Source organism: Stappia sp. TSB10GB4, from assembly GCF_900185745.1.
In the GTDB taxonomy this organism is placed as follows: domain Bacteria; phylum Pseudomonadota; class Alphaproteobacteria; order Rhizobiales; family Stappiaceae; genus Stappia.
In genome coordinates this window covers 1-112620 of the sequence record NZ_FYAV01000038.1, presented here as the reverse complement: position 1 = coordinate 112620, position 112620 = coordinate 1, and the positions used below count along the sequence as shown (strand labels likewise).

Below are 112620 nucleotides of genomic sequence, written 5' to 3'. Positions count from 1 at the left end.
CCTCGCCGTCTTCGCCGATGCTGTGGCCGACCGTCTGCCCTCGGGCACCGGCCCCTCCGGCGAGCTGGAGGAGGTGCATTGGCTGACCCTGCAGGAGGCCAAGGCGCTGGAACTGCCGACGATCACGCTGACGGTGATCGAGGAGCTGCAGGCGCGGCTTGCCGAGGATCCCGAGCTCGATCCGGCCCATCCGGTGCCGTTCTACTACTGGCGCGGCAAGGGCTTCGTGCGCGAGGAGATCTGAGGCGCGGATCGGGGCGCGAAACCGGGAGCGCCGCGCGCCTTCCCGCTTGACTTTGGGCGCGCGAAACGTATGGTGCGCGCTCAGTTTCCCAGAACAACCGGTGGAGCGTCCTCTCCGAACAGCGGAGGCTCCGACGTACGGCCGGACACAAGTGCAAGGACAAGAACGATGGCCAAGGCAAACACCATCAAGATCAAGCTGCTGTCGACGGCCGACACGGGCTTCTTTTACGTGACCAAGAAGAACTCCCGCACCATGACCGACAAGATGGTCAAGCGGAAGTACGATCCGGTCGCGAAGAAGCACGTCGAGTTCCGCGAGACCAAGATCAAGTAAGACCTCGCGCGCAGCGCATCGGTCCCGCCGCTTCAGGCCCCTTCGGGGGCCTTTTGCGTTGCGGCGCGGCCGGCGGCGCAGGCCCGTCCGGACGCCTGCCCGGTCTTCCACCAGACAGCCTTCGACCAGACAGCGTTGGGCCCGGCAGCGTCTGGGTCTTGCGGAATTCGCGAGATGGGATGGCGCAAGGGGAGGGCAGGCGATCGGCGTCCCGGCCGGGACACGAGGAGGCCACTCCAAACCCGGGGGACGCCGATCAAGCCCACGGGTGTCAGGAGATGCGGCGGACCTGAACGTGCCGTGGGTCACCCTGCCGGTCGGAGCCGAAAGCGGCGGCCGGCAGGAACAGGCGGCGACGGTTCGGTTGGAGCGGTCGCGGCCGGTTTCCGAAGACTACTCGAAAGCTTCGACGAATCAACACGCTCGCCGGCTTCGCTAAGAATTTCTTTCATTTTTATGTAAATGAGATCGGTTAATCCGCCGGCCTCGCAAGATTGTTGCGTTTCCCGCGGATTTGCGGATCGATTCCTCCTCGGCTCTCCTTCTCTCCGCCTTCTTCCGGACGCCGGTCCTCTCTTTTTTGCGCGTCCTCCCGCGCGCAGCGCAGCAGTCCTTCGGTGTCCTCCTGCCCGCTCACCCCTCGCCGGGTCCTCCTGGACGTAGCATCCCCTTTTGCCCGCCACCCACGCACCGGCCCCTCCTTGCGTCCTCCCGCACGAAGCGCCACCTACGCACCGGCCCCTCCGGCGTCATCCCGCACGAAGCGAAGCGGAGATGCGGGACCGGCGAGCCGAGGGCCTGTCGGACACGCTCCCCGAACGACGCCACACGCACCGTGGCTCTCCGGTTCCGGCGCGCGGCTGCGCCTTGCCCGGGATGACGCAGGGAGAGGCTGGAGCAGCGAGAGGGGACAACGCCAGCGCCTTCCGCCTCATGCCCGCCAAGGGCGCCAATGGTTCCCGGTTCTGCGCTGCGCTTGACCGGGACGACGTCCGAGAGGGAGGCGCGGCCCCGCATCCCCGCCGCCATCGTCCCACGCTCCAGCTATTGTTCCGGCACGTCAGGCGCCCGCCGTCCGGACGCTGGCGCGCTGGCACGGGGCCGACCGGAGGCAAGGTCCGTAGAACTGCGCAAGTTGCGGGTACGGCACGCGAATATCACGTCATCAGCTTGCCAGAGATCGTTTTTGACGTGTACTATGATTGTATAAAATCAATGGTTGTGCAAACCTTCCATGCCGCCTCGACAAGCCAACAACCGGGTCACACAATGCCGATAGATGCCCATAACGACCGCTCTGAGGCCGCCCGCTACTGCGCCCAGATTTGCCGTGAACTGAGGGACCTTGCCTCGAATAACGAATTGGAATTCCTCGCATATTTGCTGGAGATGGCGCGGGTGGAGGCTTTCGACAGGCATGTCGAACTGGAGCGGCCGGGAGCGGAGAAAGCGGGCAGGCGCTGATCCTTATCATAGGTTGTATTCCAACATATGCATCTATTCCGCAACCCCTGTGCTTCTCTTGGTTGAAATTTAGGTTGTGGTTGTTGCGGGCTGCAATTCGCGGTGATCTTGGCCCTGCCGGCGGGAATGAGCCGCTCGGCCGACCGCCTCCTGCGCCTCTCGGGGATGGGGATCGCAACAGCGGAGCCGCTCTCTCCGCAGCGTGGCTGGAGCGCTCTTTGAACTCTCCCCCAACTCCCCCGAGGCACCCCCACAGCGCCGGTGGGACGCTCCTGGAGCCTCGCAGAGGGCGCCGGCCGGCCGCCTCAGCGGCCGTCGATCAGGCTGATGCGCTGGCCGCGATGGCGTTCCAGCCGGCCGGCCAGTTCCAGCTCCAGCAGGATCACGTGGACGATGCGGGCGGAGAGGCCGGTGTAGCGGATCAGCTCGTCGACCTCGACCGGTGCCGGCCCCAGCGCCGAGAGCACGCGGCTGCGGTCGCTGTCGCCGACATCCGGCGGGGCGATCCGCCGTCCGTCCGCGTCCGGTTCCTCGATGTCGAGGCCGGGGATGTCGTCGGCGATGCGGCGCGGCCCGAGGCTTTCCAGCACATCGGCGCCGTTTGCGACCAGCGTCGCGCCGTCGCGAATCAACCGGTTGCCGCCTTCCGAGCGCGGGTCGAGCGGTGAGCCCGGCACCACGAAGACCTCGCGGTTCTGTTCGGCGGCGAAGCGCGCCGTGTGCAGCGAGCCGGAGCCGCGCGCCGCCTCGATCAGCACCGTTGCCAGCGCCATGCCGGAGATCAGCCGGTTGCGGCGCGGAAAGTCGCGGGCGCGCGGCTTCCAGCCGAACGGCATCTCGCTGACGATGGCGCCGCGCGCGGCGATGTCGTGATAGAGGTCGCGGTTTTCCGGCGGGTAGATGATGTCGATGCCGCCGGCCAGAACCGCCGCCGTGCCGCCGGTCAGCGCGGCCCGGTGCGCCGCCGCGTCGATGCCGCGTGCCAGCCCCGAGATGATGGTATAGCCGGCCGTCGACAGGTAGCCGGCGATTTCGCTGGCGATCTTCTGCCCGGCCAGCGAGGCGTTGCGCGCGCCGACCATGGCAATGGTGGCGCCGTCTGCCAGCCGGTCGTCGGAGCCGAGCACGGCGATCAGCGGCGGCGCGCCGTCGACATGGCGCAGCAGCGGCGGGTAGCCGTGTTCGCCGAGTGCCCTGAAGCGCCCGCCGATCCGCGCCAGCGCCTCGATCTCGCGTTCCGCCTCGTCTTGCGAGGCGATGCGAATGGCGCGCTTGCCGCCGCGGCGGGAGAGTTCGGGCAGGGCGGCGAGCGCCGCCTCGGCCGAGCCGGTGTGGTTGATCAGCTCGCGAAAGGTGACCGGGCCGACATTCTCGGAGCGGATCAGCCGCAGCCAGGCGAGGCGCTGGCGCTCGGAAAGGGCGCGACCGCGCCCGGTCGCGCCTGCGCTCATCCCTTCTGGCCGATCCGGCCTTCGGTGCCCTTGATCAGGCGGCCGATATTCTCGTGATGCTTGGCCCACAGGATCACCGAGAGCAGCGCCATCAGTTCGGCCACCTGCGCCCGGTCGAAGACGGCCCACAGCAGCACGGGGGTGGCGAGGCTCGCCGCCAGCGCCGAGGCGGAGGAGTAGCGGGTGACCACGGCGACAGCGACCCAGATCGCGGCAAAGGCGAGCGCCGCCGGCCAGTAGAGGCCGAGCAGCACACCGAGATAGGTGGCAACGCCCTTGCCGCCGCGAAAGCGCAGCCAGACCGGAAAGAGATGGCCGAGAAAGGCGCCGAGGCCGGCGATCACCGCCGGGTCCGGGCCGCCATAGTGGCTCGCCACCAGCACCGCCGCCGTGCCCTTCAGCATGTCGCCGAGAAGGGTCAGGGCGGCGAGATGCTTCTTGCCGGTGCGCAGCACATTGGTGGTGCCGATATTGCCGGAGCCGATCTTGCGGATGTCGCCCTGGCCCGCCAGCCGGGTGATGATCAGCCCGAACGGGATCGAGCCCAGCAGATAGCCGAAGGCGAGGGCGGCAAGGTAATAGGGCCAGACGAGACCCCAACTGATCGGATCGGGCAACGTGCAGCCTCCGGTTGCAACAGCGAGGTAACTCTAAAGCACAAGGAGGGAAAGGCAAATCCGCTTTTCCCAAGGGCAGGACCCTGGAGCGTTTGACGCCTTCAGGGCGTGACGATCTTTCCTGCGACGATGGTGTGCAGCACCTGGCCGGTAAAGCGCGCATCCTCGAACGGGGTGTTCTTGGAGCGCGACTTCAGCCGGCTCTTGTCCAGCACCCAGGGCCGGTCGAGATCCAACACCACCACATCGGCCGGGGCGCCCGCGGCAAGGCGGCCGGCCTCCAGGCCCAGCCGGCGGGCTGGGTTGCAGGTCATCGCCGCAAGCAGGGTGGCAAGGCCGATCTCGCCGGAATGGACGAGGCGCAGGCCGGCGGCCAGCAGCGTCTCCAGCCCGATGGCGCCGTCGGCGGCCTCGGCGAAGGGATGGCGCTTGGTCTCCACGTCCTGCGGGTCGTGGCCCGAGACGATGACATCGATGGTGCCGTCGGCGAGCGCGGCAATCATCGCCTGGCGCTCGTCTTCCGAGCGCAGCGGCGGCGACATCTTGAAGAAGGTCCGGTAGGGGCCGATGTCGTTCTCGTTCAGCGTCAGATGGTTGACGGTGATGCCGCAGGTAACGTCGAGCCCGTCTGCCTTGGCCCGGGCGATCGCCCGGGTGCTCTCGGTGCAGGAGACGGACTGCGCGTGGTAGCGCCCGCGCGTCAGCGCGGCGAGCCGCAGGTCGCGCTCGACCATGATGATCTCGGCCTCGCGCGGGCTTGCCGGCAGGCCCTTCCAGCTTGCCGACAGGCTCTCGTTGACGACGCCGGCGCCGGCCAGTGCCGGGTCTTCCGTGTGGTGCACGACGAGCGCGCCGAAGTCGCGGGCATAGGTCATCAGCCGGCGCATGATGCCGGCATGGGTGACCGAGCGGTGGCCGTTGGAGAAGGCGACGGCGCCGGCGTCCTGCAACAGGCCGATCTCGCTCATCTCCTCGCCGGCCAGGTGCTTGGTCAGCGCGGCGAAGGGATGGACGTTGACGCAGGCCGTGTCGCGGGCGCGGCGCAGCACGAAGTCGACCAGCGCCGGATCGTCGATCACCGGATCCGTGTCGGGGGAGGTGACGATGGTGGTGACGCCGCCGGCCGCCGCCGCCTGGCTGGCACTGGCCAGCGTCTCGCGGTGCTCGGCGCCGGGTTCGCCGACGGTGACGCCGATGTCGACGAGGCCGGGGGCGACCACCGCGCCGGCAACGTCGATCATCTCAGTTCCCTCTGGCGCACCCTGGTTGTGAGCGGCCGGTCCGGCGGCGGTGATGCGTCCGTTCTCGATCAAGACGCTGCCGGGCGCATCAAGGCCGCTTGCCGGGTCGATCACCCGGGCATTTGTGAGGAGGATCGGGCTCTGCGGGTTTGCCATGGCCGGGCTCCTCACTTGTTCGGCAGATGGGCTGCGAGCGCCTCGAGAACGGCCATGCGCACGGCAACGCCCATCTCGACCTGCTCGCGGATCAGGCTTTGCGGCCCGTCGGCGATCTCCGGGTCGATCTCCACGCCCCGGTTCATCGGGCCGGGATGCATCACCAGCGCGTCCGCTGCGGCCGCCGCCAGCTTGTCGCGGTCGAGGCCGTAATAGCGGAAATATTCGCGCACCGAGGGGATGAAGGCGCCCTGCATGCGCTCGCGCTGCAGGCGCAGCATCATCACGATGTCGGCGCCGGCCAGCCCCTTGCGCATGTCTTGGAACACCTCGACGCCCATCTGGGCGATGCCGCTGGGCAGCAGCGTCGAGGGGGCGACGACGCGCACCCGCGCGCCGAGCGCGTTCAGCAGGATGATGTTGGAGCGGGCGACCCGCGAATGCAGGATGTCGCCGCAGATCGCCACCGTCAGCCCGGCGATGCTGCCCTTGTGGCGGCGGATGGTCAGCGCGTCGAGCAGCGCCTGGGTCGGGTGCTCGTGCGCGCCGTCGCCGGCATTGACCACCGAGCAGCCGACCTTCTGCGCCAGCAGGTGCACCGCGCCGGCGGCGTGGTGGCGCACGACGATGATGTCGGGATGCATGGCGTTCAGCGTCGCCGCCGTGTCGATCAGCGTCTCGCCCTTCTTCACCGAGGACGAGGCGACCGACATGTTCATCACGTCGGCGCCGAGCCGCTTGCCGGCGATCTCGAACGAGGACTGGGTCCGCGTCGAGGCCTCGAAGAACAGGTTGATCTGGGTCCGGCCGCGCAGCACGGCCTTTTTCTTCTCGACCTGCCGGCTGATTTCGACGGCGGCTTCCGCCTGGTCGAGCAGCGCAACGATCTCGTTGGGCTGCAGGCCCTCGATGCCGAGGAGGTGACGGTGCGGATAAAGCTCCGCGAGGGGGGGATGATGAGCGCTCATTAAAGCCAACCCTATAGGCGCTTCCCGGCGCGGGCTCAAGCGCGGCGAGGCGTTCTCCACCGGCGGGGGGCATTGAGCCGAAACGCGCGCCCGCGTGACAGATCGAAACGCGCTCCCACGAGCCAGATAGTGTGGGTTTCGAGAACCGGAGCGCAGCGTACATTCAGGTACGTGAGCACCGGAAGCGCAGAAAACCGCACTAGATGGCCGTGAGAGCGTGTTTCCTAATGAGCGAGCAGCAGGGCCAACGGCATGGTAACCGCCGCCAGCACCGTCTGCAGGGTCAGGATCTCGGCCATCAGCGGTGCGTCGCCGCCCATCTGGCGGGCGAGCAGATAGGCATTGCCGGCGGACGGCACCGCCATGGCGATGATCACCGCCGAAAGCGCGGCGCCGTCGAGGCCGAGCAGCAGCGCGAAGGCGACGCCGAAGACCGGCATCACGACGAGCTTCAGCACCGTGGCGGTGGCGAGCGCGGGACCGGGGCGGCGCAGGGCGGCAAGGTTCAGCCCGGCGCCGACGCAGACGATGCCGATCGGCAGCGCCGCATTGCCGAGGATCTGCAGCGTCGCATCGGCAAAGCGCGGCAGCGGCAGGCCGGTGAGGTTGAACGCCAGCCCGGCGCCGGTCGACCAGATCAGCGGATTTTTCAGCAGATCCAGCGCGATGCGGCCGGCGCCGGGCGGGGAACCGCTGGCAAAGCGCGCCAGCACCAGCACGTTGATGACATTGAGCAGCGGGATCATCGCCACCACCGCCACCGCCAGCAGCGCGACGCCCTCGCGGCCCAGCAACTCGTCGGCGATGGCCAGCGCGACGAAGGTGTTCCAGCGCGTCGCGCCCTGGAAGATCGAGCTGAAGCGCGGCCCGGTGATGCCGAACCGCGTCGCCAAAAGCGGTTGCAGCGCCAGCGTCAGCGCCGACATCGCCAGGATCGACAGGATCAGCGCCGCGCTCATGCCGAAGGCGGGGATCGCCAGGAAGTCGGTCTTGGCGACGGTGCGGATGATCAGCGCCGGGAACAGCAGGAAATAGGCGATCTTCTCGATGCCGCGCCACTGGTCGCCGGTGATCAGGCCCATGCGCGCGACGATGTTGCCGGCGGCGATCACCAGCAGCACCGGAATCAGCGCGTTGAAGACGCCGTTCATGGCTGCCCGTCGTCGGGTATGCCGCCTGGCCCATAGTCCGGCCCGTCGTCCTGCTCGTCGAGGCTGCCATAGGTCAGGCGGTCGAGCAGGCCCTGCAGGATGTAGGAGGCGGCCATCTTGTCGACCAGCTCGGCCCGGCGGGCGCGGGAGCGGTCGGCCTCGATCAGCGTGCGGGTGACGGCGGCGGTCGACAGGCGCTCGTCCCAGGCGGTCATCGGAATGTCGGTCAGCGCCGCGAGATTGCGGGCAAACGCACGGGTCGCCTGCACGCGCGGGCCTTCCGTGCCGTCCATGTTGAGCGGCAGGCCGAGCACCAGCCCGCGCACCTCGTGTTTGGCGCAGATGTCGAGCAGCGCGGCGGCATCGACGCCGAATTTCTTGCGCCGGATCGTCTCCAGCGGCGAGGCGATGCCGCGCCCGAGATCGGACAGCGCAAGGCCGATGGTCTTGGTGCCGAGATCGAGACCGATCAGGCGTCCGATGCGGGGGAGGCGCGCCGCGAAATCTTCCAGCGCAAGGAGAGGGTCTGTCGCCATTCAGCGGCTTTAGCACGGCATGGCAGGGGCGAACAGCTCCGGGATTGCCGTTTGCCGACAAGTGGCTAGATTCCGGCGGGAGAGTTCCAACCAGATCCGAAGGCAGCCATCATGAAGCTCACCTATCTCGGCCATTCGGCGTTCCGCGTCGAACTTCCCGGCGCGATCCTCCTCATCGACCCGTTCCTTAGCGGCAATCCGTCCTTTCCGTCCGACATGACCGTCGAGGAGGCCAGCGCGGGCGTCACCCACATCCTGCTCAGCCACGGCCATGACGACCATACCGGCGACGCCGTCGCCATCGCCAAGGCGACGGGCGCGCAGGTCACGGCGAATTTCGAGGTCTCCATGTGGGTCCAGTCGCAGGGCCACGAGAACATCAACCCGATGGGCTGCGGCGGCACGGTCGATGTCGGCCCCTTCGCGGTCTCGCTCACCCAGGCGCACCACACCTCGTCCTCGCTCGCCGGCGGCTGGCCGCCGGTCTATCTGGGCCAGCCGAACGGCCTGATCGTGCGCGCCAAGGGCCAGCCGACGCTCTACCACATGGGCGATACCGACATTTTCGGCGATATGGCGCTGATCAACGAGCTCTACGCGCCGAAGGTCGGCATCGTGCCGATCGGCGACCGCTTCACCATGGGCGCGCGCACCGCCGCGCTCGCCTGCCGCCGCTTCTTCGATTTCGACACGGTCATCCCCTGCCACTTCGGCACGTTCCCGATGCTCGATCAGTCGGCGGATGCCTTCGTGCGGGAAATGGGCGACCAGGGCCCGCGCGTGAAGGTCACCGCCCCCGGCGCCTCGCTGGAGATCTGAGGGAGGCACGGCCTCGCGCTCCTCCGCTGCTGCGCGCGGGCGCTTGGGACGGGTGGGCGCTTTCCTACCCCTCCGAGGTCACACCGGGCGCGCGCTAGCGCGACCCGGTGCCCATTGGCTGCCAGAGCGGGCGCGAGGGCACATCGGCGGGGCGCGCTCCCGGACGACCCCGCAAACGCCGTGGCTCTCCGGTTCCGGCTCGCGCTTCGCTTTGCCGGAATGACGCATGGGGAGGTTGGAGCGAAGAACACCTGCCGGGGTTGCCAATGGCTCCCGGCTCTCCGGCTTCGCCTGCGGCCGGGATGACGTCGGAGGGGAGGCGCGGCCCTGGCTTCCCCTCTGCCGTCACCCCGGCCGCGCGCAAGCGCGCGCCGGGGCCCATTGGTTGCCAGAGCGATGGTGGGGACACGTGCCGGCCGTCTGCTGCCGAACCCCATGGGCAGTCACTTATTTACTTAGGGTTTCGGCGGGCGTGTCGCAGAGACCTTGTTACCAATTTGTCCTCGCCACATTGGGAACACTGGCTATGCGCCCGCTCAAAGTCCGTTGTCAGGCCGAATGACCTGGCAATAACATTCACCTGCTGGCGTGGAGATATATCCGCCAAGCCTGCCAGGCAGTCGTCGCACAACGGCTTGGGTGTGCGTTCTACCAGTACGGTATGAATACGCTGCGGGTTGTCCATACGGGTAAGGATAGATCAACCTGGTAGAGAATTCGACGGCAGTTTCGCTGTCGGTCGGGATTCGGCTCCGACGGGGCGCTGCCCTCTCCGGCGAGACCACTGGACACACGCAGAATGTTCTCGTAATGTTCTCGTCAGTCCAGAACAGGTGCCGCCATGACGACTGCCCTTCCGCTTCGCTCCCGCCTGCGCGTTTCGCCGTTCCGCGGCCGGCTTGACGACTATCTGGTGTCGCTGGCGCGCGGCGATCTGCTCGGCGCGGCGCGGGCGCATTTCGCCCCCGATATTCGCCTGTTCGACAATGGCGCGCTGGCGGCCGAGGGGCTGGAGGGGGTGCTGCGCAAGCTGCAGCCCGTTGCCCGCCGCTTCGCCATGCTGCGGGGCACCATCGACGGGCTGGTCTGCGACCGGGCGGGCGAGACGGCGGAGTTCTCCTGCCGCTTCGACGGGGTCGAGATCGACGGCCGCGTCTTCCGCGAGACGGTATCCCTCCGTCAGCGCTGGCATCTCGGCCGGATCATCGAGGAGGAGCAGTGGCGCGGGCTGGCGGCCTCCGCTCTGGCCTCCGCCCATGCCCCCGCCCATGCCTCAACCGGCAGGCATGCGTCTGCCGCTCCGGGCTCCGGCCTGTCGGCGTCGCGGCCCTCCGCCGCCGCCTGTTCCGCGCTCGGCCCGTCCGCCTGCGGGCAGGGGGCTGCCGCCTGATCGGGCGAAGGCTGGCCTAATTGATTTGCGCGCCGGCTGCGGCTTGCGGGGCGAAGGATGCGGATGATATAGCCCGGTCAAGCGGGTGTGGCCCGCCGGCATTGTTGCCGGCCGGGCTTGCCGGCATTGCGGCGGGCCTGTCGTCACGGAGGGGCCACGTTCGCAAGGCCCGCACCCTTTCAGGCCCGATCTGTTGGAGAATTCGCATGTCCGTCGATGTCGATACGGTGAAGCGCGTCGCCCATCTGGCGCGGATCAAGGTGACGGATGAAGAGGCTGGCCGGATGACCGGCGAGCTCAACACGATCCTGGCCTTTGTCGAGCAGCTCGACGAGGTCAATGTGGACGGCGTCGAGCCGATGACCTCCGTCGTCCATCAGCAGATGAAGAAGCGGGCCGACGTCGTCAGCGATGGCGGCTATCCGGAAAAGGTCGTGGCCAATGCCCCGGCCTCCGACGACAATTTCTTCATGGTTCCCAAGGTGGTGGAATAGGCATGTCGGTCCGGGTGGGCATTGAAAGCCCGCTGACCGACGACATGCGGGCGCTGGTCGGCGAGTTGAACGCCGTGCTGCTCGAGCTCACACCGCCGGAATTCTGCTTCCACATGAGCGTGGAGGAGATGGCGGGATCGCAGACCACCGTGTTTGTCGCCCGCGATCCGGCCTCCGGCGAGGCGCTGGGCTGCGGCGCGCTGTTGCGCCACCCCGACGGGGTCGGCGAGGTCAAGCGCATGTACACCCGGCCGCAGGCGAGAGCGCGCGGCATCGGTCGGGCGATCCTGGAACGGATCGAGGCCTTGGCCGAGGCCGAGGGGGTCGCCGAACTGGTGCTTGAGACCGGCGACCGGCATCCTGCGGCCTGGCGGGTGTATGAACGCGGCGGTTTTGTTCGGTGCGGCCCGGTTCTCGACTACCCCGACAGCAGCTATTCCGTCTTCTACCGAAAGGCGCTGACCCGTCGCACTTGACGCGGGCCGCGCGGGGCGCGAGACAGGCTCCCAAGAGAGGGCGCCGAGCGCCGTGCCTCCCAGACCACCAGCGAGATCCAGTCCGAGCGAGACCCCGATGACCGAGCTGACCAAACTGACCCTGGCGGAGGCCCGCGCGCGGCTCGCCGCCCGCGAGATCACCGCGAGCGAGCTGACGCAGGCCTATCTTGCGGCCATCGAGGCGGCCAATCCGGCGATCAACGCCTATGTCGCGGTCACCGCCGAGCGGGCGCTCGAGATGGCCAAGCGCTCCGACGAGCGGCTGGCGCGCGGCGAGGGCGGGGCGCTGGAGGGCATTCCGCTCGGCATCAAGGACCTGTTCGCCACCGAGGGCGTCCACACCCAGGCCTGCAGCCACATCCTCGACGGGTTCAAGCCGCCCTACGAATCGACCGTGACGGCGAACCTGTGGGCCGATGGCGCGGTGATGCTGGGCAAGCTCAACATGGACGAGTTCGCCATGGGCTCGTCCAACGAGACCTCTTACTACGGCAACGTCGTCAACCCCTGGCGCCGCGAGGGCTCCAACGAGGCGCTGGTGCCGGGCGGCTCGTCGGGCGGTTCGGCCGCCGCGGTCGCGGCCTGGCTCTGCGCCGGCGCCACGGCGACCGACACCGGCGGCTCGATCCGCCAGCCGGCGGCGCTCACCGGCACGGTCGGCATGAAGCCGACCTATGGCCGCTGCTCGCGCTGGGGCGTCGTCGCCTTCGCCTCCTCGCTCGACCAGGCCGGCCCGATCACCCGCACGCTGCGCGACAACGCCATCATGATGCGCTCGATGGCCTCGGTCGACGCCAGGGACACGACCTCGGTCGACATACCGGTGCCGGATTACGAGGCGGCCATCGGCCGTTCGGTCAAGGGTTTGAAGATCGGCATTCCGGCCGAATACCGCATCGACGGCCTGCCGGCGGAGATCGCCGCGCTCTGGCAGCAGGGCATCGACTGGCTGAAAGCGGCGGGCGCGGAGATCGTCGAGATCAGCCTGCCGCACACCAAATACGCGCTGCCGGCCTATTACATCGTCGCCCCGGCCGAGGCTTCGTCGAACCTTGCCCGCTACGACGGCGTGCGCTACGGCTTGCGGGTTCCGGGCGAGGATATCGCCGACATGTACGAGAACACCCGGGCCGCCGGCTTCGGCGCCGAGGTCAAGCGCCGCGTGCTGATCGGCACCTATGTGCTCTCGGCCGGCTACTATGACGCCTACTACCTGCGCGCCCAGAAGGTCCGTAGTTTGATCAAGCGTGATTTTGACGAGGCCTTCGAGGCGGGCGTCGACGCGATCCTGACGCCGGCAACGCCGGATGCGGCCTTCGCGCCGGGCGCCTTCAGCGGCGACCCGGTGCAGATGTACCTCAACGACGTCTTCACCGTGACCGTGAACATGGCCGGCCTGCCGGGACTGGCTGTCCCCGCCGGGCTGACCGGCTCCGGCCTGCCGCTCGGCCTGCAGCTCATCGGGCGGCCCTTCGGCGAGGAGACGCTCTACACCCTCGGCACCGTCATCGAGGAGGCTGCCGGCCGCTTCGAGCCGGGCAAGTGGTGGTAAGGCCGATTTGAGAGGGTTTGCGCAAAATTTCGCGATTTTGGCGCGCGATTTTGCAAAATCCGTCTCAATTTTTGCAAGCCCGGCGCCCGGCGCTAACCTGTTCGGGCGCCTTGCTTTTTTGCCCCTGGGCTGGTGATTTCGCGCGATCGCCGCGCAAAATCGCCTTACAGCTTGTAGGCGGTGCGGAAGCCGCCCCAGTGGCGGCCGGAGACGGTGATAGGTGCGTCGATCTCGCGCATCCAGATGATCGTGCCGTTGCCCATGTCGCGGGGATAAGTCTGCACCAGGAAGGGGCGGGTGTTGCGCGCCGCGCTCAGGCCGGCGCGGTCGTCGAAGATCCGTCGGTTGCGGCAGTTGGCGGCGTTCCAGGCCGGGTCGTCGGGGCGCTGCGGCTGGGAATAGGCGGCATTGTGCACCGGCAGATAGGCGTTGCGGTCGACCGCGACGCAGAAGACGAGGCCGCTGCCCTTGGCGCGGGCGAGGATATCTTCCTGGATCGGCGGCAGGATCCGCTCCAGCACTTTGAGCGCGCGGTTCGAGACCTGGCGCGGATTGGTGTCGGGGATCGGCTGATAATCGATGTCGAACAAGGCGTCGAGCGTCAGCTCGCGCTTGGCCACCGCCTGCTCCATCGCCTCGATGACCCGGCGGGCACCGTCCTGGGCTCGCTCGATCGACGGGGACAACTCGTCGCGCACCCGCGCCAGCACCTCGGCAAGGCGGGCGACGAAGGCCTCGTCCGGCCGCTCGAAGGCGCAGTGCATGCCGAGATCGGTGACCGCGACGATCTGCAGCGCCGTGCGGCCGAGACCGGAGAGATCGACCGTTGCCGGGCCTTCTTTGGCGCGTTCCTCGCCCTGTTGCGGGGCGAGAAGAACGCCGCCGGTCGACAGGTCCAGCGTCTTGATGCGGTAGTCGCGGCCCGACTGGGTCAGGGTTCCGGACAGTTCCGCCGGCAGCCGGTCGTCGCGCCGCCGGTCGCCGATCGCCGTCTGGCGGATCATCATCGTGAACCGGCCGCTCAGACTGTTCCCCAGGGCGAGCATCGAGCGGGAGGCCTCGCCGGCGGCCTCGCCGGCGCGCTCGGCGCTGTCCGTCGCCTCGGTGATCGTCGAGACTTTCTCGGTCACCGCCCGCACGAAATCGGCGGTTTCCCTTGCGGTTTCGCCGACCGAGCGGGTGGTTTCCAACTGTCGGCCGACGGCTTCGGCGACGGCGGCGAAGCTCGGCCGGATCTCGCCGATCACGCCGATGATGCGGTCGACGGCAAGAATACTCCCCTCGGCCGAGCTCTGCAGGCGGGCGATGTTGGCGACGATCTCGTCGGTGGCGTTCTGGGTCTCCACCGACAGTGCCTTGACCTCGCTGGCGACCACGGCGAAGCCCCGGCCGGCTTCGCCCGCGCGGGCGGCCTCGATGGTGGCGTTGAGCGCGAGCAAGTTGGTCTGCTTGGCGACGTCGGAGATCAGCCGGACGACATTGGCGATGGCGTCGATGGCGCTTTTCAGCTCCTGGATGCCGGTGTTGGCGGTGTCGGCGACCTGGCGCGCTTCCTCGGCCAGACGCGAGGAATTGCGGACCTGTTCATCGATCTCGTTGCTCGCCGCGACGAGCTGCTCGACCGAGGCGGAGAGGCTGTGGGCGGTCTCGTCGGCATGGCGCGTTTCGCTGTGCAGCGCCTGCGAGTGACCGCGGATATCCGAAAGCTGCTGCAACTGCTCGCCGACCCGCGCGCGCAGGTCCTGCGCGCCGGTGCCGATGCTGCTGGCGGCGGCCCGCAGATCGGATTCGATCAGGTCGAGCGTCAGCGCCGTCTGCTGATCGCGCGCCAGCGACAAGGATGTCTCGGCCGACGTCGCGGCAGGTTTGTCCGTCTCGGTTGCGTGGATCTCTTCGCTCCGGACCGTATTGGAATCGTCGGTGATTTTCGGTCTCGCTGCCGCGAATAGACGCATGGTTGGATCTCCGGTTTCCGCCCTATCCCAAAGGGTTATGCAATAATTTTCTGGTAATAGTTTTGCATGATTGCTTGAATTGTTGGTTAACGCAGCGGTAGTTTTTGTCTCGGATTGCTGCTCCCGCAAAACGTGTGAGGGCGTGCCGGCGCGGCGCATGTCGCGGGTTCTTTGCCTTGCGCGGTTCCCATGCTAAACCCGCCGGGCACGGTCGGCGGCAGGCGCCACGGCCGCGGGACCGACGCGGAACGACGCGGAACGACGAACGGAACGGGATGAGCGATCAGCTTAAGAGACAGGCCGCCGAGGCGGCGCTGGAAGAGGTGACGCCGGGGATGCGTCTTGGCATCGGCACCGGGTCCACGGCGGAGCAGTTCGTCCGCGCCCTGGCGGAAAAGGTCCAGGGCGGGCTGTCGGTGATCGGGGTGCCGACCTCGGAGCGCACGGCGGCGCTGTGCCGCGAACTCGGCGTGCCGCTGGCGACGCTGGAGGATTGCCCCGAGCTCGACCTGACCGTCGACGGGGCGGACGAACTCGACCCGAAGCTGCGGCTGATCAAGGGCGGCGGCGGCGCCTTGCTGCGGGAAAAGATCGTCGCGACCGCCTCCCGGCGCATGATCGTCATCGCCGATGCCAGCAAGAAAGTGGCGCGTCTCGGCGCCTTCGCGCTGCCGGTCGAGGTGGTGCCCTTCGGTCTTCGCGTCACCCGCAACGCGGTCGCCCGGGCACTTTCGAACCTTGGCTATGATGCGCCGATCCTGCTGCGCGGCGGGGACACGCCGTTTGTCACGGATGGCGGCCACCATATTCTCGACATCGATTTGCGCGAGATCACCGATCCGGAGGCTCTGTCGCGGTCATTGCTCGACATTCCGGGGGTGGTGGACCACGGGCTCTTTCTCGGCATCGCCGATGCCGCGTATCTGGCCGGGGCCGATGGAGTGGAGCGCCTGCTTCCCGTCGCCGACCAGCAAAACTGACCTTCAAGGACCAGCCCGGCGAAGGCGGCCGGGCACCCGATCACTTGCTCATGGAGTATCCGATGTTTGATTTCTGCCGGAAATCCGCGACGGCCGCCGCCACGGCGGCGGCGATGCTGCTGTCCCTCGCCCAGGCGACCCATGCCCAGGAGAGCTTTTCCGAGGAGCACATCACGGCCGCGCGCAACGCCGTGCAGGCGGCGCAGGCGATCCGCGCCTTCGACGATGTGCTGCCGCTGATGGCGGAGCGGACCCGCAGCCTGTTCATCCAGAACGATCCGGCGAACACCGGGATGATCGACGAGGTGGTGACCGATGTGGCCCTGTCCCTCGCCGGGCGCCGTCCGGAGCTCAACCGGGTGGTTTACGAGGTCTGGGCGCGCCGCTTTACCGTCGAGGAATTGAACGAACTGGCGGCCTTCTACAACACGCCGCTGGGCCAGAAGTATTCCGCCGTCGAGCCGGAGCTGCGGGCGCTGTCGATCGGTGCCGCCAAGCAGTGGGGCGATGCGATCTCGACCGAAATGGTGACCCTGGTGCGCGAGGAAATGATTAAGCGCCAGGAGGCGCAGGAGACTCAGCCGACGGAAGCCCCGGCGCAATAATCAGGGCCGAGAGGGCTCCAGGCATGAGCGATTTCGACTTCGACCTCTTCGTCATCGGCGGTGGTTCGGGCGGCGTGCGCGCGGCCCGCATCGCCGCGACCCATGGCGCGCGCGTGGGCATCGCCGAGGAATACCGCTACGGCGGGACCTGCGTGATCCGTGGCTGCGTGCCGAAGAAGCTGATGGTCTATGCCTCGCGCTTTTCCGAGGAATTCGAGGACGCGGCCGGCTTCGGCTGGCAGGTGGGCGAGCGCCGTTTCGACTGGGAGCGGCTCATCGATGCCAAGGACCGGGAGATCGCTCGGCTGGAGGCGATCTACCGCCGCAACCTGGAGCGCTCCGGCGTCGAACTGTTCGACACGCGGGCGGTGCTGGAAGACGCCCACACGGTACACCTGCTGACCGACGGGCGGCGCATCCGCGCCGAGCGGATCCTGATCGCGGTCGGCGCGACGCCCAATGTCGACGCCGGCCTGCCGGGCGGCGAGCACGTCATCACCTCCAACGAAGTGTTCCATCTCGCCGACCTGCCGAAGCGCATTGTGGTGGCCGGCGGCGGGTATATCGCGGTCGAGTTCGCGGGGATTTTCGCCGGGCTCGGCGCGGAGACGACGCTGATCTATCGCGGGGAAGAGATCCTGCGCGGCTTCGACGATGACCTTCGTGCGGTCCTGCACGAGGAGATGGAGAAGAAGGGCATCCGCGTCCTGTGCGGCGACGTGTTCTCCTCCATCGAGAAGACCGGGGAGGGGCTGGTCGGCCACACCCGCAAGGGCGAGACGCTTGTCGCGGACAAGATCATGTTCGCCATCGGCCGGCGGCCGAATACCGCCGGTCTCGGCCTCGACAAGGCGGGGGTAGAGCTGGCGTCTTCGGGGGCGATCCTCGTCAACGAGGCGTCGCAGACCAACGTGCCGTCGATCTATGCGGTCGGCGATGTCACCGACCGGGTCAACCTGACGCCGGTGGCGATCCGTGAGGGCCATGCCTTCGCCGACAGCGTCTTTGGCGGCAAGGAATGGTCTGCCGATCACTCGATGATCCCGACGGCGGTGTTCTCGCAGCCGGAAATCGGCACGGTCGGCCTGACCCAGGCGGAGGCGCTGGAACGCTACGGCGCGGTCGACGTCTACAAGGCGCATTTCCGTCCGATGAAGCACACGCTGTCGGGGCGCGACGAGAAGATGCTGATGAAGGTGCTGGTGCGGCCGGAGACGGACCGGGTGCTCGGCGTGCACCTCCTCGGCCATGACGCCGGCGAACTGGTGCAGGTGCTCGGCATCGCGCTGCGGATGGGCGCCACCAAGGCGGACTTCGATGCGACGATGGCGGTGCATCCGACGGCGGCGGAGGAACTGGTGACGATGCGCGAGCCGACCGAGCGGCTGCGCGCCTGATTGACCCGCAAGAGACCCGAAGCGACGACGGGGAGGCACTGCCTCCCCGTTTTGTTTGCGGTTTGCGGTTGCAAGCGGTGGGCGAAGCCCCGTCAGTTGGCCGCCGCGCGGCGCCAGCCGAGCGCCAGCAGGCCGGCACCGATCATCAAGGTGCCGCCGCTGCGGTTGATCCAGCGCCGGACGGAGGGGCGGCGGATGCGCGTGCGCACCAGTGAGGCCATCAGCCCGTAGGCGGCGGCATTGAGCGCGGCGAGGATGACGAAGGTCGCCTCGAGAATCACCGCCTGCTGCAGCAGCGGGCGCGCCGGATCGATGAACATCGGCAGGAAGGCGATGAAGAAGACGATGCTCTTGGGATTGAGCGCCGTCACCGCATAGGCGTGCAGGGCGATGCGCAGCATCGGCGCGCGGGTCGGGGCAGATGCGGGGCCAGGGGTGCCGTCCGCCATCTCCTGCGGCGCCGTGTCGGCAACGGGCGCGCGCCAGAGCTTCAGCCCGAGCCAGATCAGATAGGCGGCGCCGATCCACTTCAGCACCGTGAACAGGGTCGCCGAGGTGGCGAGCAGCGCGCCGAGGCCGAGCAGCGAGGCGGTCATCGCGGTGAGGTCGCCGAGCGCCACGCCGATGACGGTCGCCGAGGCCACCGCCCGGCCATGGGCGAGCGCATAGGAGACGACCAGCAGGATCGTCGGGCCGGGGATGGCGAGCATTACGAAGGAGGCGGCGGAAAAGGCCAGCCAGGTTTCGAAAGACATGGAAGAACTCCGGCAGGTGGGACGTCGATCTGCCCAGCAATCCACAACCGATGGCATTTGAAAAGAGGCAAACACCCGCATCGAGGCCGCCGCCGCGGCGCGGGGCGCGGCGGCGGCGGGGTTTCAGCGATTGTCCAGTTGCGAACGGACCCGCAACAGCCCGAGACGGGTGATACGGTAGGGGCCGGACTGGGCGGAGGCGATGAGCCGGCGCCGCTTCAGCTTGCGAAAGAGGTCAAGCGTCAGCCCGGTGTTGTGCCAGCCCTCGCGGGTGACGATGGCGAGCTCTTCGATGCGGCCGCGCTCGTCCTTTTCGACGAGCACATGGCCGCCTTGAGCGAGCAGGTGCAGGACCCGCTGCTCGGCCTTGGAAATATCCATTTTCGGAGTGTCCGGAGATGCAGTTCACACGCGCACGTCACCGCCGCCCGCAACGCAAGCGGTCGTGCGTGGGTTTGTTGCCCGGTCTGTTCTCGATGGACCGGGCTTTACCGGGTCTCGAGCTGGCTGCGCATAAGCTCTCCGAAGTTGACGCGCCACAGATAGGCGTTGAGCGCCCGCCGCGCAAGGCAGCGCGGGCGGTGCCCGGTCGGGGCGGGCCAGTGTCGTCGATCCGTGTTGCGGAAATGTCGCGCTCGCGTGAAGGCGCGCGGGGGCGCGATTGCAGTTCCCTTTTGTGTCCCGCGATCCTAAAACAGCGGCATGAGCCCGACCGAATCCCTGCCGCTGCTTTTCGGCCTTGCCGGCCTGTTGAACCCTTTCGCGCTGCTGATCGGGGCGGCGCTCGGCTGGTATGCCGACGCGCGCGCCAAGCTGATCATCGCCGGCTTCGCGGCTGCAGTGATCAGCGTGCTGATCGACGTTTCGCTGTCGGCGAGCGGCGTGCGGGCGCTCGGCGGCTATGACGGTGGGCCGCTGGCCGTGCTGCCGTTCCGCTTTGTCGGCGCGCTGGTGCTCGCCGCCATCGTGCACGGCATCCGCAAGCGGGCACAGCGCCACCGCCGCTGAGGCAGGGGCCGAGGCCTGCAGCACCGTCTCTTGCGCACGCCCGAAGCCGCGCGGCGAAGCAAGGTCGCAGCCTAGTTGCCGGAACGGCCCGTCCAGGCGGCGAACAGCTCGCCATTGGGGCAGAATCCCGGCGCGTGGGCAGCGCCGTCGGCGTGCTCTTCGAGCCAGTTCGCGCAGTCCTGCGGCCGTTCGCAGCCATGCAGCGGGCGGCGGCTGTGCGCATCGTGCTTTCCAGGATCATGCCGGACGGCAGCGTGTCGTCGGCGCCAACCGTGCGCATCATCCGCCCCATCAGCCCGGCACGTTCGTCGAGGCGCTTCATCAGTCCCATGGCAGCCCGTCCTCTGTTCGCGGCGCCGGTGCGGCGGCCGCTGCCCGGTTACTGTAGGATCGTTGCGGAGGAAACTATTTGACGGAAATCAAACGGCAGACCGCTCCATAAGCGGGATCGGCGGGATTTCGCGAATCTGCTAGGCTCACTCACCGTCGGCGCGAGGCTGGACGGCAGCACGGCGAGGCCCCGCGCATGATCTCTCGCGTGACATCCCAGAGCAACCAGAGCGGCGTCGTCGCGGTGCGGCCGGTGAGCCGCGTGCCGATGCTGAATGTCGGCGACGTGATCGCCGTGCGCGTCGCCAAGCACCTGACCGACAACGTCATGCGGCTGATTGCAGGGGGCGGGGCAGGGGCGGGCGGTTTTCAGCTCGATGTCGAGGGGCAGGAGATGCTGCCGCTCGGCACGCGCGCCACGCTGAGCGTCGAGCGCGGCCCAGACGGCCCGCGCTATCAGGTCAGCGCCGCACCGCAAAACGCCGGCCAGGGCGCCCCGCAGGGCGCATCCAGTGCGGCCTCCGGCGAGGCGGCGGCACTCGCCCGCATCACCGCGCTCGCCACCTCCCTTGCCGCCCGCCAGGATGGCTTGTCGCCGCTCTATGGCGGCCTTGCCGCGACGCTGGCCGCAGCGCCCGCCGGGGCGGCGGGCGGCTTGCTGCCGCCTGCGGTGACGAGCGCGCTGGCGAGCCTGCTCGGCTTCCGGCTGGATCCTGCCGGAACCCGGGAAGGCCGGCTGGATGGCCCCGCGCTCAAGGCGGCGCTGGAGGGCGTGACGGGGCGCGGGGCGGCGAGCGGGGCTCCCAGTCTCGACGAGGCGTTGAACGGGCTCCTGCGCGTGCTGAAAGGGGCGGCCGGGGGGCGCGAGGCGCCGGCCCGGCAGGCGACCCCGCCGCCGCTGCCCGGCATTTCCCGGCATCCGCGCGGCGAAAAGCCGGCCCGCGCCAGCGGCGAGCTGATCTCGGCCCTGCTGGCGCGCGACGGCGAGGAAGCCGCCGCCATCCTTGCGGCCAAGACCGAGGCGGCGCTGGCCCGGCTGCGGCTCGCTTCGCTGGCCTCGCGCGGGTTGCTGGCCGATGGCGAGGGCGCGGGCGATGCGGCGCTGTTCGACCGGGTGCTCGACCTGCCGCTGGTGGTCGGCGGGCAGAGCGCGGTGATCTCGCTGCAGATCGGCCGCGACGACACGCCCGGCCACGACGGGGAGGGCGCGCATCCCGCCTGGCGGCTGCGCTTTGCGCTCGACACGGAGGCAACCGGCGCGGTGGAGGCGCTGGTCGGGCTCGACGGTCCCCGGCTGTTCGCCAGCCTTTGGGCCGTGCGGGAGGACATCGCCGCGGACCTCAACGAGCGGCTGCCGCGCCTTGCCGCGACGCTTGCCGAACAGGGGCTGGAGGTGGTCGATCTCAAGGTGACCAGCGGACTGCCGGACGATCCGCCCGCGCCATCCGGCCAGTTCGTGGACGTGGTCTCATGAGCGAGGAGCAGGACCCGCGCCGCCGGCTGGCGGTGGCGCTGCACTACGACCATGCCGGCGCACCGCGCGTCACCGCCAGGGGGCGCGGCGCCATCGCTGCCCGCATCCTGGAACTGGCGGCCGAACACGGCGTGCCGGTGGAAGAGGACGCGGCCCTGGCCGAGGCGCTGTCGCAGATCGAGCTCGACCGGGAAATCCCGGTGGAGCTCTACGAGGCCGTCGCCGCCGTGCTGCGCTTCATCCTGATGGCGAGAGGGCGGTAAGGGGGCCGGTAAGGGGCGGAGTGTCGCGGCCCGAGGCGACGAATTGTCTTGCCAAATCCCTGCCGAAATGGGAGGTCCCTTCCGTGACTGGCCGCTATCGCACCCTTGCGAAAACAGACAGTCTTGCAGGCGAGTTGGTACCTCAATTCCTCCATGGGGGGCTCGCTCCCGGATTGGATAGATATTGGTGAACACTGACTGCCGTCCGGCGGAAAAGCCGCGCTCCTGGAACGCCTCGCTGGCCAAGTATCGCAAGCCGAGCACGGGGCGTAGCGTCTTCGAGATCCTCGCCAGCCTGCTGCCCTTCGCGGCCCTGTGGGCAGCGGCGGCGGTGCTGGTGAACCACGGCCAGTGGTGGGGCCTCGTCCTGACCGTGCCGGCCGCCGGCCTTCTCGTGCGCCTGTTCATGCTGCAGCACGATTGCGGGCACGGCTCGCTGTTCTCGCAGCGCCGGCTCAACGACTGGACGGGGCGCGCGCTCGGCGTGCTGACCTTCACGCCCTACGACTACTGGCGGCGGAGCCATGCGGTCCACCACGCCTCGACCGGCAACCTCGACCAGCGCGGCATCGGCGACATCGACACGCTGACGGTCAGGGAGTACCAGGCGCTGCCCTGGAGCGGGCGGCTGCGCTACCGGCTCTACCGGCATCCCCTGGTGATGTTCGGGCTGGGGCCGGCATGGCTGTTCGTGTGCCAGTACCGCTTGCCGTTCGGCATGATGCGTGGCGGCCTGGAGCCGTGGCTCTCGACGCTCGCCACCAACCTGTGCATCGCCGGCATAGCCGCGCTGCTCATCTGGGCGGCGGGGCTCGGGCCTTTCCTGATGGTGCAGGGGCCGATCATCCTGATGGCGGCGACCGCCGGCGTCTGGCTGTTCTATGTCCAGCACCAGTTCGAGGAAACCCACTGGTCGAAGGCCGGCGAGTGGAACTTCCAGACCGCGGCGCTGGAGGGCAGCTCGCATTACGACCTGCCGCCGGTCCTGCAGTGGTTTACCGGCAATATCGGCATCCACCACGTGCATCACCTGTCCAGCAAGATCCCGTTCTATCGCCTCAGCGAGGTGATGCGCGATTTCCCCGAACTGCGCGACATGAACCGCATCACCCTGCGCCAGAGTTTTGGCTGCGTGAAGCTCGTCCTGTGGGACGAGGACACCCGCCGGCTCGTGACGTTCCGCCAGGCCCGCACGGCCAGCGCGGCGGCGTGAGGGGGGGGCTTCAATCCGCTTCCGGCCGACGGGTGGCGCTTCATTCCGAGGGCGCTGAGGGATGGCGTGTCGCCGTTGACACGCCTATCGCAGCAGCCCGGCCAAGTTGAGTGCAAGGCCGGCAAGCGCACATCCTGCGAGGACCGTGACCGGCCCGAGACGGAACCGGAATGTGGCGAGGAGAGCCGCGAGGACGAGCACTGCCGCAGCGAAATTGAGCGAGGACCAGACCGGAAGGTCGAGGTTGAGGCCGAGGGCGACGACGCGGCGCAACTCGTCGAAAACCACATGCAGGGCGAACCAGACGGCCAGGTTGAGGATCACTCCGACCACCGCCGCGGTGATTGCCGTCAGCGCCGCGGTCAGGGCGCGATTGTCGCGCAGGCGCTCAATGAAGGGCGCGCCCAGGAAGATCCACAGGAAGCAGGGTATGAAGGTCACCCAGGTGGTCAGCAATCCGCCCAGCGTTCCGGCCATCAGAGGCGATAGCCCGCCCGCCTCGCGATAGGCTCCCATGAAGCCGACGAACTGGGTGACCATGATCAGCGGTCCAGGAGTGGTCTCGGCCATGCCGAGACCATCCAGCATCTCGCCCGGGGCCAGCCAGCCGTAGTTCTGCACTGCCTCTTGCGCGACATAGGCCAGCACCGCATAGGCCCCGCCAAAGGTCACCACGGCCATGACGCTGAAGAAGCTTGCGATCTGGGCGAAGACGTTGGTGGGACCAAGGGCTGCGATCAGCGCGCCCACGGACAGCAGCCACAGGGTGAGGAACACGGCCGAGACGCGGAACGCATAGCCGCGATTGACTAGGGCGTGCTCGGGTATCTCTTCGCCGAGGATCGTCGCAGCATCGTCAACCTGAACTTGCCCGACCTTGCCGTGTCCGTGCCCGCTCCGGAATGCGGATAGACCTTTGCGGGCGCCGATGAGCCCGATCAGTCCCGCGAGCAGGATAATCAGAGGAAAGGGTACGCCGAAACCGAAGATTCCCACGAATGAAGCGGCTGCGATGCCGACCATCACGCGGTTCGTCAGCGCCCGGGTGCCGATGCGGATGACCGCCTGAACCACTATGGCGAGCACAGCAGCCTTCAGTCCGAAGAACACGGCCTCGACCGCGCCGACATCGCCATAGATCGCGTAGATCCAGCTAAGGCCCATGATCGCCACGACGCCGGGCAGCACGAAGAGGGCGCCTGCGATGATGCCGCCGACCGTTCGATGCATCAGCCAGCCGATGTAGACGGCCAACTGCATTGCCTCCGGACCCGGCAGCAGCATGCAGTAGTTGAGGGCGTGCAGGAAGCGCTTCTCCCCGAGCCAGCGCTGTTCCTCGACCAGGATCCGATGCATCAGCGCTATCTGCCCGGCTGGACCTCCGAAACTGAGGAGGCCGATACGTGCCCAGATACGGGTGGCCTCGGCCAGGGTAGGGTGTGGGGTCCGCATCATCCTGCCTTGGGTCTGTTGGTCGGCCAGTTGTGGGTTTCGTCGCCTGCGTCGCGTGCCCAGCGGTAGAAGGCGTCGTAGAGCAGCATTCCGGCATCGAGTTGTTCAAGGTCGTCGGAGTACATTCGTGACAGCCCGAGCGAGGCGGCCAGCAGGCCCGCGGCTTCAGGCGCGAGGTCCGGCCGCGCGGTGTCGGCGCCGCGGACGATCGCGGCGAGACGGTCGAGTGCCGGCAGGGACAGCCCGAATTCGCTCAGCATGACGTCGAAGGTGCAAAGGTCGCCTCGATGGCTCCAAAACACCTGCTCGATGTCGAAGGCGGCGGCGTTGTACCGTTCGGCGACGCCTGTCACCTCGGAAGAGGCCACGAACAGAACCACTGCACGTGGGTCGAGGAAGCGGCGGATCAGCCAGGGGCAGGCGATCCGGTCGATCTTCGGTCGCGCCCGGGTGACCCAGACGGTGCGATCCTGTGTGTCGCGCGCGGGCAGTTTCGCCGGATCGATCAGCGGTAGCCCGGCAGCGCTCCAGGCCTCGAAGCCACCTTCGAGATATTCGGACGGGATACCTTCCGCCCGCAGCCAGGCGGCCGCACCCTGGCTGCGATGATGTCCGGCATGGCAAATGGCGATCGAGGGGCTGCCGGCCAGGCGCTTTGCAAGGCCGGCAAGGTCCCGATCTCCGACGTGCAAGCTTCCAGGCAAAAGGCGCGGGTCGCTGGCATAGTCTTCGTCCGAGCGCATGTCGAGCAGAAGAGGGGAGCGGGGCGTGCCGATCAGGCGAGAGAGTTTTTCAGGCGAAATGGCATTGGGGGCAGGCATGCGCGTTCCTCCTTTTTAAGGATTTGTATGGAACGCGATCTTCGGCTGGCGCCTCGTGGGGAGGTCGCGGATCCCCATAGAGCCAGTTATCGGCGGTTGGACGAACGTGTCAAGAAATTGAGCGGCACTTTTCCAAGTGGACGTTCCTGCGCCGCGTTCAAAGCGGCGGGTTTTCGCTTCGTTCATCTTCCCACCCCACCTCCCCCCTTGCGGGGAGGGCAAAGACCCACTACCCACACACTCAAGCGTTCTGGCGCGCGTTTCGGTGCGCGCGGCACGCGTTCAGGACTAGTCCGCCCCCGGGCTTTTTCGCGCGTGCGCGGGAAGGGTTTGCCAGGGGCGGGCGACAGGCACGACACAACGGGCAGGACTTTCACGGCATGAGCATCGTCGACACCCGCACCCCCGATCCCAAGAAGTTCATCAAGGGCGCCACGGGCGACTGGGAAATCGTGATCGGCATGGAGGTGCACGCCCAGGTCACCTCGAATGCCAAGCTGTTTTCCGGCGCCTCGACCGAGTTCGGCAAGGACCCGAACGCCAATGTCAGCCTCGTCGATGCGGCGATGCCCGGCATGCTGCCGGTGATCAACGAGGAATGCGTCAAGCAGGCCATCCGCACGGGCCTCGGCCTCAAGGCGCAGATCAACCTCAAGTCCGTGTTCGACCGCAAGAACTACTTCTATCCGGACCTGCCGCAGGGCTACCAGATCTCCCAGTTCAAGCAGCCGATCGTCGGCGAGGGCGAGGTCCTGCTCGACATGCCGGGCGGCGAGCAGGTGACGGTGGGCGTCGAGCGGCTGCATCTGGAGCAGGACGCGGGCAAGTCGCTGCACGACCAGCACCCGACCATGTCCTTCGTCGATCTCAACCGCTCGGGTGTCGCCTTGATGGAGATCGTCTCCAAGCCGGACCTGCGCTCGGCCGACGAGGCGAAGGCCTATCTCACCAAGCTGCGCACCATCCTGCGTTACTTGGGCACCTGCGACGGCAACATGGACCAGGGCTCGATGCGCGCCGACGTCAACGTCTCGGTGCGTGCGCCGGGCGGGGCCTTCGGCACGCGCTGCGAGATCAAGAACGTCAACTCCATCCGCTTCGTCGGCCAGGCCATCGAGTATGAGGCCCGCCGCCAGATCGGCATCCTGGAGGACGGCGGCAGCATCGACCAGGAGACGCGCCTGTTCGATCCGGTCAAGGGCGAGACCCGCTCGATGCGCTCCAAGGAGGAGGCGCACGACTACCGCTACTTCCCCGATCCGGACCTGCTGCCGCTGGAGTTCGACCAGGCGTATGTCGACGCGCTCGCCGTTGGCCTGCCGGAACTGCCGGACGACAAGAAGGCGCGCTTCGTCGCCGATTACGGGCTCACCGCCTATGACGCCGACATTCTGGTGGCGGAAAAGGCCTCGGCCGACTTCTTCGAGGAGGTCGCCAAGGGGCGCGACGCCAAGCTTTCGGCCAACTGGGTGATCAACGAGCTGTTCGGCCGGCTCAACAAGGAAGGGCTGGAGCTGAGCGAAAGCCCGGTTTCGGCCGGCCAGCTCGGCGGCATCGTCGATCTGGTGGTCGACGGCACGATTTCGGGCAAGATCGCCAAGGACCTGTTCGAGATCGTCTGGAGCGAGGGCGGCGAACCGGCTGAGATCGTCGAGGCGCGCGGCATGCGCCAGGTGACGGATCTCGGCGCCATCGAGGCCGAGGTCGACAAGATCATCGCCGCCAACCCGGACAAGGCGGAGCAGGCGCGCGCCAAGCCCGGCCTGCTCGGCTGGTTCGTCGGCCAGGTGATGAAGGCGACCGGCGGCAAGGCCAACCCGCAGGCGGTCAACGACCTGCTCAAGGCGAAGATCGGCATCGAGTAGGGGGCGTTCCGCCATCGCTCTGGCAACCAATAGCCCCCGTGTCGCGGCTTCGCCTTGCCCGGGGTTGACGGCTGAGGGGATGCGAGGTCGCGCGCCACTGACAGGATGTCATCCCGGACGAGCATCGCGAGATCCGGGATCCATTGGCACCCTCGGCCGGCGTGAGGCGGAGGATCGTGGTGCGGGGATAAGCGGTTTCGCGAACGAGGATAAGCGGCGAGAGGGACTTGAGAGCCCATTCTCGAAATTTTCGTCGTCCCGTGCGGGCGGTTGAGATTATGTGATTGAAATAATTTGATTAACTGATTTTTTAGGGGCCGTTTTCCGCTCGCAAATTTCGAGACGGATTTTGCAAAAATCGCTCTCGAAATCGGCCGGAATTGAGACGGCGTCCCCAAAGGACCGGACTCGGCAAGCCATGCATGCTTGCGGTGTCGCTCCGGAGCGTGCCTCATACGCGCTCGGCTCCCCGGTCCCGGATCTTCGGCCTTCGGCCTCGTCCGGGAAGACGCAAGGAGAGGCATTCCGCCTCACGCCGGCTGAGGGTGCCAATGGGTCCCGGCGCTCCGGCTGCGCCTGCGGCCGGTATGACAGCCGGGGAGGTGGCGACGCCGTCCCGCCTCGTGCCCTCCTGCGCTCCTCCCTCTCCCCGTGTCGTCTCGCCTCACGCGCCTCTTGCGAGGTCCGATTTTGCGGTGCAATATATGCAAGGCCGATGGGAGAGGATTGCCTCTGCCATCCGATTGCCGCGATTGCGTCTGATTTCTCTCATATATCTTGGTGAAATAGCCCTGCTCGCCTGACTTCGTGAGGGGCGGGCCTTCGTGCGGCAGAGGCGCCGCATGCTGCGCCTGCACAGGAGGCCGAGCCGCCGGAAACCGGCAGGCCGGCCGCTCGCACGGATGGCGGCAGGGTGCGCGGAGCGACCGGAAGGCCCGAGGGCCGGCCCGGGCGCGTCTTTGCGCTGTCTCGCCAGATCCCGAGAACCGTTTCCGAGGTGCCAACAGGTCCTATGCCGACAATCGACAAGCGCCGCTTTCTGACGTCCAGTGCCGGTTTCCTTTCCGTGCTGATGGCCAGCACCGCCTTTTCCGCCTTTGCGCAGGAGGCGGGCGCGCCTGCCCCAGGCGGGGCACCGGCGGGCACGCCGTTCGACTGGGAGGCATTGGTCGCGCGGATGAAGGCGAGAGCGGCCGAGCCCTATGACGACGCGGCGGCCGATCTGCCGGAGGCCGTGGCCGGGCTCGACTACGACGCCCACCGCGCGATCCGCTTTCGGCCCGACCATGCCCGGTGGAAGGACGACAAGCGCAATTTCGAACTGCAGGCGTTCTATCCGGGCTGGGTCTTCGCCCATACGGTCGACCTGTTCGAGATCGTCGGGGGCCAAGCCTATCCGATGGGCTTTGCCGCCGGCGATTTCGAGTATCGCCCGCCGCTCGACCCGGCGGTCTTCGACGGGTTCGCCTTTCCGGGCGCGGCCGGCTTCCGCCTGCATTACCCGCTCAACCGCACCGACTATCGCGACGAGCTGATCACCTTCCTCGGCGCCAGCTATTTCCGCGCGCTGGGGCGGGGCACCGTCTACGGCGCGTCGGCGCGCGGCCTTGCGGTCGATACGGCCGCGGGCAGCGCGGAGGAGTTCCCGCGCTTCAGCCGCTTCTATATCGAGCGGCCGGAGACGGATGCGCGCGAGATCCGTTTCTATGCCGAGCTGGAGAGCCCGCGCGTGTCGGGCGCCTATGCCTTCACCATTCTTCCCGGCACCGAAACCCTGATCGACGTGGAGGCGGCGATCTTCCTGCGCGACGACGTCTCGCGGCTCGGCCTTGCGCCGCTCACCTCGATGTATCTGTTCGGCGAGAACGACCGGACCGGCTTCGACGACTTCCGCCCGGAGGTGCACGACAATGACGGCCTCGCCATCCTGCGGGCCAGCGGCGAACGCGTCTGGCGGCCGCTGACCAATCCGGCGCGGCTGCAGCTCTCCGTCTTCGGCGAGACCAATCCGCGCGGCTTCGGCCTGTTGCAGCGCGACCGCGACGCCGACAACTATCTGGACACGGAAGCGCATTACGAGCGCCGTCCCTCCGTCTGGGTCGAGCCGGTCGGCGACTGGGGCGAGGGCGCGGTGCTGCTTGCCGAAATCCCCTCCGACTCGGAGGCGAACGACAATATCGTCGCCTTCTGGATGCCGGAGAACGGCCTGACGGCCGGCTCCGAACACCGCTTGCGCTACCGCATGACCTGGGCGCTCGACGTGGAGGGCGACGTGCCGCTGGCCCGCGCGCTGCGCACCCGCACGGGCCATGGCGGGGTCGCCGCCGTGGCGCATGACGAGGACACCCGCAAGTTCCTGGTCGACTTCGGCGGCGACACCCTGGCCGGGCTGGGCGAGGAGGCGCCGATGGACGTCCGCCTCTCCCTCAGCAACGGCGAGGTGGTCCACCAGATCCTGAGCAAGATCGCGGGGAACGATATGTGGCGCCTCATCGTTGATGTCAGGCGGATCGACGCCGACAAGCCGGTCGAACTGTCCGCCGCACTCATTCTCGAGGGCAAGACCCTCTCCGAAACCTGGACCTATCAATGGGGACAAACGAGATGATCGCCGACACCGGTTCCGCGGAAGCCGCGTTCCGGCCGGACCCGGCCGGAGCGCGTCAGGCGTTTCTTGGCGAGTTGCGCCGCCAGTTCTCCCGCCATGACCTCGATGACGAGACGCTGGAACAGGCGGTGGGCGAGGCCGTCGGCCACCTGTCGCAAGATCCGGTGGGCGAAGGACGGGACGCCCTGCTCGAGCGCCTCCTTGAGGGACGCGCCGACGCGGCCCTGCGCCGGGCGGTCGTCGCCTCGCTGTGCCTGCCGGCGCCCAGGGCGCCGCTGCAGATGCCGACGCAGACGCTGGAGCGTCCGCCCGTCCTGTCGCGGCTCGCCGCGCTGCGGGCGTTTGCCCGCCGACGCATCGGCGAGCGCTGAGACCAAAATTCTCCGAAAGGGCTCTAGCGGATGGACCCGACTGCCTCGACGACCTCGCTTCGCGAGAACCTTGCCGTCGGCCTGCGCCGAACCGGCGCGATCATGCTGACGCTTGGCCTCACGGTCGCCGCCGCGGCCATGTTCGGCTCGGTGGCGGTTGCCGACGGGTTCGACTGGGTCGACGTGGTCCGTGTCTCGCTTGTCGCCTTCTGCGCGTTGTGGCTCTCCTGGGGCGCCTGTATCGGCATTCTCGGACTGATCTTTCCGAGCGACGAGGTGCCGGCCCGGAACGGCCGCCCCGAGGGACGCACCGCGATCGTGATCCCGGTCTACAACGAGGCGGCGGATGCGGTCTTCGCCCGTCTCGAGGCGATGTACCGGGCGCTGGACCAGATCGGCGCGCTGGAGTGCTTCGACTTCCATGTCCTGTCGGACTCCACCCGCGAGGAGGCGGCGGCGGACGAGCGCCGGCTGTATCGGCAGGCCGTCGCGGAGCTTTCGGCGGCGGGGCGGCTCTACTATCGCCACCGCTCGCCGAACACCGGACGCAAGGCCGGCAACATCGCCGACTTCATCCGGACCAGCGGCGGCGCCTACGAGTACATGCTGGTGCTCGACGCCGACAGCCTGATGAGCGCCGAGACGATCGTCGAGATGGTGCGGCGCATGGAGGCGGTGCCCGATCTCGGCCTGCTGCAGACGGTGCCGCGCATCATCGGCCGCAAGACGCTGTTCGGGCGCATGATCCAGTTCTCGGCGAATTTCTACTCGCCGGTGTTCTCGCGCGGCGTTGCGGCGCTGCAGGGGCGCCAGGGACCGTTCTGGGGCCATAACGCGCTGATCCGCACGCGCGCCTTCGCGGCGACCTGCGGGCTTCCCGCGCTCGCCGGAAAGCCGCCCTTCGGCGGCGAGATCCTGTCCCACGACACGGTGGAGGCGGCGATGCTGGCGCGCGGTGGCTGGCGGGTGCGGCTCGATGCGGATCTCGACGGCTCCTACGAGGAAGCGCCGGCCAACCTGATCGAATACGCCAAGCGCGACCGGCGCTGGTGCCAGGGCAACCTGCAGCACGCGCGGGTCGTCGGCGCGCCCGGCCTTCCGTTCTGGAGCCGGGTCAACATCCTGCAGGGCATAATGGCCTATCTCGCCTCGCCCGTCTGGCTGATGTTCCTGCTGGCCAGCATCGCCGCGCCGCTGTTCGCGCCAGCGCCGGTCTATTTCGTGTCCGGCTCGCCGTTTCCGCGCTTTCCCCATCCGGAGACGGAAAAGGGGCTGGCGCTGCTGTTCGGCGTTGTCGGGCTGCTGATCCTGCCCAAGGCGCTGTTGCTGCTGCGTGCCGTCCTGACCGGCGAGGCGAAGGAGTATGGCGGTGCGGGGCGGGCCGCGCTCTCGGCGCTCTACGAACTGCTGCTCGCCTCGCTGCTCGCCCCCATCCACATGATGTTCCAGAGCCGCTCGGCGTTCCAGGTGCTGTCGGGAGCCGATTTCGGCTGGCCGTCGAGCGAGCGGGAGGACGGATCGCTCGATCTGGCGACCAGCGTCAGGGCAAGCTGGTGGATGGTCCTGTTCGGAATGGCGACGGTGGTCTTTGCCTCTCACTACGCCGCCGACCTTCTGGTCTGGCTGCTGCCGATCGCCCTGCCCCTGGTGCTGGCGCCGCTGGTGATCTGGTGGACGGCATCGCCCTCGGCCGGCGCGGGCGCGCGCCGGCGCGGCGTGTTCCTGACCCCGCAGGAGGGGCGGGACGTTCCGCTGATCGCGGCGGCTGCGCGCGCGCTCGCGGGCCACCGCCATTCGCCGCCGATCGCCGGGAGCGCACGCAGCGCCGCCTGACACGCAGCCGCGCGCCATCGGCCGCCGCCTGTCATCATCCCGTAACGAGAACGGCTTACCCGGCTCACTTCAAGGCAACTTGAGGCGAGTCGGAGGTGGTGATGCTGTCGGGTCAGGCGTCGAACAGGAAATCGGTCAATGCGGGGCGGGGGGCGCTGCTCGGCCGGGCGGTGCATCGCAACAAGGCCTTGTCCGGGGAAGGCGCGCTCGAACGGCTGTTCACCTTCGCCTTCAAGGGGCTGGTCTATCCGCAGATCTGGGAAGACCCCGAGATCGACATGGACGCGCTGGAGATCGGCCGCGACCACAAGGTGGTGACCATCGCCTCGGGCGGCTGCAACGTGCTGTCCTATCTGACGGCCGATCCGGCCAGCATCACCGCCGTCGACCTCAACCGCGCGCATGTGGCGCTGACCCGGCTGAAGCTCGCCGCCGTCAAGCACCTGCCGGGGCACGACGCCTTCTACCGCTTTTTCGGCAAGGCGGACGAGAAGGGCAATGTCGAGGCCTATGACCGCTTCCTGCGCGAGCGGCTCGACCCGGAAACCCGCGACTACTGGGAAAAGCGCGACCTGACGGGGCGCAAGCGCATCACCCTGTTCGCCCGCGACCTCTATCACCACGGGCTGCTCGGCTATTTCATCGGCGCCGGCCATTTCGTCGCCCGCGCCTATGGCATCGACCCCAGGGACATGCTGCGCGCCCGCTCGCTGGAGGAGCAGCGCACCTATTTCGACAAGGCGCTGGCGCCGCTGTTCGACAAGCGGATGGTCCGCTGGGCAACGTCGAAGCGCGTCTCGCTCTACGGGCTCGGCATTCCGCCGGCGCAGTACGAGGCGCTGGCCGGCAGCGGCACCGGCGGCATGGCGGCGGTGCTGCGCGAGCGGCTCGAGCGGCTGGCCTGCGACTTCCCGCTGTCGGAGAACTACTTCGCCTGGCAGGCCTTCGGCCGCGGCTATGCCAATGACGAGGCCGGCCCGCTGCCGCCCTATCTGCGGCGCGACCACTTCGAGGCGATCCGCGCCCGCGCCGACCGGGTGCGCGTGGTCAACCGCTCCTTCACCGACTATCTGGCGGCGCAGGAAGAGGCGAGCGTCGACCGCTACATCCTGCTGGATGCGCAGGACTGGATGACCGACGGGGCGCTCAACGCGCTGTGGGCGGAGATCACCCGCACGGCCCGTCCCGGCGCGCGCGTCGTCTTCCGCACGGCGGCGGAGCCGAGCCTGCTGCCCGGCCGCGTCGCTCCCGAGATCCTGGAGAAGTGGCGCTACGATGCGGAGCGCTCGCGCAAGCTCGGCTATATGGACCGCTCGTCGATCTATGGCGGCTTCCACCTCTATATCCGCGACGCGGCATGACCGTGCGGGACGGGGCTGAGGCAGGGGCCTCCGGCGGCGCGGAGCTGATGGACGGCATCTACCGCTGGCAGCGGCATGTCTATGACGCGACGCGCAAATACTACCTGCTCGGCCGCGACCGGCTGATCGACGAGATCGCCCCGCCGCCGGGCGGCACCGTGCTGGAACTGGGCTGCGGCACGGCGCGCAACCTGGTGCTGGCGGCGCGCCGGCACCCGCAGGCGCGGTTCTTCGGCATCGACATCTCGGAGCAGATGCTGGAGAGCGCCCGCGGCTCGATCCGCCGCGCCGGGCTTGAAGGCCGGGTGCATGTGGCGCAGGGCGATGCGACGGCCTTCGACACGGAGGCGCTGTTCGGTGCCTCGCGCTTCGACCGGGTGTTCTTCTCCTACAGCCTGTCGATGATCCCGCCCTGGCGCGAGGCGCTCATGGCCGGGGCCGGGGCGCTCGCGCCCGGCGGCGGGGTGCATCTCGTCGACTTCGGCATGATGGAGGCCTGGCCGGGCCTGATGCGGGCGCCGTTCCGCGCCTGGCTGGCGGCCTTCCATGTGACGCCGCGCGCGGAGCTGGGCGAGGCGCTTGCCGCCTGTGCGGCGGCCGTCGGCGGCAAGGCAAGCTTCCGCCGTCTGCATGGCGGCTACGCGGTGATCGGCGATCTCAAGGCCGGCCTGTCGCGGGGCTGATCCCGCCGTTCGGCTCGCCTGCGGACAGGCGAATGGTTGTTTCGGCGCAGCGGGGCCTTAAATTCCTCTCCGACCGGCCGAGGGCGGCATGCGGGCGACAGCCCCGAAAGCTCCGGCCTTTTCGAGAAACATGGAGCATGACAGGCATGTCCGCCACCCAGACCAAGCCCATCGATCTGCATTACTGGCCGACACCGAACGGCTGGAAGGTGACGATCCTGCTGGAGGAACTCGGCGTTCCCTATCAGGTGCATTACGTCAATATCGGTGCCGGCGACCAGTTCAAGCCGGAGTTCCTGAAGATCTCGCCGAACAACCGGATGCCGGCCATCGTCGATCCGGAAGGGCCGGGCGGCGAGCCGATCTCGGTGTTCGAGTCCGGCGCGATCCTGCAATATCTCGGGCGCAAGTTCGGCCGCTTCTATCCGGCCGACGAACGCAAGCGCGTCAAGGTCGACGAGTGGCTGATGTGGCAGATGGGCGGCTTCGGTCCGATGCTGGGCCAGAACCACCATTTCCGCGTCTATGCGCCGGAGAAGCTCCCCTATGCCATGGACCGCTATCTCAACGAGACCCACCGGCTCTATGGCGTGCTCGACAAGCAACTCGCCGGGCGCGATTTCGTCGCCGACGAATATTCCATCGCCGACATGGCGATCGTCGGCTGGGCGACCGGCTGGGAGCGCCAGGGCATGGAGCTGGACAAGGACTTCCCGAATGTCGCCCGCTGGCTGGCGGCGCTGAAGGCGCGCCCGGCGGTGGAGCGGGGGCTGGCCGTCGGCCGGGAGATGCGCGAGCAGCTCAACCTTGCCAGCGACAAGGGCGCCCAGTCGGTGCTGTTCGGCCAGCGCGCGCGCTGACCTTCCACATTCGCCCACATTCGACGACGGCGCCGGGGGATCAGTTCGCCCGGCGCCACACCTCCGTCTCGCAGAACTGCACCACCACCCGCACGCAGCCGCGCAAGGTGAGCTGGTCCCGGCCGTTCAGCGTCGCCGTCGCGTTGGCGGTGACGCCGCGGCGCGGGTCGTAGACGCGGGCGCTCCAGGTGCCGGCCTTGCCGGCGGCGGGGGCAATGTCCCAGATCACCGGCATGTCCAGCAGCCTGCGGCCGCGCTTGGCGCCGTCGCGGTTGTTGACGTCGGTTGCCGTCTGCCGGGTGGTGCCGGGCGGCGGGGGAAAGTCGACGAGAAGCCCGCAAGGGGCTTGCCCGCAGGGGCCGACCCGCACGATCCCGGCATCCGGCGTTTGCCAGGTGCCGAAGATCGTCTCGTCCGCGCTGGCGGGCGAGACGAGGGAAACCAGGGCCAGTCCCCCGGCCAGAAGCCATCGATGGGGGAAGGGCGCTACTTGACCCGTTGCCAGGTCTCGCCCTTGCAGATCAGTCCGCCGAGTACGCATCCTTCAAGCTTCAGTCCCGTGTTGCCGACGAGCGTCATGACGCCGCTATAGGTCTTGCCGTCCTCCGCATTATACACCTTTCCCTTCCAGCGTCCGCCCCCGTCCGCGACCATGCCGAAGACGGTCTGGCTGCCGAGCAGCGGCCGCGAGCGCCTCGCCGGGTCCGGATTGTTGGTGTCGTTGCGCGGTTCGCGCAGCCAGACCAGCGTGCCGCACAGGGCGCCGCCGCAGGGCGCGATCTGGATGCGGGAACTGCCGCCGGGGCGGGCCCAGATGCCGTTGGCCTCGGCCGCCAGGGCCGGCGGCGCGGCCAGCACCATGGCAAGGGCGACTGCCAGGGCGAGCGCAAGGGCCGGACCGGAACCGAGAGCAAGGACAGCCGCTGCCCGGAGACGGGACAGGGGACGGGGCAGGGGACGGGGCAGGAGACGGGGCAGGGACGTTTCGGCTTCGATCATGGGTTCCTCCACTGCGTATGGGATCTTTGCGTTCCCTTTACGGAAACGTAACCTACGCCTGAGCCGGTCACCTGACCAGTCGTGTCGTAGCGGCAGGCCGGCGGATTTCTGCCGCCGCGCGCCTTGCGCATTTTCGGGCCAAGTTCTTTCAAGGTTACCCGTTGGTTTCCGCGCGTTTCCGGATTTGACTCAAAGACGATTGATTTCATTGCCGTTTCGCGGAGAAATTCGTAAATCCCTCGTAAAATTTACCGCTTGTTTTCGTCTCGTTTTCTTCCTGTTAAGCGAAAATTTTAAGAGCACGTTGAAGGGCCGGCAGCACACTCGAACATGAAGATTGCGGGGAAAGATCAATCGCTTCGGGATCTTCTATCGGCAACGGGCCGGCAGGACGCCGGCCGAAAAGACGACAGACAAGGAGTGTGACATGGCTCGTTTGGACCTGGGTTCCCCCGAACTCGCAATCATGGGCGGCCAGCCCGCCGGCCCCGATATCCTGCTGCAGATGGGACTGGATTGCGCCTGCGGCCGCCACGGCGCCGCCGACCTGATCGCCGCGCACAAGTGGTTCAACATCGCGGCGGTGAAGGGCAGCCAGGACGCCGTGCGCTACCGCAAGGAAATTTCCACCGAGATGACGCGCACCGAAATCGCCGATGCCCAGCGGGCGGCCCGCGAGTGGCTGTCGCTGCATTGATCCGCGGTGGCGCAGGCCCCCGCGACAGGGGCACTCCCGCCATCAGGATCAACCCGGCTGCGGCACTGTGAGCGCAGACCGTCCCTTTGCGCCCGCGCCGCAGCCTGTTTCCCCCGCTCCGGGGAGGATGCCGCGCCGATGCCGTGCGGCCTGCCCCGATGGTTCCCGGCCCCTGCCGGACCCGGCGAGCGGACGCTCACTCGCTCTCTTGCGGGCGGTGTCCCGGTAGCGCCTGCGCGGACGAGGGCGCCGTTTCCTCCCGCCGGCCAGAGGGCGCGCCCGTGGACGGGCTTGCTTCCGCCCTGTCCTCGCCGGTGAGTTCCAGAGCCGCGATCTCGCGGATCGCCGCCAGTTGACCGCCGAGCACGACCAGTTCGGGATGCGGCGCGATCCGGGCGATCGCCCCTTCGAGGCGGTCGATGATCTCCCGTCGGGCGTCGTTGCGTCCCTTCCTCTTGTCCATCCGGTCTCTCCTTTCGCGCGCTGGCGCGCTCCCTCCGGCTCCCGTTCGCAGCCGGCTGGTCCCGTGTTGCGTGCCGCTTGCGAGTCTCGCAAGGTCCTGCCGGGTCGCCATCATGGGTTTCCCGGATTGACACGGCCAGCGCCCCTGCGCCGTTCTGTCGGTGTGTCGTTCAGTCGATTATCCCAAGGCGGAAGGCCTTGGCTACGAGATGTGTCTTGTTCGCGGCGTTCAACTTGCGGCGGGCGGCGGCAAAGTGGCTTTCGACCGTTTTCGGCGCAATGTCCAGAATGATGGCGGTTTCCCACTCGGTCTTGCCCTCCGCCGCCCATGACAGGCAATCGCGCTCGCGCTGCGTCAGCGGGGCGAGCGGCAGCGCCGCCGGCGTTTCCAGCAGGGCGGCGGCGCGATCGGCGGCCGAGGCCGCCAGCAGCGCCAGCGCGGGTCGTCGGGCAGGGGCAAGCTCGATCCGCTCGCCGCTCAGCGAGATGCTGCCGCGCCGGCCGGCGCCATTGGCGAAGGGCAGGGCGAAGCCGTCCGAGAGCCCATGCTCGCGCGCCTCGCCCATCATCTGCCGGGCAAGGGCCATCCGATCCGCATCCGCACACGCCTCGCGCCAGCCGAACAGACGGTCGGCGCGCAGGACGCGGGCGATCACCGGGTCGATCTCGGCATAGCGGCGGGCGACGTAGCGCTCCAGCCAGCCGGAGGGCCAGTTGCCGAAGAAGATGGCCCTGCGCGCCTCGGCCGGCGGAGTGGAGGGGAGGGGCACAAGGCCGCACAGTGCGCGGTCGATGCCGAAGCCTGCGGTGGCCGCGGCGAGCCGGGCGCCCACCTCGTCCGGCGTGCCGGCGTGCCGGATCCGGTCAAGATGGGCGAGAAGGTCGTCGGCTTTCACGGGCTGTCCCTGCCGCCCGGCCGGCGGCGAAAACGGTCAATCGGATCGTGTGCAGGCTGGCCGTGTGCAGGCTGGCCCTGTGCAGGCTGGCCGTGTGCAGGTTGGGCATCGCGCGGTGCAAGGGTCTCTCGAAAGGGGGCGGCCACGGCCAACGGTGCTTTTGTCATGACCTGTTCAATGAATGGCACGGTCTTGAAAATCGACTGTCCCCCGGTTCCCGCAAAGACGAGCAGGAGCCCGCGCGAGGCGGGAGCCCAGGGTCCCGGTTCCGACAAGTTCAGATCGGACCGACCGACGACGGAAATAGATTTTTCGTCTCGACAAGGTCGAAAGACGCGATGATCGCCCGCCAGCCTGGGCCGGGCCGCCCTTTGCCTGTGGAAACCTTACCCGCCGGAACGCGGATTTCGGCTGGCAGGGCGAGGCGGCGGGCAAAAGCGCAACTTCCCGTCTTGCCAAATGCTCGCAAATCCTCGAAAAGGGCGGCACGGAGAGGTGGCCGAGTGGTCGAAGGCGCTCCCCTGCTAAGGGAGTAGGCGTCAAAAGCGTCTCGTGGGTTCGAATCCCATCCTCTCCGCCATTCTTTCGCTCACGGCAGTCTCGCTTCGCTCGGCGCCTCCGCTGGGGCGGCCTTTCGGCCGGTCACGCCGTCGCGCTCCTGGCTCCGAGTTCGGACTTCGTCCTCTCTCTCCGCCATTCTCTGACTTCGCGCTGTCGCCCTTCGGGCTCGCTCCAGTCGGGGCCTCGCATGAGCTCGGACGGCCCTTGGCCTTGCGAACCCTGCGGGTTCGGACTGTCTGCGCGATGCTCCGCCATTCTTTCGCTCACGGCAGTCTCGCTTCGCTCGGCGCCTTTCGCGGGGGCGGCCTGACCGGCCGGTCGCGCTCCTGGCTCCGAGTTCGGACTTCGTCCTCTCTCCGCCATTCTCTGACTTCGCGCTGTCGCCCTTCGGGCTTCGCTCCAGTCGGGGCCTCGCATGAGCTCGGATGGGCCTGCGCGTTCTGGTGAAGCGCCTTCGGCGCAAGCACGGCAACCCGCCCGATCTCCAGGATGCAGCGGTGCAAACGGTTCTTCGACAGGCGGAAGCGCATTCTGCGCAGTGGGCGTGACGCGAGACTTGGTGGCGCCTGTGCGTCCGGCCGGTTGCGGATGCGGTCAGGATGCATGGCGCCGGCGGCGGACAGACGGAACCGCACGCCATGAAAGGGAGCGATGAACAGCCGGCACCGGCGTCTCACCCGCCACGGCCGCCCTTGCCGTCGAGGAATTCCGGCCTTTCCAACTCGCGCAGCACCCGTGCGATCTCGCTGTTGTAGCGCGACCGCTTGGCCATCTCGAGGCTGGCATAGAGCAGGCGCTCGGCCGGCAGCGGCCGGCCGCGATGCAGCAGCGACAGGGCATAGCTGGTGATGGCGCTGTTGAGGCGCAGGTGCATGGCGTTGCGCCGGGCGATCGCCATCGATCGGATGAGCAGTTTGCCGGCGGTCGAGGCCTCGCCGTTCTGCAGCAGGATGCGGGCGCGCAGGTGCAAGGCCTCGCAGGCGAGCGAGGGCGCGCCCATCAGGTCGGCATAGTCCTCCACCTCGCGCAGCCGCTGCATGGCGATCTCCGCGCTCGGCCGCTCGTCGACGGGCGTCAGCATCCTGATGCGGATGTCCGACAGGACGATGTGGCGGCGGACGTCCTCGTGACCGCCCGTGTCGGCGAACTGGCGCGCCTCGCGCAGCAGCCGCAGGCTCTCGTCCGGGTCGCGGGCCGCGACCAGGCGGGCCTTGTGGTTCAAGAACACGGCGGCGGCGCGCATGTCATCGTCCTGGCGGCACCAGTTGATCGCCTCGCCATATTGACACTCCGCCTTGCCGACATTGCCCATCAGGTGGTCGATGAGGCCGAGAGAGCCCGTCGCCAGCTTGAAGACACGGTCGCCCCGCACCTCCTCCGCGTCGCGGATCTGGCGCAGCCGCTGCTGCGCGGCGCTGAGCCGGCCGCGTTCGATCTGGACGATGGCGAGATTGAGCGAAATGCGGTTGTGCTGGCGTCCGGTGTTTTCGCGGCCGTCGATGCCGCGGTTGAATTCGATCGCCTGACGCAGCAGCGCGACGGCATCGGTCAGGTTGCCCTGGACCAGGCAGGTCAGCCCCGCCTCGTTGTAGAGCCAGACGATCTCGTCGCGGTAGAGCGCATTCATCTTCGGCCAGTCGAGATCGGGCCGGTAGGCGCGAAAGTCGGTCTGCAGATCGACAGTGTTGCCGCTTCCCCGCTTGGTCTGCCTGGCGATCGCCCCCTTCAGGTCGTTGACGTCGAGCAGTTCCCACGCCTTGCGGATGATCCAGCGCAGGCGGACCTTGTAGGTCTCGAAATAGCCGCGCTTGCGCGCCGCCCGGCTCGCCGGAAGGCTCTTGTAGTCCTCGAAGCGCGAGACCACGGCGATCGAGAAGGTGGAGCGCACCATGGTCAGCGCCGCGCGCAGCGCCTCGACGCGGGTGTTGTGGTCGTCGGTCGAGAAGATCCACGGCTCGAACCGCTGCTCCGAATGCGGGATGTCGGGATATTGCGACAGGCCGACCAGCAGGCCGCGCAGGTATTCGTAGGCCTCGTGGGTGAGCCGTGGCAGGCCCGCGGGCATCGAGGCATAGAGCGAGGGCGAGAAGCTGTTGATCGCGACCGGATCGGCCGTGCCGCTGCCGAGCTTGGAAACGCCGTAATGCTGGACGATGCGGTGGAGCGCGAAGCGGTATTCGTATTGCGGCGGCCAGTCGCCGGGTCGCTTCGCCGGACCCTGTGCCGCGCCGCCGGAGGCAAGGGGCCGGTTCACCTGCGGATGCGGGTGCAGCCGGAAGCACAGGCCGCGTAGCGCCAGCGTGTGAAGCGCCCGCGACACGGTCCGCCGGCGACTGACGTTGAATTCGGTCTTGGCATTGCGGAAATAGGCGCGGATGTCGGGCAGGCGCACGAGAACGTTGGCGCTGACCGGGGAGCCGATGACGGCGAGGCTGCGCAGCAGCTTCTGGTGCAGTTCGATGTCGTTTTCCGGGTCGCCGATCTTGTGGAACCGGGCATAGGCATCGAGCACGGCCTGCAGCACGGTCTGTTCGCGCTGCTCGACGCTGACATTGCGGATCTCGTTGACGGTGTTGAAGATGAAGGCCTCGGCCCGGCGCGCGCCCTCCAGCAAGGTCTTCTCGCGCAGCACGATGCGCTGGGCCGCGGCGAGCAGCAGCGTCATGCAGAAGCGGTTGGCGCCGAGATGCCGGCGGATCTCCCGCCATTCGCGTTCGGAGGGGTCGGACACGGAGTTGTAACGCTTGAGCATGATGCGGCGCATCATCGGCACGAGCGTTTCCCGCCTGTGTTTTTTGTTTCGACCGCGACCGGAATTGCGCCTGAGAACGATGACCATCCGCCGGGCAACGGCGCTCTCGACGGTTGCCCAACTTTCCGCAAGGCTATGGACAAGCTGCTCGGGTTTCGGGGTCGCCCAAGCCTGGTCGCGCTTCATCCCGGCTCTGCGAACCGCTCCCGCCGTTGTCAGCTTTGCAAGATCCTCGCTAATGCCGGCATAGTGCCGCGATCCGTGCGCGTTCATGACAAACAAGGCGCTTGCCAGCAGGAAGAAATTGTCGACGAGGAAGTTCGTCGTCTTCATCGGCCGGGCGAAATGGACGAGATTCGTCCGGTCGCTTGTCGCTTTCCGTTTGCCTGTGCCGAACGGGATTGCGGAAGTGACGGCGCGCTGCTGCACGCTCGCCTGGCCGCGGGCGTTGATGGCCGGCGAGTCGATGCGAACCGGATGCAACGCCGGCGCCGGCGGCCGATCCGGGCTCGCCCGCATCCGCGCCTTCCGCCCCGGCGCGCGCATGCGCCACAACTCGCCAAGCCCGGTCTCCGCGCCGGTTGCGATCACGTCGAAGGGGATATCGCGGGCCTCCTCCGACATCAGATAGGCGAGGATATCGTGGATCTCGGCATTCTTGGCCCTGCCGTTGCGCTCGACGAGCAGTTCGACCCCGTTGATATAGACGAGCACGCGCGGTTGCAGGCCGAGCCTGTTCGAGGGTGCGCGCTGGAAGGCCGAACTCGTCGCGGCGAAGGCAGCGATCATATTGCGCAGGTGGACCATGCGGGCGATGCCGTCCAGCGCGCCCTCGTCGTCGGCGCGGTTCCCGGTTTCACGCGCGCGACGAAACGCCCGTCTTGCGGTGTCATTGGCCAGACTTTGATTCAATTCGGCGTAGAATTCGGCTCGAATTAAGCTGTAGACGGCCAAACCGGGACGGATGCGCGCCATGTCGTCGGTCAGGTCCTCCAGCGCGTCGATCAGCATGTCATAGACCGAGGCGATTTCGGTCGAGAAGCTGAGATTGATGAAGATCGCGCCGAAATAGGCCGGCCGCATCAGTCGCGCCGTGCCGGGCAGGACGAGCCCGCGCTTCGGCCAGGCGGCTCGGATATAGGCCGACAGGCCGAGCCCGGTGCTCATGGTCGACAGAAGGCAACCCTTGCCGAGACCGCGATGGGCGCAGATCGTGTAGAAGCGCCGGCCCGGACTCAGCCGACCGGCGCGTTCGTCCTTGCAGCGCTGCAGATAGACCGCGCGCAGGAACGTGTCGGCGGCCCGTACGCCGGTGACGTTCAAGTCCCTGAGTTGCCTTGCAAGGGTCTTCTGGTTCTCAATCGCTTGCGGGTCCGGCCAGCGGGCGGCCACGCGCGAGTCCGCCTTCGTCAGATCCGTGATCACGCTGTCGACGCGGTAACGGATGAAGCGCCGCGGCAGGACGAGACGCTGTTTCGCGAATTCTCTGGCAAGGGACCGATCGGCCGCGAACCGCTCGAACCGCGCCAGCCGGTGCGGCGGGCTCTGCTGCCAACGTTCCCACCACGACCGCCATTCCTTCTCCAGTCCGTCGAGCGAGGCGTTGAGCGAGCCGGTCAGCAGCGCCCCGTAAAGACCGTCAAGGGCGATCTCCTGGGCGGTGAGGTCGCGCAGCACGGCGCCGAGCCTGGCACCGGCAGGGAGCCCGCTCACCGCCTGCCGCGCCAAATGGGTCAGCAGTTGCAGGTAGAACCGGAGATAGGGCGTGCCGTCGATCGTCTCGTCGCCGTGGCGGGCGCGCGCGTCCCGCGCCGCCTTCGATGACTTGTGGCGGACCGGAGTGAAGGTCGGGCAGACGAGGCGGCACGAGAGTTCGCCGTTCGGCCCGACCGGCGAGAGAAGATCGTTTTGCGAGAGGGTCGTTCGGCCGAACAGGGCGGCGAGGACGGTCTGTTCGCTCCCCCGGTGCTCGAGCGTCCCGAGCCTGTCTTCCAGGCGCCTGAACAGCGCCGCGCGATCGGTCAGGCCCTCGCCATGTTTCGTTTTCAAGCTCAGGCCGTCGATCGGTTGCTTAAGACCTGGCAGCGATCCGGATTTGCGATGGCGGTCGAGCGCGTCGCGGCGATCCTGGACAATCGCTTTCAGCGCGCCGACGAGGGCCAGGGTCTTGTGCAGCCAGTCGAGATCCTGCTGCGTGCCGTCGATGCCGACCTGGCCGCCGCCGAAGAAGATCGTGTGCACGCCGTAGCGAAGATAGAGGGCGGTGCTCGTCTTGGCGCGCGCGTCCTCGTCCTCTTCGGCCGGCAACAGGACGATGGACGTGTAGCCGACTTCCCGGTCGCGGTCGCTGATGAACTGGCGCAGCGGCCGCAGCAGATCCGCCTCGGTCATGCCGAGCCCGAGAAACAGGATCGGCGCGCCCGAAAAGGCGACCGAGATGCCTTCGTCGACCATCTCCCGCATGGCGTCGCGGCGCAGGTAGAGGTCCATGTAGTCGGCCTCCGTCACGACGATGTCCTCGTCGCTGCTTGCCCGGCCGTGCAGATGGAACACCGAGGCGTCGGCGCCTTCGTCGGCGACGGAGAAGCTGACGAGATCCGACGCGGTCTCGCGGCGGAAGGTCAGATCGCGGAACACGCTGCCGAAACTGTCGGAGCGGTGGCTGCGCAGATCCATGTAGCCGCGTGGAAACGGACTTCCGTCGGTCGGCCCGTCGCGACTTTCATGCTCGAACCGCCTGTAGCCCGCGTCCTGGAAATAGCGTTCGATCTCGAAGTCGTAGTTTGTGGTCAGGAAGCGGCTGATCTTGAGCTTGCGCGCGGTCTTGACGAGCGGGTCGAAGCGCTCGGAAACGACCGAGCGCCGCGAGCGGAAATCGTCGGGTTTCACCTCGTCGAAGATGGTGAGTTGGGGAAGGCCCTCGCGCGGACCGGTCTTGAGGCTTTCGACCGGATCTTTCACCAGCGCGAGAAGCATGCCGGCCAGAAAGCGCGAGGACGGCGTCAGGAATGTCTGGTCGTGTCCGGACGCCTGGCTGGGATCTGCCGCCTGGTCCTGGAGGTTGTCGCCGACAAAGGCCGCGATCTCGCGCCAGTGCGGCTGATCCTTGGGGATTCGATCGAGGATCTTGCGGATGTTGCGGCAGCGGAACGGCGCCAGAACCCGGTAGCGCTCGGGCTTCTGGCGGATGCCGGGGATCCGCCGCCCGAGCTTGGCCGTGTCGAGCACGGCCAGTGCGCGCCGCATCTCGTCGACAAGCCGTTCGCGATGACCGTTCGGATCCGACCGGCCGCTGTCCAGGCCGTAGCGCAGGCCGCCCAGCAGGCTCTGTTCGGCATGGGCCGTCTCGTCGACCAGAAGCACCTTCACCAGATCGGAAAAGGACATCTGCATCTCGGCCTTGCGGGCCTGCCGGTAATAGGCGATCAGGCTGTCCTCGAAGCACTCGTAGACCTTGCGGTAGAACGGCTTTCGCCGTGGGCCGGTGCCGCGCAGGGCGCCGATCAGCGTCTTGAGGCTGTCCATCGGCGCCGCATTGTCGCTGGCCCCGAGACAGCCGAGCGCGTTGCGTCTCAGGATCTCGTCCTTGTCGTCCGGCGTGATGTCGCGCTTGTGCAGGAACAGGCCCGACTGGCGCTGCAGCAGGTCGTGCAGTTGCTGGGCGATCTCGAACAGGATCGGCAGGCTCTCGCCGCCGGGAAAGCTGCCGCTTTTGCTCTTGGCCCTCTCGAAGGTCCGCTTCAGCCGGCGCACATCCGCGCGGGCATAGTCGACCTGGCGCTTGCGGCTGGTGATCCAGCGCGCGACGTTGCGGGCGTCGCCGATGGTGAAGGAGGCGATCAGGGGCGACTTGGGGTTCGTGCGGTCGACGACGTCAGTCCCGAAGACCCGCCGGCGCAGGGGCCTGATTGCTTTGAGCATTTCGGAACTTCCATCCGGGCCGGCGTCGAATGCCGTCTGGTCGAGATCCGGATCGATGATGTGGAGGCTCCTCGCCAGCGCGATCTGGGACTGTTCGATGAGCGTCTCGAAACACTCGGCCGCGCGCCATACGACGTCGATCTGCAGCGTCTGCCATTCCCGCCAACTCAGCCGGCCGAAGCTCGCCGAAAAGCCCGAGCCGATGAAGGTGGTGAGGTTGCGGCTGTTGATCGCCTGGAACAGAAGCTGCTTACCCTTGCCCTCGATCAGGCTCATGTCGAGCGTGTCGTCGATCTGGTGGATCGTGTAGGGCCAGTAGCGCAACTGCTCGCGCAATTCCTCGAAGAAGTCGCGTTTGTCTTCGTCGCCCGTCGTCGGATTTGTCGTCATGCGTCGCCCCCCTCGAACGCCGTCTTCGCGTACTCCTACCCGTGCCTGGTCGGGTCCGACGCGCCCAGGGCAAGGCGCTGGAAAGCGTCGGCGTCGACATGCATGCCGAGCTGGTCCGTCTCGGGCAGGTCGGACACCGCGTAGCGCGCGGCGCGGGCCCCGAGCGTGCTCATCTGGATGATCTTTTCCATCGACCGCGCGCCATGATGGAAGCTCGGGACCTTCAGAAAGGCGTCGAGAACGCCGTCGTCGATCGAGGCCTTGCCGCTGGCCTTGTCGATGACGGAGGGCGCCCGCTGTTCCAGCATGCTGCGCAGCAGGATGGCGCGGCGCAGGACGTGATCGCTGTCGCCGTCATCGGCGCCGCGGTCGTCCGGATCGGGGCCGCGCACGTCGATATGGCCGCTGAGCCTCGAGACAAAGTCCGTCAGCTTCCGCTCCGGCTTTTCGGCGGCCCTGGCGTTCAGGTCCTTGAACTTGTGGCTCGTGCCGCCCGCGAACACGAACAGACCGCGTCCGATCGGATGGAGCCGCGCGCCTTCCCGGAAGGTCCCGTCCTGCATCGGCGCGAGAAAATGCGGCACGAGGGAGAGCCCGTGCGCGTCGAACTCGTCGAAGAAGCAGAGCGGCGTCTTGCCCTTGAGGTTCTCGTCGCGGATCTCGTGGAAGAAGCCGGGCAGATCCTCCGCTGTCGCCTCCGACAGATTGAAGACCTTCAACGGGAGCCTCAGTGGCTCGACCATCTGGTTGATGCCGAAGGACTTTCCGGCGCCCGGCGGGCCAAAGACCGCGATCGAGAGCGGTTTCGTCGCGCCGTGATCCGCGAGATAGCCCCGGATCAGACGGTTGATCGCCCTATAGCCCTCGATTTCCGTTCGATCGACGGTGAAGAATTTGCCGAAGCGGGCCGAGGGAACGCTCGAAAGGACGCCCAAGCCCTCGCGCACGACCTGTCGGGCGATCGTGTCGTTCGGTTCCGGGCGGGGGATCGCGACACGCGCGGTCGGGTCTTCGGCGGCAAGGTTCGGCGCGCAGCGATAGCGCGCGACGTGCTCCTGCGTTGGCGCGGGCACCGGAAAATCCAACTGGCTGCCGCGTTCCGCGAGCCGGCCTTGCGCGAAGGCGCGTTGCCAGGCAAGGGCGTCGAGCACGGACTTGCGCAGCGCGTCGAGCGTGAGCGGTTGCCCGGCATCGGCGATCCCGCGCGCGAGCGCTGTCGTGAAGCTGTTCATCTTTCCGAACAGGTCGCCGGCCTGCTCGGTCTCGACATCGCCTTCGGCCAGACCCGGGTCGAACAGCAGGTCGAGGGTCGGGGCGGACGTCGCGTTGCCGCTCAGGATCGCCGCGGCCTCAACATCGAACAGCACCAGCATGTGGTCGCAGCCCGACAGGAGCTTCGGCACGAGCCCGTCGCTCACCGCGGCCTGCCGCGACAGGTCCTCGACGGCGCGTTCCCACGACAGGCCGCGTGCAAGGCGAACGCCGCTGGCTCTCAGGTTTTCGGCGTGGACGATGAGGATCCGCGTCTGGTCATCCAGCGCCGCGACGCGTGTCCACAGGCTTCCCTCGCCGAGGGGCAGATGCATCTTGTGCAGGAGTGTCCGCCGGGGCGCCGGTGCATCGGACAAGGGCGGACCCCAGATATCCTCGCGCTCGCGCAGGCCGCCGCCCGCGTCGTTGAGAACGACGATCGGCCAGCTTCCCTTAGGGCAGGTTTCGGAGATCCGAGGCGGCAGCGCGGTCCGCGTGCTCTCGCGATAGCCGCCGAAACCGGAAATGCGCAATTCGAGCGGCGCTTTCGGGCGGTGCTCAAGGAACTGGCCCGAGGCATCGACATAGCGCACATGGGCGAGAGACTCGACGTGAGTCATAGTGCCGCCGCCGGCTTTCCCGTCACCCGCGTTCGGGCTGCCCGGCCGTGTCTTCGGACCTGCCATGGTCACGACGAAGCCGTGCTTGCGGAGCATGTCGTGTGTCATGTGCACTCCGCCATACCGGGTCCACATCTTCCACGTGCCGTAATGTGCCCAGTCCGGGCTGGTCTGACCGCCGATCGGGGGAATTTCGAGGATGAAATGGTCGGTGGCGGGATCGCCGAGAAGCAGGACCGGACAGGGCGAGGGACGGTTTTCGATCAAGGCGAACACTCCGGAATATCCTGTTCGGCAGGCGGGGCCTGCCCGTCAAATCGACGGGTCTGCAATCGGATCCCGGTGGGGGCGGGGACAATCCACAAAATGCAACGCTACGTAAGGTCTGGTGAGAGTGGCATCTTCGGGATGCAGATGTAAAGCCGGGCGAGGACAGGCTGGCGCCGGCGCAGCCTGGCGCTTCGTCCAACAGGGCGCGCGCGGTTCCGCACGGCCGCCGAAAGGCGGCCAGGTGCCCTCCGGCTTGGAAGGCAGGCCCCTTGCGGTCGTTTGCATCACGTTCTGCAAAATGGGGGGCTTGGGGGGAGGCTGGGGGGGGGGAGGCTGGGGGGGGAGGCTGGGGGGGGCAGGTGCGGCGGGTCGTCGGCGAATGAGCGGACCGGAGCGACCGGCCCCAAGCGGACGGTCGGAGTGCAGGAAGCCGTCGGCCTGGATCCTGCGAAGGCCCCGGCTGCCGGCTGCGCGCGGATCACGCCGCGCAGTTCGGCCCACCCGCGCCGCCGCCCCTCATGCGCCTTTGGCAAGAAACCTGTTCGAGGCTTCCCGGAACAAGGATGCCCGCCCGCTCCCTTCGGTGCGCCATGTGGTCCAGAAGCGGTCGAGCGATACCTCCAGCGGCTTACCTTGGCCAGTCTGCATATCCGCGAGCAACCAGCGCACAATCCGCCAGCCACTGATGAGATGCGCATCTGCAATGGCAGGGTCCGGGATCAGCCGTGACAGGAGGGCATTGAACTCGGTGAAAAGGGAATACTGACTTTCGATATCCGTAGACCTGCCCGAAATGACCTGGGCGCAGATCATGTCGAGACGCCGCTGGATCTCTGTCGGAACGGGTGCATCGGGCAATCGCGCCACAAGGCCCAGCAATTCGCCATGAACCAAAAAATGCATGTCGCGTTGGGAAGGCTCCATCGCGCTGATGACCGAGCCGACACCGGCCCGCACTTCTATCAGCCCCTCATAAGTCAGCCTTTGGAGGGCCTGCCGAACCGGGGTGCGGGATACGCCGAACTCTTCGGCCAGCACCCCTTCCAGCAGCATTCCCTGACCGTCCTGAACATCCAGGCAGATCCGCTTGCGGATGGCTTCTGCGATGTCGTCGGCGCGTGGCTTGGCCATTTTAATGGTCATTGGTGTCTCATTCCGGCGAATGCGTGTCACAGACCGAACACAAAACCTGTATACAAGTGTGCAACATCGATATGCTACTTCACAGGCTTGCGTCATGCAACACAGTCCGCCCTCGACGAGCCGCGCCACGCGCGACTGGATCGGTATCGTGCTTGTCGGGACGATCCTCACATGTCTTGCTGTACTCGGTCTCAATATCTGGCTGAACATGCAGGCGGCCGGAATGACGCGGGGCTTCGGGTTCCTGGCCCAGACCGCAGGATTTGATCTGAGCGAAAGCCTGATACGCGCCAGCGCCTCTGACAGCTACGGGCGGGTGATCGTTGCAGGCCTGCTGAACACGGTGTTTCTGGCGGTCTGCGCGCTGGTGCTTGCCACGGTGCTTGGCGTCCTGATGGGGCTGGTTAGCGTGACACCCAGTCCGGCAGGCCGTCTGATCGCCATGCTCTATGTCGAACTGTTTCGAAACCTGCCCAAGATCCTTGTTCTGCTGGTGCTCTATGTCATGACCGTGCGCGGGTTGCCCTCCGTACGGGAGGCGATTTCGATCGGGCCGATCCATCTGAGCAACCGCTCGATATACCTGCCGACGATCGAGGCTGATCCGCGGCAGGCCTGGTTGCTCCTGCCGCTGGCGCTTGCGTGTGCGGTTGCGGTGCTCTGGCACCGTCACGCTGGCCGGATCAAGCGCGAAACGGGCCGGGAGTTGCCCGTCCTGCCGGTGGTTCTGGCCGCCGTGTTCGGGCTGCCGTTGGCCTTCGGCCTTGCCTTCGGCACGCCCATGGTGCCCGATCTTCCGGAACTCCGGCGTTTCGATTTCGAGGGCGGTGCCCGGTTTTCGATCCAGTTCATGGTGGTCTTGCTGACGCTTGGCCTGTATCACGGTGCCCAGGTCGCCGAGGTGGTGCGCGGCGGCATCCTGTCAGTGCCGCGCGGCCATATCGAGGCCGCGATGGCGCTGGGGATGGCACCGAGGTCGGTGACGCGTTTTGTCATACTGCCGCAAGTGGTGCGGATCATCATTCCCCCGATAATCAACCAGTACGTGAACCTCATCAAGAATACTTCCATCGCCATTGCGGTTGGCTATTCCGACCTGATGTCGGTCAGCGGCACAATCATCAACCAGACCTTCCGCCCGCTGGAAGTGATGTTGATCACCATGGGGCTCTATCTGGGACTGTGCCTGGTGACGTCCTGGGGGATGAACCATCTCAACGACAGTCTGCGCGCCCGCAGCACCGGACAATCCAGATGATTCCCCCATCCCCACCCCCCGAGGCACGCCGCGATATCCTGAAGCAATGGGCCGGAACGCCGGTGACGGCTCTTGTCTCGCTGGTCAGCGCTGCGGTTGCGGCGCTTGTCGCTTGGGGGCTCCTGGATTGGGCTTTGCTCTCGGCGGTCTCTCCGCTGCGTCCGATGGCAGATTGCACCGGGGCGTCGGGCGCCTGCTGGCGGTTTTATGTCGAAAAAAGCCGGTTCATGTTGTTCGGCACCTATCCCTATGCCGAGCACTGGCGCCCAGCGGTGGTCTGCGCCGTGCTGCTGGCGCTCTCCGTCGCGGTCGGCCTTCGGATGACCGGGCGGTTGCGGGGCCTTGGCTCGACGGCCCTGATGGCGATGTGGTGCGCGGTGATCCCCGCATCCTTCCTGTTGATGAGTGGCGGCTTCGCCGGGCTTGTGCCGGTCGACATGTCGCGGTGGAACGGTATGCCGGTGCTGCTGATCCTCTCGGTCATCGCGATCGCGCTGGCCTTTCCGCTGGGGGTTGTACTGGCCGTTCTGCGCCACCAGACCCGCTGGCCGGTGCTGCGCCGCGCGGCCATTGTCTACATCGAAGGGATGCGGGGCTTCCCCATGGTCACCGTCCTGTTCGTCGGTGTCTTCGTTCTGCCGCTGACCTTGCCGCCGGACACCCGGATCAGCCCGGTCTTGGCCACGCTGATCGCGCTGGTGTTCTTCCACGCATCCTATTTCGCCGAAGATGTGCGGGGTGGGTTGCAATCTTTGCACGGCGGCCAGCAAGAGGCCGCATCCGCATTGGGTCTGTCATGGGTGCAGTCGATGCGGCTTGTCCTGTTGCCGCAGGCCTTGACCCGCAGCCTGCCTGCCTTGGTCAACTCGGTGATCGGGGCCTACAAGGATACGTCGCTGGTCGTGGTCCTCGGAATACATGATCTGACCGCTACGGCGCGCATGGCCTTCAGCGAACCCGGCTGGGGGCAGTTTGCGCTGGAAGCCTATGCCTTTGTCGGGGTCTGGTTCCTGCTGTCCTGTGCTTTCCTGTCCTGGGTCGGTCGCGAATTGCACCGCAGCGCGGGCGCGAAAAGCCGCTGAGGACCCGTCAGAATTGTCATTAAACTGATGAAATATACCTGTATACATGTAATGGCATACGCTGATACTCTCCTCTTTCAATCGCAGGAGTTTCCCATGTCCGCCGCAAAAACCCTCATGTCCGCCAGCGCTGTTCTCCTGGTTGCCGCGACGACCCCCGCCCTTGCCGAGCCCGTCATGAATGACATCAAGGCCAAAGACAGCCTGATCTGTCTTGTCAGCCCGACCGCCCCCGGTTTCTCGGTGCCCAACAGCACCGGCATCTTCCAGGGCTTCAATGTCGATTTCTGCCGTATGGCCGCCGCTGCCATCCTGGGTGACGCCGGCAAGGCCGATATCCGTGGCATCGGCTTTTCCGATTCGATGAAGACCATCGTCGCTGGCGAGGCGCATATGGCATCGCGCTCCATCACCCGCACCGGCACCCGCGATGCCGACGAGGGCATGGTCTTTGTCGTGACGACCTTCTTCGACGGTCAGGGCTTCATGGTTCCCAAGTCACTTGGCGTGTCCAGCGCGGCGGAGCTCGATGGTTCCAGCGTCTGCGCCGAGGACGGCTCGACCACGCTTCTCAACATTGCGGACTGGTTCGGCGCGCAGGGCATGGCCTACCGGGTCGAGAACATCGCCGACAAGACCGCCCGCCTCGAGGCCTTCTTCTCGGGCAAATGCGATGTCTACGCCTCGGACGTGACCGCCCTGACGGCGGACCGCCAGCTTGCGCCGAACCCGGGTGACTTCGTCATCCTGCCCGAGGTCATCTCGAACGAGCCGCTGACCCTGGTGGCTCGCCCCGATCAAGCCTTCGAGGCCGCGTTGTTCTGGGGCTTTCAGGTCATGCTGAACGCCGACAAACACGGCATCACCTCGGCCAATATCGACGCGATCGTGGCCGATCTCGCCGACCAGCCGCCCGCCGTGCAGCGCATGTTCGGGGCCGACAGCGCCACCACCGACATGGCCGCGAAGCTGGGCCTGCCTGCTGACTGGGCGTACCAGATCGTCAAGCAGGTGGGGTCTTATGGCGAGGTGTTCGACCGTCACCTCGGCGTCGACACGCCCTTTGGCCTGAACCGTGCGAAAACGCCCAACGCCGCCGCGGCCGATGGCGGCCTGATGTATCCCTATCCGATCCGCTGATCCCGCTCCAGCGCGCCCCGGCTTTCGGGGCGCGCGCCCTTGTTCGGCCCTGCCATGCTACAGACACCGGAAACCGACGATCGTGACAGTTCCGTGCGCGCGATCTGCCCGCACCCCCGTGGCGGTCAAGTCATCACGATGGGCTTTCCCGGATTGGAGACCGACTTGCGCGGTCAGGCCCTGATCTCTCCTGAGCGAATGGAGGTTACCCTCGACCATGCCGTATCGGCGGGCATGGCGCTGCTGTTGATTCTACCCCAGCCCGATGAACTGCCAACGGATGCGATGTCACTGCTGCGGGGCGCGCTGCGCGCCCGTGGCCTGCGCGGTGTCCGTTTGCCGATCCTGGATTACTCGGTTCCTGGCGCGTCCTTCCTGCGCGCATGGCACCGTCTGTCACCGGCCTTTGCCGCGATCTTCGCCTCTGGTGGGTCCGTCGGCATGTGCTGCCACCATGGCGCAGGTCGCAGCGGCCTCGTGGCCGCGATGCATTTGATCGAAGAGGGTCTGACACCGATCGAGGCGGTGACGCAATTGCGCCGCCAGTTTCCCGAATCGGTGGAAAACGATCTCCAGTCTGCCTGGCTCGTCGATTTTGCAAACCCTCCGCGGGCCGACTGCCCCTGATAGCAGTGTCACGACAAGCGTATCGCGCATGCCCGCAGGGGAGGGCGCGGGGCGGTGAGATACCGCCTGGGCGGAGGAAAACATCGAACAGGCTCCCACCTTCCTTCGGCTGCCGCGCCAGCACCACAAGCACCTGAAGTCGACCAACAGGTTCGATCGCCTCAACGAGTAGATCCGGCGCCGAACCTATGTCCTGCCCCTCTTCCCGAATGCCCAGAGCCGGCTACGCCTCGACAGGGCGCTTGCCGTGAAACGGCATCTTCTATGATGGTGCTTGTACTTGATCATGAGACTGTCATGTCGCTGTATATCTGACCCGCCGGGCGCCTCCTCTGGTCAGCTACATCAGTATGCTGCGTGAAAACGTCTGAGGACGGAGTATTTCGCGACGTTTATCTTGCGGTGGGCGCGTAAAGTCCCGCCGTCGCCGCCTGCCCTGGGGGGCGCTGGCCGGCTGTCGCCGGGTGTCACCAGGAGCGCAGCGGCCGCAGCAAATGCGACTTCTTCGCCATGTGCTCGCCCATCCGCAGGTGCAGGCTGTCGAGCATGCGGATCCCGTCCAGCAGGAACGGGCCCTTGTTCAACATCACGCATTCGGCCCGCACCGCCATCGCGGCATCCGTCATTTCCCCGCGCGAGGGAACGCCGGTCCTGAGAAAGCTCTCCATCACCTGCGTCGCCCAGACGACGGGCAGATGGGCCGCCTCGCACAGCCAGAGGATCTCTTCCTGCATCTCCGCCACCCGCGCGAAGCCGACTTCCACGGCGAGATCGCCGCGGGCGATCATCACCGCCGCCGGTTGCCGCGCGGCGGCGGCGACCATGAGCGAGGGCAGGTTCCTGAGGGCCAGCCGGGTTTCGATCTTCAAGATCAGGCCGAGCTTGTGCCAGTCGTCGGGACGCAGATCCGCAAGGGCCGACTGCAGGTCGGCCACGTCCTGCGGCGTCTGGACGAAGGAAAAGTCGATGGCGTCGGCATGGCGGGCGACGAAGGGCAGGAGGGCGCGGTCGTCGTCGGTCAGGGCCGGCACGGCCAGTTCGGCATCGGGCACGTTGATGCCCTTCTCGGGCTTCAGCTTGTAGCCCTTCTCTCCCGGTCCGGCCTCCACGACTACCTGCACGCCCCACTCCTCGACCGTGAGCACCCGCGTCGACAGCTTGCCGTCGTCGATATGGATGCGGTGACCGACCCGCGTCGCGTCGAGGGCGGCGTCGAGCTCGCATTCGATGGCGGAGACAGAGGCGGGCACGTCGGAAATCCTGTTCTTGCGCGCGATCGCCAGATGGTCGCCGACATGCAACCGCGGAGTGGCCTTGGCCTTGCGCGGCGTGCCGGTCCTGATCTTGGGACCGGGCAGGTCCATCACGACACGCATGCGCCTGCCGGTTCCGGCCTCGGCGGCGCGGACATGCGCGATCATGGCGGCCCAAGCGGCCTCGTCGTCATGGGCGCAGTTGATGCGCACGGCTTCGACGCCCAGGTCCGCCAGGTGCGCGGCAAACTCCGGAGCCTTGGCCGCGCTGGAGGGAAGCGTGACCATCAGGCGCACCGGGCTTTCGGGGCCGCAGGGGCCGAGGGTCGCATTGGCGCGGGCGGCAATCCTCGCCTGTCCGGCGAAGAAATCGCCGGCTCCGTTCGGCAGGGCCGCCGGTTCGCTGGCGCAGGCCAGCGCGAGAACGCGGCGAATGGCGGTCATCGTGGGCATCACGCGGCTTTCCGACCGGCCCAGCGACGACAGGCCGGCGGCCATCAGGCGCTGTTGCAGGTCGCGCAAGTCGCGGTGACGCAGGGCCAGGTAGTGCGACAGGTTGCTCGCGCTGTCGGCAAAGTCCGACCCCTCCAGCCAGGATTGCCAGGGCGCGGCGATCGCCGCCGCGTCTTCGGCAATCGCCTCGGCAAGCGCATCCAGTTCACGGGACAGGGCGGACAGGTCTTCAGGCAGCACGGAACACTCCTTTCGGATTCCCCTCTCACGGCAGTGCGACGGTGGTGTGAAGGACGGTTGCATGAACCTTGCTTGCGGGAGCTGGCGAGTGCAGGCCTTCGTAGATCTGTCGCCAATCCGACATGAATCTGACTCCTGTCCATCGCAACTTGTAACCGTCAGCAAGATGGAGGCGGGAATGTTCTCTCTGAGTGGCCGCAAGGCGCTGGTTGTCGGGATCGCCAACGATCAGTCGATAGCCTATGGCTGCGCGCAGGCGCTGAGGGCCCAGGGCGCGGACCTCGCCGTCACCTGGCTGAACGACAAGGCCGAGCGCTTCGTCCGCCCTCTCGCGGAGGACCTCGGGGCCGAGATCATGCTGCCGCTCGACGTGGCCCGGCCCGGCCAGCTCGAAGCGGTGTTCGGGACAATCGCGGATCGCTGGGGACGGCTCGACACGCTGGTCCACTCCATCGCCTTCGCGCCCAAGGCGGATCTTCACGGCCGGGTGGTGGATTGTTCGGCCGAAGGCTTCGCCATGGCGATGGATGTGTCGGTCCATTCCTTCCTGCGCATGATCCGTTCGGCCGAGCCGCTGATGCCCGAGGGCGGCTGCTGCCTGTCGGTCAGCTTCTTCGGCTCCTCCCGCGTGGTGCGGCACTACAACATGATGGGCCCGGTGAAGGCCGCGCTGGAAAGCGCCGTCCGCTATGCCGCCGCCGAGCTGGGCGAAAAGGGCATCCGGGTGCATGCCCTGTCGCCGGGGCCGCTGAAGACCCGGGCGGCGAGCGGGATCGACCATTTCGACGAACTTCTGGCGGCCGCCTCCGAGCGCGCGCCGATCCATCACCTGGCGACGATCGAGGATGTGGGGGCCGTTGCGGCCTTCCTTGCCTCGCCCGAGGCCCGCAACCTGACCGGCGGTGTCCACGACATCGACGGCGGCTTCTCGATCACGGCCTGAGGAGACCCCCATGGCGAATGTCTTCGATCTGTTCGATCCCTTCCGCCAGTCGCAGGTTCTGCGCTCCAAGGGCGATCTCTTCTCCGCGATGCAGAAGACCATGACCGCCACCGACGGCGAGATCGATGCCGGTTCGGCCATCTTGACCGTCCTGACCACGGCCGCCTCGCGCCAGTCGGAGCGGATCGCCGACGGCCATTCGCGCCGGGCCGAAGCGGCGGTCGAGACCGCCCGCTCGCTGATGGACAAGCTGCGGGCCGCGCAGGCCGAGGGCAAGCTGCACACGGATTATGCAGAATACCTGCGCGATGCCTGGGAACGGACGATCCTGACCATGGACACGCTGCGCAAGCGCGGCGATATCTTTCTGGCGCATGAAGAGGCCGGCTGCCCGCCCGTGCTGATCTACGATTACGACGTGATCATGGATGGCCGGGACCTGCCCTATCCGTCGAACTACATGCTGCTGAAGATCCTGCCGCCCGACGGCGTCACGATCGACGACGCCCGGCGCCCCTATATCATCATCGACCCGCGGGCCGGCCACGGTCCGGGGATCGGCGGCTTCAAGGCCGACAGCCAGGTCGGGGTCGCCCTGCGGAAGGGGCATCCGGTCTATTTCGTCGCCTTCCGGCGGATGCCGGAGCCCGGGCAGTTCCTGTCCTACGTCACCCGCTCGGAGGCCGCCTTCGTGCGCGAGGTGATGCGCCGCCATCCCAGGGCGTCGATGCCCGTGGTGACGGGCAATTGCCAGGGCGGCTGGGCGACGCTGCTGCTGGCCGCCACCAATCCGGACCTGACCGGCCCCATCGTCATCAACGGCGCCCCCGTCGCGCCCTGGGCCGGCAAGGTGGGCGAGAGCCCGATGCGCTACAATGCCGGCGTGCTGGGCGGCACCTGGATCCCGATGTTCCTGTCCGATCTCGGCGGCGGCATCTTCGACGGCGCGCATCTGGTGCAGAATTTCGAGCTTCTCAATCCGGCGCGCACGCTGTTCCGCAAGTATACCGACCTCTTCCGCGACATCGACAAGGGCGACGAGGCGTTCCTCGAGTTCGAGAAATGGTGGGGCGGCTTCTTCCTGATGACGGAAGCCGAGATCAAGTGGATCGTCGAGCAACTGTTCGTCGGCAACCGGCTGGTCAAGAACGAGGCCCGCATCGAGCCGGGACGCCCGGTCGACCTGAAGGCGATCCGCGCGCCGATCATCGTCTTCGCCAGCCACGGCGACAACATCACCCCGCCGCAACAGGCGCTGAACTGGGTCGCCGAAACCTATGCCGATGTGAACGAGATCCGCATCCGCGGCCAGCGCATCGTCTACATGGTGCACGAACAGGTCGGGCATCTCGGCATCTTCGTCTCGTCGCAGATCGCCAAGAAGGAGCACACGGAGGTTGCCTCCACGCTCAAGACGATCGAGGCCCTGGCCCCCGGCCTCTACGAGATGACCATCGAGGACGTGACCGAGAAGGACGGGCACACCCACTTCACCGTCGGCTTCGCGGAACGCACGCTCGACGACATCCGCGCGCTGGGCGACGGGCTGGACGACCAGCGCCCCTTTGCCGCCGTTGCCCGTGCCGCCGAGGTGCAGGCGCAGCTCTACGACGCGATCGTCCGGCCCGTGGTGCGCTCGCTGGTCACCGAGAGCGGGGCCGAGATGAGCCGCGCGCTGCATCCGATGCGCCTGACCCGCGCGCTCGCCTCCAGCAGCAACCCGGCGATGCAACCGGTCGAAGGCCTTGCCGCGAAGGTCAAGGCGGAGCGCCGCAAGGCCGCCGCCGGCAACCCCTTCCTCGCCGCCGAAGCCTTCTGGGTGCAGGGCACGGAGACCATGATCGACTTCCTGCGCGACAGCCGCGACATGGGGTACGAATTGTATTTCCATTCGATCTGGGGCAGCCCCTGGGGCCGTGCCTTCGGCCGCACCCACGAGGCGCGCCGGACCCTGAAGAACCAGAACGAGCTGCGCGGCTTGCCCGAGGTTGCCACTGCGCTGATGACCGTCGAACTGGGCGGCTTCTGCGAAGCGGTGATCCGCATGCTGGTGCTCATGGCCGAGAACCGCCGCCAGGTCCGGCGCGACCGGCTGGAGCGCTCGGCGCATGTGCTGACCAGGGATGAACCTTTCCGCAGTCTGGGCGCGGAACGCCGCGCGATGATCATCCATCAGCAGACGCTGATCGCCACGTTCGAGCCCGAGCGCGCGATCGAGACCCTGCCGCTGTTGCTGGGCGACAGGAACGAACGCGAACTGGCCATGCAGGCGGTGCAGTACATTGCCGGCGACACCGAGGAAATGTTGCCCACCACGGTGGTCCTGCTGCAGCGGTTCCGCGAGATACTGGGGCTGGATCCGCTGATCGGCAACGTCTCGCGGGATCCGCTGTCGGCGCCCGCCGAGGTCCCTCCGGCACTGGAGCCGGCAGCGATGCTCGAGACGGTGCCGCCGGCGGCCGGCGGCACGGCGAAACCCCGACGCGGCAAGCCCGTCTCCACTCCCGGTGGCGAGGGCTGAGATGCGCATGACAAATCGCACCTTCGACGAAATGCAGCCCGGCGACCGCGCCGAGCTGCGTCGTCTGATCACGGCCGACGATCTTTTCGTCTTCGCCGCCGCTTCGGGCAATTCCAACCCGATGCATCTGACGGACACCGATGTGGACGGCAACGGCACGGCCGAGCGCATCGCGCCGGGCATGTTCATGGCGTCGCTGATCTCGGCCGTGCTCGGCACGCAACTGCCGGGGCCGGGGACGCTCTATCGCCGCCAGACCCTCGACTTCCACACCCGCGCCCATGCCGGAGAGGAAGTCATCGTGCGTGCCGAGGTGGTGTCCAAGGCCGAGGGCATGGTGCGGCTGAGGACCGAGGTCACCCATGCCGACGGCCGCCAGATCCTGACCGGCGAGGCCGAGGTCATCGCCCCGGTCGAGAAGTTCGACCGCGAGGATGTCGAGGTGCCGGGGCTGGTGGTCCAGCGCCATCGCCATTTCGAGGCGCTGCTCGAGCGCGCGCGGCCCTTGCCCGCGCTGCCGACCGCCGTGGTTTGCCCGAACGAGGCGAAATCGCTGGGCGGGGCGTTGCTCGCCGCCCGCGAGGGCGTCATTTCGCCCATTCTGATCGGCGAGGCCGAGGCGATCCGGCGCGCCGCCGACGAAATCGGGGCCGATCTCGGCGGGATCGAGGTGATCGACGTGGCCGGCGATGCGGCCGCGGCCGAACTGGCCTGCAGGCTGGTCCATGACCACCGCGCGGCGGCCGTCATGAAGGGGCGTCTGCATACCGACGATCTTCTGAAGCCGATGCTCGACAAGGCCCATGGCCTGCGGGTCGGGCGCCGGTTCACCCATGTCTTCGTGATGGACGTGCCGGGCCATCCCGAACCGCTGTTCGTCACCGATGCGGCGATCAACATCGCGCCGGATCTCGCCACCAAGATGGACATCTGCCAGAACGCCATCGACCTGGCGCTGTCCCTGGGGATGGAGCCGCGCGTCGGCGTGCTGTCGGCGGTCGAAACCGTCAACCCGGCCATCCAGTCGTCCATCGATGCGGCGCTGCTGTCGAAAATGGCCGACCGCGGCCAGATCAAGGGCGGTCAGGTCGAGGGGCCGCTGGCCATGGACAATGCGGTGGACATGGGGGCCGCGCGGACCAAGGGGCTGAAGGGCTCGGTCGCGGGGCGGGCCAATATCCTTGTCGTTCCGGGGCTCGATGCGGGGAACATGCTGGCCAAGCAACTGGCCTTCATCAGCCATGCCGAGGGGGCGGGGCTGGTGCTGGGCGCCAAGGTGCCGGTGATCCTGAACAGCCGCTCCGACAGCCCGATGTCGCGCCTTGCCTCCTGTGCCGTGGCGGCGATCCGCCATTTCGCGGGCGCCAGATGACCCGCGCGGTGCTGACGCTGAACGCCGGGTCGTCGTCGCTGAAGGTCGCGCTGTTCCCGCAAACCGGCGATGCGCCGGTGGCGACGGGCCTGGCCGACCGCATCGGGCCGCAGGCCCTGCTGCGCCTCACGGACGCGGACGGGGCCGAAATCCCGGCCGCCGCCGGGGATCTGACCACCCATGCCGGCGCGATGGCCGCCGTCATCGACGCGTTCCGGGCGCGCTGGCCCGATCTTGAGCTGCTCGCCATCGGCCATCGCGTCGTGCATGGCGGCGCGGACCGGCAGGCTCCCGAACCGATCACCGAGGCCTTGCTCGGCGAGTTGGAGCGGCTGTCTCCCTTCGCCCCGCTGCACCAGCCGCACAATCTTGCCGGCATCCGCGCGGCGAGGGCGGCGTTTCCGGGGGTGCCGCAGGTGGCCTGTTTCGACACCGCCTTTCATCGCAGCCACCCTTTCGTCAACGACACGTTCGCGCTGCCGCGCGCGCTCTATGCCGAGGGCGTGCGGCGCTACGGGTTTCACGGTCTGTCCTACGACTATGTCGCCGGGGAACTGGCCCGCACCGCGCCGCGCCTTGCCCAGGGCCGGGTGGTGGTGGCGCATCTGGGCAACGGCGCCAGCATGTGCGCGATCACCGACGGCCGTTCGGTCTCCTCGACCATGGGGTTCTCGGCGCTCGACGGCCTGCCGATGGGCACGCGCTGCGGGCAGCTCGACCCCGGCGTGCTGCTCTATCTCATGGACCAGAAGGGCATGACGGCCGGCGAGATCTCCGACCTTCTCTACAGGCAGTCGGGCCTTCTCGGCCTGTCCGGCCTGTCGAACGACATGCGCACGCTCGAGGCCGCCGGCACGCCCGAGGCGGCCGAGGCCATCGACTATTTCACCTTTCGCTGCCAGCGCGAGGTGGGGGCGATGGCCGCTGCCCTCGGCGGCATCGATGCGCTGGTGTTCTGCGGCGGCATCGGCGAGAACTCGTGCCTGATCCGCGCCAGGATCTGCGAACGGCTGGGCTGGATGGGGATCGAGATCGATCATGCGAGGAACGCGAAGCATGCGCGGGTGATCTCTTCCGATCTCGCCCGCACGACCGTGATGGTCATTCCGACAAACGAGGAACTGGTGATCGCCCGTGCCGCCCGCGCGGCCCTGGGCGCGATGGAGGCCGTATGAAAGGTGCGTTGAGACCCGAGGCCGCGGCGGAGATGATCCCCGAGGGCGCCAGCCTGCTGATCGGCGGCTTCATGGCCGTCGGTTCGCCCGAGCGGATGATCGATGCCCTGGTGGCACGGGGCGTCGGCGGGTTGACGGTGATCGCCAACGACACGGCGATGCCCGGGAAGGGCGTCGGCAAGCTGATCTCGGCCGGCCTCGTCCGGCATGTGATCGCCAGCCACATCGGCCTCAATCCCGAGACGCAAGCCAAGATGATCGCCGGCGAGATCACCTGCGAACTGGTGCCGCAGGGCACGCTGGTCGAGCGCATCCGCGCCGGCGGCATGGGGCTCGGCGGGGTGCTGACGCCGACCGGCCTTGCCACCGAAGTGGAGACCGGCAAGCAGATCGTCACCGTCGAGGGCAACCGCTATCTGGTGGAAACGCCGCTGAAGGCCGACTTCGCGCTGATCGGCGCCTGGCAGGCGGATTATGTCGGCAACCTCAGCTATCTGCTCACGGCGCAGAATTTCAACCCGGTCATGGCGCTGTCGGGGCGCACGGTCATCGCCGAGGCGGAAAGCATCGTGCCGGTGGGGGTGATCCCGCCCGACGCGGTCAAGACGCCGGGCGTCCTGGTCGATCACCTGCTGATCCGCGCGGCCTGAGGAGGGGAACATGGACGCCAAGGAATTCATCGCCCGCCGGGTGGCGCGGGAAATCAGGCCGGGGTCGCTGGTAAACCTCGGCATCGGCTTGCCGTCGATGGTGGCGAATTTCGTGCCCGCCGATCTTGGGGTATTCTTCCAGGCCGAAAACGGCGTGATCGGTCTCGGCGCCCGTCCGCCGGAGGGGATGGAGGATCGCCACCTGACCGATGCGGGCGGCGGCTTCGTGACCGCCGTGCCGGGAGCGGCGAGCATCGACAGCGCCATGAGCTTCGGCCTGATCCGGGGCGGGCACCTGGACATGACGGTGCTGGGGGGACTGCAGGTCGACGAAGCCGGTCATCTGGCGAACTGGAAGGTGCCGGGCAAGATGGTGCCGGGCATGGGCGGGGCGATGGATCTGGTCACCGGGGCGGCCCGCGTGATCGTCGCCATGCAGCACAGCGCCAAGGGCCAGTCGAAGATCGTGCCGCGCTGCACCCTGCCGCTGACCGCGCAGCGCCGGGTCGACCTGGTGGTGACGGACCTTGCGGTCATCGAACCGACGGCGGCCGGTCTGGTCTTGCGCGAACGCGCGCCCGGCGTCACTGTCGACGACATTCGCGCCGCGACCGAGGCCGCATTGGTGATCCCCGACGACGTTCCCGAAGTGATCCTCGCCTGAGGACGTCCCGGCCCCGAGCGATCCCTCGCGCGGCGCCTGCGTCGCCGCCCACGAGGCGCGACACCAGACCGGCAGGGACTTGCCGGCTGCAACAACCGCCGATGCGGACCGGAGCCGATGCGGACCGGGGACGGGCTGCACGGGGGGAGGGGACCGCCCAGGGGAGGGGAATGCACAGGTTCAAGGCCGGGGACGGCACCTTTCTGGCGTATCGCGACACGGGTCGGGGCCTGCCCCTGCTGGCCCTGGCCGGCCTGACGCGCGACGGCCGCGACTTCGACTATCTCGCGCGACATCTGCCCGAGGACGTGCGCCTGATCCGGCTCGACAGCCGCGGCCGCGGCGGTTCGGGCTGGGCCGATCCCGCCACCTATACCGTGGCGCAGGAGGCGGGCGATGCCGTCGCCCTGCTGGACCATCTCGGCATCGACCGGGCGGCGATCCTCGGCTCGTCGCGGGGCGGGCTTCTGGGGCTGGTGATCGCCGCGACCCAGCCCTCGCGCGTGCTCGGGCTCTGCCTCAACGATGTCGGGCCGGTGGTCGAACGCGACGGGTTGCAGCGGATCGGCACCTATATCGGCATCGAGCCGGCGGTGGCCGATCTGGACGAGGTCGCCGACCGCATGCCGGCGGCGATGCCGGGCTTTCACAGGGTGCCGCCGATGCGCTGGGCCGAGGAAGCCATCCGCCACTATGTCCAGCTCGACGGTCGGCTCGGCCTGCCCTACGACCCCGCCCTGCGCCTCGCCTTCGAGACCGCGATGGCCGCGCCGCTGCCCGAACTGTGGACGCTGTTCGACGCCTGCCAGGGGCTGCCGCTGGCGCTGATCCGCGGCGAGGCCTCGGATGTGCTGGCGCGCGCCACCGCGCAGGAGATGCGCCGCCGCCGCCCCGACATGATCTTCGCCGAAATCCCGGATCGCGGGCATATCCCGTTCCTGGACGAGCCCGAGGCCCTGCGCGCGATCGAGGACTGGCTGGCCGCCGTGGGACAGGCCTGCGCTGCCGAACGGGCGGCCGGATGATCGTCGCGCTCAGCGTTCGAACGCCACCTCGAAGACCATGCCCGTCTCGTCGGAGAAGCAGCGGGCCGTTCCGTCATGGGCGCGGGCCACGTCGTTGACGATCGCAAGGCCGAGGCCGCAGCCGCGCGAATGGTCCTCGTCGATGCGGAAGAAGCGGTCGAACACCCGCTGCCGCAGCTCCGGCGGAATGCCGGGGCCGTCATCGGCAAAGCGGATCCGCACCGAGTGCGGCTCGAAGTCGATCGAGACCTGCAGCCGTCCTTGCGGGCGCAGCGCGTATTTGTCGGCATTGTCCAGCAGGTTGACCGTCATCTCCTCGACAAGCACGGGGTCGCAGTCGACCGGGCGGGCCTCGCCGGTGACGACGAAAGAGACGTCCACGTCGCGCCGCAACTGCGTCTCGGCGAAGGGCAGGACCTTGTTGCGGATCAGGTCGACGAGATCGACCTTTTGGATGAGCGTCTTGAGACTGCGGCCGCGCACCCGTTCGAGCGACAGCAACTGCGAGGTCAGCCGGCTGGTGGCCCGCGCGGTGGCGGCCAGATCCTTGACGCGGGCGCGCAGTTCCGCCTCGGTCGGGGCGCTGATCGCCGCCTCGGCCTGGACCTGGATCGCCGCCACGGGATTGCGCATCTGGTGCGCGGCATCCGAAATGAAGCCGTCGCGCAGGGCGAAGGCCTGCGACAGGCGGTCGAACAGCGAGTTCGCGGTCTCGACGAGCGGGCGCAGTTCCGGCGGAACCCAGCGGCGGATCGGGCGCAGGTCGTCCGGCGTTCTCTCGCCGATCGCGTGACGCAGATCGAGGAGCGGCTTCAGCCCGATCTGGATGCCGAACCACAGGATCACCGCGGCCGTCAGGATGATGGAGCCGACGACCATGGCCGATTGCGAGACCAGCGACCGCGACAGGGCCTCGCGCTGGCGCACCGTCTGCCAGACCTCCACGGTCACCCAGCCGCCGAACTGCGGCTCGCTGATGAACTCGCGCAGCATCACGGCCCGCACCGGCTGGCCGAGCGACTCGCTGTCGAAGAACAGCGGCGCCCCGCCGTCGACGAGTGCGCCGGCCGGCTTGTCGGGCGGGTCGGAATAGCCGGTGACGAAGCTGCCGCCGGGCCCGCTGACGCGGTAGTAGACCGGATCGCCGAGGGCGGTGGTCAACTCGTCCAGCAGCCGTTCGGTCAGCACGTCGCCTTCGGAGATCACCACGTCGCGCGAGATCGTCAGCGCCACCGCCAGCAGGGTGTTGTCGTAGAGCTCCTGCGACAGGCGCGTCGCCAACTGGTAGCGGGCGAGGGACGCGGCGGCGGCGACGAAGACCAGCGGCAGGATGAGAAGCAGGAACAGCCGCCCCCGCAGCGAAAGACGCTGAAACATCAGCCCTCGTCCAGCATATAGCCGAGGCCGCGCGCGGTCCGGATCACGACGCCCGAGCCGTCGATCTTCCGGCGCAGCCGCGAGACCAGAAGCTCGACCGCGTTCGGATCGACCGGGGCGCCGGTGCCGTAGAGCGCATCGGCGATCCGGTCCTTCTCGATCAGCCGGCCGCGCTTGTCGAGCAGCAGCTCGAACAGCGCCAGCTCGCGCCGGGGCAGATCGAGGCTCTGGCCGACCAGCGACACGATGCGCTTCTGGCGGTCATAGACCAGTTGGCCGATCATCTCCTGCGCCGGGGCGACCTGGGGGCGGCGGCGGGACAGGGCGCGCAGGCGCGCGATCAGTTCCTCCATGTCGAAGGGCTTGACCAGATAGTCGTCGGCGCCCGCGTCGAGCCCCTGCACCCGTTCGGAGGTCTTGCCGCGCGCGGTCAGGATCAGCACCGGCGTCGTGTCGCCGCGGGCGCGCAGCCGGCGGATGATGTCGATTCCCGACAGGCGCGGCAGGTTGAGGTCGATGATCGCCACGTCGGTGGTCTGTCTGGCCAGCGTCGACAGGAAGGCGTCGGCATCCAGCCCGTCGTCGATATGGTCGACGGCATGCCCTTGATCCTTCAAGGCATTTGTTATTCCCTTGGCGAGGTCGAGATTATCCTCGATCAAGATCACGCGCATGAAACGCCTTTTTGCAAGCACGACAGGTTGCGGACAGGAACCGCGCCTAGTTTCCGCGATCAGGCCGCGCTTGGGAGGAGAAATCAAGCGCGGTTTCGCACAATACTGCCCGAAGGGGCAGGGGGGTGTGCTACTGTCTCTACGGGAGGACGACATGACAATGAAACTCACTATCACGCGGCGCGTGGCGCTCGGGCTTGCCGCCGGCGCAATGACTTTCGCTCTGGCCGGACCGGCCACGGCCGAAGTCAGCTTTGCCGGCAAGACCATCGAATGGATCATCCCGTTCTCGGCCGGCGGCGGCTCGGACACCTGGGCGCGGTTCAACGCCCCGCTGCTGTCCAAGTATCTGCCGGGCAACCCGACCGTGGTCGTCGTCAACGAGTCCGGCGGCGGCTCGACCAAGGGCACCAACCTGTTCGCGGCGCGGGCGAAGCCCGACGGGCTGATGATCCTCGGCACCTCCGGTTCGACGCAGTTCCCCTATCTCCTGGGCGATCCGCGTGTGCGCTACGAGTACAAGGACTGGCGGATCGCGATGGCCGGCCCCACCGGCGGTGTCGTCTACACGACGCCGAAGCTCGGCCTGAAGGGGCCGGAAGACATCGCCATGCTCAAGGACAAGGAGCTGGTCTATGCCAGCCAGGGTGCGACTTCGCTCGACCTTGTGCCGCTGCTCGGCTTCCGCCTGATGGACTTCAAGGTGCAGCACGTCTTCGGCTTCAAGGGGCGCGGCGACGGCCGTCTGGCCTTCGAGCGGGGCGAGGTCAACATCGACTATCAGACCTCGTCGGCCTATCTCAAGAACGTGCAGCCGCTGGTCGATGCCGGCGAGGCGGTGCCGCTGTTTAGCTGGGGCGTGCTGGACGAGGCCGGCAACGTGGTCCGCGATCCGACCTTCCCCGACCTACCGTCCTTCGTCGAAGCCTATGAGATGCTGACCGGCGTCGCGCCGTCGAGCCCCGAATATGCGGCCTATTTCGCCTTCTTCACCGCCGGCTTCCCGGCGCAGAAGATGGTGTTCCTGCCGAAGGGCACGTCGGACGAGATCGTCGCGGCCTATCAGAAGGCCTTCGAGGACATGAAGGCCGATCCGGACTATCAGGCCAATGCCGAAGCGGTGCTCGGCACCTATGGGCAGGTCACCGGCGCGCTGGCCCAGGCGCTGTTCGAAAAGGGCACCACCATCGCGCCGGAAGTGCGCGCCCAGGTGGCCGACATGCTGAGCTCCGAATACGGCGTCAAGCTCGGCGAGTGATCCCACTCCTTCCGACCAGACGGGGCGGGCCCTGACAGGGGCCCGCCTCCTCCCTTCGCCGAAGGGTGGCCTTGTTGCGACTGCCCGGCAAACACGGAAGCGCTCACCGTGATCGACACCCTCTTGTCCGCGCTTGGAACGCTGCTGTCGTTCCAGCATCTCTTCTACATGCTGATTGGCGTCTCGGTCGGGCTGCTGGTCGGTGTCATTCCCGGCCTCGGCGGCATCGCCGGCCTGTCGCTGCTCATTCCCTTTCTCTACGGAATGAACGAGATTTCCGCGCTGGCGATGCTGATCGGCCTCGTCGCTGTGATCCCGACCTCCGACACGTTCGCCTCCGTGCTGATGGGCATTCCGGGATCCTCGGCCAGTCAGGCGACGGTGCTGGACGGCTTTCCGCTTGCCCGCAAGGGGCAGGCGGCGCGGGCGCTGTCGGCGGCCTTCATCTCGTCGATGGCGGGCGGCATCTTCGGCGCCATCATCCTGACCGGCTTCGTCGTCATCGCCCGGCCGCTGATCCTGTCCTTCGGTTCGGCGGAACTGTTCATGCTGGCGCTGTTCGGCCTGTCCATGGTGGCGGTGCTGGCCGGGCGGAGCCTTGCCAAGGGGCTGGCCGCCTGCTGCGTCGGCCTGATCATCGGGTCGATCGGCGGGGCGCCCGCCACCGGCGATTTCCGGATGATCTTCGGCTTCGACTATCTCTATGACGGCATCCCGCTGGTGATCGTCGGCCTCGGCTTCTTCGCCGTCCCGGAGATCGCCGACCTGCTGCGCCGGAATTCGGCCATCGCCTCGGGCAATGCGCTGGGCTCGGGGTGGTTCCAGGGCCTGCGCGACTGGTGGGCGAATGTCTGGCTGTCGATGCGCTGTTCCGGCTTCGGCTGCATCATCGGGGCGATTCCCGGCCTTGGCGGGTCCGTGGTGGACTGGATTGCCTATGGCCATGCGGTGCAGACGGTCAAGAAGGATCCGCATTTCGGTCAAGGCGACATCCGCGGCGTCATCGCCCCGGAAAGCTCCAACAATGCGATGCAGGGCGGCGCGCTGCTGCCGACCATGCTGTTCGGCATCCCCGGCTCCGGGTCGATGGCGGTGTTTCTCGGCGGCATGGTGCTGCTGGGCATCCAGCCCGGCCCGTCGATGGTGGGCACCGACCTCGACATCACCTATTCGGTGATCTGGTCGCTGGCCCTCGCCAATGTCATGGGCGCCGGCATCTGCCTGGCGCTGGCGATCCCGATTTCCAAGCTGACCCAGGTGCCGTTCCAGCGGCTGGCGCCTTTCATGATCGTGCTGATCTGCTTCGCCGCGTTCCAGGCGACGCGCTCGCTGGCCGATCTGGTGGCGCTGCTGGCGCTTGGCGTGCTTGGCGTGCTGATGAAGCGTTTCGGCTGGCCGCGTCCGGCCCTGCTGATCGGTTATGTGCTGGCGCCGCAGGCCGAGACCTATCTCTACCAGGCGCTGCAGTTCTACGGCTGGGACTTCGTCTTCCGGCACGGCGTCATCGTCATCGCCCTGATGACGCTGGCCTCGATCTGGTTCGGCCTGCGCAACCGGGTGGACGAGCATGGCCACGTGGTGCCGAACGCGGACGATGCGCCGGACGTGCCGTCCTTCAAGGCGCATCTGCCGCAGATCGGCTTTGCCGCGGCGATGGCGGTGCTGCTGGTGGTGGCCCTGACGGACTCGCTGAAGCACGGGTTCCTGGCGCAGGTCTTCCCGCTGTCGGTGTCGCTGGTCGGCCTGACGATGCTGGTGATCCTGATCCCGCAACTGGCGCGCGGCAAGACGGGGCATCATTCGCATTTCGATGCCGAACTGACCGGCGAGCATGTCGGTCAGGAGGGGGTTGGCAATCTGTGGGGCGGGCTGGTATGGATCACCGGCCTCGTCGCCCTGACGGCGCTGATCGGCTTCTACGCGGCCATGCTGGTCTTCTTCCCGATCTTCCTGACGGTCCGTGCCAAGGCTGGCCCGATCATGACCGGGTTGATGACCGCCGGTGTCGGCGGAGCGATCCTGCTGCTGGCCTGGGCCTTGGCCCTCAACTTCCCTTCGGGCGTGCTGCAGGATGCCGTGGACCTGCCCTGGCCCTTCCGCTGATCGTGTTCCGACCCGCGCCTGCAAGGCGCGGGCTCTTTGTCTTCCAACCTGTGCCTGCCCGGCACAGGCCCCTTGTCTTCCGGCCTGCCCCGCGCCCTCGGGTGCGGGCCTTTTGTCTTCCGAGCTCAGGAGATGACGATGGTCCAGACCGCCATTCCCTTCCACTTCTTCCGCGGCGGCACGTCGCGCGGCCCGTATTTCCGGCGCGCGGATCTGCCCGAGGACCGCGAGACGCTGGCCCGCGTGCTGGTCGCCGCCGTCGGCTCGGGCCACAAGCTGAACATCGACGGCATCGGCGGCGGCGCGGCGGTGACGACCAAGGTTGCCATGCTGTCGCGCTCGGAGGCGGAGGGGTGCGACATCGACTATTTCTTCGCGCAGGTCAGCGTCGAGGACGGGCTGGTCGACTTCAAGCCCACCTGCGGCAACATCCTGTCGGGCGTCGGCCCGGCCGCGCTGGAGATGGGGCTGATCGCGCCGCAGGGCGATGTCACCCGTATCCGCATCCGCTCGGTCAACACCGGCGCCAAGGTCGAGGCGGTGGTGCGCACGCCGGGCGGCGAGGTCGAATATGACGGCGATGCCGCCATCGACGGGGTGCCGGGCACGGCGGCGCCGATCTTCCTGAACTTCATGGATGTGGTCGGATCGAGCACGGGAGCGCTGCTGCCGACCGGCGCGCTGCGCGACGTGATCGACGGGATCGAGGTCACCTGCATGGACGTGGCGATGCCGATCTGCATCGCCCGCGCCGCCGATTTCGGCCTCACCGGCTATGAGACGATCGAGGAACTCGACGCCAACCGCGACTTCTACGCCCGCATGGAACCGATCCGGCTCGAGGCCGGGCGGCGCATGGGGATGGGCGACGTGTCCAAGTCCGTCACCCCGAAATTCGCGATGCTGGCGCCGCCGCGCAATGGCGGCACGGTCACCGCGCGCTATTTCATGCCGTGGAACTGCCACCCGACCATGGCGGTGACCGGCGCGCAGTGCCTCGCCTCCTGCGTGCTGACGCCCGGCACTGTTGCCGAGGGGCTGTTCACCCCGCCCGAGGGCAGCCCGGCGCTGGTGCTGATCGAGCATCCCGGCGGGGCGATCGACGTGACGGTCGACTACGAGACGGGGCCGGACGGCTTCGTCCTGAAGTCGGCGGGCCTGCTACGCACCGCCCGCCTGTTGGCGCGGGGCGAGGTGATGGTGCCGGCCGGGGTCTGGGCCGGCCGATGAGGGTCCATATCCTCGACGACTGGTCGGACACGCTGCGCGGCCTGCCGTGCTTTTCGCGGCTGGCCGGCCATGACGTGACCGTGTGGACCGACCATGTCGAGGGCGCGGCTCTGGCGGAGCGGCTGCAGGCGGCGGAGGCCGTCTGCCTGTTCCGCGAGCGCACGCGCATCACCGCCGATCTGCTGGCAGCGCTGCCGCATCTGCGGCTGATCTCGGGGCGGGGCGCCTGGCCGCATGTCGATGTGGCGGCCTGCACGGCCCGCGGCGTCGCCTTCGCCTCCAGGAAACCCGCCGAGGTGCCGAACCATGCGGCCGCCGAACTGACCTTCGCGCTGATCCTTGCCGCCCTGCGCGATCTGCCGGGGCAGATGGCGAGCGCCAAGGCCGGCCACTGGCAGGCCGGCGTCGGCCGCACCCTGCGGGGCAAGACCATCGGCATCTATGGTCACGGCCGGATCGGGCGTCTCATCGCCGGCTATGCGGCGGCGTTCGGGGCGAGGGTAATCTGGTGGGGGTCGGAGGCCGGGCGCCTGCGGGCGGCGGGCGAGGGCGGCGAGGTGGCGGCAAGCCGCGCCGCCTTCTTCACCGAGGCCGATATCGTGACGCTGCATCTGCGCCTGACACCGGCAACGCAAGGCATCGTCACCGCCGAGGATCTCGCCCTGATGCGGCCCCGCTCGGTGCTGGTCAACACCTCCCGCGCCGGACTGATCGCGCCCGGCGCCCTGCTGGCGGCGCTGGAGGCGGGCCGGCCCGGCCTTGCCGCGCTCGATGTCTTCGACAAGGAGCCGCTCACGGATGCGGCCGACCCGCTGCTGTCGCATCCGCGGGTGATCGCGACGCCGCATATCGGCTTCGTCACCGAGGAGGAGTTCGACCTGCAATTCGCCGACGTCTTCGACCAGGTGGCCGCCTTTGCCGCCGGCACGCCGATCCATCTGGTCAATCCGGAGGTGGCTTGACCTTCAGCAGGCGCGCCGCCAGTGGCGCGCCGAGGATGACGACGACGATCCGCGTCAGGTGATGCAGGATGACGAAGCCGAGATCGGCACCGGCGACCAGCGCCAGCACCGTCATCTCCGCCTGGCCGCCGGGCGCGAAGGCGAGGAACCCCTCCACCGGCTGGGCAAGGCCCGACAGGGTGACGACCTCGGTGAAGATCGCGGCAAGGGCGGCCAGCAGCAGGACGAAGGCCAGGCCCGACAGGATGAAGCTGCGCAGCTCCCTGAGGGTCACCCCGACATATTGAACGCCGATGCCGATGCCGATGAAGAACTGCGAGGCGAGGATCGCCTCGGCGGGCGGGCGGGTGTGGATCAGGTCGCCGAGCGAGAGGGCGGCCGTCAGGATCATCGGGCCGAGGATCGAGGCGCCGAACAGGCCGATCCGCTCGCCCCCCTTCCAGCCGATCAGGGCGGCGGCGGCCATCAGCAGCAGTTCGCCGCCCGGCAGGTCGCGGATCGGCGCGCCGACGGCGCCGGTCAGGCTGGCGCCGTAAAGGCCGGTCAGGATCAGCGGCGCCAGCGTCACGATCACCAGCACCCGCGTCGCATGGATCAGCGCCAGCGCCCGCACATCCGCGCCGGCCTGCTGGCCGAAGATCACCATGTCCTGCAGGCCGCCGGGCATGGCCGCATACCAGGACGTCACCGGATCGTAGCCGAGCCGGCGGAAGAACGGCACGCCGACGATGCCGATCATCACGACATAGACCGGCACCAGGGCGACGCTGCCCGCCATCTGCGGGATGCGGGCGACCACCTCCGGCGTGATCGATGCGCCGACGGCGACGCCCAGCACCGTCCGCGCGAGGATGGAGACCGTGCCCATCCCCTTCAGCGGCGCGCGCGCCAAGGCCGCCAGCAGGCAGGCTGTCATCGGTCCGAACAGGAAGGGGAGAGGCAGGCCGAGCAGCATGAACACTGCCACGCCGAGGCCGGCGATGGCGAGCGTCATCAGTCTTTTTGTCAAGTGGGCCGGCACGGCCAATCTCCTTGCATGATTTAGTATCCGACTGTATACGTCCGGATACAATTTAGCGCAAGAGAGATTGCCGATGGCCGAAGACAGCGAAATTCCGCAAGGGCAGGTCGCCTATCGACGCCTGCTGGAGGACATCCGCTCCGGCACGCTGGCGCCGGGGGCGCGGCTGCGCGAAACCGATCTTGCCGAGCGTCTCGGCATCAGCCGCACGCCGGTGCGCGAGGCGATCCGCCAGTTGGAGGCCGACGGTCTGGTGATCCACCTGGCCCGGCAGGGGGCGACGATCCGCAGCCTCGATCATGCCGAGGTGGTGGAGCTGTACGAGATGCGCGCAGTGCTGGAGGGGACGGCTGCGCGTCTTGCCGCCCGCGCCGCCTCCGACATGGAACTGGCGGAGCTTGCCGCCCTCAACGCCGAGCTCGCCGCCGCGCCCGCCGGCCCGCAGGCGCGCGAGATGAACCGGCAGTTTCACCGGACGCTGCTCGATGCCGCGCGCAACCGCTTCCTGCTGAAGTCGATGAGCGCGCTGCAGAAGACCCTGCTGATCCTTGGCCCGTCGACCCTTGGCGACTCGGGCCGCGTGGCCTCCGCCGTCGCCGAACATGCCGCCGTTCTGACGGCGCTCGAGGCCCGCGACGGCGTTGCCGCCGAGGCGGCGATGCGAGGCCACGTGGAGGCCGCGCTGCTGGCCCGCATCCGCGGAATGCGCGGCCGGGAAATTCCGCTGGAGGACGAGGTATGAAGGACTGGCCGAAAACGTTCGACCTTGCCGTCGTCGGCGGCGGCAATGCCGCCCTTTGCGCCGCGATCACCGCGGCCGAGGCCGGTTGCACCGTCCTGATCCTGGAGGGCGCGCCGCAGCCCTATCGCGGCGGCAATTCGCGTCACACCCGCAATTTCCGCTGCATGCACCGCCAGCCGGTGTTTCCGCTGACCGGCGCTTATGAGGAGGAGGAATACCTCCACGACCTCATGCTGGTGACCAAGGGCAAGACGGACGAGGGGCTGGCGCGCCTCGCCATCCGCTCCTCGGAAGAGTGTCTGCCCTGGATGCAGCAGCACGGCGTGCGGTTCCAGCCCTCGCTGTCGGGCACCTTGTCGCTGTCGCGCACCAATGCCTTCTTCCTGGGCGGCGGCAAGGCGCTGGTCAACGCCTATTACAACACCGCCGCCGACCTCGGCGTGACGGTCGCCTATGACGCGCAGGTGACGCATGTGCACCTGGATGGGGACCAGATCACCCATCTGCATGCCGACATCGCCGGGGTCCCGGTCACCGTCACGGCGCGGACCTTCGTGCTGGCCTCCGGCGGCTTCCAGGCCGATATCGAGTGGCTGGCCCGCGCCTGGGGTCCGGCCGCCCGCAACTTCCTGATCCGCGGTACGCCCTACAATCGCGGCGTGGTGCTGCGCGACATGCTGGACCAGGGTGCGGAGTCGGTGGGCGATCCGACGCAGTGCCATGCGGTCGCCATCGACGGGCGCGCGCCGAAATTCGACGGCGGCATCGTCACCCGGCTGGACTGCGTGCCCTTCTCCATCGTGGTCAACAGGGACGGCGACCGCTTCCACGACGAGGGCGAGGATGTCTGGCCGAAGCGCTATGCGATCTGGGGCCGCCTGGTCGCCGCGCAGCCCGATCAGGTCGGCTATGCGCTGATCGACGCGAAGTCGATCGACCTGTTCATGCCCTCGGTGTTTCCGCCGGTGAAGGCGGACACGATCGAGGAACTGGCCGCCAAGCTGGGCCTCGACCCGGCGCCGGTGCGCCGCACGGTCGACGGCTTCAACGCCGCCTGTCGTCCCGGACCCTTCCATCCGACCGAACTGGACGGCCTCAGCACGGAAGGGCTGGCGGTGGCGAAGACCAACTGGGCGCGGCCGCTCGATACCCCGCCCTTCTACGGCTACGAGCTGCGCCCCGGCGTGACCTTCACCTATCTCGGGCTGAAGGTCGATGACCGCGCGCAGGTGCATAGCGAGGCCGGTCCGATCCGCAACCTGTGGGCGGCGGGGGAGATCATGGCCGGGTCGATCCTCGGCCAGGGCTATCTCGCCGGCTTCGGCATGACCATCGGCACTGTTTTTGGACGTATCGCGGGCAAGGAGGCCGCCGCCCATGTCGCTTGACACCGCGCCTGACACTTCGCTCGGCAGCTTCGACGAGGCGCGCCGCCAGATCGAGATCTGCAACGCCTGCCGCTATTGCGAGGGCTTCTGTTCGGTGTTTCCGGCGATGACCCGCCAGAAGGCCTTTGCCGATGGCGACCTGACGCAACTCGCCAACCTGTGCCACAACTGTCGCGGCTGCTATTACGCCTGCCAGTACACCGCCCCGCACGAATTCGCCCTGAACATCCCGGCGGCGCTCGGCGAGGTGCGGGCGGAAAGCTGGGAGCGGCTTGCCCGCCCGCAGGCGCTTGCCCGGCTGTTCCAGAGCCACGGGGTGGCGATGGCCGGCCTGCTCGCCGTGGCGCTGGCCTGTTTCTTCTGGGCGCTCGCCGCCCTGAAGCCGGAGACCGGCGCCGGCTTCTATGCCCATCTGGCGCACAACACCATGGTCGCCATCTTCGTGCCGGCGTTTCTCGCGCCGCTCGGCCTCATCGCCCTGTCGATCCGCGACTACTGGCGCGAGACCGGCGGCGGCCGCGTCCGGCTGATCCATGTGCTGCGCGCGCTCGACAGCGCCGCGCGGATGAAGAACCTGTCCGGCGGCCATGGCGAGGGCTGCAATTTCGAGCAGGGCGACCGCTTCAGCGACCGCCGCCGGGTGTTCCACCAGTTGATGATGTACGGCTTCCTGCTGAGTTTCGCCGCGACCGCGAGCGGCACGGTGATGCATTACGCCTTCGGCTGGGAGGCGCCCTATCCGCTGGTCTCCCTGCCCAAGCTGTTCGGCGTGCCGGGCGGGCTGATGATGGTGGCGGGGGCGGCCGGGCTGGTCTGGCTGAAGCTGCGGGCCGAGCGCACGCTCGGCGCTGCCCGGGTGTGGGGCGGCGAGATGGCCTTCATCCTGCTGCTCGGGGCCGTCGCCCTCACGGGTCTTGCGCTTTACGCGGCCACAGGTACCGGGCTGACCGGCCCGCTGCTGGCGATCCATCTCGCCTGCGTCATGGTTCTGTTCCTCTTGATGCCGTTTTCCAAGATGGTGCACGGCTTCTTCCGCCTTGCCGCGCTGACGGTGGAGGCGGGCAAGCCGGCGCCCGCCGGAGGCGGCGACTAGTCCGCCACCCTCAGGCGCGGTCGGCGGCGGCCTTGCCGCGCGTCCAGTAGGCGATCGCCATCTGCTCGCCCTTGCCGAGGCCGAACTGCTGCCGGAACAGGCCGCGCAGCCGCTGGGCGGTGTCGCGCTCGCCGGCGAACCAGGCGAAGGCCGGGGGCGCTGCCGCCGTCAACTCGCGGGCCAGCGCCTCCGCCTCCGCGTCGAAGCGGTCCGCGGCGAGCCCGTGCACCGTCAGCCCGAGCGCTGCCACCGCCGCCTCGTCGAGATAGGAGCGCGCCAGCGCGTCGTCGCCCAGACCAAGGATGACATGGCCGCCCGGCACCTTTGCCTCGGGCGCTGGCGGCGTGTCGGCGCGGGCCTCGATCATCCGGGCGATGGCCGGGGCCGCCGTGGCATCGCCGATCAGCAGCAGGCCCGTCCGGGAGGTCCCCCCGGACGACACCTCAGACGTTGAGGGAGCGGACACCGGCAGGTCCTGGCCGCCGGAGGGGCCGAGCAGGCCGATCACCGCGCCGAGGGGCGCCGTCTCCGCCCAGTCGGCGAAGCTGCCGCCTGAATGGCGCACCACGTCGATGTCGATCTCGCCGGCGTCGGGCCGCAGGGTGCGGATCGTGTAATAGCGCAGGGTCAGCGCGGCATCGCCTTCGGGGAGCACCAGCGCCCCGTTGGCGGCCAGCCGCGGCCACTGAGGCGTTTCGCTGCGAGGCGTCTTGCTGCCCTGCGGCGGCAGCAGCAGCTTCACATGGATGCCGTCCGATCCCAGGCGCGGCATGTCCTCGACGGTGAAGGTCATCCGCCACAGGCCGGGCAGGATCTCGCGCCGCCCCGTCAGCGTCATGCGGTGGAAGAAGGCCGGCAGCGCCTCCTGCGGCCGGTCGGCATCGTCGGACCAGCGCAGGCGGAGCGCTTCGCCCGGCGCCACCTCGTCGAGGCGTTCGATCACCAGTTGCTTCAGCCGGTGCAGGGCGACCTCGGCCCGCGCCTGCGCCGTGAAGGCAAGGGCCTCACCCTCGGCCGCGATGCCGATGGCGCCGACCTCGAAGCGGAACAGCACCCGGTCGGCGGAGTGCGAGGCCGGCGCATGGCCGCGTGCCGAGACGTCGCTCACCAGCGCCTCCAGCATGGCCTCGGGCTCGGACACGGTCAGGCTGGCGGTGGCGTGGAACCTCATCGGCTGGCCTTCGGCGACTGGAGGGGGAGGGAGCGGGCGGGGCGGCGCAGCAAGGCGGCGGTGACCAGCACGGCAAGGCCCGACAGGGCGCTCGCCAGCAGGAACAGCGTGTCGTAGCCGAAGCGGTCGGCGAGCACGCCGGACAGGCTGGAGCCGATCAGGTAGACGACGAGCTGGGCGCAGGCGAGCAGGGTGAAGTCCGTGCCCGGCTGGTCGCTGGAGGCAACCGCCATGAACAGCGAATAGAGCACGACGATTTCCATGTAGCGGATGAAGGTCTGGAAGGCGGCGGCGGACATCACCGCCTCGACCTGCGGCACCAGGCCGAGCGCATGGGCGGCGAACAGCAGGAAGCACAGTGTGCGCAGGCCTCCCAGCGTGATCAGCGCCCGCTCGGTGCCCTGCCAGCGGATCAGGCCGACGGCGGCGACCGAGCCGATCAGCCCGGCGCTCGCCGCCGAGGCGCCGGACAGATAGCCGATCCAGGACAGCGGCAGGCCGGCATCGACGAGATAGGGGCCCTCCATCGCCTTGACCAGGCCCTCGCTGGCGCGGAACACCAGCGCCACGACGAGGATGCGCACCGCCTCGGGCCGGGCGAAGAAGGCCTTCAGCGAGGGCCGGTGCGCGGGCTGGGCGGCATCGGCGCCGCCGTCCGTCTCCGTCTCGCGCATCAGCGGCGTGACAGCGAGCGGCAGCAGGCTCAGGCCGGCGACGAAGAGCAGCGTGCCGGTCCAGCCGATCTGTTCGTAGAGGATCAGCGACAGGGTGCCGCCGATGACGACGCCGAAGGCGACGGCGCCGCCCTGGCAGGCATTGCCGATGCCCCGGTCCTGCGGCCTGAGGCTGCGGGTGGCATAGCCGTCGGTGGCGATGTCCTGGGTCGACATGGCGACAGCGATCATCAGGCAGAGCACGAACAGCCCCATCACCTGAGTCGGTTCGACGAAGGCCATGGCGGCGATGCCGGCGGCGGTGACGAGCTGCATCGGCACGATCCAGCCGCGCCGGTGGCCGATCGGCAGCAGCCGCAGCCGGTCGATGAAGGGGGCCCAGGCGAACTTGACCACCAGCGGCAGCATCAGCAGCGAGAAGAAGCCGATGGCGCTGCGCGAGACGCCCTGCTCGCGCAGCATCGGCGGCAGGGCGGCGGCGATCAGATAGGTGGGGATGCCCTGCGCCAGATAGAGGCCGGCCAGGGTGACGAACAGCGGCAGCCGCGCGGGATGCGCGGCCCGTTCGTCCGGCTCCGCGGGACGATCCGGCGCCTGGCCGGGCGAGGGGGCTGTGGCGTCCATGGCAAACTCCGCCCTGGGTGGCCGCGACGCCGGGGCGCCGCGGCCGGTTCTGGTTCAGAAGGTGACCCGGTAGGACAGGGCGATGGTGCGGCCGAGGCCCGGCACCTCGCCGCCGCGCGTGGCGCTGGCCGTCGGGTTGACGTAGTAGGTGTCGAAGACGTTGCGCACCGCGAGCGCCAGGTTGCCGGCATTGCCGAAATCCTTGGCGAGTTGCAGGTGCAAGAGGGTCGCCCCGTCCAGCCGCTCGCCCGCCACCTTGTCGCGCCCGGACAGGAACTCGACCTCGGCGCGGGTGGTGATGTCATGCGCGAAGCGCATCTCGCCGTAGAGATTGGCCTTGATCGTGTTGGGGATGCGGTTGTTGGGCAGGTGCTCGTTGCTGCTCAGCGTGCCGTCGCCATTGGCGTCGTAGAGGCCTTCCTGATAGGAGAACAGGCCGCCGAGGGTGAAGCGGTCGGTGACGTCGACGGCGCCCGAGACTTCCACGCCCCAGATCCGCTCCTTCTGCTGCGACACCCGGTTGGAGGCGACGTCGTAGCTGACGCCGTTGTCCGAGGTGGAGATATAGGCGCTGGCGGTTGCCCGCACCCGGCCCCAGTCGCCGCGCAGGCCCGCCTCATAGGTGTTCACGAGCTGCGGTTCCGGCGCGATGTCGGAATAGTTGATGGCATAGGTCGGCGTGCCGGAGCAGCCGAAGGCGGCGGCGAGGGCGCCGTAGGCGGCGCAGATCTCGGCGCGGCTGTTGACGCCGGCGCGGCGGGTGAAGCCGCCGATATCGGTCAGCGAATAGCCTTGCGAGAAGTTGCCGAAGGCCTGGAGGTTGCGGGTCAGGTCGAACACGCCGCCGCCATTGAATGTCGGCGAGTTGTAGGTGAAGCTGCCGCCCGTCACGTTGACCGCCGGCCACAGCGTGCCGGGGAACTGGATCGCCGCCGGCCGGCGGAAGTCGTCGACCTTGAGGAAGAACTGGTCGAAGCGGGCACCGCCCTGCAGGCGGAAGCGCTCGGTGATCGGCAGTTCGGCCTGGGCGAAGGCGCCGATCTGGTGCTGGGTCATCGGCGCGATGACGGTGGTGCCGTCGACCATCTCCTGGGTGGTGTGGTCATAGGTGTAGTCGAGGCCCCAGGTCAGGCTCAGCCCGTCGCGGATGGCGTCGAGCGAACTGTTGACCGTGGCGCTCACGCCGATCCGGTCGGAGCGCAGCACCGTCTGGTTCTGCGAGGTGACCGGATTGGTCGGGTCGCCGGAGTAATAGACGATGGAGTTGACGCGCGACAGCCGGGCGAAGGGCGCCTGCTTCTCGATGCCGTTGTAATAGGCCTTCAGCTCAAGGGCGCCGAGCAGGAAGTCGCTTTCGGTGAAGCGGGCGGTGACATAGCGCGAATCTTCCTTCAGCGGATCGCCGACATAGGGATCGTTGAAGTCCGGCGACACCGGCGTCGTGGCGTAATTGGTGAACCATTTCGGCTTCTGCTCAAGATAGGTCCAGTCGAAGCTCATTTCGAAGCGGCGGGTGTCGACCTCGTAGCCGAGGGCGGCGAAGAGGTTGCCCTGCTTGGTGCGGTCGCCGCCGCCCTGACCGAGCATGGCGTCGGAGGCCATCTCGTTGCCGCGCCCGTCGAAGGTCTTGCGGGTCATGTCGCCGGAGGCGGAGAAGAAGTAGTCGAAGTTCTTCAGCCGGCCCTCGACGCTGGCGCTGACGCTCGGCGCGATCGAGGCGCCGATGTCCTTGGTATAGGTGCTGGCCTCGGTGCGCAGCGTCACCTTCGGCGTTTCCGAACTGCCGCGCTTGGTGATGAAGTTGATGGTGCCGCCGGTGGCGCCGGCGCCGTAGAGGCTGGAGGCGCCGTTGACCACCTCGATGCGCTCCACCGTCTCCAGGTCGATCATCGACAGGATGCGGGAATTGTCGCGCAGCGGCGTGTTGCGCGGCACGCCGTCGACCATGATCAGCACGCTGCGGCCGCGGAACGTCTCGGAGGCGCCGGACAGGGTCTGGTTGGACGGGGCGAAGCCGGGCACCAGGCGGGCGATGATGTCGGCCGGGTCGGTGGAGCCGAAGCGGACCGCCTCGATCTGCTCGCGGTCGATGACGATGACCGACTGGGCCAGCGTGCCAACCTCGGCCGGCGCGCGGCCGGCAGTGACGACGATCCGGTCGAGCAGCGTCGCGCGCTCTTCCGCCGCCTCGTCCTGAGCCTGGGCCGGCAAGGCCGCAAGGCCCGCCGTAACGGTGATCAAAAAGGGTGTAATGCGCATGGAGGACGCCCCGATCCTTGCATGATTTCAGGAGGATGTGGTGGCTGGACCGGGAGGGTCGCTGGCTTCCGAATGGCCGCGACTGGATCATACATGAGTCTAATTCTCAAGTTTTATTGCGAGAATTGACAGATCCGAAAGCGCAGTGTTGCGAAGATGAAACAGCCCTGTGGATGACGCTCCGCCGGCGGGGAGGTGCTCCGTCTGGCGATCAGGCGCGAGGCGCCGTCCGGCCGCGCCTTGCGGCGAGCGCGCCTGCCGCAAGGGCAAGGGCGAGGGCCGCCAGCGTCGCGGTCAGCACGGCGAAGGCGAGGGGGAAGCCGATGTCGCCGAGGATGCCGGCCACCACCGCTCCGGCGGCAAGGCCGGCGAATTGCAGGCTGGCGATCCAGGTTGCCGCCTGCGCCCGGCTTCCGCGTCCGGCCGGCTGGTCCGCTCCCGGCTCTGGTTCTGGTTCTGGTTCTGGTTCTGGCGCTGGTTCTGGCTCTGGTTCTGGCGCGGCAGCGCCAGCGCCAGCGGCGAGGAGGGCGCGCGCGGTGTTCGCCCCCAGCGCCAGCACCGCGCCGGCGGAGACGAGGGCGATGGCGAGGGCGATTGCCGGCAGGGCGTCGGCGCGGCCGAGGGCGGCAAGGCCGAGCCCGGCCGCCACCGTTCCGGCAAGCAGGGCGCCGGTGAGCCGCTCCCCGGCCAGCCGCCGCAGCATCAGTTGCATGACGATGCCGACGGCGACGGCCAGCATCAGGCAGAGGCCGGCGGCGCCGGCCGCCGCATCCGGCGCCAGCGCCAGCCGGTCGCGGATCAGCGGCGCCAGCAGCACCGAGGCGGCTCCCAGCGCCAGTTGCAGGGTGAAGGCTGTGGCGAGTGGCGCGAGCGGCAGGGGCATGCGCTTGCGCGCCCCTCCGATTTCCCGTCCGGTTCTCTGCCTGCGTCCGGATCTGCGTCCGGTTTCGCCGGCGACGGCTGGCGGGTCGACGGCGCCGCGGCGGAAACTGCCGATCAGGGCGGCGACATAGACCGGCAGCGGCAGCGCCAGCGGCAGGACTGGGCCGAACAGCAGCAGTGGCGCGACCAGCCCGTTGCCGGCCAGCCGTCCGAGGCCGGTCACCGCATTGGCGCGGCCGATGGACTTGAGCGTTGCCGCCGCCGCGTGGTCCGCCCCCATCGCCTGGGCCAGCGGCAGGGCCGCGGGCGCCGTCAGGCTGTAGACCAGCCGCGCCAGGATCAGCAGGGCGAGGCCGGCGGTGACCGGCAGCATCCCCGCCGCCGTCGCCCAGACGCTGGCGACCAGCAGGCCGACGCCGGTGCAGGCGCCGATCAGGCTGGCGCGCAGCGCAAGGTCGACGCCGCGCCGCCGGGCGAGCCCGCCCCATAGCGGTACGGCGATGGCGGCCAGCGCCAGACCGGCGCCGACGAGAAGACCGAGCGGGGTCAGGCCGAGGCCGAAGATCTGTTGCAGCACCGGCACCATCGCCACCAGCGCGGCCTGGTGGAAGGCATTGGCCGCCAGCGCCAGCATCACATGGGCGGGCGCCCCCGCCTGTTCCTGTCGATCCATCGCCATCCGCCGCATCCGCCCCGCAGCGCAAGGGCACGCCGGGGTGTGGTCTGGCGGGCTAATACATGAGTAAAAAACTCAAGTAAACGCCGACGCCGCCTCCCGCGCTGCCGCTGCAGTGAAAAGCGGGCGGCGCGGGAGAGGCACCGGTCCTCTGCGTGATTGATCCGGGCGTCGGGTCATTCCGCGGGCCGGGCGCGCCCTCGACCGAGGTCCTGCCATGGGCGAGCGCTTCTCCACCGGCGTTGAAGATCTTGAAACAGTCGCGCCAGTCTCGTCACTCGGCGGAACCGTCCGGCGGGCTCATGGCCTCGCGCTGGGCGGCCCATGTCAGCAGCGCATCGAGCGCCGGACACAGGGCCTGGCCCCACTCCGTCAGGCAGTATTCCACCTTCGGCGGCACTTGGTGGTGGACGATGCGGCGGACGATGCCGTCGCCTTCCATCTGCCGGAGCTGCTGGACCAGCATCTTCTGCGAGACGGCCGGGATCGCGCGCTCGAGATCTGAAAATCGCATGACGTTGCCGCCGAACAGGTGGAACAGGATGATCAGCTTCCAGCGGCCTTCGAGCAGCTTCAGCGCGTTCTCGACGCCTTCGGCCGCAGTTTCCCGCGTGTATTCCATGAGCTTACTTTCAGGTTCGTACCTTACTTTTTCGTCTGTTCTTGTCATTTGGTCAGGCTAGGGCAACCTGTGTCTCCAGACAACGCAAATCGGAGACCCGTCATGTCCCTGTCCCTTTCCCTGCCGGCCCCCGTCGCCGCCTATTTCGCCGCCGACCAGAGAGATGGCGATGCCGTCGCCCGCTGCTTCGCCGAGGACGCGGTCGTCACGGACGAGCGCCGGACCCATGTCGGCCGGGAGGCCATCCGCCGATGGAAGACGGAGGCTTCCAGCAAGTTCAGCTACACGACCGAGCCTTTCGCGGTGGACGAGGAGGCGGGCGCCATCGTGGTCCGCGCCCATGTTGCGGGAAACTTCCCCGGCAGCCCGGTCGATCTGCGCTACGCCTTCGTCCTGGAGGGCGAGCAGATCGCGCAACTGGAGATCACCGCATGAGCTTCGATCTCGGCCTTGAAGGCAAGCGCGCGCTCGTGACGGGCGGGACCAAGGGCATCGGCGCGGCCGTGGTCGCACGGCTGCGCGATGCCGGCGCGCGCGTGGTGACGACGGCCCGCAGCCTCTCCGCCGATCCTGCGGACGGCGTCCATTTCGTCGCCGCCGATCTCACCACGGCGGAAGGGTGCGCCGCCGCCGTTGCCGGTGTTCTCGATCACCTCGGCGGCGTCGACATCCTCGTGCATGTGGTCGGCGGGTCGTCTGCGCCGGGCGGCGGGTTCGCCGCGCTGGACGATGCGCAATGGTATCTGGAGCTCGACTGGAACCTGATGCCGGCGGTGCGGCTCGATCGCGCGCTCGTGCCCGGGATGATCGCGCAGGGCTCCGGCGCGGTCGTGCACATCACCTCGATCCAGAACCGCTTGCCGCTTCCGGAGTCCACCACCGCCTATGCTGCCGCCAAGGCGGCCCTCTCCACCTACAGCAAAAGCCTGTCGAAGGAGGTGGCGCGCCACGGGGTGCGGGTGGTGCGGGTGTCGCCGGGCTGGGTGGAGACGGAGGCGGCGGTCGCCATGGCCGAGCGCCTGGCCGAGCAGGCCGGCACCGACTACGAAGGCGGCAAGCAGATCGTCATGGATGCGCTCGGCGGCATCCCGCTCGGCCGTCCGGCAAGGCCGGCGGAGATCGCCGACCTCGTGGCCTTCGTCGCCTCTCCGCGCGCAGGCGCGGTGACGGGAACGGAGTTCGTCATCGACGGCGGCACGGTGCCTACGGTCTAGCGGGGAGGGGCTGCCGCTCTGAGCTGCCTTGCCCAGCGGTCAAGCCGGGCGGTGGAGGGCGCAGAGCTTGTTGCCGTCGGGATCGCGGACATAGCCGAGATGCAGCGTGCCCGTCGGGCCGTTGCGCGGGCCGGGCGCGCCCTCGATCGAGGTGCCGCCATGGGCGATGGCGACGTCGTGGAATTCCTGCACCTGTTCCGGCGAGTTGCACTTGAAGCCGATGGTGCCGCCATTGGCGGGCACCGCCTCTCGGCCGTCGATCGGCTCGGTGACACAGAAGGAGCTGCCGTCGTGGCGGTAGAACAGGCGGGTCTGGCCCGTGGCGTTCTGGTTGCGCACCGGCTCGCCGGCGCCCAAGAGCCCCAGCACCGCGTCGTAGAAGCGCTTGGCGCGCTCGATGTCGTTGGTTCCCACCATCACATGGCTGAGCATGTCTTTCTCCCTCTATAGTCCACTCGTGATAGTCCACTTGCGAAAAACCGGCCGGACCACTGGCGGTCCGGCCGGCGCGGGCGAGCCGGGTCGATCCTACAGGACGACCAGCAGCGTCCCGATGATCACGCCGGTAATGACCAGGTGGATCAGGCAGAAGCCCATGATGTCCTTGGCCTTCAGCCCGGCGATGCCGAGCATCGGCAGTGCCCAGAACGGCTGCAGCAGGTTGGTCCAGGCATCGCCCCAGGCGACCGCCATGGCGACGCGGGCGACATCGGCGCCGAGCGCATCAGCCGCCGGCAGCATGACAGGGGCCTGCACCGCCCACTGGCCGCCGCCCGAGGGCACGAACAGGTTGACGATGCCGGCGCTGATGAAGGTCCAGAACGGCAGGGTGGCGGCGGTCGAGATCGAGACGAACCAGGCCGACATGCTCTGCGCCAGGCCCGACTGGGTCATGATCGCCATGATGCCGGCATAGAACGGGAACTGGATGACGATGCCGGCGCCGCCCTTCACCGCGTCCTGCAGCGCATCGAGCAGGTTGCGGGCGGTGCCGTGCAGCACGATGCCCAGCATCAGGAACAGGAAGTTGACGATGTTGAGGTTGAGCCCGGCGCCGCGCACGAAGAAGTAATGCGCGAGGAAGACGAGGCCGGCGAGACCGACCACCCACATCAGCAGCCGGCTGTTTTCCAGGTGCTCGGCCGGGCGGGTCGGCACGAAGGTCTCGCGCTCCTCGTCGCCGAGCTGTTCGCGGGTGACATAGACGCTTTCCTCCTCGCGCGGCACCATCAGCCGGTTCACCAGCGGGATAACCACGAAGAGAATGGCGACGATGATCAGGTTGAAGCTGGAAAAGATCGTCTCAACCGTGCTGATCACGCCGATCTGCGCCTCGGTGAAATGGCCCGCCGTGGCGATGGTCAGCGGGATCGAGCCGGCAAGGCCGCCATGCCAGACGACGAAGCCGGAATAGGCGGCGGCGATCAGCAGGCGGTAGTCGACGCGGACCTGGCGGGCGAGTTCGCGGGCGAACAGCGCGCCGACGACGAGGCCGAAGCCCCAGTTGACCCAGGACGCGACCAGCGAGACCAGCGACACCAGCACGATCGCCGAGCCGGGCGACTTGGCGAGGCCGGCCAGGTTGGCCAGCAGCTTTTTCACCGGCGGCGAGGACGCGAGGATGTAGCCGGTGACGAGGATCAGCAGCATCTGCATCGAGAAGGCGAGAAGCCCCCAGAACCCGTCGCCCCACATCTGCACGACCGCCACCGGGCCGGCGCCCTCGAACAGCATGGCGGCGGCGGCGGCGATGATCGTCAGCAGCAGCACGAAGATGAAGGGGTCGGGCAGATAGCGATCCATCAGCACGACGGCGGGACGTGAAAGCGCACGCAACATGACAGCCTCCCTTTGGTTCGGGCCCGTTAGGCCGCACCTTGCGGTGCCGCGGCTCTCTGAGCCGGGGCGTGGATGCCGGGTCTTGGGGCCCGGTTCCCGCGAGTGCGATTCTCGCGGGCCGCAAGGCGTGCCCCGATGGGGCGCGAGAACGCTGGGGGTGTCAAGTCTCGAGAAGGGTGACTTCAGGTTGTCGCAGCGGAAGATTCGGCCGCCGAAACGCAGGCGGCCGGCGGGGAGGGCTCCCGCCGGCCGGATGTTGTCGGCGTCCCCCGCGCGATCAGGGCAGGCGGCGCTCGTAGTCCTGCTTGAGGGCGGCGCAGGCGTCCCAGAACGGGGCGGGCCTGCGGTTCTCGACCAGCGCCACCAGCACGTCGACATGGGCATGCCAGCCGGAGCTGACGCTGAGCAGCGAGCCACGATCGGGCAGGCGGGCATGGACGATGGTGAGAAGCGTGCCCTCGCCGCGCGGGGCGAGGGTGAAGGTCACGTTGCTCGCCGTGCCCCAGGTGATGGCGAGGCTGCGCGGCGGATCGGCCGCGATCACCCGGCAGGTCATGCGGTTTTCCTCGCTGGCGCCGTCGGGCCGCTTGCCGGGCGGGTCGGTGAGCTCGTCGTTGCGCCAGACGAACTCGAACTCGGCACCGGGCACCAGGGTCATCTCGCCTGCGGCCAGCCACTTCCTGCGCAGCTCGCTGTCAGTGAGCCAGGCCCAGACCCGCTCGGGCGGGGCGGGCAGCACGCGGCGGATCTCCAGCGTGTCGGGCGCGGTCAGCACGCCATAGGCATCGGGTTTTTCCATCAAGGTCATGTCTTGTCTCCTTCCTTCGGTTCGGCAGTCGGTTTCCCGGCGTTTTCCTCGCGCAGCAGCGCGTCGAGCACGTCGAGACGGTCGGTCCAGAAGCGTTCGTAGAAGCCGAGCCAGTCATGGGCGCCGGCCAGCGGCCCCGGTTCCAGCCGGCAGGTATGGGTGCGCCAGCGCACCTCGCGGCGGATCAGGCCGGCCTTTTCCAGCACCTTGATGTGCTTGGAGGCTGCCGCCAGCGACATGTCGAAGGGCTCGGCAAGCTGGCTGACGCTGCGCTCGCCCCCAGTGAGGGCGCGGAGCATCTGCCGGCGGGTGGCATCGCCGAGGGCGTGAAAGACGGCGTCGAGCCGGTGTGTCTCTTGTTCAACCATGAGGTTGAATTAAAACCGTCCCAGCGAATGAGTCAACCGAAAAGTTGAATGAAAGCGCGCGCCAAACGCGACAAGGGCCGGACAGCGCCTGCCATCCGGCCCTTTGAACGTCTTGAAGATGAGGTAAGTCAGCAGGTTACGCCGCTATCCTGTCACGCCGGATCGACGAACCAGCGCCTGGCATTGCCGTAGCAGATGTCGGCGACGAGGCCGGCCGCCATCTCCCGGTCGGGCGGCATCAGGCCCTGGTCCAGCCATCCGCCGATCATGTCGCAGAGCAGGCGGCGGAAATATTCGTGGCGCGGGAAGGAGAGGAACGAGCGGCTGTCGGTCAGCATGCCGACAAAGGTCGACAGCAGCCCCATCTGCGCGAGCTGAGTCATCTGCCGCGCCATGCCGTCGAGCTGGTCGTTGAACCACCAGCCGGAGCCGGCCTGCACCTTGCCCGCCACCGTGCCGTCCTGGAAATTGCCGGCGGTGGTGACGATCACCTCGTTGCGCGTCGGATCGAGGCAGTAAAGGATCGTGCGCGGCAGTTCGCCGGTGCGGTCGAGCCCGTCGAGCAGGGCGTTGAGCGGGCCGGCCAGCGGCAGGTCGGCGATGGAATCGCCGCCCGCATCCGGGCCGATGCCGGCGAACAGGCGCGAACGGGTGTTGCGGATCGCGCCGATATGGAGCTGCATGACGAGGTTTCGGCTGGCATAGGCGCGCCCCAGTGCCAGCAGCACCGAGGTCTGGAAGTCGGCGACCTCGTCCTCGGCGAGCGCTCCGCCCGCCAGCCGCTTGGCAAGGATCGCGTCGAGCCGGGCGGCGCCGCTGTCGCGGCCCTGGCGCAGGATCTCGATGCCGTGGTCGCTCGCCCGGCAGCCGGCGGCGACGAAATGGTCGAGCCGGGCGGTCAGCGCGCCGATCAGATCCTCGAAACTGCGGATCGCCGTGCCCGCCACCTCGCCGAGCCGCTCCAGATAGGCGGGAAAGCCGTCGAGCTCGATCTTGAAGGCCCGGTCGGGCCGGAAGCTCGGCACCATCCGGAAGCCGAGCGCCGCATCGCCCTTCAGCGCGATGTGGTGCTCCAGCGTGTCGCAGGGATCGTCGGTGGTGCCGACCAGTTCGACCTTCATGGCGCGCAGCAGGCCGCGGGCGGAGTGGCTGGGCGCGGCGAGCTGGCGGTTGGCCTCGTCCCACACCGCGTCGGCGCTGCGGGCGTCGAGCACCACGCCGACCATGCCGAAACAGCGGGCCAGTTCCAGGTGCGACCAGTGATAGAGCGGGTTGCCGGCGAAGCGCGGCATGGCGGCGGCGAAGGCCTGATATTTCTCGCGGAAATCCGCCTCGCCGGTGATCAGCCGTTCGTCGATGCCGGCCCAGCGCATCGCCCGCCACTTGTAGTGGTCGCCCTCCAGCCAGATCCGGCCGAGCGTGTCCCAGCGCGTGTCGGCGGCGATGTCGGCCGGCGGCAGGTGGTTGTGGTAGTCGACGATCGACAGGGGGGCCGCGACCTCGTGATAAAGCCAGGCGGCGCTGTCGCTCGACAGCAGGAAATCGTCTCCAAGGAAGGTCTTCACCGCTCGCTCTCCTGCGGGATCTCGGCAAGGCGGGCAAGGGCGGCCTCTACCCCGTGCTCGCGCAGTTCCAGATAGGCCGCCGCGATGGCGTCGGCAAAGTCCGCCCGTCCGGCAAGCTCGGCAGCGAAAACCTCGCGCAAGGACAGCATCTGACGCAGATAGGCGCGCTCGTCGCCGGCCGCCTGCGAGATGGCGCGGATGCGTTCGGCCAGCGGGTCGTTCAGCGGCAGCGGCGTACCGTCCTGCGCCACGCCCCGGCAATAGGCCAGCCAGCCGGCGATGCCGAGCGCCAGGCGCGGCCAGGGCGTGCCGGCCTCCAGGTGATGGCGGATCGGGGCGAGCAGGCGCTGCGGCAGCTTCTGGCTGCCGTCGGTGGCGATCTGGGTGGTGCGGTGCTTCAGCCGGCTGTTGGCGAAGCGGGCGAGCAGCGCCTCGGCATAGGCGGCAAGGTCGACGCCCTGCGGCATCGACAGGGTCGGCGCCTGTTCGGCCAGCATCAGCCCGCGCGCGGCGCCGGCCAGCAGCGGATCGGCCATGCAGTCGGAGATGGTGCGCCGGCCGGCCAGCGCGCCGAGATAGGCGAGAAAGGAGTGGCTGCCGTTGAGCATGCGCAGCTTCATCTCCTCGAAGGGGCGCACGTCGGCGACGAATTCGGCGCCGGCCAGCTCAAACGGCGGACGTCCGGCGGCGAAGTCGTCCTCGATCACCCATTGCCGGAAGGGCTCGCAGACGATGCCCGGCGCGCCGCCGAGCCCGAGTTCCGCGAGCAGCGCCCGCCCGTCCTCGTCCAGCGCCGGCACGATCCGGTCGACCATGGTGCAGGGGAAGGTGACGTTGGCGGCGATCCACTCGGCCAGCGCCGGATCGCGGCGGGCGGCGAACTCCTCCACCACCGCGCGGCAGACGGCGCCGTTTTCCGGCAGGTTGTCGCAGGACAGCAGCGTGAGGCCGCCAAGGCCGGCCTGCCGCCGCCGCGCCAGCCCCTCGACCAGCACGCCGACAGCGGTCTGCGGGGTTTTGGGCGCGGCGAGATCCCGGCGGATGCCCGCGTGCTCGGTGTCGAGCCGGCCGCCGCGCGAACAGTAGCCCTTTTCGGTGATGGTCAGCGTGACGATGGAAAGCTCCGGCGAGGCGAAGCGCGCAAACAGCGCCTCGGCGCCGTCGCGCAGCGGATGGCAGGTGCCGGCCAGCGCCTCGACGCGCCGCGCCGTCATGCCGCTGTCGTCGGCCGCGACCACCCAGTGATGCAACTCGGCCGCCTCCAGCGCGTCGAGCTCCTCGACGCCGGAGTTGAGCCGCACCGCGATCATTCCCCAATCTGGGCCCCAATCCGGGCCCCAATCGGCCTCGCCGTCGGCCGACATCGCGTCCAGCGTCTCGTCGAGGATGGTCGACAGGAAGGCGCGGGCGAAGGCGCCGAAGCCGAGATGCAGGATGCGGCCGCGCAAGGTGCTGCGGTCGTGGATCGGATGGACGATGCGCGCGGCATCGCCCGCGGGTGTGCTTGCGGGATGCGGCATCTCAGTCTCCGGCAAGGGATACGCTGTCGCCGGACGCGGCCTTGCGCCCGTTGACGGTGAGCGGGCGGGTCTCGCCGGCCGGCAGCACCAGGGTCACCGCGTCGAAGGCCGGGCGGTAGTCTCCGCTGCGCGACAGCGACAGGCGCAGGCCTTGCGCATCGCTTGCCAGTTCCATGCGGGTCAGGGCATGGGCCGCGTCGACGGTCAGGCCGTCATCAGCATATTCGAGGCTGACACCGGCATGGGTGCCGGGCGCGGGGAAAAGCGCCAGCGTGCGCTGCGTGTCGCGCGCGGCGTCGGCGCGCGAGAGATCCTCGGCGAGCGGCAGCACCGCGCCGGCGCGCACGAAGAGCGGCATGGAGGCGAGCGTCACCGGCACCGTCACCTCGCGGCCGCCGGCATGCCAGGTGCCGGTCCAGAAGTCCCACCAGCCGCTGCCGTTGTCCGGCAGGTAGAGGCGGCGCTCCGCCGCGCCCGGATCGACGACGCTGGCGACCAGGAGATCGCGGCCGATCAGGAACTCGTCGCATTCCTCGAAGCAGCGCGGATCGTGCTCGTGGTCGAGGAAGGTCGGGCGCAGCATCGGTTCATGCGCGTCCACCGCCTGGTGCAGGGCGGTGTAGAGATAGGGGACGAGCCGGTAGCGGAAGCGGATCGCCTCGCGCACCAGGTCGGTCACCTGCGGATACATCCAGGGTTCGTTGACCGTGCCGTCGTCGTTCCAGGAATGGATGGTGAAGCGCGGGTGGAAGATGCCGTTCTGCACCCAGCGGACGAACAGTTCCGGATCGGGCCGGGGGCCGGCGAAGCCGCCGACGTCATGGCCGATATTGTAGAGGCCGGACAGTGACATGCCGAGGCCCATGCGGATGTTGTAGCGCAGCGTCGCCCAGTCGGTGCGGTTGTCGCCGGACCAGGTCTGGGCGTAGCGCTGCAGGCCCGGCGCGCCGGAGCGCGAGATCAGATAGGGCCGCCGGTGCGGGGCATGCGCCAGTTGCGCCTCGCGGCTGGCCCGCGTCATCAGCACCGGCATCAGCGGGCGGATCAGGCCGATGTCGATCTCCTCGCCGAAGCCGTGGCAGCGCGCCTGCGCGTCCCACACCTCGTATTCGTTGTTGTCGTTCCAGGTCGAGCCGATGCCGTTGTCGAGCAGCTTGGCGGTGACGTTGTCCTGCCACCAGCGCACCGTCGCCGGGTTGGTGAAGTCGAGATGCGAGCCCTCGTCGTCCCAGAAGGACGAGCGCTCCGGCGCGCCGGTCTCGCTGTCGCGCACGAACAGGCCCGCTTCGGCCGCTTCCGTATAGCGCGGATGGTCCTGCAGCAGGCAGGGCTTGATGTTGGCGGCGAGATGCAGGCCGGCCCCCGCGAAACTCGCCGACATCGCCTTGGGGTCCGGCACCTTGGCCTGGTTCCAGTTGAATACGTAGCGCTTCGCCCCGATCGAGGTGTAGCCGGAGGAGAGCTGGAAACTGTCGCAGGGGATGTCGTGTTCCTCGATCAGCCGGACGAAGCCCTGAAGCTGTTCCTGCGCGTTCTCAGCATCGGTGTAATGCATGGTCGAGCCGGAATAGCCGAGCGTCCACAGCGGCGGGAAGGCGGTGCCGCCGGTCAGCTCGACATGCCGCTTGACGATGCCGAGCACGTCCGGAGCCCAGCTCATGTAATAGTCGAGATCGCCGTCGGCGGCGCGGTAGGCCCGGTAAGGGCGGTGGTAATTGTCGAGCTCGTTGCCGAGGTCGAACCAGCACCCCGCCAGATTGTCGTGGAAGAGGCCGAAGCTGCCGGCCTGCGGCGTGCGGGTCACGGTGAAGGGGATGTGCTTGTAGAGCGGGTCGGTGCTGCGCGCGTCATAGCCCATGGCGTCGAGATTGCGCATCTCGAAGCGGCGGCCCGAGCGCTCCAGGTCGCCGGCCTTCTCGCCGAGCCCGTAGACCTTCTCGCCCGGATGGCGCAGCAGGAAATGCGCATGGGCGTGGTCGCGCAGGCCCAGCAGCACGGCGCCGGTCGGACGCTCCTCGGCGAACACCGCCCACCTGCCGTCGCCCTGCCGCGCCGACCAGGTGAAGGCGAGCGGGGCGGCGATGTCGAGCCGCAGCACGGAGGTTTGAAGCCGCAGGCCGCCGTCCGTCTCCTCCAGCGTGAAGGGAGGGCAGGGATGGCCGGACAGGTCGAGCCGGTCGCGGCCCTGCCACGGCACGTCGGCGCCGCCACGGGCAAGCTCCGGCGCGACGCTCCAGCTCCGCGGCAGGCGGAACGCGCCGTCCTTGCGCAGGGTGACGCGAAAGAGCGCCTCGTCGAGGACGAAGACGGTCATCAGGTGGCGGCCATCGACGCGAAGGTCGATGCCGTCCTCGAATCGGCGTTCGAGGCGGAAGGTCTTCAGCGGTTTCATTGTCTGGCTCCGCGGATCAGTATCCGAGCAGGAGGCGGGGCAGGGCGAGGCTCAGCTCGGGCACGAAGGTGACCAGCAGCAGCATCGCGATCAGCACGCCGTAGAAGGGCAGCAGCGGCTTCAGCACGTCGCCGATCGAGACCTTGGCGACCGAGCAGCCGACGAACAGGGCCGAGCCGACCGGCGGGGTGCAGATGCCGATGCACAGGTTGAAGGTCATCACCACGCCGAAATGCACCGGGTCCATGCCGAGGCCCGCCACCACCGGCAGGAAGATCGGCGTGAAGATCAGCAGCGCCGGCGTCATGTCCATGAAGGTGCCGACGACGAGCAGGGCGAGGTTGATGACCAGCAGCAGCACGATCGGGTTGTCCGACAGGCCGAGCAGGATGTCGGAGATCGTGTAGGGGATGTCGGCGAAGGCCATCACCTTGGACATGGCGATGGAGCAGCCGATCATCAGCAGCACGATGGAGGTGGTGACGGCCGATTCCAGGATGATGCCGGGCAGGTCCGAGACCTTGATCTCGCGGTACCAGACCAGCGCCAGGAACAGGGTGTAGACCACGGCGGCGGCCGAGGCCTCGGTGGCGGTGAAGACGCCGCCGATGATGCCGCCCATGACGATGAAGATCAGTCCGAGCGGCAGGATCGCGTCGGCCGTCTTGCGCACGACCTCGTCCAGGCTCGGGCGCGGGGCGACCGGGTAGCCGCGCTTCTTGGCGATGATGCCGGCCACCGTCATGATGCCGAGGCCCATCAGGATGCCGGGCACGTAGCCGGCGACGAACAGCGCGGCGATCGAGGTGCCGTTGGTGATCAGCGAATAGACGATGAAGGTGGTCGAGGGCGGGATCAACAGGCCCGTGGGGCAGGAGGCGATGTTGACGGCGGCCGAGTAGGAGGGGGCGTAGCCCTCCTTCTTCTGCAGCGGCGCCATGACGCCGCCGACGGCGGCGGCCGAGGCGACGGCCGAGCCGGAGATCGAGCCGAACATCATGTTGGCCAGCACGTTGCAATGGGCGAGCGAGCCGGGCAGCCGGCCGCCGAGCACCTTGGCGAATTCGATCAGCCGCAGGGCGATGCCGCCGCGATTCATGATGTTGCCGGCCAGGATGAAGAAGGGGATCGCCAGCAGGGTGAAGCTGTCGAGGCCGGAGGCCATCTGCTGGGCGGTGATGTAGACCGACTGGTTGAAGGTCATGAACAGCATGAAGGTCACGACCGTGGCGATGCCGATGGCGAAGGCGATCGGCACGCCGACCGCCATCAGCAGCCCGAAGGACCCGAACAGGGTGAGTGCGCTCTGCAGTTCCATCTGGTCGGCTCCTCAGTCCCGCCGGCCGCCGGCGGGCGTGCCAGGATCGGTATCAGCGTCGGTATCGGCGTCGGTGTCGGTCGGGTGGGGCTCGCCGCGGGCGTAGCCGACGAGGAACCAGGCGCAATAGAACAGGATCATCCCGCCGGAGAAGGGGATGGCGCCGTAGACATAGCCCATGGGGATGCGCAGGGCCGGCGAGACCTGGCCGGTCGCCAGGGTGCGCGACATCAACTGGATGCCGCCATAGACCATGACGAGGGCGGCGAAGCCGGCGATCAGCAGCATGACGAGGATCGCCAGCGCGCGGGCGGCGCGACCGCTGACCATCAGCGGCAGCACGTCGATGGCCAGGTGCCGGCCCTGGCCGAGCGTATAGGCGGCGCCGACGAGGCCGGTCCACATGAACAGGAAACGGGCCATCTCGTCGGTGACGGTGCTCGGGGTGCCGAGCACGTAGCGCGAGACGACCTGCCAGACGACACAGGCGACGAGCACCGCGAAGACGGCGGCGATCAGCAGGCCGAGGATCCGGTCGATCCGGGTCTTCAGGGCGTTCATGGCGAAACGCCCCCTGGCGAGGCCGAACGGCCGGTGGCTGCCATGGTGTCCTCCCGTCTGCGGCCCGTCGGTGCGGGCCGGTCTTGTCCGTGCAGCGCATGCGCGGAGCTTATGCTTCTCACATCGCCGATTTCTAAAAATTGGTCAACCAATTTCCGAAACTGGTTGACAGGAGGCCGGCTTCTGAAGAAGTCTCTGGATGAGCTGGCCTGGATTGGTCGGCCAATCTGTGTGGCCGGCAGACCAGTCGCGGGCCCGCAAGGTCGGTGGCGGCACTGCCGCTCCGGCCGGACAACAACCGGGAGGTACCCCATGCGCATGTCCCTTCGCGCCGCCGCCATCGCCGGCGCGGCCCTGATCGCCTTCGCGTCCGCCGCCGAGGCCCGCACGCTGCGGCTCAACCACAACAATCCGGAAGACCATCCGCTGCACAAGTCGATGGAATTCATGGCCGAGCGCGTCAGCGAACTGACCGGCGGCGACATCAAGATCCGCGTCTATGCCAATGCCCAGCTCGGCAACCAGCGCGAGTCGATGGAGCTGATGCAGAACGGCACGCTCGACATGGCCCGCTCCAACGCCAGCGAGTTGGAGGCCTTCGAGGAGTCCTACGCGGCGCTGAACCTGCCCTTCATCTTCGCCAACGACGATCACTACTACAAGGTCCTGTCCGGCGACATCGGCGACGACATTCTCGCCGCCTCGCACGACAAGGGCTTCGTCGGCATCGCCTTTTATGTCGAGGGTGCCCGCTCCTTCTATGCCAACAAGGAAATCCGCACGCCGGACGACCTCAAGGGCATGAAGATGCGCGTGCAGCCGAGCCCGTCGGCCATCCGCATGGTCGAACTGCTCGGCGCCAGCCCGACGCCGATCGCCTGGGGCGAGCTCTACAGCGCCCTGCAGCAGGGTGTCGTCGACGGCGCGGAGAACAACCCGCTGGCGCTGACCACCGCCCGCCATGGCGAGGTCTCCAAGATCTATTCCAACAACGAGCACACGATGATCCCGTCGGTGGTGATGGTCTCCACCCAGACCTGGGACGGGCTCACCGAGCAGCAGCAGACCGCACTGCGGCAGGCCGCGCGCGAATCGATGGACTTCCACCGCGACAACTGGAACCGGGAAGTCGCCGAGGGCATCGAGCTCGCCAAGTCCGAGCTCGGCGTCACCTTCATCGAGGTCGACAAGGCTCCCTTCGTCGAGAAGGTGCTGCCGATGCATGAGGAAGCCGCCGCCAAGTCCGAGCGCGTCGCCGACCTGATCAAGCGGATCAAGGCCGCCGCCGAATAAGGCGTCCTTTGAAAGCCTTCCGCGTCCCGGCCTCGTGCCGGGGCGCGGGATCTTCCCCGTCCGCGCCTGCCCCCCACCCCCCGACGAGAGGGGCCGTTCCGGAGTTCGCTCGTGCTTGAACGTTCCGCCCTTGCCGAAAACGCCCTGCAGGCCCTGCATGACGAGGACTACGACCGTCCCTACAACACGCAGGCGCTCAATCACGAGACGATGATCTTCATCGGCGGCCGCACGCCCGTCAGCCTCAATGGTGCCTGGAATTTCTGCGTCGACCTGCTCGACACCGGCCTGCGCCAGAAGTGGTTCGCCATGCAGCCGATGCCGGCGGAAGAGCGAAGCGAGCCCTGGGACTACGATCCCTATGAGGGCGACACCGTGCCGGTGCCCTCCTGCTGGCAGATGCTGAAAGAGACGTGGTATTTCTTCGAGGGCAGCGCCTGGTACACCCGGCCGCTCGACATGCCGCAGGACCTCGGCTCCGGCCGCCGCTTCCTGCGCGTCGGCGCCGCCCAATACGACTGCAAGGTCTTCCTCAACGGCGACTTCCTCGGCAACCATTATGGCGGCTCGACGCCGTTCTTCTGCGAGTTGACCGGCCACCTGCGCCCCGGCCGCAACTGGCTGATGCTGATGGTCAACAACACGCGCACGCTCGACCGCGTGCCGATGCGCAACACCGACTGGTTCAACTATGGCGGCCTCTACCGCGAGGTTTCGCTCTTTGAGACGCCGGCCAGCGTGATCCGCGACCTCTTCGTGCATCTGGTGCCGGACGGCGGCTATGACCGCATCCGCGCCGCCGTCGAGGTTGATGGCGGGGCGCGCGAGGCGGTGCTGGAGATCGCCGAACTCGGCATCCGCCAGGCGATTTCGCTCGATGCCGAGGGCCGCGGCGAGGTCATCGTCGAGGCGCGCCCGGAGCTGTGGTCGCCGGAGAGCCCGAAGCTCTATGCCGTGTCGCTTGCCGCCGGCGACGACCGGGTCGAGGACCGCATCGGCTTCCGCCAGATCGAGCGGGTCGGCGACGAGATCCGCCTCAACGGCCGCTCGCTGTTCCTGCGCGGCATTTCCGTGCATGAGGACGACCGGGAACTGGGCAAGGTGACGAGCGAGGCGGACCTGCGCCGCCGCTTCGCCGATGCCCGCGATCTCAACTGCAATTACCTGCGCCTTGCCCATTATCCGCATCACGAGATGGCGGCGCGGCTGGCCGACGAGCTCGGCTTCCTGCTGTGGGAGGAGATCCCGGTCTATTGGGCGATCGCCTTCGACAATCCGGCGACCTATCGCGACGCGCGCAACCAGCTCATCGAGTTGATCAAGCGCGACCGCAACCGGGCGAGCGTCATCATCTGGTCGGTCGGCAACGAGAATCCGGACACCGATGCGCGGCTCGACTTCATGAAGGGGCTGGCCGACACCGCCAAGGCCTTCGATCCGACGCGCCTGACCTCGGCCGCCTGCCTCGTCAACCACGCCCGCAACCGCATCGAGGACCGGCTCGCCGAGCATATCGACGTGATCGGCATCAACGAATATTACGGCTGGTACGAGGAGAATTTCGAGGATCTCGTCGAGATCGGCCGCAATTCCGATCCGGGCAAGCCGGTGGTGATCTCCGAGACGGGGGCGGACGGCGCCATCGGCGAGGGCGCCCCGGCGCGCGGCCTGTTCAGCGAAGCCTATATGACGCAGGTCTACGAGAAGCAGATCGAGACCCTGCGTGCGCTCTCCTATGTCAAGGGCATGTCGCCTTGGATTCTCTACGATTTCCGGGTTGAACGCCGGCAAAATATCTTCCAGCGTGGTTTCAACAAGAAGGGCCTGATCGCCGCCGACAAGGCGACGCGCAAGGACGCCTTCGCGGTGCTGTCGGCCTATTATGCCGAGCGCCGCGACGCGGAGGCGGGCGGGGAGGAGATGGCATGACCGGGGATGCGGGCGGCAAGCGGCGCTACGAGGATGTCGCGGAGGCCCTGAAGCGGGAGTTGACGAGCGGCGGCTACAAGGTCGGCGACCGCATCAAGACCGAACGGCAGATGTCGGAGGAACTCGGCGTCAGCCGCTCGCTGGTGCGCGAGGCCGTCATCATGCTGGAGATCGAGGGCTTCGTCGATGTCCGCAAGGGCTCCGGCATCTATGTGTCGCGGCTGCCGTCGGGCGAGAGCCCGACCAGCGGCGGCGATATCGGCCCGTTCGAGCTGCTGCAGGCGCGGCAGGTGCTGGAGAGCAGCATTGCCGCCTTCGCCGCCTCGACCGTCACCAAGGCCGACATCCTGCGCATGCGCCAGGCGCTGGACATGGAGCGCAAGGCCATCGAGACCGGGTCGGAAGACTATTCCGGCGACGAGCTGTTCCATCACCTGATCGCCGAGGCGACGCAGAACAGCGTCTTGGTCGACATGATCGACGAGCTGTGGCGCAAGCGCGAACAGAGCCCGATGTGGGCGCGCCTGCACAGCCGCATCTTCGACAGCGGCTATCGCGGCCAGTGGCTGGAGGATCACCAGGCGATCCTCACCGCCCTGCAATGCCGCGATCCGCGCGCCGCGCGCCAGGCCATGTGGCAGCACCTGGAAAACGTCCGCCAGACCCTGCTCGAACTGTCGGATGTCGATGATCCGCAGTTCGACGGCTACCTCTTCGACAGCGGGCCGGTCGCCGCCGCAAGCACCTGACCGCCGCCGTCGATCCCATTCATCTCCTCGCCCGAGGGAACGAACGCAATGCAGCAGACATGGCGCTGGTTCGGCCCGTCCGATCCGGTCACCCTCACAGACATCCGCCAGGCCGGCGCGACCGGCATCGTCACGGCCCTGCACGACATGCCGAACGGCACCGTGTGGCCGCGCGAGGCGATCCGCGCCCGCCGCGAGATGATCGAGGCGGCCGGCCTCGTCTGGGCGGTGGTGGAAAGCATCCCGGTGCATGAGGACATCAAGACGGCGGCGCCCGGCTGGCAGCGCCATGCCGAGGCCTGGGCGAGAAGCGTCGAGAACCTCGCCGCCGAGGGCGTGCGCACGATCTGCTACAATTTCATGCCGGTGCTCGACTGGACCCGCACCGAGCTTGCGCATGAACTCCCCGATGGCGCCCGCTGCCTGCGCTTCGACCAGGCGCGCTTCGCCGCCTTCGACCTGTTCATCTTGGCGCGCGAGGGGGGCGAGGCCGACTATGCGCCGGCCGAGATCGAGGCCGCCCGCCGCCTGCATGCCGGCATGGACGCCGCCGAGATCGCCCGGCTCACCGACACGATCATCGCCGGCCTGCCGGGTTCGGAGGAAAGCTACTCGCTGGAGAGCTTCCGCGCGCGGCTCGGCGCTTATGCCGGCATCGACGCGGCGGCCCTGCGCGGCCAGCTTGCCGCCTTCCTCGCCATCGTCCTGCCGGCGGCGGAGCGGGCCGGGGCGGTGCTCGCCATCCATCCGGATGACCCGCCGCGTCCGCTGTTCGGCCTGCCGCGCATCGTCTCCTGCGAGGCCGACATGGCGGCCATCGCGGCGATGTCGGCGAGCCCGGCCAACGGCTTCACCTTCTGCACCGGCTCCTACGGGGTGCGGGCGGAGAACGACCTGCCGGCGATGCTGGCGCGGTTCGGCGAGCGGGTGCATTTCCTGCATCTGCGGGCGACCAAGCGCGAGGCGGACGGGCGCAGCTTCCACGAGGCCGCCCATCTCGACGGCGATGTCGACATGGTCGCGGTGATTTCGCAGGTGGTGCGCCTGGAGCGGGCGCGCGGCGCGGTGCTGCCGATGCGGCCCGACCACGGCCACCAGTTGCTCGACGACCTGCGCCGGGTGTCGACGCCGGGCTATCCGGCGATCGGCCGGCTGCGCGGCCTTGCCGAGCTTCGCGGCGTCGAGCGCGCCGTCGCGGCGCTGCTGCCGGCTTTGTGAGACGGGCTTCCCTGCATCGGCGCTCTTGCCTCGGCCGGTGAAGGTCTGCGATACCTGTCCCTGCAAAGGATCCGCCTTGGCGCGGATCGACAGCCTGCGGACGGGAAGCGGACCTTACCATGCGACTGGCCTACACGACGTCTGCCGGACGCGGCGACATGGATACGGTGCTCGCCCGGGTCGCCGGGCGGCTCGAGGGGCGGGGCCTGCGGGTTCTCGGCGTCGTCCAGATCAACACCGCCTGCGAGGACGACCGGCCCTGCGACATGGACGTCAAGGTGCTGCCGGACGGGCCGTTGATCCGCATCTCGCAGTCGCTGGGGCCGCAGGCGCGCGGCTGCCGTCTCGATCCGCAGGGGCTGGAGCAGGCGGTCGGCGAGACCGCCGCCCGGCTCTCCGGCGGCGGCGACGTGCTGATGATCAACAAGTTCGGCAAGCAGGAGGCTGAGGGCAGGGGCTTTCGCGACGTGATCGCCGAGGCGCTGGCCGCCGGCATGGCGGTCATCGTCGGCGTCAACGGGCTCAACCTGCCGGCCTTCCTGGACTTCTGCGGCGACATGGCAACCCGGCTCCCGGCCGATGTCGAGGCCATTGTCGATTGGGCCGATGCCGCGCTCGCCACCGTTGCCGAAGACGCGTAAGCGCGCCTGTCTCGGCCCGTCCTTTGCGGCTACCCGTCTTCGGACAAATGCATCACCGCCTCGCCGATGCAGATCATCGTGCCGGCGCCATTGGCGATGGTGAGGCGCAGCACCAGCTCCGTTGCCCCGTCTTCCAGCGCGCGGACGCGGGCGACGCGCCCGCCGATGACAATGCCGTCGCCCACCGCCAGCGGTTTCAGAAAGCGGGTGGAGAGGCCTTTGAGGCGCGCGCCCGGCAGCCAGCTCCGGATCGCGCCCTCAAGGCGGCCCATCACCAGCATGCCGTGGACGATCGGTCCCGGCAGGCCGGCGGCGCGGGCGGCGGCCGCATCGAGATGGATCGGGTTGCGGTCGCCGGAGGCCTGCGCATAGGCGGCGACGGCCGCCGCATCGAGGGTCGCAAGCGGCGTGTCGTCGAAGCGGTGGCCGACGGCAAGCGTGCTCATGCGCCCTTCTCGCGATTCTCGAACAGCACGATCTCGGCGCGAAACTCCTGCAGGAACGTGCCCTCCCTCTCGCCGCGCACCCGGCCGCGCAGGGTGAGGCGGTCGGCGCGCTCCTCGTGCCGCTTCCAGTCGACGGCGACCGTGTAGCGGCGGTCCATCTGCAGCGGCGCGTGGAAGGTGAAGTCCTGCGCCTGGTGGACCAGCGCGGCGGCGCGCTCGGCGGCAAGGTCCGCCAGCCGCGCCAGCACCTTGGGATGCGAGAACACGGTGAAGGCATAGGTCGCCGGCACCGGCTCGGCAGGCCCCGGCTCGGCAGGGGCCCCGAGCGCGGCGGCGAAGGCGGCGACGGTGGCACGGTCCGTCGCAAGCTCCAGCTCGGCGATCCCGGTCCAGCCCGTGTCGCCCGCTCCGCCCATCGGTCAGACCTTCCGGATGGCGATGGTGGCGTTGATCCCGCCGAAGGCGAAGGAATTGCTGATCGCCGCATCGATCGGCCGGGCGCGGGCGGTGTTGGGCACCGGGTCGGCCAGGCATTTGGGGTCCGGCGCCAGCCAGTTGATCGTCGGCGGGGCGATGTTGTCGCGCAGCGCCTGGACGGTGATCACCAGTTCGATGGCGCCAGCCGCGCCCAAGGCATGGCCGTGGATCGGCTTGGTCGAGGAGACGGAAACCTCGCCGATATGGGCGCCGAACACCTGGCGCAGCGCCTCGCTCTCGGAAATGTCGTTGAGCACCGTGCCGGTGCCATGGGCGTTGACATAGCCGATGTCCCGCGGCGTCAGGCCGGCATCGGCCAGCGCATTGGCCATGGCGGCGGCCGGTCCCTCGACCGTCGGGCGCAGCAGGTCGCCGGCATCGCTGGTCGTGCCGTAGCCGGCGATCTCGGCCAGCGGCGTCGCGCCGCGCTTCAAGGCGTGCTCCAGCTCCTCGATCACCAGCACGGCGGCGCCTTCGCCCAGCACCATGCCGTTGCGCTTGTCGGAGAACGGCCGGCAGGTTTCCGGCGCCATCACCCGCAGCACCTCCCAGGCGCGGAAGGTCGCCGGCGTCAGCAGCGCCTCGCTGCCGCCCACCAGCATGGCGTCGGCCATGCCGGCGCGGATCATCTGCAAGCCGTAGCCGACCGCCTGGGTGCCGGAGGCGCAGGCGCTGGAGATCGCCAGCGAGGGGCCGCGCACGCCGTAGCGCATGCTGATCTGCGAGGCGGCGGCATTCGGCATCACCTTGGCGATGGTCAGCAGGTCGGTGCGCGTCTCGGTGACGTAGAAGGCATAGTGCCCGTCGTCGGTGGTCCAGGAGCCGCCGATGCCCGAGCCGATGATCGCGCCGAAGCGGGGGCCGAGCGGCGCGCCCGTGTCGAGGCCGGCCTGTTTCAGCGCCTCGGCGGCGGCGACCAGCGCGAGCTGCGCGAAACGGTCGGTGGTCTTGAGCTCCTGCTCGCTCAGATGCGCGGCCGGATCGAAACCGGCGATATGCGCGGCGCGGGTGATGCGCTGGCGCGGATAGCGGTCGAGGCGGAAGTCCGACACGCCGCTGCGTCCCTCGCGCGCGGCCTCCCACAGGGCGGGCACCCCGGAGCCGGCAGCGGTGATCGCGCCCAGTCCGGTGACGACGACGCGCCGGCCTGCCGCCGTCACGCGGCGGCTTCCTTCATCCGCGCGGCGAGCACCTTGAGGAAGTCGCCCACCGTGCTGGCCTCGGCCAGATCGCCGTCGACGGGAATATAGACGCCGAATTCCTCCTCGATCGCCATCAGGATGACGACCATGTCGGCGGACTGGATGCCGAGATCCTCGAAGCTGGCTTCCGGCACCAAGGCTTCGCGCCCGACCATGCCTTCCTTCGCCACCAGATCGAGCAGGCGCTCGATCGTTGCGCTATCCATCCCCTCGGCCGTTTGTGCCATGTCAGCCTCGTACCTGCGATTTGCAACGTGTTTTGCCGATGTCATAAGGGGTAAGCCGACTTGGTTCCAGCAGGAAAGTGAAAATAAGGTCGCGCCCCGGCGCCCCTCCCGGCGGGTGCCGGCCGGCCGCCTCCCTTCGCGCGCCTGGCCGCGCGGCTTGCGGGATCGCGGCGGCTCCACTATTGACGTCCTGTCCGTAAGGCTAGGGCGACACGGCCGGGCCGCAAGCCGGGCGCGAGACGAGGCAGAATCGGGGCAACGGCACGGCATGGAACAGTCTCTGGAAGCCAGAGCGGGGGAGGCATCGGCCGACGGGTCGGCGGCGGCGGACGCCTCGCGCGGCGCCCGGCTCGCCGGGTGGGTCGCGGCGCTGCCGGTGGTGATTGTTCCCGGCTTTGCCATCTACATGATGGTCTGGGCCCGCTGGGCCTTCTACGAGCGCCACCCCGACTATATCCTGCGCAGCGCGCCGACCGTCAGCCGCGCCATTACCGATCCGGCCATCGGCGACCCGTTCGCCGCCGCGATCCTTGCCGTCGCCATCGTCATCGCGCTGGCGATGGTGCCGCTGTCCTTTGCCTTCCTCGGGGCGATCTCGGCCCGCGCCGGCCATCTGCCGCGCGTTGCGACCAGCCTGCGGCGGCTGATGGCGGTGTTCCTGGTGATGCAGGCGCTCGGCACCACGGGCATGGTCATCTGCACCCAGGTGACCTTCCGCCACGATCACGACCTGCACATGCTCGGCAGCTACCTGTTCTTCGTGTTCCAGGCGCTGTCGATCCTGATGAGCGGCATTCTCACCACCCGGCTGCTGCGCCTGCCGGACACGGGACGGCCGACCTATCTGCGCCTCGGCTCGCGCTACACGCGCCTGCGCCGCGACCTTGCCTTCGTCACCGCCGGCCTTGCCGGGTTCTATGTGCTGCTGTTCCTGGTCAAGGGGATGGACCTGCCGATCCCCGAATACGACATCTACTATGCCTATACGGTGCAGGAGATCGTCACCATCTCGGCCTATATCGTCCACTTCATGCTCTATGCGCCGGAGATCTATCGGATGGCCCGCGATTTCGCCGCCGGATCGCGCTCCCGTCGCCTGATCCGGGGCGCCTGATCCAGGGCGCCTGAGCCGTCAGGGCCGGGGCGTTGCCATCGCCGCGCGGGCAAGCTCCGCCGAGCGCGGCTCCACCGCCTGCTGCAACTCGGCCATGAAGGCGCCGCTGGACAGTCCGGGGGCAAGCGCCGGCAGGATCTCGATGGTGATGCGGCCGGGAAACTTCCAAGGACTGTTGCGCGGCCAGAACAGGCCGGAGTTCAGCGCCACCGGCACGCAGGGCACCTGCAATGCCCGGTACAGCGCGGCGACGCCCGGACGGTAGTTCGGGGCGGAGAGCGGCGCGCTGCGCGTTCCTTCGGGAAAGATCACCACCTGCCGGCCGTCGGCGATGCGCCGCTTCGCCTGGCGGATCAGGCTCATCAGGGCGCTGGCGCCGGCGTTCCGGTCGATGGCGATATGGCCGAGCCGCCACATGCCCCAGCCGGCGACCGGGATCAGCGTCAGCTCGCGCTTCAGCACGAAGGCCGGGTCGGTCAGGATCACCTGCAGCGCCAGCGTCTCGAAGGCCGACTGGTGCTTGGCGGCGATCAGGCAGGGCCCCTCCGGCAGGTTTTCCCGCCCGCGCACCTCGTAGGCGAGCCCGACGGTCAGCCGCAGCAGGGCGAGCCAGCCATGCACGACGAGGCGCGCGACGACCCGCGTCACGGCCCGCGGCAGGATCATGAAGAGGCAGGCCGGCAGCAACAGCACAAGCGATGCGATCACCAGCCCCTGGAAGGCGAGGGAGCGCAGGACCACGCGCGTGCTCGCGCGCGGCGGTGTCCAGACGGCTGGAGCAGGCACTGGAGCTCCGTCTGCGGCCATGGGGTCAGTCCCGGTCCTGCGGCGCGCCGATGGCAAGGCTGAGCCGCGCCACGCCCTCGATCTCGCCCTCCACGAGGTCGCCGGGCTGCAGCGCCGCGACGCCGGCCGGGGTACCGGTGAAGATCAGGTCGCCCGGCTTCAGCTCCACCGAGGCGCTGCAGATCGCGACGATATCGGCGACCGGCCAGATCTGGTCGGCGAGATCGCCCTGCTGGCGAAGCTCGCCGTTGACCGACAGGGCGATACGCCCGCGCTTCGGGTGGCCGATGCGGCTTGCCGGCACCAGCGGCGAGCACGGGGCGGAGCGGTCGAAGGCCTTGCCCCAGTCCCAGGGCCGGCCGAGGTCCTTGGCCTGCTGCTGCAGGTCGCGGCGCGTCAGGTCGAGGCCGATGCCGTAGCCCCAGATATGGCTTTCCGCTTCCTCAGGGGCGATGTCGCGCCCGCCGCGGCCGATGGCGACGACCAGTTCCACCTCGTGATGCAGATCCGCCGTCAGCGGCGGATAGGGGATGGTGCCGCCGGCATCGCACACCGCGTCGGCCGGCTTGGTGAAGAAGAACGGCGGCTCCCGGTCCGGGTCCTTGCCCATCTCGCGGGCATGGGCGGCATAGTTGCGCCCGACGCAGAACACCCGGCGGATCGGAAAGCGTGCGTCCGTCCCCTCGACCGCGACATCGGCGGCCGGAGGCGGGGCAATCACGTAGTCTGTCACGGAAAGTCTCCTCTCGGGGGGCCGCGTGCGGGGCGCCGGCGAAGCTCCGCTCCGGCAGGCGGAGCGCTCCTGTTTACGCCCTTGCCGGGAGCCGGTCCAGTGGCCGCGAAGCATGTCCGGCGGGGCGGCGCCGGCTATCTGGCGATGACGATTGTCTTTGTTTTTTTGCGATGCAACAATGGCGGCAACAACAGCGTGAACGAGACCTGTGGGAGCGGACGATGACGGGGCGTATCATTTCGGTCGCGCAGCAAAAGGGCGGCTCGGGCAAGACGACGCTGGCGGCGCATCTTGCGGTGGCGCTGGCCGCGCGCGGCGCCTTTCCGGTCGCCGTGGTCGATATCGACCCGCAAGGTTCGCTCGGCACCTGGTACGAGGCCCGCGAGGGCTCGCTCGGCGACGGCGCCACCGGGCTCACCTTCCGCACCTCCAGCGGCTGGGGCGCCCGCCGCGAGGCGCGCTCGCTCGCCCGCGACCACGGTCTCGTCATCCTGGACACGCCGCCCAAGACCGATTCCGACGTGCGCCCGGCGATCGAGGCCGCCGACCTCGTCCTGGTGCCGATGCAGCCGACCCAGGTCGACCTGTGGGCCACCGGCCAGACGGTCGACATCGCCCGCCGCGAGGGCACCGACTCTCTCGTCGTGCTGAACCGCGTGCCGCCGCGCGCCGCGCTGACCGCCGAGGTGATGGGGCTGATCGGCGAGAACGGCTTCACCGTCGCCTCCGCCCGGCTCGGCAACCGCACGGCCTTCGCCGCCTCGATGGGCGAGGGGCTGACGATCCTGGAGACGGAGGCGCGCGGCAAGGGCGCGGACGAGGCGCGCGCGCTCGCCGAAGAGGTCGCGCGGCTGCTCGGCCTGGAGGTTTAGAAGCGGTCAGCCCCCGGCCGCGTCATCCTGCGCGCCGTCGATGACGGCCAGCGCCTGCGCGCCGCTCACCCGGTCGGGCAGGGTCAGGAAGTCGCCATAGCGGGCGAGCGCGTTGCCAAGCAGCCTGTCGTAGCGGGCCTTGGGCACGTCCAGCGCGCCGAACTGGGAGAGGTGCTCGGTGACGAACTGGGCGTCCAGCAACTCGTAGCCGCCGGCGACCAGCCGCGCCACCAGATGGCTCAGCGCCACCTTGGAGGCATCGCGCTCGCGGGCGAACATGCTCTCGCCGAAGAAGGCGCCGCCCAGCGACACGCCGTAGAGCCCGCCGACCAGCCGTCCCTCGCGCCAGGCTTCCACCGTGTGGCAATAGCCCATGTCGTAGAGCGCGCCGTAGAGGCGGCGGATCTCGCTGTTGATCCAGGTCTTGCGGCGGTCGTCGGTGGGGGCGGCGCAGCCGTCGATCACGCCCTGGAAGTCGTGGTCGATGCGGATCTCGAACACGTCCTGGCGAATGGTGCGGCGCAGGCGGCGCGGGATGTGGAAACCGTCGAGCGGCAGGATGCCGCGGTGTTCCGGCTCGATCCAGAAGAGGTTCGGATCCTCGGCCGACTCGGCCATCGGAAAGATGCCGCAGGCATAGGCCTTCAGCAGCACCTGCGGCGTGATGACCAGCGGATCGCGGGTGTTCCTGCCCATGGCTGCCTTTCCTCGGCGGACGATCGAAGGCGGACGATGGAAGGCGGGCGGTCGGAAGGCGGGCGGCGCCGGTCGCCGCCCATCTCCTCAGGTGCCCATCTTCTCAGGTGCCCGTCTTCTTAGGTATCCGTCTTGGCCGCGAGATATTTCTCTAGCCAGTGGATGTCATACATGCCGTTGGCGATGTCCTGGTTGTCGACCAGGTCGCGAAACAGCGGAATGGTCGATTCGATGCCGTCGACGACGAATTCGTCGAGGCAGCGGCGCAGCCGCATCATGCACTCCACCCGGTTGCGGCCATGCACGATCAGCTTGCCAATCAGGCTGTCGTAATGCGGCGGGATCCGGTAGCCCTGATAGACACCGGAATCGACGCGCACGCCGAGACCCCCGGGCGGGTGATAATAGGTGATCTTGCCCGGCGAAGGCGCGAAGCTGCGCGGGTTCTCCGCATTGATCCGGCATTCGATGGCATGGCCCTCGAACACCACATCCTCCTGGCGCAGCGTCAGTTCGGCACCGGAGGCGATGCGGATCTGCTCGTTGACCAGGTCGATACCGGTAATCATTTCGGTCACCGGATGTTCCACCTGCAGGCGGGTGTTCATCTCGATGAAGTAGAACTGGCCGTCCTCGTAGAGGAATTCGATCGTGCCGACGCCGCGATATTTCAGCTTGCGCATGGCGGCGGCGACGATCTCGCCGATCTCCTTGCGCTGCGCCGCGTTCAGCGCCGGGGAGGGGGCTTCCTCCCAGACCTTCTGGTGGCGGCGCTGCAGCGAGCAGTCGCGCTCGCCGAGGTGGATGGCGTTGCCCCGGCCGTCGCCCAGCACCTGGATCTCGATGTGGCGCGGCTTGCCGAGATACTTCTCCATGTAGAGCGCATCGTCGCCGAAGGCGGCCTTGGCTTCCGAGCGGGCCGTCGACAGCGCGGTGTCGAGATCCTTCTCGCTGAGCGCCACCTTCATGCCGCGTCCGCCGCCGCCGGCGGCCGCCTTGACCAGCACCGGATAGCCGATCTCGCGGGCGATGGCATGGGCGTCGTCCGCCGGCGTCACCGCGCCGTCGGAGCCGGGCACCACCGGGATGCCGAGGTCGCGCGCCGTCTGCTTGGCGGCGATCTTGTCGCCCATGATGCGGATATGCTCGGCGGTCGGGCCGATGAAGCCGATCTCATGGGCTTCGAGGATCTCGGCGAAGCGGGCGTTTTCCGACAGGAAGCCGTAGCCGGGATGCACCGCGTCGGCGCCGGTGATCTCGCAGGCGGCGAGCAGTTGCGGGATGTTGAGATAGCTGTCGCGCGCGGCCGGGGGGCCGATGCAGACGCTCTCGTCGGCAAGGCGCACATGCATGGCATCGGCATCGGCGGTCGAGTGCACGGCCACCGTCTGGATGCCAAGCTCCTTGCACGCGCGCAGCACCCGCAGCGCGATCTCGCCCCGGTTGGCGATCAGGATCTTGGTGAACATGGGCTCGGTCCCCGTCACTCGATGACGACGAGGGGCTCGCCGTACTCCACCGGCTGGCCGTCGTCGACAAAGATCGCGGTCACCCGTCCGGCGCGCGGCGCCGGGATCTGGTTCATGGTCTTCATGGCTTCGACGATCAGCAGCGTGTCGCCGGCGGCGACCGTGTCGCCGACCTCGACGAAGGTGCGCGCGCCCGGTTCCGGCGAGCGGTAGGCGGTGCCGACCATCGGCGAGAGCACCGCGCCCGGATGGCTTGCCGCCTCGGTGGCGGCGACCGGGGTGGCGACGACCGGCGCCGGCGCGGCGGCAGCGGCGCGGGCGAAGGAGACCGGAGCCTCGACCGTCACCTGACGGGCGACGCGGACGCGGAAGTCGTCCCGCTCCAGCTCGATCTCGGTCAGATTGGTCTCGTCGAGCAGCATCGCGAGCTGGCGAATCAGGTCCTGGTCGATCTGGTCTTTCTTTTCCGACATGGGCTTGTCTTGGTCTTTTCGTGGTTGATCGGGCGCCGCGCGCCCGAAGGTCATGGCCGGATGACGGTCGACAGCGCTTCCAGCGCCAGCCGGTAGCCCGTCGGGCCGAAGCCGCAGATCACGCCGAGCGCGACCGGCGACACGTAGGAGCGGTGGCGGAACGCCTCGCGGGCATGGACGTTGGACAGATGGACCTCGACGGTCGGGATCTGCACCGCCCGGATCGCGTCGTGAAGCGCCACCGAGGTGTGGGTATAGGCCGCCGGGTTGATCACCAGGCCCTGGGCGACGTCGCCCGCCTCCTGGATCCAGTCGACCAGCACGCCCTCGTGGTTGGTCTGGCGGAACTCGATGTCCAGGTCCAGATCCTCGCCGACATCGCGGCACAGCCGCTCGATATCGGCCAACGTCGCCGTTCCGTAGGTGGAAGGCTCCCGTGTTCCGAGCCGGTTGAGGTTCGGCCCGTTGAGGACATAGATGGCGGCGGACATGGATTCCCCGTTGAGGGTCCCTTGAAGGCTCCGCAACGGGGCCCGCAAGGGACGACGCGCCGCACAAGGCGCCGCGTCACGATACTCGCCTCTTATAGGGACAAGCGGGGATGAGGAAAAGACCTCATCTTGCCGCTGCCCGCCCCCATGGCTTCGGCGCTCAGCAGGTCGCCTGGCCGCAATTGCGCATGGCCGCGACCTTGCCCTTGAGCTGGTCGTAGCCGACCGCGCCCATCACCACCTCGTCGCCGATCACATAGGACGGGGTGCCGGTCAGGCCGAGCCGGTTGGCGAGCATGTAGACCTCCTCGAGAGTGGTGTTGACCTCGCTCTTGCCCAGCGTCTCCTCGACCTTGGCAGCGTCAATGCCGGCGGCCGTCGCGGCGGCCAGCGCCGCTGCCTTGTTGGCCTGGCCGCGCAGGCCCATCAGCTCGCGGTGGAAGTCGTGATACTTCTCCGGCGCCACCAGGTTGACGGCGACCGCCACCTGCGCCGCCTCGACCGAACCCTGGCCCAGCACCGGGAATTCCTTGAGGACGATCCGCAGCTTGCCGTCCTCCTTCAGCAGCCGTTCCATGTCGACCATGGCGCGCTTGCAGTAGCCGCAATTGTAATCGAAGAACTCGACCAGCGTGACGTCGCCCTCGCGGTTGCCGAGCTCCACCTGGCGGGTGGAATCGAACAGGATGTCGGCCACCGTCGACAGCGCGTCGGAGCGGGCCTTGTTGGCGGCGGCGATCTCGCGGCGCTCCAGCTCCTCCAGCGCCTCGCGGATCACCTCCGGGTTCTGGACGAGGTAGTCGCGCACGATGGTCTCGACATCGCCGCGCGACAGCGGCGTGTCCTGGGCGAGCGCCAGCGGCGACAGGAGGAGGGCCAGCGTCGCGGCGGCGGCCAGTACGAGTTTCTTCATTCGGGTCTCCAGCGGCCGGGTGGGTCCGGCCTCGTTGGCGGGTGCCGTCGCAGTGTCGCTTGCGCTCACGAGCGGCCGGGAAGCTGCGGCGGTTTATAGGACACGATATCATCGGCCTGCAGCCATGCGGGCGTGCCGGGCTTCAAATTTTTTTGTGCGCGGGCGGCGTAGCGCTTGGCCGCCTGGAAGTCGCCGCGCGCCATCAGCCCGCGCGCGGTCGCCACGTCCGCCTCCGCCGTCTTGCCCTGGCGGCCGAGCGCGATGGCGAGCTGCGAATGGCCGATCGGCGAGTTCTCGTCCACCTGTAGGCCGGCCTTGAGGATCTTCTCGGCCTCCGGCAGCAGCGCGTTGTCGTTGGCCGCGACCAGCGCGAAGCCGAGCCAGATCTGGAACTGCGCCTCGCGCGGGCGCAGGCTCAAGGCCTGGCGGAACGGCGCGATGGCCGCCTTGGGGTTGCCGGATTCCAGCAGCGCCTGGCCCTTCAGCTCGTGGAAATAGGGGTTGTCCGGCTGCCGGCGGATCAGCTTGTCGATCGCCTCGACCGCTTCGCTGCGGCTGCGCGTGCGCATGGTGACGACGGCGCGGGCGTATTCGGCCGGCAGCGAGCTGTCGGAGCGCGGGTAGTCGCGCGCCACCGTGCTCGGATGGGCGGTGAAGGCGATCAGCTTGGCCCGCACCATGTCGTGGCGGGCCTGCAGTCGCGGGTCTTCCGGCGTGTCCCAGTAGGGGCTCTGGCGCGCCACCGTCTCGAGCTGGGTCAGCCGTTCGCGCGGCATCGGGTGGCTCTGGGCATAAGGGTCGGTGTACTGGGACGAGAACAGGGTCTGGTCGGCGAAGCGCGAGAAGGTCTTCAGCATGCCGCGCGCCGACTGGCGGGTCTTCTGCAGATAGGTGAGGGCGGCGCGGTCGGCGACCGATTCCTCGCCGCGCCGATAGGCGAGCAGCGAGCGGTGGGCCAGCCCCGCGCCGGCGGTCAGGGCGCCGGCGCCGCCCTGGGCAATGTCGCTTGAGCCGGAGCTGGAGCCGGCGGCGATGGCGCCGGCGCCCAGCACCGCGCCGATCACCGCGATCACCTGGGCATTGGCCAGCGCCTGGCGCAGCCGCACCAGATGGTTGCCGGAGATGTGGCCGATCTCATGCGCCAGCACGCCGATCACCTCGCCCGGCGTCTCGGCGTCGATGATCACCCCGACATTGATGAAGATGCGGCGGGCATCGGCGACGAAGGCGTTGAAATCGTTGCGGTTGACCAGGATGATGTCGACCTGCTGGCGGGCGATGCCGGCGGCGTCGAAGATCGGCCCGGCATAGTCGCGCATCAAGGCTTCGGTCTCCGCGTCGCGCACCAGGGGCAGGCTGCCCTGCGCCCGCGCGGCCGTGCCCATCGGCGTCAGCGCCGGCCCCAGCGCCAGCACGCCGGCCAGCGCCAGCGTGGCGCTCCGGCGCAGCAGACGGCGCAGCAGTCCGCGCGCCGGGCTGCGGCTTGCATCCGTGCGGCGCACCGCGGGCGATGCCGTGCCGGTTCGGTCGAGCGAGCGGAAGGACCCCATCTTCTGCCTCTTGCCTGTTGTGCCTCTTGCCGGATCTGCCTGCTGCCGGATCTGCCTCTTGCCAGTCGGGCCGGCGGGCAAAATCCCGCTCCTCCCACGCCGCGAGCCTCGACAGCGGCCCGCGCGAAGGGTAGGGAGCCCGTGACGGGCGGTCAACTGCTCCGGCGCGCCTGCCTACCCGTCTTGACGCGGCAAATGCGGCGCGAGATAGGCAGAGGCGGGCGTTTTCCGTCACTTTGCCGTCATGAGCGTACACAGGATCTTTCCATGCCGCATCCCTCCCGCCGGTCCGACGTCGAGCCGTTCCTCGCCATGGACGTTTTGTCGCGTGCCAATGCCCTGGAGGCGGAGGGCGCCCGCATCCTGCACATGGAGGTCGGCCAGCCCGGCGCGCCGGCGCCGACGCCGGTGCTCGCGGCGGCCCGCGCGGCGCTGGAGGGCGGGCGCATCGGCTATACCGAGGCGCGGGGGCTCGCCGGCCTGCGGCAGGCGATCGCCGGCTATTATCGCGACACCCACGGTCTCGACGTGCCGCTGTCGCGGATCGTCGCCACCACCGGCTCGTCGGCCGGCTTCAACCTCGCCTTCCTCGCCGCCTTCGATGTCGGCGACAGGGTGGCGATCACCGCGCCCGGCTATCCGGCCTATCGCAACATCCTGAAAGCGCTGGGTCTCGTCCCGGTCGAGATCGAGGTCGGCGCCGACACCCGCTGGGCCCTGACGCCGGAGCTGCTGGAGGCCGCCCATCGCGAGGGTCCGCTCAAGGGCGTGCTGGTCGCCTCTCCGGCCAATCCCACCGGCACGATGACGACGCCGCAGGCGCTGAAGGCCTTGAGCGATGCCTGCGAGGCGCTCGATATCCGCTTCATCTCCGACGAGATCTATCACGGCCTTGTTTTTGACGGCGAGCAGGAGACGGCGCTGTCCTTCACGAACAAGGCCATCGTCATCAACAGTTTCTCGAAATACTACTGCATGACTGGCTGGCGCATCGGCTGGATGGTGCTGCCGGAGGATCTGGTGCGCCCGGTCGAGCGCATCGCCCAGAGCCTCTACATCTCGCCGCCGGAACTGTCGCAGCGGGCCGCGGCCGCGGCCTTCGGCGCACGCGACGAGCTGGAGGCGGTGAAGGCCGGCTATGCCCGCAACCGCGCGCTGTTGCTGGAGCGCATGCCGACGCTCGGCTTCACCGAACTGCTCCCCGTCGACGGCGCCTTCTATCTCTATGCCGGCATCCGTCCCTTCGCCAATGACAGTCTCGCCTTCGCCTCGCGGATGCTGGAGGAGGCCGGCATCGCGGCAACGCCGGGCCCGGATTTCGACCCGGTCAACGGCCGCTCCTACATGCGCTTTTCCTTCGCCGGCGACCATGCCGTCATCGCCGAGGCTGTCGACCGCCTCGCCGACTGGCTGCCCCGGGCCGGGTGAGGGGCGCGCATTTCGCTCCACCCTCGCGTTTCGTCCTTCCGGACGGCGCGCCTTTCCGCGCCCCTTCCGCGCTCGTCCGTCTCCGTGCGTCCTCCCGGGCGCAATCCTCTCTTTTCGTCATCCCGGGCAAGGCGCAGCCGCGACCCGGGACCGGCGAGCCGAGGGCCTCGCGAAGGCACTCCCAAAAGACACCGCAACCGCCGTGCCTCCCCGGTCCCGGATCGTCGGCCTTCGGCCTCGTCCGGGAAGACGCGGGGAGGGGCATGTGCGACAAATATCCGCTGAGGGCGCCATTGGTTCCCGTTGGGGTGGACGGCCCCCATCCGGCGCCGTTTTGCGCCAAGATGATGGTCCCAACACATCGAAGGAGCCGCCCAATGAACGAGATTACGCGCATCGGCATGGACACGTCCAAGCATCTCTTCCAACTCCACGGGGTTGATGCCGCCGGAGAGAC

99 protein-coding genes, 1 tRNA gene and 3 pseudogenes (1 of these 103 only partly in view) are annotated in these 112620 nt (G+C 68.3%); 54 read left to right on the top strand and 49 right to left on the bottom strand.

What is annotated here, in order from left to right:
- Together TSB10GB4_RS07915 and rpmG are read left to right on the top strand one after the other, a co-directional pair.
- On the top strand, window positions 1-244 hold the end of the coding sequence (locus tag TSB10GB4_RS07915) for an NUDIX hydrolase (protein ID WP_186395284.1). It extends 500 nt beyond the left edge of the window; the window shows 244 of its 744 coding nt (coding positions 501-744); its start codon lies off the left edge, out of view; it ends in the stop codon at window positions 242-244.
- A gap of 168 nt (window positions 245-412) precedes the next feature.
- The gene (rpmG, locus tag TSB10GB4_RS07910; RefSeq protein ID WP_186389056.1) at window positions 413-580 is read left to right on the top strand and encodes a 50S ribosomal protein L33; all 168 of its coding nucleotides are present in this window, start codon (window positions 413-415) and stop codon (window positions 578-580) included.
- A gap of 1769 nt (window positions 581-2349) precedes the next feature.
- On the opposite strand, the gene dprA is transcribed toward rpmG, so the two are convergent.
- The 6 genes from dprA to ruvX form a co-directional block, all read right to left on the bottom strand.
- On the bottom strand, window positions 2350-3495 hold the full coding sequence (gene dprA / locus TSB10GB4_RS07905) for a DNA-processing protein DprA (RefSeq protein ID WP_186395283.1): 1146 nt from the start codon (window positions 3493-3495) through the stop codon (window positions 2350-2352).
- On the bottom strand, window positions 3492-4112 hold the full coding sequence (gene plsY, locus TSB10GB4_RS07900) for a glycerol-3-phosphate 1-O-acyltransferase PlsY (protein ID WP_186395282.1): 621 nt from the start codon (window positions 4110-4112) through the stop codon (window positions 3492-3494). Before plsY ends, dprA begins: the two co-directional genes overlap by 4 nt.
- A 101-nt stretch (window positions 4113-4213) precedes the next feature.
- The gene (locus TSB10GB4_RS07895) at window positions 4214-5509 is read right to left on the bottom strand and encodes a dihydroorotase (protein ID WP_186395281.1); all 1296 of its coding nucleotides are present in this window, start codon (window positions 5507-5509) and stop codon (window positions 4214-4216) included.
- A gap of 11 nt (window positions 5510-5520) precedes the next feature.
- The gene (locus TSB10GB4_RS07890) at window positions 5521-6477 is read right to left on the bottom strand and encodes an aspartate carbamoyltransferase catalytic subunit (protein WP_186395280.1); all 957 of its coding nucleotides are present in this window, start codon (window positions 6475-6477) and stop codon (window positions 5521-5523) included.
- Between the two features lie 224 nt (window positions 6478-6701).
- Window positions 6702-7628 (bottom strand): AEC family transporter, encoded by a 927-nt coding sequence (locus TSB10GB4_RS07885; protein WP_186395279.1) that lies wholly within the window; start codon window positions 7626-7628, stop codon window positions 6702-6704.
- Window positions 7625-8164 (bottom strand): Holliday junction resolvase RuvX, encoded by a 540-nt coding sequence (ruvX, locus tag TSB10GB4_RS07880; protein WP_186395278.1) that lies wholly within the window; start codon window positions 8162-8164, stop codon window positions 7625-7627. Before ruvX ends, TSB10GB4_RS07885 begins: the two co-directional genes overlap by 4 nt.
- Before the next feature lie 111 nt (window positions 8165-8275).
- On the opposite strand from ruvX, the gene TSB10GB4_RS07875 reads away from it, so the two are divergent.
- The 5 genes from TSB10GB4_RS07875 to gatA all read left to right on the top strand — a co-directional run bounded on the left by TSB10GB4_RS07875 (window position 8276) and on the right by gatA (window position 12916).
- Window positions 8276-8983: a metal-dependent hydrolase gene (locus tag TSB10GB4_RS07875; RefSeq protein ID WP_186395277.1), complete on the top strand. Its 708-nt coding sequence runs from the start codon at window positions 8276-8278 to the stop codon at window positions 8981-8983.
- A gap of 841 nt (window positions 8984-9824) precedes the next feature.
- Window positions 9825-10373, top strand: coding sequence for a hypothetical protein (locus tag TSB10GB4_RS07870; RefSeq protein WP_186395276.1), 549 nt, complete (start codon window positions 9825-9827; stop codon window positions 10371-10373).
- 206 nt (window positions 10374-10579) lie between these two features.
- Window positions 10580-10867: an Asp-tRNA(Asn)/Glu-tRNA(Gln) amidotransferase subunit GatC gene (gene gatC, locus TSB10GB4_RS07865; RefSeq protein ID WP_186395275.1), complete on the top strand. Its 288-nt coding sequence runs from the start codon at window positions 10580-10582 to the stop codon at window positions 10865-10867.
- A 2-nt stretch (window positions 10868-10869) separates the two neighbouring features.
- Window positions 10870-11343, top strand: coding sequence for a GNAT family N-acetyltransferase (locus TSB10GB4_RS07860; RefSeq protein WP_186395274.1), 474 nt, complete (start codon window positions 10870-10872; stop codon window positions 11341-11343).
- 97 nt (window positions 11344-11440) lie between these two features.
- Complete coding sequence (gatA, locus tag TSB10GB4_RS07855) at window positions 11441-12916, top strand: Asp-tRNA(Asn)/Glu-tRNA(Gln) amidotransferase subunit GatA (RefSeq protein WP_186395273.1); 1476 nt, start codon at window positions 11441-11443, stop codon at window positions 12914-12916.
- A gap of 164 nt (window positions 12917-13080) precedes the next feature.
- Here gatA and TSB10GB4_RS07850 read toward each other — a convergent pair whose 3' ends face one another.
- Window positions 13081-14754 (bottom strand): methyl-accepting chemotaxis protein, encoded by a 1674-nt coding sequence (locus TSB10GB4_RS07850; protein ID WP_186395272.1) that lies wholly within the window; start codon window positions 14752-14754, stop codon window positions 13081-13083.
- A 392-nt stretch (window positions 14755-15146) separates the two neighbouring features.
- On the opposite strand from TSB10GB4_RS07850, the gene rpiA reads away from it, so the two are divergent.
- From rpiA to gor, 3 genes are all read left to right on the top strand, one after another.
- Window positions 15147-15851 carry a ribose-5-phosphate isomerase RpiA gene (gene rpiA / locus TSB10GB4_RS07845; RefSeq protein ID WP_186395271.1) on the top strand — a complete coding sequence of 235 codons (705 nt, stop codon included), beginning with the start codon at window positions 15147-15149 and terminating at the stop codon, window positions 15849-15851.
- Window positions 15852-15913: 62 nt separating this feature from the next.
- Entirely contained in the window at window positions 15914-16456 is a 543-nt protein-coding gene (locus TSB10GB4_RS07840; protein ID WP_186395270.1) for a DUF2059 domain-containing protein, read from the top strand.
- A gap of 23 nt (window positions 16457-16479) precedes the next feature.
- Complete coding sequence (gene gor / locus TSB10GB4_RS07835) at window positions 16480-17853, top strand: glutathione-disulfide reductase (RefSeq protein ID WP_186395269.1); 1374 nt, start codon at window positions 16480-16482, stop codon at window positions 17851-17853.
- A 92-nt stretch (window positions 17854-17945) separates the two neighbouring features.
- On the opposite strand, the gene TSB10GB4_RS07830 is transcribed toward gor, so the two are convergent.
- On the bottom strand, window positions 17946-18608 hold the full coding sequence (locus tag TSB10GB4_RS07830; protein ID WP_186395268.1) for a LysE family translocator: 663 nt from the start codon (window positions 18606-18608) through the stop codon (window positions 17946-17948).
- A gap of 123 nt (window positions 18609-18731) precedes the next feature.
- On the bottom strand, window positions 18732-18989 hold the full coding sequence (locus TSB10GB4_RS07825; protein ID WP_186389039.1) for a YjhX family toxin: 258 nt from the start codon (window positions 18987-18989) through the stop codon (window positions 18732-18734).
- Window positions 18990-19310: 321 nt separating this feature from the next.
- On the opposite strand from TSB10GB4_RS07825, the gene TSB10GB4_RS07820 reads away from it, so the two are divergent.
- Window positions 19311-19616: a phosphatidylglycerophosphatase gene (locus TSB10GB4_RS07820; RefSeq protein WP_186389038.1), complete on the top strand. Its 306-nt coding sequence runs from the start codon at window positions 19311-19313 to the stop codon at window positions 19614-19616.
- 71 nt (window positions 19617-19687) lie between these two features.
- On the opposite strand, the gene TSB10GB4_RS24030 is transcribed toward TSB10GB4_RS07820, so the two are convergent.
- Entirely contained in the window at window positions 19688-19819 is a 132-nt protein-coding gene (locus TSB10GB4_RS24030) for a DUF6455 family protein (protein ID WP_371328875.1), read from the bottom strand.
- A 335-nt stretch (window positions 19820-20154) separates the two neighbouring features.
- Here TSB10GB4_RS24030 and TSB10GB4_RS07810 point away from each other — a divergent pair, with 335 nt between their 5' ends.
- The 3 genes from TSB10GB4_RS07810 (at window position 20155) to TSB10GB4_RS07800 (ending at window position 22896) form a co-directional block, all read left to right on the top strand.
- Window positions 20155-21420: a flagellar hook-length control protein FliK gene (locus tag TSB10GB4_RS07810; RefSeq protein ID WP_186395266.1), complete on the top strand. Its 1266-nt coding sequence runs from the start codon at window positions 20155-20157 to the stop codon at window positions 21418-21420.
- Window positions 21417-21683, top strand: coding sequence for an EscU/YscU/HrcU family type III secretion system export apparatus switch protein (locus TSB10GB4_RS07805; protein WP_186389035.1), 267 nt, complete (start codon window positions 21417-21419; stop codon window positions 21681-21683). The genes TSB10GB4_RS07810 and TSB10GB4_RS07805 overlap by 4 nt, the downstream gene beginning before the upstream one ends.
- A gap of 187 nt (window positions 21684-21870) precedes the next feature.
- The gene (locus tag TSB10GB4_RS07800; RefSeq protein WP_244570848.1) at window positions 21871-22896 is read left to right on the top strand and encodes a fatty acid desaturase; all 1026 of its coding nucleotides are present in this window, start codon (window positions 21871-21873) and stop codon (window positions 22894-22896) included.
- A gap of 84 nt (window positions 22897-22980) precedes the next feature.
- On the opposite strand, the gene chrA is transcribed toward TSB10GB4_RS07800, so the two are convergent.
- Window positions 22981-24351, bottom strand: a complete 1371-nt coding sequence (gene chrA / locus TSB10GB4_RS07795) for a chromate efflux transporter (RefSeq protein ID WP_186395265.1) — start codon at window positions 24349-24351, stop codon at window positions 22981-22983.
- Window positions 24348-25169, bottom strand: coding sequence for a sulfurtransferase/chromate resistance protein (locus TSB10GB4_RS07790; RefSeq protein WP_186395264.1), 822 nt, complete (start codon window positions 25167-25169; stop codon window positions 24348-24350). Before TSB10GB4_RS07790 ends, chrA begins: the two co-directional genes overlap by 4 nt.
- Before the next feature lie 380 nt (window positions 25170-25549).
- Between TSB10GB4_RS07790 and gatB the strand changes: the two genes are divergently transcribed.
- The 7 genes from gatB (at window position 25550) to TSB10GB4_RS07755 (ending at window position 34750) form a co-directional block, all read left to right on the top strand.
- Window positions 25550-27034 carry an Asp-tRNA(Asn)/Glu-tRNA(Gln) amidotransferase subunit GatB gene (gatB, locus tag TSB10GB4_RS07785; protein WP_186395263.1) on the top strand — a complete coding sequence of 495 codons (1485 nt, stop codon included), beginning with the start codon at window positions 25550-25552 and terminating at the stop codon, window positions 27032-27034.
- 1012 nt (window positions 27035-28046) lie between these two features.
- On the top strand, window positions 28047-29642 hold the full coding sequence (locus TSB10GB4_RS07780; protein ID WP_208984568.1) for a glucan biosynthesis protein: 1596 nt from the start codon (window positions 28047-28049) through the stop codon (window positions 29640-29642).
- Complete coding sequence (locus TSB10GB4_RS07775; protein WP_208984566.1) at window positions 29624-30013, top strand: hypothetical protein; 390 nt, start codon at window positions 29624-29626, stop codon at window positions 30011-30013. The genes TSB10GB4_RS07780 and TSB10GB4_RS07775 overlap by 19 nt, the downstream gene beginning before the upstream one ends.
- A 30-nt stretch (window positions 30014-30043) precedes the next feature.
- Window positions 30044-31846, top strand: coding sequence for a glucans biosynthesis glucosyltransferase MdoH (gene mdoH / locus TSB10GB4_RS07770; protein ID WP_186395261.1), 1803 nt, complete (start codon window positions 30044-30046; stop codon window positions 31844-31846).
- Window positions 31847-31947: 101 nt separating this feature from the next.
- Window positions 31948-33207, top strand: coding sequence for a DUF3419 family protein (locus TSB10GB4_RS07765; protein ID WP_186395260.1), 1260 nt, complete (start codon window positions 31948-31950; stop codon window positions 33205-33207).
- Complete coding sequence (locus TSB10GB4_RS07760) at window positions 33204-33890, top strand: class I SAM-dependent methyltransferase (protein ID WP_186395259.1); 687 nt, start codon at window positions 33204-33206, stop codon at window positions 33888-33890. The genes TSB10GB4_RS07765 and TSB10GB4_RS07760 overlap by 4 nt, the downstream gene beginning before the upstream one ends.
- Before the next feature lie 146 nt (window positions 33891-34036).
- On the top strand, window positions 34037-34750 hold the full coding sequence (locus tag TSB10GB4_RS07755) for a glutathione S-transferase N-terminal domain-containing protein (RefSeq protein WP_186389210.1): 714 nt from the start codon (window positions 34037-34039) through the stop codon (window positions 34748-34750).
- Between the two features lie 40 nt (window positions 34751-34790).
- On the opposite strand, the gene TSB10GB4_RS07750 is transcribed toward TSB10GB4_RS07755, so the two are convergent.
- Window positions 34791-35291 (bottom strand): DUF2147 domain-containing protein, encoded by a 501-nt coding sequence (locus TSB10GB4_RS07750; RefSeq protein ID WP_256376564.1) that lies wholly within the window; start codon window positions 35289-35291, stop codon window positions 34791-34793.
- Complete coding sequence (locus TSB10GB4_RS07745; protein WP_208984564.1) at window positions 35237-35749, bottom strand: DUF2147 domain-containing protein; 513 nt, start codon at window positions 35747-35749, stop codon at window positions 35237-35239. Before TSB10GB4_RS07745 ends, TSB10GB4_RS07750 begins: the two co-directional genes overlap by 55 nt.
- Window positions 35750-36176: 427 nt before the next feature.
- Here TSB10GB4_RS07745 and TSB10GB4_RS07740 point away from each other — a divergent pair, with 427 nt between their 5' ends.
- Window positions 36177-36446, top strand: a complete 270-nt coding sequence (locus TSB10GB4_RS07740) for a hypothetical protein (protein ID WP_186389213.1) — start codon at window positions 36177-36179, stop codon at window positions 36444-36446.
- 196 nt (window positions 36447-36642) lie between these two features.
- Here the strand turns inward: TSB10GB4_RS07740 and TSB10GB4_RS07735 are convergent, their stop codons facing one another.
- Window positions 36643-36909, bottom strand: a complete 267-nt coding sequence (locus TSB10GB4_RS07735) for a hypothetical protein (RefSeq protein WP_186395257.1) — start codon at window positions 36907-36909, stop codon at window positions 36643-36645.
- Between the two features lie 169 nt (window positions 36910-37078).
- Complete coding sequence (locus tag TSB10GB4_RS07730; RefSeq protein WP_186389215.1) at window positions 37079-37804, bottom strand: LuxR family transcriptional regulator; 726 nt, start codon at window positions 37802-37804, stop codon at window positions 37079-37081.
- A gap of 489 nt (window positions 37805-38293) precedes the next feature.
- Here TSB10GB4_RS07730 and TSB10GB4_RS07725 point away from each other — a divergent pair.
- A tRNA-Ser gene (locus TSB10GB4_RS07725) sits at window positions 38294-38384 on the top strand.
- A 406-nt stretch (window positions 38385-38790) separates the two neighbouring features.
- Window positions 38791-38913, top strand: a complete 123-nt coding sequence (locus TSB10GB4_RS24025) for a type I restriction enzyme endonuclease domain-containing protein (RefSeq protein ID WP_186395256.1) — start codon at window positions 38791-38793, stop codon at window positions 38911-38913.
- A 4490-nt stretch (window positions 38914-43403) separates the two neighbouring features.
- On the opposite strand, the pseudogene TSB10GB4_RS24020 reads toward TSB10GB4_RS24025, so the two are convergent.
- From TSB10GB4_RS24020 to TSB10GB4_RS07705, 3 genes and pseudogenes are all read right to left on the bottom strand, one after another.
- Window positions 43404-44093 (bottom strand): annotated as a pseudogene (locus TSB10GB4_RS24020) (SIR2 family protein); the annotation flags it as partial.
- Between the two features lie 1370 nt (window positions 44094-45463).
- Window positions 45464-47575, bottom strand: coding sequence for a hypothetical protein (locus TSB10GB4_RS07710; protein ID WP_186395254.1), 2112 nt, complete (start codon window positions 47573-47575; stop codon window positions 45464-45466).
- Between the two features lie 510 nt (window positions 47576-48085).
- Window positions 48086-48712 carry a winged helix-turn-helix domain-containing protein gene (locus TSB10GB4_RS07705; RefSeq protein WP_244570847.1) on the bottom strand — a complete coding sequence of 209 codons (627 nt, stop codon included), beginning with the start codon at window positions 48710-48712 and terminating at the stop codon, window positions 48086-48088.
- Between the two features lie 94 nt (window positions 48713-48806).
- Here TSB10GB4_RS07705 and TSB10GB4_RS07700 point away from each other — a divergent pair, with 94 nt between their 5' ends.
- The 5 genes and pseudogenes from TSB10GB4_RS07700 to TSB10GB4_RS07680 all read left to right on the top strand — a co-directional run.
- A complete protein-coding gene (locus TSB10GB4_RS07700) occupies window positions 48807-49970 on the top strand; it encodes an amino acid ABC transporter permease (RefSeq protein WP_186395253.1) in 1164 nt (387 codons plus the stop codon).
- Window positions 49967-51052, top strand: a complete 1086-nt coding sequence (locus tag TSB10GB4_RS07695; RefSeq protein WP_186395252.1) for an amino acid ABC transporter permease — start codon at window positions 49967-49969, stop codon at window positions 51050-51052. The genes TSB10GB4_RS07700 and TSB10GB4_RS07695 overlap by 4 nt, the downstream gene beginning before the upstream one ends.
- A gap of 96 nt (window positions 51053-51148) precedes the next feature.
- Complete coding sequence (locus tag TSB10GB4_RS07690) at window positions 51149-52192, top strand: transporter substrate-binding domain-containing protein (RefSeq protein WP_186395251.1); 1044 nt, start codon at window positions 51149-51151, stop codon at window positions 52190-52192.
- 39 nt (window positions 52193-52231) lie between these two features.
- Complete coding sequence (locus TSB10GB4_RS07685) at window positions 52232-52819, top strand: hypothetical protein (protein ID WP_186399523.1); 588 nt, start codon at window positions 52232-52234, stop codon at window positions 52817-52819.
- Window positions 52820-52880: 61 nt separating this feature from the next.
- A pseudogene (locus TSB10GB4_RS07680) lies at window positions 52881-53078 on the top strand (transposase); the annotation flags it as partial.
- Between the two features lie 208 nt (window positions 53079-53286).
- Here TSB10GB4_RS07680 and TSB10GB4_RS07675 read toward each other — a convergent pair.
- The gene (locus TSB10GB4_RS07675) at window positions 53287-54765 is read right to left on the bottom strand and encodes a pyruvate kinase (protein WP_244570846.1); all 1479 of its coding nucleotides are present in this window, start codon (window positions 54763-54765) and stop codon (window positions 53287-53289) included.
- A gap of 178 nt (window positions 54766-54943) precedes the next feature.
- On the opposite strand from TSB10GB4_RS07675, the gene fabI reads away from it, so the two are divergent.
- The 7 genes from fabI (at window position 54944) to TSB10GB4_RS07640 (ending at window position 63115) form a co-directional block, all read left to right on the top strand.
- Window positions 54944-55708, top strand: coding sequence for an enoyl-ACP reductase FabI (gene fabI / locus TSB10GB4_RS07670; protein ID WP_186395248.1), 765 nt, complete (start codon window positions 54944-54946; stop codon window positions 55706-55708).
- 10 nt (window positions 55709-55718) lie between these two features.
- On the top strand, window positions 55719-58229 hold the full coding sequence (locus tag TSB10GB4_RS07665; RefSeq protein WP_186395247.1) for a DUF3141 domain-containing protein: 2511 nt from the start codon (window positions 55719-55721) through the stop codon (window positions 58227-58229).
- Between the two features lie 7 nt (window positions 58230-58236).
- A complete protein-coding gene (locus TSB10GB4_RS07660) occupies window positions 58237-59601 on the top strand; it encodes a bifunctional enoyl-CoA hydratase/phosphate acetyltransferase (protein ID WP_244570845.1) in 1365 nt (454 codons plus the stop codon).
- Window positions 59598-60776, top strand: a complete 1179-nt coding sequence (locus TSB10GB4_RS07655) for an acetate/propionate family kinase (RefSeq protein ID WP_186395245.1) — start codon at window positions 59598-59600, stop codon at window positions 60774-60776. The genes TSB10GB4_RS07660 and TSB10GB4_RS07655 overlap by 4 nt, the downstream gene beginning before the upstream one ends.
- The gene (locus TSB10GB4_RS07650; protein WP_186389222.1) at window positions 60773-61426 is read left to right on the top strand and encodes a CoA transferase subunit A; all 654 of its coding nucleotides are present in this window, start codon (window positions 60773-60775) and stop codon (window positions 61424-61426) included. The genes TSB10GB4_RS07655 and TSB10GB4_RS07650 overlap by 4 nt, the downstream gene beginning before the upstream one ends.
- 10 nt (window positions 61427-61436) lie before the next feature.
- Window positions 61437-62090 (top strand): 3-oxoacid CoA-transferase subunit B, encoded by a 654-nt coding sequence (locus TSB10GB4_RS07645; protein ID WP_186389223.1) that lies wholly within the window; start codon window positions 61437-61439, stop codon window positions 62088-62090.
- A gap of 170 nt (window positions 62091-62260) precedes the next feature.
- Window positions 62261-63115 carry an alpha/beta fold hydrolase gene (locus tag TSB10GB4_RS07640; protein WP_186395244.1) on the top strand — a complete coding sequence of 285 codons (855 nt, stop codon included), beginning with the start codon at window positions 62261-62263 and terminating at the stop codon, window positions 63113-63115.
- Between the two features lie 9 nt (window positions 63116-63124).
- Here TSB10GB4_RS07640 and TSB10GB4_RS07635 read toward each other — a convergent pair whose 3' ends face one another.
- A complete protein-coding gene (locus tag TSB10GB4_RS07635) occupies window positions 63125-64492 on the bottom strand; it encodes a sensor histidine kinase (protein ID WP_186395243.1) in 1368 nt (455 codons plus the stop codon).
- On the bottom strand, window positions 64492-65166 hold the full coding sequence (locus tag TSB10GB4_RS07630) for a response regulator transcription factor (RefSeq protein ID WP_186395242.1): 675 nt from the start codon (window positions 65164-65166) through the stop codon (window positions 64492-64494). The genes TSB10GB4_RS07635 and TSB10GB4_RS07630 overlap by 1 nt, the downstream gene beginning before the upstream one ends.
- A 160-nt stretch (window positions 65167-65326) precedes the next feature.
- Between TSB10GB4_RS07630 and TSB10GB4_RS07625 the strand changes: the two genes are divergently transcribed.
- The 4 genes from TSB10GB4_RS07625 (at window position 65327) to TSB10GB4_RS07610 (ending at window position 70719) form a co-directional block, all read left to right on the top strand.
- Window positions 65327-66424 (top strand): tripartite tricarboxylate transporter substrate binding protein, encoded by a 1098-nt coding sequence (locus TSB10GB4_RS07625; RefSeq protein ID WP_244293169.1) that lies wholly within the window; start codon window positions 65327-65329, stop codon window positions 66422-66424.
- A gap of 108 nt (window positions 66425-66532) precedes the next feature.
- On the top strand, window positions 66533-68527 hold the full coding sequence (locus TSB10GB4_RS07620; RefSeq protein ID WP_186395241.1) for a tripartite tricarboxylate transporter permease: 1995 nt from the start codon (window positions 66533-66535) through the stop codon (window positions 68525-68527).
- A gap of 138 nt (window positions 68528-68665) precedes the next feature.
- On the top strand, window positions 68666-69757 hold the full coding sequence (locus TSB10GB4_RS07615) for a 4-oxalomesaconate tautomerase (RefSeq protein WP_186395240.1): 1092 nt from the start codon (window positions 68666-68668) through the stop codon (window positions 69755-69757).
- Window positions 69754-70719, top strand: coding sequence for a D-2-hydroxyacid dehydrogenase family protein (locus TSB10GB4_RS07610; RefSeq protein WP_186395239.1), 966 nt, complete (start codon window positions 69754-69756; stop codon window positions 70717-70719). The genes TSB10GB4_RS07615 and TSB10GB4_RS07610 overlap by 4 nt, the downstream gene beginning before the upstream one ends.
- On the opposite strand, the gene TSB10GB4_RS07605 is transcribed toward TSB10GB4_RS07610, so the two are convergent.
- A complete protein-coding gene (locus tag TSB10GB4_RS07605; protein WP_208984558.1) occupies window positions 70700-71740 on the bottom strand; it encodes an AbrB family transcriptional regulator in 1041 nt (346 codons plus the stop codon). The two genes, TSB10GB4_RS07610 and TSB10GB4_RS07605, sit on opposite strands and share 20 nt — an antisense overlap.
- 73 nt (window positions 71741-71813) lie before the next feature.
- Between TSB10GB4_RS07605 and TSB10GB4_RS07600 the strand changes: the two genes are divergently transcribed.
- Genes TSB10GB4_RS07600 through tcuB form a run of 3 tightly spaced genes read left to right on the top strand, consistent with a single transcriptional unit; the run spans window position 71814 to window position 74963 of the window.
- The gene (locus tag TSB10GB4_RS07600) at window positions 71814-72482 is read left to right on the top strand and encodes a GntR family transcriptional regulator (protein ID WP_186395238.1); all 669 of its coding nucleotides are present in this window, start codon (window positions 71814-71816) and stop codon (window positions 72480-72482) included.
- On the top strand, window positions 72479-73870 hold the full coding sequence (gene tcuA, locus TSB10GB4_RS07595) for an FAD-dependent tricarballylate dehydrogenase TcuA (protein WP_186395237.1): 1392 nt from the start codon (window positions 72479-72481) through the stop codon (window positions 73868-73870). The genes TSB10GB4_RS07600 and tcuA overlap by 4 nt, the downstream gene beginning before the upstream one ends.
- Window positions 73860-74963: a tricarballylate utilization 4Fe-4S protein TcuB gene (gene tcuB, locus TSB10GB4_RS07590; RefSeq protein WP_186395236.1), complete on the top strand. Its 1104-nt coding sequence runs from the start codon at window positions 73860-73862 to the stop codon at window positions 74961-74963. The genes tcuA and tcuB overlap by 11 nt, the downstream gene beginning before the upstream one ends.
- A gap of 10 nt (window positions 74964-74973) precedes the next feature.
- Here tcuB and TSB10GB4_RS07585 read toward each other — a convergent pair whose 3' ends face one another.
- From TSB10GB4_RS07585 to TSB10GB4_RS07565, 5 genes are all read right to left on the bottom strand, one after another.
- Window positions 74974-76134 (bottom strand): siderophore-interacting protein, encoded by a 1161-nt coding sequence (locus TSB10GB4_RS07585; RefSeq protein WP_186395235.1) that lies wholly within the window; start codon window positions 76132-76134, stop codon window positions 74974-74976.
- On the bottom strand, window positions 76131-77432 hold the full coding sequence (locus tag TSB10GB4_RS07580; RefSeq protein WP_186395234.1) for a RhtX/FptX family siderophore transporter: 1302 nt from the start codon (window positions 77430-77432) through the stop codon (window positions 76131-76133). The genes TSB10GB4_RS07585 and TSB10GB4_RS07580 overlap by 4 nt, the downstream gene beginning before the upstream one ends.
- Before the next feature lie 54 nt (window positions 77433-77486).
- Window positions 77487-79691 (bottom strand): TonB-dependent receptor, encoded by a 2205-nt coding sequence (locus TSB10GB4_RS07575; RefSeq protein WP_186395233.1) that lies wholly within the window; start codon window positions 79689-79691, stop codon window positions 77487-77489.
- 211 nt (window positions 79692-79902) lie between these two features.
- The gene (locus TSB10GB4_RS07570) at window positions 79903-81252 is read right to left on the bottom strand and encodes an MFS transporter (RefSeq protein ID WP_186395232.1); all 1350 of its coding nucleotides are present in this window, start codon (window positions 81250-81252) and stop codon (window positions 79903-79905) included.
- Between the two features lie 271 nt (window positions 81253-81523).
- Complete coding sequence (locus TSB10GB4_RS07565) at window positions 81524-81919, bottom strand: helix-turn-helix domain-containing protein (RefSeq protein ID WP_186395231.1); 396 nt, start codon at window positions 81917-81919, stop codon at window positions 81524-81526.
- 54 nt (window positions 81920-81973) lie between these two features.
- Between TSB10GB4_RS07565 and TSB10GB4_RS07560 the strand changes: the two genes are divergently transcribed.
- Together TSB10GB4_RS07560 and TSB10GB4_RS07555 are read left to right on the top strand one after the other, a co-directional pair.
- A complete protein-coding gene (locus TSB10GB4_RS07560) occupies window positions 81974-82306 on the top strand; it encodes a nuclear transport factor 2 family protein (protein WP_371328872.1) in 333 nt (110 codons plus the stop codon).
- Window positions 82303-83085 (top strand): SDR family oxidoreductase, encoded by a 783-nt coding sequence (locus TSB10GB4_RS07555; RefSeq protein WP_186395230.1) that lies wholly within the window; start codon window positions 82303-82305, stop codon window positions 83083-83085. The genes TSB10GB4_RS07560 and TSB10GB4_RS07555 overlap by 4 nt, the downstream gene beginning before the upstream one ends.
- 39 nt (window positions 83086-83124) lie before the next feature.
- Here the strand turns inward: TSB10GB4_RS07555 and TSB10GB4_RS07550 are convergent, their stop codons facing one another.
- From TSB10GB4_RS07550 to TSB10GB4_RS07510, 9 genes are all read right to left on the bottom strand, one after another.
- Window positions 83125-83517: a VOC family protein gene (locus TSB10GB4_RS07550; RefSeq protein WP_186395229.1), complete on the bottom strand. Its 393-nt coding sequence runs from the start codon at window positions 83515-83517 to the stop codon at window positions 83125-83127.
- A 96-nt stretch (window positions 83518-83613) separates the two neighbouring features.
- Complete coding sequence (locus TSB10GB4_RS07545) at window positions 83614-84924, bottom strand: short-chain fatty acid transporter (RefSeq protein ID WP_186395228.1); 1311 nt, start codon at window positions 84922-84924, stop codon at window positions 83614-83616.
- A gap of 277 nt (window positions 84925-85201) precedes the next feature.
- Window positions 85202-85732, bottom strand: coding sequence for an SRPBCC family protein (locus TSB10GB4_RS07540; RefSeq protein WP_186395227.1), 531 nt, complete (start codon window positions 85730-85732; stop codon window positions 85202-85204).
- Window positions 85729-86100: a helix-turn-helix transcriptional regulator gene (locus TSB10GB4_RS07535; RefSeq protein WP_186395226.1), complete on the bottom strand. Its 372-nt coding sequence runs from the start codon at window positions 86098-86100 to the stop codon at window positions 85729-85731. The genes TSB10GB4_RS07540 and TSB10GB4_RS07535 overlap by 4 nt, the downstream gene beginning before the upstream one ends.
- Before the next feature lie 152 nt (window positions 86101-86252).
- On the bottom strand, window positions 86253-87665 hold the full coding sequence (gene uxaC, locus TSB10GB4_RS07530; RefSeq protein ID WP_186395225.1) for a glucuronate isomerase: 1413 nt from the start codon (window positions 87663-87665) through the stop codon (window positions 86253-86255).
- Window positions 87662-89185 carry a mannitol dehydrogenase family protein gene (locus TSB10GB4_RS07525; RefSeq protein ID WP_186395224.1) on the bottom strand — a complete coding sequence of 508 codons (1524 nt, stop codon included), beginning with the start codon at window positions 89183-89185 and terminating at the stop codon, window positions 87662-87664. The genes uxaC and TSB10GB4_RS07525 overlap by 4 nt, the downstream gene beginning before the upstream one ends.
- A gap of 1 nt (window position 89186) precedes the next feature.
- Entirely contained in the window at window positions 89187-91577 is a 2391-nt protein-coding gene (locus TSB10GB4_RS07520; RefSeq protein WP_186395223.1) for a TIM-barrel domain-containing protein, read from the bottom strand.
- A gap of 16 nt (window positions 91578-91593) precedes the next feature.
- The gene (locus TSB10GB4_RS07515) at window positions 91594-92895 is read right to left on the bottom strand and encodes a TRAP transporter large permease (protein ID WP_186395222.1); all 1302 of its coding nucleotides are present in this window, start codon (window positions 92893-92895) and stop codon (window positions 91594-91596) included.
- Window positions 92896-92907: 12 nt separating this feature from the next.
- Window positions 92908-93456 (bottom strand): TRAP transporter small permease, encoded by a 549-nt coding sequence (locus TSB10GB4_RS07510; RefSeq protein ID WP_186395221.1) that lies wholly within the window; start codon window positions 93454-93456, stop codon window positions 92908-92910.
- A gap of 312 nt (window positions 93457-93768) precedes the next feature.
- Here TSB10GB4_RS07510 and TSB10GB4_RS07505 point away from each other — a divergent pair, with 312 nt between their 5' ends.
- The 5 genes from TSB10GB4_RS07505 to TSB10GB4_RS07485 all read left to right on the top strand — a co-directional run bounded on the left by TSB10GB4_RS07505 (window position 93769) and on the right by TSB10GB4_RS07485 (window position 99286).
- Window positions 93769-94749, top strand: a complete 981-nt coding sequence (locus tag TSB10GB4_RS07505; protein WP_186395220.1) for a TRAP transporter substrate-binding protein — start codon at window positions 93769-93771, stop codon at window positions 94747-94749.
- Between the two features lie 111 nt (window positions 94750-94860).
- Window positions 94861-96678, top strand: a complete 1818-nt coding sequence (locus tag TSB10GB4_RS07500; protein ID WP_186395219.1) for a glycoside hydrolase family 2 protein — start codon at window positions 94861-94863, stop codon at window positions 96676-96678.
- On the top strand, window positions 96675-97427 hold the full coding sequence (locus TSB10GB4_RS07495; protein WP_186389249.1) for an FCD domain-containing protein: 753 nt from the start codon (window positions 96675-96677) through the stop codon (window positions 97425-97427). The genes TSB10GB4_RS07500 and TSB10GB4_RS07495 overlap by 4 nt, the downstream gene beginning before the upstream one ends.
- Window positions 97428-97475: 48 nt before the next feature.
- Window positions 97476-98645, top strand: a complete 1170-nt coding sequence (gene uxuA / locus TSB10GB4_RS07490) for a mannonate dehydratase (RefSeq protein ID WP_186395218.1) — start codon at window positions 97476-97478, stop codon at window positions 98643-98645.
- A 119-nt stretch (window positions 98646-98764) separates the two neighbouring features.
- Window positions 98765-99286, top strand: coding sequence for a DUF2478 domain-containing protein (locus TSB10GB4_RS07485; protein ID WP_186395217.1), 522 nt, complete (start codon window positions 98765-98767; stop codon window positions 99284-99286).
- A 29-nt stretch (window positions 99287-99315) separates the two neighbouring features.
- Here the strand turns inward: TSB10GB4_RS07485 and TSB10GB4_RS07480 are convergent, their stop codons facing one another.
- The 4 genes from TSB10GB4_RS07480 to TSB10GB4_RS07465 are packed head-to-tail and all read right to left on the bottom strand — an operon-like array spanning window position 99316 to window position 101638.
- Window positions 99316-99732: a MaoC/PaaZ C-terminal domain-containing protein gene (locus TSB10GB4_RS07480; RefSeq protein ID WP_186395216.1), complete on the bottom strand. Its 417-nt coding sequence runs from the start codon at window positions 99730-99732 to the stop codon at window positions 99316-99318.
- Window positions 99729-100148, bottom strand: a complete 420-nt coding sequence (locus tag TSB10GB4_RS07475; protein ID WP_186395215.1) for a hypothetical protein — start codon at window positions 100146-100148, stop codon at window positions 99729-99731. The genes TSB10GB4_RS07480 and TSB10GB4_RS07475 overlap by 4 nt, the downstream gene beginning before the upstream one ends.
- 3 nt (window positions 100149-100151) lie before the next feature.
- Window positions 100152-101369 carry a beta-ketoacyl synthase gene (locus tag TSB10GB4_RS07470; protein WP_186395214.1) on the bottom strand — a complete coding sequence of 406 codons (1218 nt, stop codon included), beginning with the start codon at window positions 101367-101369 and terminating at the stop codon, window positions 100152-100154.
- Window positions 101366-101638, bottom strand: coding sequence for a phosphopantetheine-binding protein (locus TSB10GB4_RS07465; protein WP_186389255.1), 273 nt, complete (start codon window positions 101636-101638; stop codon window positions 101366-101368). The genes TSB10GB4_RS07470 and TSB10GB4_RS07465 overlap by 4 nt, the downstream gene beginning before the upstream one ends.
- Window positions 101639-101906: 268 nt before the next feature.
- Here TSB10GB4_RS07465 and TSB10GB4_RS07460 point away from each other — a divergent pair, with 268 nt between their 5' ends.
- Window positions 101907-102752, top strand: coding sequence for a hypothetical protein (locus TSB10GB4_RS07460; RefSeq protein WP_186395213.1), 846 nt, complete (start codon window positions 101907-101909; stop codon window positions 102750-102752).
- 18 nt (window positions 102753-102770) lie between these two features.
- Here TSB10GB4_RS07460 and TSB10GB4_RS07455 read toward each other — a convergent pair whose 3' ends face one another.
- Window positions 102771-103493 carry a 1-acyl-sn-glycerol-3-phosphate acyltransferase gene (locus TSB10GB4_RS07455; protein WP_208984554.1) on the bottom strand — a complete coding sequence of 241 codons (723 nt, stop codon included), beginning with the start codon at window positions 103491-103493 and terminating at the stop codon, window positions 102771-102773.
- A 70-nt stretch (window positions 103494-103563) separates the two neighbouring features.
- A complete protein-coding gene (locus TSB10GB4_RS07450; RefSeq protein ID WP_186395211.1) occupies window positions 103564-104271 on the bottom strand; it encodes a fumarylacetoacetate hydrolase family protein in 708 nt (235 codons plus the stop codon).
- Between the two features lie 221 nt (window positions 104272-104492).
- Between TSB10GB4_RS07450 and parA the strand changes: the two genes are divergently transcribed.
- The gene (gene parA, locus TSB10GB4_RS07445; RefSeq protein ID WP_186395210.1) at window positions 104493-105143 is read left to right on the top strand and encodes a ParA family partition ATPase; all 651 of its coding nucleotides are present in this window, start codon (window positions 104493-104495) and stop codon (window positions 105141-105143) included.
- 6 nt (window positions 105144-105149) lie between these two features.
- On the opposite strand, the gene aat is transcribed toward parA, so the two are convergent.
- From aat to TSB10GB4_RS07415, 6 genes are all read right to left on the bottom strand, one after another.
- Window positions 105150-105839, bottom strand: a complete 690-nt coding sequence (aat, locus tag TSB10GB4_RS07440) for a leucyl/phenylalanyl-tRNA--protein transferase (RefSeq protein ID WP_186395209.1) — start codon at window positions 105837-105839, stop codon at window positions 105150-105152.
- Window positions 105840-105958: 119 nt separating this feature from the next.
- Window positions 105959-107308 (bottom strand): acetyl-CoA carboxylase biotin carboxylase subunit, encoded by a 1350-nt coding sequence (gene accC / locus TSB10GB4_RS07435; RefSeq protein WP_186395208.1) that lies wholly within the window; start codon window positions 107306-107308, stop codon window positions 105959-105961.
- A 14-nt stretch (window positions 107309-107322) separates the two neighbouring features.
- On the bottom strand, window positions 107323-107781 hold the full coding sequence (accB, locus tag TSB10GB4_RS07430) for an acetyl-CoA carboxylase biotin carboxyl carrier protein (protein WP_186395207.1): 459 nt from the start codon (window positions 107779-107781) through the stop codon (window positions 107323-107325).
- Between the two features lie 50 nt (window positions 107782-107831).
- Window positions 107832-108272, bottom strand: a complete 441-nt coding sequence (gene aroQ / locus TSB10GB4_RS07425; protein ID WP_186389263.1) for a type II 3-dehydroquinate dehydratase — start codon at window positions 108270-108272, stop codon at window positions 107832-107834.
- A gap of 160 nt (window positions 108273-108432) precedes the next feature.
- Window positions 108433-109185, bottom strand: a complete 753-nt coding sequence (locus TSB10GB4_RS07420) for a DsbA family protein (protein ID WP_186395206.1) — start codon at window positions 109183-109185, stop codon at window positions 108433-108435.
- A gap of 65 nt (window positions 109186-109250) precedes the next feature.
- Window positions 109251-110735: a M48 family metalloprotease gene (locus TSB10GB4_RS07415; RefSeq protein WP_186395205.1), complete on the bottom strand. Its 1485-nt coding sequence runs from the start codon at window positions 110733-110735 to the stop codon at window positions 109251-109253.
- A 267-nt stretch (window positions 110736-111002) separates the two neighbouring features.
- Here TSB10GB4_RS07415 and TSB10GB4_RS07410 point away from each other — a divergent pair, with 267 nt between their 5' ends.
- Window positions 111003-112163, top strand: coding sequence for a pyridoxal phosphate-dependent aminotransferase (locus TSB10GB4_RS07410; RefSeq protein ID WP_186395204.1), 1161 nt, complete (start codon window positions 111003-111005; stop codon window positions 112161-112163).
- A 263-nt stretch (window positions 112164-112426) separates the two neighbouring features.
- Window positions 112427-112620, top strand: a pseudogene (locus tag TSB10GB4_RS23645) (hypothetical protein); the annotation flags it as partial.

Excerpts from the sequence above, each read along its gene's own strand:
- rpmG (WP_186389056.1), top strand. The coding sequence starts at position 413 with ATGGCCAAGGCAAACACCATCAAGATCAAGCTGCTGTCGACGGCCGAC.
- dprA (WP_186395283.1), bottom strand. The coding sequence starts at position 3,495 with ATGAGCGCAGGCGCGACCGGGCGCGGTCGCGCCCTTTCCGAGCGCCAG.
- TSB10GB4_RS07895 (WP_186395281.1), bottom strand. The coding sequence starts at position 5,509 with ATGGCAAACCCGCAGAGCCCGATCCTCCTCACAAATGCCCGGGTGATC.
- TSB10GB4_RS07890 (WP_186395280.1), bottom strand. The coding sequence starts at position 6,477 with ATGAGCGCTCATCATCCCCCCCTCGCGGAGCTTTATCCGCACCGTCAC.
- TSB10GB4_RS07885 (WP_186395279.1), bottom strand. The coding sequence starts at position 7,628 with ATGAACGGCGTCTTCAACGCGCTGATTCCGGTGCTGCTGGTGATCGCC.
- ruvX (WP_186395278.1), bottom strand. The coding sequence starts at position 8,164 with ATGGCGACAGACCCTCTCCTTGCGCTGGAAGATTTCGCGGCGCGCCTC.
- TSB10GB4_RS07875 (WP_186395277.1), top strand. The coding sequence starts at position 8,276 with ATGAAGCTCACCTATCTCGGCCATTCGGCGTTCCGCGTCGAACTTCCC.
- TSB10GB4_RS07870 (WP_186395276.1), top strand. The coding sequence starts at position 9,825 with ATGACGACTGCCCTTCCGCTTCGCTCCCGCCTGCGCGTTTCGCCGTTC.
- gatC (WP_186395275.1), top strand. The coding sequence starts at position 10,580 with ATGTCCGTCGATGTCGATACGGTGAAGCGCGTCGCCCATCTGGCGCGG.
- TSB10GB4_RS07860 (WP_186395274.1), top strand. The coding sequence starts at position 10,870 with ATGTCGGTCCGGGTGGGCATTGAAAGCCCGCTGACCGACGACATGCGG.
- gatA (WP_186395273.1), top strand. The coding sequence starts at position 11,441 with ATGACCGAGCTGACCAAACTGACCCTGGCGGAGGCCCGCGCGCGGCTC.
- rpiA (WP_186395271.1), top strand. The coding sequence starts at position 15,147 with ATGAGCGATCAGCTTAAGAGACAGGCCGCCGAGGCGGCGCTGGAAGAG.
- TSB10GB4_RS07840 (WP_186395270.1), top strand. The coding sequence starts at position 15,914 with ATGTTTGATTTCTGCCGGAAATCCGCGACGGCCGCCGCCACGGCGGCG.
- gor (WP_186395269.1), top strand. The coding sequence starts at position 16,480 with ATGAGCGATTTCGACTTCGACCTCTTCGTCATCGGCGGTGGTTCGGGC.
- TSB10GB4_RS07830 (WP_186395268.1), bottom strand. The coding sequence starts at position 18,608 with ATGTCTTTCGAAACCTGGCTGGCCTTTTCCGCCGCCTCCTTCGTAATG.
- TSB10GB4_RS07825 (WP_186389039.1), bottom strand. The coding sequence starts at position 18,989 with ATGGATATTTCCAAGGCCGAGCAGCGGGTCCTGCACCTGCTCGCTCAA.
- TSB10GB4_RS07820 (WP_186389038.1), top strand. The coding sequence starts at position 19,311 with ATGAGCCCGACCGAATCCCTGCCGCTGCTTTTCGGCCTTGCCGGCCTG.
- TSB10GB4_RS07805 (WP_186389035.1), top strand. The coding sequence starts at position 21,417 with ATGAGCGAGGAGCAGGACCCGCGCCGCCGGCTGGCGGTGGCGCTGCAC.
- chrA (WP_186395265.1), bottom strand. The coding sequence starts at position 24,351 with ATGATGCGGACCCCACACCCTACCCTGGCCGAGGCCACCCGTATCTGG.
- TSB10GB4_RS07790 (WP_186395264.1), bottom strand. The coding sequence starts at position 25,169 with ATGCCTGCCCCCAATGCCATTTCGCCTGAAAAACTCTCTCGCCTGATC.
- gatB (WP_186395263.1), top strand. The coding sequence starts at position 25,550 with ATGAGCATCGTCGACACCCGCACCCCCGATCCCAAGAAGTTCATCAAG.
- TSB10GB4_RS07780 (WP_208984568.1), top strand. The coding sequence starts at position 28,047 with ATGCCGACAATCGACAAGCGCCGCTTTCTGACGTCCAGTGCCGGTTTC.
- TSB10GB4_RS07775 (WP_208984566.1), top strand. The coding sequence starts at position 29,624 with ATGGGGACAAACGAGATGATCGCCGACACCGGTTCCGCGGAAGCCGCG.
- mdoH (WP_186395261.1), top strand. The coding sequence starts at position 30,044 with ATGGACCCGACTGCCTCGACGACCTCGCTTCGCGAGAACCTTGCCGTC.
- TSB10GB4_RS07765 (WP_186395260.1), top strand. The coding sequence starts at position 31,948 with ATGCTGTCGGGTCAGGCGTCGAACAGGAAATCGGTCAATGCGGGGCGG.
- TSB10GB4_RS07760 (WP_186395259.1), top strand. The coding sequence starts at position 33,204 with ATGACCGTGCGGGACGGGGCTGAGGCAGGGGCCTCCGGCGGCGCGGAG.
- TSB10GB4_RS07755 (WP_186389210.1), top strand. The coding sequence starts at position 34,037 with ATGTCCGCCACCCAGACCAAGCCCATCGATCTGCATTACTGGCCGACA.
- TSB10GB4_RS07750 (WP_256376564.1), bottom strand. The coding sequence starts at position 35,291 with ATGCGTACTCGGCGGACTGATCTGCAAGGGCGAGACCTGGCAACGGGT.
- TSB10GB4_RS07745 (WP_208984564.1), bottom strand. The coding sequence starts at position 35,749 with ATGATCGAAGCCGAAACGTCCCTGCCCCGTCTCCTGCCCCGTCCCCTG.
- TSB10GB4_RS07740 (WP_186389213.1), top strand. The coding sequence starts at position 36,177 with ATGGCTCGTTTGGACCTGGGTTCCCCCGAACTCGCAATCATGGGCGGC.
- TSB10GB4_RS07735 (WP_186395257.1), bottom strand. The coding sequence starts at position 36,909 with ATGGACAAGAGGAAGGGACGCAACGACGCCCGACGGGAGATCATCGAC.
- TSB10GB4_RS24025 (WP_186395256.1), top strand. The coding sequence starts at position 38,791 with ATGGGCCTGCGCGTTCTGGTGAAGCGCCTTCGGCGCAAGCACGGCAAC.
- TSB10GB4_RS07705 (WP_244570847.1), bottom strand. The coding sequence starts at position 48,712 with ATGACCATTAAAATGGCCAAGCCACGCGCCGACGACATCGCAGAAGCC.
- TSB10GB4_RS07700 (WP_186395253.1), top strand. The coding sequence starts at position 48,807 with ATGCAACACAGTCCGCCCTCGACGAGCCGCGCCACGCGCGACTGGATC.
- TSB10GB4_RS07695 (WP_186395252.1), top strand. The coding sequence starts at position 49,967 with ATGATTCCCCCATCCCCACCCCCCGAGGCACGCCGCGATATCCTGAAG.
- TSB10GB4_RS07690 (WP_186395251.1), top strand. The coding sequence starts at position 51,149 with ATGTCCGCCGCAAAAACCCTCATGTCCGCCAGCGCTGTTCTCCTGGTT.
- fabI (WP_186395248.1), top strand. The coding sequence starts at position 54,944 with ATGTTCTCTCTGAGTGGCCGCAAGGCGCTGGTTGTCGGGATCGCCAAC.
- TSB10GB4_RS07665 (WP_186395247.1), top strand. The coding sequence starts at position 55,719 with ATGGCGAATGTCTTCGATCTGTTCGATCCCTTCCGCCAGTCGCAGGTT.
- TSB10GB4_RS07660 (WP_244570845.1), top strand. The coding sequence starts at position 58,237 with ATGACAAATCGCACCTTCGACGAAATGCAGCCCGGCGACCGCGCCGAG.
- TSB10GB4_RS07655 (WP_186395245.1), top strand. The coding sequence starts at position 59,598 with ATGACCCGCGCGGTGCTGACGCTGAACGCCGGGTCGTCGTCGCTGAAG.
- TSB10GB4_RS07650 (WP_186389222.1), top strand. The coding sequence starts at position 60,773 with ATGAAAGGTGCGTTGAGACCCGAGGCCGCGGCGGAGATGATCCCCGAG.
- TSB10GB4_RS07645 (WP_186389223.1), top strand. The coding sequence starts at position 61,437 with ATGGACGCCAAGGAATTCATCGCCCGCCGGGTGGCGCGGGAAATCAGG.
- TSB10GB4_RS07640 (WP_186395244.1), top strand. The coding sequence starts at position 62,261 with ATGCACAGGTTCAAGGCCGGGGACGGCACCTTTCTGGCGTATCGCGAC.
- TSB10GB4_RS07635 (WP_186395243.1), bottom strand. The coding sequence starts at position 64,492 with ATGTTTCAGCGTCTTTCGCTGCGGGGGCGGCTGTTCCTGCTTCTCATC.
- TSB10GB4_RS07630 (WP_186395242.1), bottom strand. The coding sequence starts at position 65,166 with ATGCGCGTGATCTTGATCGAGGATAATCTCGACCTCGCCAAGGGAATA.
- TSB10GB4_RS07625 (WP_244293169.1), top strand. The coding sequence starts at position 65,327 with ATGAAACTCACTATCACGCGGCGCGTGGCGCTCGGGCTTGCCGCCGGC.
- TSB10GB4_RS07615 (WP_186395240.1), top strand. The coding sequence starts at position 68,666 with ATGGTCCAGACCGCCATTCCCTTCCACTTCTTCCGCGGCGGCACGTCG.
- TSB10GB4_RS07610 (WP_186395239.1), top strand. The coding sequence starts at position 69,754 with ATGAGGGTCCATATCCTCGACGACTGGTCGGACACGCTGCGCGGCCTG.
- TSB10GB4_RS07600 (WP_186395238.1), top strand. The coding sequence starts at position 71,814 with ATGGCCGAAGACAGCGAAATTCCGCAAGGGCAGGTCGCCTATCGACGC.
- tcuA (WP_186395237.1), top strand. The coding sequence starts at position 72,479 with ATGAAGGACTGGCCGAAAACGTTCGACCTTGCCGTCGTCGGCGGCGGC.
- tcuB (WP_186395236.1), top strand. The coding sequence starts at position 73,860 with ATGTCGCTTGACACCGCGCCTGACACTTCGCTCGGCAGCTTCGACGAG.
- TSB10GB4_RS07585 (WP_186395235.1), bottom strand. The coding sequence starts at position 76,134 with ATGAGGTTCCACGCCACCGCCAGCCTGACCGTGTCCGAGCCCGAGGCC.
- TSB10GB4_RS07580 (WP_186395234.1), bottom strand. The coding sequence starts at position 77,432 with ATGGACGCCACAGCCCCCTCGCCCGGCCAGGCGCCGGATCGTCCCGCG.
- TSB10GB4_RS07575 (WP_186395233.1), bottom strand. The coding sequence starts at position 79,691 with ATGCGCATTACACCCTTTTTGATCACCGTTACGGCGGGCCTTGCGGCC.
- TSB10GB4_RS07570 (WP_186395232.1), bottom strand. The coding sequence starts at position 81,252 with ATGGCGATGGATCGACAGGAACAGGCGGGGGCGCCCGCCCATGTGATG.
- TSB10GB4_RS07565 (WP_186395231.1), bottom strand. The coding sequence starts at position 81,919 with ATGACAAGAACAGACGAAAAAGTAAGGTACGAACCTGAAAGTAAGCTC.
- TSB10GB4_RS07560 (WP_371328872.1), top strand. The coding sequence starts at position 81,974 with ATGTCCCTGTCCCTTTCCCTGCCGGCCCCCGTCGCCGCCTATTTCGCC.
- TSB10GB4_RS07555 (WP_186395230.1), top strand. The coding sequence starts at position 82,303 with ATGAGCTTCGATCTCGGCCTTGAAGGCAAGCGCGCGCTCGTGACGGGC.
- TSB10GB4_RS07550 (WP_186395229.1), bottom strand. The coding sequence starts at position 83,517 with ATGCTCAGCCATGTGATGGTGGGAACCAACGACATCGAGCGCGCCAAG.
- TSB10GB4_RS07545 (WP_186395228.1), bottom strand. The coding sequence starts at position 84,924 with ATGTTGCGTGCGCTTTCACGTCCCGCCGTCGTGCTGATGGATCGCTAT.
- TSB10GB4_RS07540 (WP_186395227.1), bottom strand. The coding sequence starts at position 85,732 with ATGACCTTGATGGAAAAACCCGATGCCTATGGCGTGCTGACCGCGCCC.
- TSB10GB4_RS07535 (WP_186395226.1), bottom strand. The coding sequence starts at position 86,100 with ATGGTTGAACAAGAGACACACCGGCTCGACGCCGTCTTTCACGCCCTC.
- TSB10GB4_RS07525 (WP_186395224.1), bottom strand. The coding sequence starts at position 89,185 with ATGCCGCATCCCGCAAGCACACCCGCGGGCGATGCCGCGCGCATCGTC.
- TSB10GB4_RS07520 (WP_186395223.1), bottom strand. The coding sequence starts at position 91,577 with ATGAAACCGCTGAAGACCTTCCGCCTCGAACGCCGATTCGAGGACGGC.
- TSB10GB4_RS07515 (WP_186395222.1), bottom strand. The coding sequence starts at position 92,895 with ATGGAACTGCAGAGCGCACTCACCCTGTTCGGGTCCTTCGGGCTGCTG.
- TSB10GB4_RS07510 (WP_186395221.1), bottom strand. The coding sequence starts at position 93,456 with ATGAACGCCCTGAAGACCCGGATCGACCGGATCCTCGGCCTGCTGATC.
- TSB10GB4_RS07505 (WP_186395220.1), top strand. The coding sequence starts at position 93,769 with ATGCGCATGTCCCTTCGCGCCGCCGCCATCGCCGGCGCGGCCCTGATC.
- TSB10GB4_RS07495 (WP_186389249.1), top strand. The coding sequence starts at position 96,675 with ATGACCGGGGATGCGGGCGGCAAGCGGCGCTACGAGGATGTCGCGGAG.
- uxuA (WP_186395218.1), top strand. The coding sequence starts at position 97,476 with ATGCAGCAGACATGGCGCTGGTTCGGCCCGTCCGATCCGGTCACCCTC.
- TSB10GB4_RS07485 (WP_186395217.1), top strand. The coding sequence starts at position 98,765 with ATGCGACTGGCCTACACGACGTCTGCCGGACGCGGCGACATGGATACG.
- TSB10GB4_RS07480 (WP_186395216.1), bottom strand. The coding sequence starts at position 99,732 with ATGAGCACGCTTGCCGTCGGCCACCGCTTCGACGACACGCCGCTTGCG.
- TSB10GB4_RS07475 (WP_186395215.1), bottom strand. The coding sequence starts at position 100,148 with ATGGGCGGAGCGGGCGACACGGGCTGGACCGGGATCGCCGAGCTGGAG.
- TSB10GB4_RS07465 (WP_186389255.1), bottom strand. The coding sequence starts at position 101,638 with ATGGCACAAACGGCCGAGGGGATGGATAGCGCAACGATCGAGCGCCTG.
- TSB10GB4_RS07460 (WP_186395213.1), top strand. The coding sequence starts at position 101,907 with ATGGAACAGTCTCTGGAAGCCAGAGCGGGGGAGGCATCGGCCGACGGG.
- parA (WP_186395210.1), top strand. The coding sequence starts at position 104,493 with ATGACGGGGCGTATCATTTCGGTCGCGCAGCAAAAGGGCGGCTCGGGC.
- aat (WP_186395209.1), bottom strand. The coding sequence starts at position 105,839 with ATGGGCAGGAACACCCGCGATCCGCTGGTCATCACGCCGCAGGTGCTG.
- accC (WP_186395208.1), bottom strand. The coding sequence starts at position 107,308 with ATGTTCACCAAGATCCTGATCGCCAACCGGGGCGAGATCGCGCTGCGG.
- accB (WP_186395207.1), bottom strand. The coding sequence starts at position 107,781 with ATGTCGGAAAAGAAAGACCAGATCGACCAGGACCTGATTCGCCAGCTC.
- aroQ (WP_186389263.1), bottom strand. The coding sequence starts at position 108,272 with ATGTCCGCCGCCATCTATGTCCTCAACGGGCCGAACCTCAACCGGCTC.
- TSB10GB4_RS07420 (WP_186395206.1), bottom strand. The coding sequence starts at position 109,185 with ATGAAGAAACTCGTACTGGCCGCCGCCGCGACGCTGGCCCTCCTCCTG.
- TSB10GB4_RS07415 (WP_186395205.1), bottom strand. The coding sequence starts at position 110,735 with ATGGGGTCCTTCCGCTCGCTCGACCGAACCGGCACGGCATCGCCCGCG.
- TSB10GB4_RS07410 (WP_186395204.1), top strand. The coding sequence starts at position 111,003 with ATGCCGCATCCCTCCCGCCGGTCCGACGTCGAGCCGTTCCTCGCCATG.